The organism is Paenibacillus sp. GCM10027627, from assembly GCF_042675505.1.
Classification (GTDB): domain Bacteria; phylum Bacillota; class Bacilli; order Paenibacillales; family Paenibacillaceae; genus Pristimantibacillus.
In genome coordinates this window covers 346,029-460,923 of the sequence record NZ_JBHTHB010000001.1, presented here as the reverse complement: position 1 = coordinate 460,923, position 114,895 = coordinate 346,029, and the positions used below count along the sequence as shown (strand labels likewise).

The following is a 114,895-nucleotide window of genomic DNA, read 5'->3' as shown; positions in this document are numbered from 1 at the left end:
ACTCGGAAATCCGTATAATGGTTGCCGGAAAAGTTGACCAGAGAGACCACCCAGCTTGATCGGCCGCGACGGATAAAAGATATGACAGATTGCTCCGCATTATGAACGTCAATCCATTCGAAGCCATACGGGTCGCAATCTTTTTCCCATAGAGGAGGCAAGTCTCGGTAAAGATGATTTAACGTTTTCACGTAATGCAGCATCGTTCGGTGGGAGTCATAGTCCAGCACCATCCAATCCAGCATGTCCCCGTCCTTCCATTCGTCGTATTGGCCCCATTCCCCGCCCATAAACAGCAGCTTTTTGCCGGGATGAGTCATCCAATAACCATAAAAAAGTTTCAGCTGGGCGAACTTTTCCTCATAGCTGCCCGGCATTTTTCCAAGCAGAGAACGTTTGCCGTGTACTACCTCGTCATGAGACAGGGGCAAGACAAAGTTTTCGGAGTAGGCATAACATAGCGAAAACGTCACTAAATGATGGTGATGCTTGCGGTCAGCCGGATGCAGCTCCATATAACGAAGCATGTCGTTCATCCAGCCCATATTCCATTTAAAGTTGAATCCAAGCCCTCCCCTGTAAGTAGGAGCGGTAACGGCCGGCCAAGCGGAAGAATCTTCTGCGAGCATTAGAGTGTTGGGGTAATAATGAAAAACGGTTTCGTTTAGTTTTTTGAGGAAGCGAAGAGCGTCTAGGTTGTCTCTTCCGCCTAGTTCGTTGTAGGTGTGCATGTGGGAAGGTTTATCCATATGTAGATTAAGCATATTGGCGACGGCATCTACGCGCAGTCCGTCAATATGGTAGAGGTCCATCCAAAAAAGCGCATTTGAAATTAGGAAGCTGAACACTTCCCGTCGTGAAAAATCGAAAGAAAGCGTCCCCCATAGCGGCAGCTCCGCACGGTGCAAATCCCATCCTTCAAACAGGGGCGTCCCGTCGAATAGGCGCAGTCCATGATTGTCTTTGCAAAAATGGCCCGGCACCCAGTCCAATATGACGCCTAGGCCATGCTTGTGGCATCGATCCACAAAGCGCATCAATCCGTGCGGTGTGCCGTAACGGCTTGTTGCGCTGAAGTAGCCGGTAATTTGATAACCCCAAGACTGATCAAGCGGATGTTCCATAAGCGGCATCAGCTCGATATGGGTATATCCCATAACGGAGGCATAAGGCACCAGGTCCTCCGCCAGTTCTTCGTAAGTATAAAAAAGCTCTTTGCCTTTTATTTTCCACGAGCCTGCATGAGCTTCATAAATGAGCAGCGGGTTGCCGTAAGGGACTGCCGAGCCTTTCTCCGCCAGCCAATTGGCATCGTCCCACTCATAACGGCTCAAATCCGCCACAATAGAAGCCGTGCCCGGACGACGCTCTGAATAAAAAGCGTACGGATCGGCTTTGCGAATCATCGTTCCATCCTTCGCGGTCAATTCGTATTTGTACAGCTCCCCTTCTTCGATGCCGGGGACAAACAAAGCATGGACGCCGGTCGTTCCGACAGGCATCATCACGTGGCATTCGCCATGCCAATCGTTGAAGCTGCCGATAACGGAGGCTGCCTCAGCATTCGGAGCCCATACCGCAAAACGAACGCCCTTCACCCCGTTCCAGCGCATGGGATGCGCCCCCATAAACCGGTAGCTGTGATGCGCATGGCCTTGATTAAATAAATAAAGCTCCTCTTGGGACAAGCCGTAAGGGACTGTCTCCACCATATGGGCTTCACCACCTTGGAAAGGATTTAGCCCATTATACAACCTTCTTTGAAAAAGAAACAGTCCATTTTCATAAAATTTAACATTGAATTGTATGTTGGTGTCATAAAACCTTACTTTTCGACGTTATTTTTAAGTGAGGATAGCACTAAACTGTCTTCATCACACGGTTGATATAGTAATGTTTTGAACAAAATCCCTTAGTTACCGCAAGTCCTTCGCAATTGACCCACTTGCATCTGATAGGAATCTTGACACGTCTAGGCCTTACGGTGTTCGGATCACCGTGTCGAAGCATTCTTTGATGGTGCATGGCGCACAACCCTTTTGCTTTAATCGGTTTTAAACAGTTTTCAATATTGCAGCTATCCACTTGAAGTTCCTCCCTGTTTGCAAACAGAGCATACGCCTGCCATTCCACGGCAAGGTGAAGGCTCGCCATCATTTTATCGGGAAACGGGAAAGGAATAAAGCCCGCTGTGCGTCCATTAGAAGGACTTAATTCAGCCAGATGCGCTCCTTACGTCCAATTGGACCGCTTTCGGCTTCTAAGTTTAAATTATTAAACAAAATGAAGATAAGATGAATTTGCACCAGTTATTGATGCTTGTACATGATATGACGTTCTTATATACTTTATTAATTCAATTCTATATGTGAACAATGCAAAACGAGGAGGCGCATCGGTGTCCGTTCATCAACAAATCTTTCTGATGCTGGATCAGCCTATGCTTATCCTGAAAGAACGAAACGGAGAAGTACGAATCGACGACGCAAATGAAGCTTTTCTAAACCTCGTCGGTCAAGAGCGCCCGTACCTTCAAGCGATAAATAGTCCCTTTATTAAAGCCAGCTATCCCATCGAAATGGACAGACGCACACTTAAAAGCGAAATCAGGCTTGCTTGGCCCTTCAGGGAAGTTTCCGTTCGAATCGAACAAATGCCGCTGCCGCAAAGCGGCGAGGACGATTGGAGAAGATCGCTCCTTATTGCGGAGGACTTAACCGCATTCCATTGGATCAATCGGCAGCTTGAAAAAGGCAAAGTGCTCATCAGTGGTGTTGTGGATCGGCATTTGCATATCCGTTTCTTGCAGGATCGGCTTGCGCCGCTCACACTTGAGCCGGAATTCGCAAAAGAGGACGAAACGTTGCTGCATTTTATTGCCGAAAACGAGCAGGAACGGATCATGGCTTTAATTAACGAAACCGCCCATCTGAAACAGGATCAAACCATTACGATGAATACGAGCAAACTTAGCGGCGTTGAGCTGGAGCTGGAGCTTACATTTTCCCCTATTCTAAACGGCTACGGCATTTGCAATGAAGTGGCCTTTGTCATTTGGGATTTGCGTCCGCGCGACGAAGAAGAAGTAGACTCCGGCATGAAGCTGAAAATATGGATGGCCAAGCGGGATATGTCGGCGGGCCAACTGTCCGCCGCAACGGGCATTTCCATGCAAACGATTTCCAAGCTCAGAAACGGGAAAATAGAAAAGCCCCATAGGCTGACAGCAGAGCTGATCGCCTCGGAGCTTAAAGTTGATGTTAACGAAATATGGCCGTCTATTCGGAAATAGTCTCCCTTGCCGCGATCGGTTTCAGAAAAGGCGTCCTTTCCCCGCTGAACAAAAGATGCAGCTCATGCATCGCTCTAGTACATGCGGTGTAGAACAGCTTTCTTTCGCTCTCCCGGCTATATGCCTCCCTAGAAGCGTCTGGAACCACAACGGCGTCGAATTCAACGCCTTTGGCCAAATAAGCAGGAATGACAACCAGCCCTTTTTCGAAAGTAACCGTTTCTTTTGCAATCAGCCTCATATCGGGGAATGTTTCCTTGAGCTTGCGGCTCACAGCTTCGCTTTCTTCGGCTGTCTTGCAAATGACCGCAATAGATTCGTATCCCTCGCCCTTTAACTCGTTTACCCGGTTCGCCACAAGGGCCAAGAGTTCCTCTGGATGCTCCGCTTCCGTTACCGTTGGCGCGAGGCCGTTCCGGTTAAACGGCTGAATCTTATCCCCGCCCTCAATCATAGCGCTCGTAAATTCAACGATCTGCCGGGTTGAGCGATAGCTGCGCAGCAGGGTGATCGCTTCCGTCTCCTCGGCCTGGAACAAGCCCCCAGCGCCATGGAACGCTTCTCCTGAGCCAGAATGGACAAAGATCGACTGATTGTAGTCGCCAAGCAGCGTAAATTTGCTGTTCGGAAATATTTTTTTCAAATAATGAAGCTGAAACGGCGAATAGTCTTGAGCCTCGTCAATAAACAGATGTTTGACCGTAGTATTGGTATGGAAACCTTCCAGCTTCTCTTTCAGATACGAATAAGGAGTTGCGTCTTCATAAGGCATAGTGCCTGCCTCAAGCATAGCTAAAGTCCCTTCGCAAATTCCTCCCCAGCGCGTTTGAAACGCTTCCTTGTCACTTGCGTCAAAGCTGGAAGTCCACTTAGCGTCCCAATCCAATGGCTTGCGGTACAAAGCTTTGTAGATGGCCGGCACATCTAGAAACAGTCCCCGCTTTACTCTTCTGCGCAGCTTTTTAAACTGCTCTTGCACGACAGCTGCCGCCAAATAATCTCTTTCCCGGTCAAAATCATCATGAGAATGCTCCGTATAACGGTTTCGCGAGCGCAGAGCTTGATAGGCCTCCACATAAGCTTCCGTATCCAGCAGCTCGATCGCCTCGTCCACCCATTGCTGCTTACGCTCCAGTTTGCCGAGTACCGTCAATTCCTTGAGCATCCAAACCGTTAATGAACGAATGCGGTTTGGAATCGAAACGGATGCGTCGAAGCTATAAAACGTCTCCGCCATCGCTTTCGACGAAATAAGCGTTCTGCCGCGAAAGACAATGGGCTTAAACACAAGCCCCTCCTTGCCCAGCTCATCCGCATAAGCGTCAATCCGCTTCATAAAGGAAGCGCTAGACTTCAGCTTAATGCCTGCCAGACGGTTTTCGTAGCCGGGATCGCTAGTGCCCGTAAGCGTATATTCCATTTGGGCGAACGGGTCCTCAAGCGTAAATGCCTTGCGCAGCCGATGCTCCAAATATTGCTGATACGTCGTTTGATTCATATTTTGTTCGCCAAGCTCTGGCAAAACTGTCGACACATAGCTGTTGAACATTGGATTTGGTGAAAATAATACGATTTGATTCGCGCTTAAAGTGCCTCGAAAGCGGTAAAGCAAATAGGCGACACGCTGCAATGCAGCCGAAGTTTTGCCGCTGCCCGCCGCTCCTTGAACGATCAGAAGCCTCGCCCGTTCATTTCGGATAATCGCATTTTGCTCCTGCTGAATCGTAGCGACGATGCTTTTCATAGCGGCATCCGACGCTTTGCCAAGCACTTCTTGCAAAAGCTCGTCGCCGATCGTTACCCCCGTGTCGAACATGCTGCGAATAACGGCGTCCCGGATCATATACTGACGCTTAAGCGTCATCTCTCCTTGAATCGTCCCTCCTGGTGTCTCATAAGAGATGGGACCCGGCCCAAAATCGTAATAGAGGCTTGATACAGGCGCTCTCCAGTCGTAAACCAAATATTGCTCGCCTGTATCGTCCATAAGCGATCCGATCCCTAAATAAATCGGTTCGGCGGTCCCTTCCGCTTGCCCCTCCTCGGCCAAATCAATCCGTCCAAAATATGGGGTATGCTGCAATTTATAGAGCGTAGCAAGCTGAGCCTCCATATGCCGGAAGTTGCGCTCCCGCTCCGACAGCAGCTCGGCCTGCTGCTTCATGCTGGCATAAGTTTCGGCCGTTTCAGCCGCATCCTCAAAGTTGACGGTGACGTCATCCCAAAAATTTCGGCGAATATCGACCATTTCGCCCCTAATCCCTCCGGTACGTTCCGATAAAGTGTGAATACGTCTTCGGATCAGGCCGGCGATGTTTTCTACGCGCTGCTGCTCTTCCAATAAAGTTTCATTTGTAATCGACATGAGTGCCCTCCTTCGGCAATATTCCGATATCATCAATCATCACTTTGCCGCGGCCAGTCAAAAAGCGAAATTCAATTCGGCTGATGGCATCGCCATCCCCCGCCAGCTCATTTTGATTAGCGGCCTCATCCGGCCGCATGGATTCAATAGGAATGATATAAGTTTGATATACGGCTTCCACCGGGTTCTTAAATTTATTATCGCTTATTCGATGCTCCAAAAAACCGGCCGATAAAAAAGAAGTGTATGCCGGCTCTGCCGCAGGTATGAAATCTTCAAGCTTAGCCAGCCTCCGCTCGCCTGAAGAAGCGGTAATCGCCACTTCGATTTGCGGCAATGGCGGAAGCAGGACGCCTGCTTTATCCGCAGTTAGCTCCAACTCCAAATTCGTTAAGGAAAAAACCAAACTTCCTTCATCCCAATCGCCTAAAGAATCGGCAGCCCTTTCCGCAAGCTCGATCTCAAACGACGCATCTCGGCTTTCCCACTGCAAAGCCATGCCGCTTGTTCCTTTTTCAATCCCATCGCGGTCCATAGCCTCTTCTTTTCCTGCAAGCTTCATTTTATCTGTTTTTGTATTTTTGATCATTCCATCGTAGGTTTCAAATTTCGCTATCGGTTTCATATTTGCATCCATATACCGGCTTTGATAGCGGGTTTCAGGCAGCCACTGCAATCCCGAACGATAATTTTGAAATAAAGCCTTATATTCAGCCTTGCCGTGAAGTGTCGCTTCCAAAAACGCAGATACGTACACTTTCGCAATTTGCCGCTGCTCTTCCGCCGCCAGCAACCCTTCTCGATTGAGCAGGAACCCTCCAGGAAGACTTTCGTCCATCGAACCCCAATCGGTATTGAATTGGCTGTGGTTGGCATTTGCAATATATAACGAGGCTTTAAATTGTTCTGTGCCGGAATCAAACTCGGTTCGATTATATTGCCGGTCGCCGTAAAAGGTATTGACGTCGGCATCCATCGCCCCTTGTATCGTTAAATAGTTGACATTGCGCAGCCTTGCCGCCTTATCGTCTACCTTTTTGTCCGTTGGAGCAATGGAAATAACAGATTCAATAGAAACCTCTTGCAAAGAGTCAAGCGTCTTATCGTCATGGAACCATCCCTTGGCGTCGGCTGCCATCGCAGCGGCTTGCCCTCCACGGGAATGACCAATCAACGCTGTTTGATCCCAACTTATTTTTCCTGAAAAAACGGACTTGCCGCTTTGATCCAACGTTTGTATTTGCTGCAAATGTTTGAGGAGCAGCCAAGCCCTCATTTTCATATCGTCATCCGGAATGCCCGACCAAACGGAAAAATTTAAAAAGTTGGCGTCTACGGAAACTGCAATAAATCCTCTGCTGGCTAGAAGCTCGCCCAAATAAGCATACCCGCCGTCCGAAAAATTTTCCATAAGATGATTGCCATGAACGATAAGAGTTAGCGGGAAAGGTCCTTCTCCTTCGGGCATCCAAACGGTACCGTTTATCGGCATTGCCGTTTGGTCGAATCCCCAGAACAGCCTTTTGAGTTTGGGCCAGTCCTGAATATACTTCGATCCGTCAACAGGAGAGGTTACTTCATCCGTTCCCTCCCCAAACTGCTCTCGACGATGATCGGTTCCACTGCCGTACGTGAATGTCTGGAATGAATAATCGCCAGGAAGCGAAGGATCCTCTGCTTCGACTCCTTGAACTGGCAAAGGTTCGTGGGAAGCGACAGTGGAAGGCTCACGCACCGGAAGAGCCGCAGGTTGAACTTGCAAACCCGCAGTCAAATAAACGGAAGCTATAACCGCAGCTCCAATGACGGCAAGCCAAACTTTGCCCCGCCCCCAATTCCGTCTCCATAAAAGAGCAAGCGCTAGCCCTGCTCCGATCGCTACAGCGCTGTACAAAGCACCAAGCCCGATCGACAAAAGAAGATCGAGCTCCATAAACCTCAAAGTAACGGCAACCTGCCCGCCAACATAAAGAAAAGCGGCTGTAAGTCCGCGCGGCAGCGGCACATACAGCAGAGAAAGAAGAATAGCTGCTATATAAACCGCTATCAACATCAATAATAGATTAGCTCCTATAAGCATGAGCAAATCTGCCCACACGCCAAGTCCTGTCGGCATGCCAAGCGCAGCGATCCCCATCGCAATCATCCCCGCAACAATAGCCCCGCCCGATGCAAAACGGGTGACAAAGCTTTCCCGGACATAACGAAGCCGGTAGCGCCTAGCAACCCAATGACCGAACCGGCGGAGCTTTGCCGCGGGCTTTTCCAAGACGATTACTTCCATGCTTCCCCTCTAACCGAAAGCCAGTGCCTTCCGTTTTGCCGTTCGATATGGACGGGGACGTCAAAAAATCCGCTCATTCCATCCACCGTCATCATTTCATCGGTATGGCCGGCCGCAAACACTTGCCCGCTTTTTAGCAAAAGCGTCTTTTTGAAGCAGGGCAATATTTCTTCAATATGGTGGGTTACATAAATAAGCGTCGGTGCCGAATCGCTCGCGGCAACGGAATCAATCATCGACAGAAGCGATTCTCTCGCAAATAAATCGAGGCCGGTACACGGCTCGTCTAATATAAGCAGCTTAGGATTGTTCATGAGCGCTCTGGCGATCAAAACACGCTGTCGCTCACCTTGGGACAACGTATCATAGGTTCTATTTTGCAAAGAAGAGCAGCCCAAAGACGTCATCAGCGAAATGGCCTTGCCGATATCCTCTTCCTCAATGCGGTCATATACGCCAATCGTCGAAAATTTGCCGCTTAATACGATTTGCAGCGCCTTTTCGCTGCCGTATAGCTTTTGCTGCAACGACGTGCTGACCCAGCCAATGCTTTTTCTTAACTCTCTCAAATCGTATTCTCCGAATTTATGTCCAAGCACGCTAATAGAGCCCGAAGTTGGCCAAATGTAGCCATTAATCATGTTCAGCAGCGTCGTTTTCCCCGAGCCGTTTAAACCAAGAAGACACCAATGCTCGCCCTGCTGCACCGTCCAATTGACGCCGCGCAAAATAGTCTCTTCTCCCCGCTCCCAACTTACGTTATCAATGTTTATGACCACAGCGTTTCTTCCCTCCCAGTCAGAAAGCTCTATAATTTAAAATCTATCTCTTCTATCATACACCGATTTCGGCCCCTTCGAAAGCAAAAGGAAGCCCCAACCCGATATCGGGTTGGGGCTCACGGAACGATTTAGGTAAAAGCGAAATAAAGGGGAACGAGAACAAGATTCAATGCCGCTGCTACAAGTCCGATCGTTATAGCCCAGCCGCCGATGCCTCTGGCGCCTTGACGATAAGCAATATAGCCCAGCACAGCTGCGGTAATACCAAGAAGCGCGGGCCAAATAAACAAAGACGCAATAGCGAAAATAAGGGAAACCCAGCCTAGCGCAGTGCCGGAGGACTGTGTCTCCAGAAGCTCCTCGTCCGAATATTTGCCGGCAATCCGTTCCACATGAGTGGTCGGCAAGCCGTAAGCAAAATCGGCGCCCATCTCTTCATTTACATTGGCCATTTGGTTAGGCTGTCCGCTGTTTGTTGGAGCATAACTTCGCTCGAATTCTTTTTTGTTCCCTCGGCGATACTCCTCTTCGTTGTCTCTCATGTGATCCATTGCCCTCACTCCTTCGGCTTAAAGGTGTGGCAGCAGGTCGCTGCGGACTGTACGGCTTGATCCTGATGATACAAACCGAGATCGTCTGCGGCAAACTCCGCGTCAAACGATTCGGAGGCATGCTGATCGATATCAATTTGAATCGCATTTGCGCCGCAGTTGTTGCCTTCCTTCCAGAAGCTGCAATTGGATACGCTGCAGGTTACGCCTTTTGGCATAAAAAAATCACCTCCGCTACTCATTGTCCCTCGAGCGGAAGTGATTCATTCTGCCTTATTTTTGTCCTTGCATGCGGCGTTGCGTCATATAGTCGCTTTCATAATAGGACAAATCGTCGCGTAGCTCTTCAAACACTTTCGATACGCCAAGCACTACATTGCGCGCTTCGCGAATCGGCTTGTATCTGAAACGGATGGCGTCTTGACCTGTGTACGCATAGCGGCCGTCCTCGGAGTAGCACTCGTTTTTCGGATAGAAAAAAGCATTTACGCAGTTGTGATAAACTTCGTAAAGAGCGCGCTCTCCATATTCCAAGTCGAAATTAGGTCTTCTTAGCAATACACCCATCTTTTCGACGGATACTTCCGAATAAACGAGTAGATGTCTAAGATCCGAAAGCAGACCTTTATAAAATAGTGCTGCATTTTCGCTTTTGTCTTCTCCGGTCAGCCCGGGCAAAGCATGTTCATTTAAGAATGGTTCTAGCTGTGCTACGGCTTCTTTTAGCTTTTCGCGCGTGGATTCAGTCAGCGCCTTTACATTCGTCGACGGCATGGTGGTAGATCCCCTTTCCTAATTCCAAACAAAAAAACTATAAACACCAACATCGTACCACAAATTTCATTGAAACGGTACTGATGATTCAAGAAATAGCCGCATAATTTATTGTCCAAATTCGGATTCTAAGGCGAAGAACCTTTGACCCGCTAAAGGTTAAACAGGAGGATGCCGCATGAAAAAATCAACTTGGATAACCGCATTTACCGTCATTGCCGTTGCGGCGCTGCTTATACCGGCTACGCCGTTTTTTGCGCCCGATCAAAAAAAGGAAATCCATCAAGCCGCTCCAAAACCGGTTCACAACGAGCAAAAGCTGAAGCTCGCCGCTTTGCAAAACGATATGAACGCTACGGCGCTGCTTATGGCGACTGAGGGCAAAAAGGACTTTAACCATATTTTATCCCGCAGCGGCCAATCTTCCGAAAAAGCAACGGATTCCATCGAAGCCCTTATGAAGGAGCATTCTCATATCGGTTATATTCATTGGATGGCTAACGGCAAAAATGTGCATCGCGGGAAACTGCCCCCTTCCAAAAATGATGCCGCAGCAGGCTACGTCAAAGAGGCCAAAGCCAAAACGGCGAGCGGCGCGTCTTATGAATCACAGCCGTTCATAGCCGCCGACGGAAGCCGTTACATCGTCCTTGGCGTGCCGGGCACTAAGGAAACAGGAGGTTCCGTCGTCGGCGTAGTCAAACAGGATATCGTCAAAGCGGTTGAACTGCACCAAAAACGAAACTTAAGACTTATTCCTTATCCTGCCGAAGGCAATTACCGAATCGAATCCGTAAAACCGAATTCCACAATCGATACAACGGTTCGCACCGGTGAAGACAACGGCAATGCAAGCCACTACCACGTTCGCGATGTTGTCGTCCATTTTTCGAAGCCGCTGACCAACAGGGATATGGACGTGATCCGAAAGGACATCGACATGGAATTGCATCAGCAAATCGGGGATACTTACGTCTTTCGTTCGAAACGAATGGAAACGAAAGAGCTCATCCATTATTTTCAGCAAAAATGGAACCCTCGTTTTGCCGAGCCGCATTATTTGTATTTGACAAATGAATCCAGCGACGCCGCTACTCCTATTATTCCGAATGACGCTTTGTATTCCCAATATCAGTGGAATTTGCCGTCCATTGAAGCCGAGAAGGGCTGGAGCGTATCTAAAGGAAACGAAGGCGTCATTATTGCCGTTCTCGATACCGGCGTTCAAAGCAATCACCCCGATCTAAAAGGCAGGCTCGTTGGCGGCACCAATATTGTGAGCAAGGATCAAGCGCCTGAAGACGATGTCGGCCACGGCACACATGTATCCGGGATCATTGGTGCTTCCGTCAATAACGGAGAAGGCGTAGCCGGCGTTTCCTGGTTCAACAAAATTATGCCGGTCAAAGTGCTTGACAGCAGCGGAGCAGGTTCCACTTATTCCGTCGCTCAAGGCATTATATGGGCAGTTGATCACGGGGCAAAAGTAATCAACATGAGCCTTGGCAACTATGCCGAAGCCGACTTCCTTCATGACGCCATCAAATATGCGTATGAGCGGGATGTTGTTCTTATTGCTGCAAGCGGCAATGACAATACGGAGCGTCCCGGCTATCCTGCCGCTTATCCGGAAGTATTTGCGGTAGGCGCAACCAACAACAAAAAAGAAAAAGCTTCCTTCTCGAACTACGGCGACTACATTGACGTAGCCGCGCCAGGGGACAGCATCGCAAGCACCTATCCTGGGAGCCAGTATGCGGCATTGTCGGGCACCTCTATGGCTAGCCCCCATGTGGCCGCGCTGGCGGGCTTGATCCGCTCCGTCAATCCGGAGCTTACAAACGAAGAAGTGATGGAAATTATGCGGGTTACTTCACGGGATCTTGGGCAAACCGGGAAAGATAAATATTTCGGTCATGGTGAAATCGATGTTGTGCAAGCGCTGAAAACAGCGTCCACCTATAACGGAGCGCTTCAAACTTTTCCACAGCAAATTAAACGTAAATTGGAACGGATAAACACGAAATAAGCAAAAAGGACGCTCAGCCATCATAGGATGGCGGGCGTCCTTTATTGTTTAAGAAGTGTAGGTCGTGCGGAAAGTTTGCCGTAAGCCGGGTTCTGTACTTCTAGTGGTGTAAACGGGAACGACCCTCCCACTGTGAAGCGACAATCATCTATCTAGGCCGTACATTGCTGAACGGCTCCAGCAACCAACCCGGACGCGCCTCGGGCTAAGGCTGCAGCCTCTAAAGCTGCGGCGTCCTCTCGGTCTTGCTCCAGATGGGGTTTACCAGGAACATAGTCACCTAAGCTCCTCGTGGTCTCTTACACCACGGTTCCACCCTTGCCTGTGCCGCGTAAAGCGGCCATCGGCGGTCCATTTCTGTGGCACTATCCTTCGGCTCGCGCCGACTGGACGTTATCCAGCACCCTGCCCTGTGGAGCCCGGACTTTCCTCTCGCAGCAACAAGGCTGCCAGCGATTGTCTGTCAAACTTTCCGATGCACGGTTAAGTATACAAGGTTTGGCCGGAAAGCTCAACCCTTGAGCTCTGCCTGTTTTGGTAGATCATTTCCATTATTTCTAAATAAATTGGAACGGTTCAGTCGAAAGCTTGGAATAAATCGCCTCTGTCGAAAATTTTCCTTCTTGCAGCTTTGCATTCAGCCAGTCCGCCACTTGCTGCTTCATCACTTTTTCGATGTTATGTCCTGCGTCGATGATGGTCATTCCTGCCGCAAGCGCATCATGAGCTGTATGGTAATCGATGTCGCCTGTTATAAGGACATCCGCGCCTGCAAATATCGCATGTCGGACGTATCTCGCTCCAGAGCCGCCAAGGACAGCCGCCTTGCGGAGCGGCCGATCAAGGTCGCCTACCACTCGGATCATCGGCACGTCAAACGCCGTTTTCAGCCTTTCAGCAAGTTCGCCTAAAGTTGCGGGCTGTTTCAGCTTGCCGCTGCGTCCAAGCCCAAACGATCTGCCTTTTAAATCGACTGGATACAAATCGTAGGCCACTTCCTCGTAAGGATGTGCTTTAAGCATCGCACTGACCGTTTTGCGGTGAATACTAAAAGGCACAATCGTTTCAATTCGAACCTCATCCACCTTTTCCAGCTTGCCTTGACTGCCGATAAAGGGCTGGCTTCCATCTCCAGGTTTGAACGTTCCCGTTCCTTTAATATTGAAGCTGCAGTTGTCATAGTTGCCGATTCCACCGGCCCCTGTTCGCCAGATCGCTTCTAAAACCGCTTCGTGATGGCTTTCAGGCACAAACACGACCAGCTTGAACAGCTTGTCGGTATGGACTTCCTCTAAGCAAACACGGCCTTTCTCTTCAATACCCGCTTGATCCGCGAGCCAATCGTTAATGCCCCCGTCGGCGACATCCAAATTGGTATGCGAAATATAAACCGCGATATCGTTTTTGATCAGCTTTTCATACAGCTTTCCTGCGGGAGTCGAAGTATCCAGCTTGGCGAGCGGCCTGAAAATAATAGCATGATGGGCAATAATGAGATTGGCACCTGCCGCTATCGCTTCCTCCACCACTTCATCCGTCACATCAAGCGCAATAAGAGCTTTGGAAATCGGCTTGCTTAAAGTGCCTAATTGAAGCCCTATTTTATCGTTTTCTACCGCAAAATGTTTCGGGGCTAGCTGCTCCATCAGCTGTACTAACGCAGCTCCGTTGATAAGCATGCAAGCACCTCCTCGATTCTTTTCATTTCCGCTTGAAACTGCTTCCTTTTTTCTTCCGCTTCCGGAAGCTCCGATGTGCCGATCTGTTTTGTAATCCGCTCTAGCTTTTGCAGCTCAAGCCTCCATTTTTTCAGCAAAACCTCAGTTGGCTGACGGAGCAAATACGGCCCCATTCGAAGCAGTACCGAATGCAGCATGCTTTGATCCCACGAAGTCAAGCCAAGAAACTCCGCACTGTACAAGCTTGCGTTCGCTTCCTTTGCACCGTTTTCCTTGCGGGCGTGAAGCACTTCGTATATTTTTCCGTCTTCCTCCAAAATGGATTCCGCCTTCAACTTCCAGCCCTTGTCGAGCAGCCAAGCTCTGACCTCGTCTTCGCCAACGTTTGGCTGAAGCACCAGCTCTGTTACGCCTTCCATCTTGCCATCCTGAAAACCGGCTTCCAAAATGCCGCTCATTAGGCTGCCGCCCATCCCCGCTATCGTGATCGTATCGGCTTCATCCTTCCCAAGCACGGCCAGTCCGTTGCCTTGACGAACAGAGAGCCTTGCGGTTAGGCCAGCGTCTGCGGCCTGTTTTTTGGCGGCCATATAAGGACCGCTGTTCAGCTCCCCCGCTATAGCTGAAGGGCTGACGCCGTTTTGCAGCAAATATACGGGAAGCAGCGCATGGTCGGAACCAATGTCCGCCACCCGGCTCCCTGGAGTTACATAATCCGCAATCCTTTGCAGACGTTTGGACAATTTAATCATTATGCTACCCACACCATCCATTGTTTGCGCAGGGCGAAGAGCAAACCTCCGCCAATTGCGATTTTAATTAACAGCTGCAGTTGCAGCCAAGCTAAGTCCTGTAAAACGACAATTGTATACAGTTCCGGCATAAACCATGCGAGCGAACATGTCACAAATAAAACGGCCGAAACGGCTTTTGTCCATCGATGAAAAAACCAACTGCTCCATCCAAACAATATAGCGAGCGGCATCCAAAACAATTGAACCTCATACCATACTTTCGTATCCGCAAACTTGTAAAGCATCCACCCGTAAAGAAGCAGAGCTGTCAGCCAACCACACAAATGCAGGACGTGAATTTTCGCCAAAATGCCGTAAACGATCCAAAATAAAGCGCATAACCCGAGAAGCCCCATCCTCCAGCCCCAGTGCTGCAGCTCATGCAATTCGAGCATATGAAGCCCGCCTCCCAGAAGCAGCATCATTCCAGCGCTGGTGAGCGTCAAGCCTAATGCCTCGCTGCGCCTGCGCGCTCGTATTCCCGCCCATAAAAAAGCCCCTACTCCGGCTGCTACGACGGCTATTTGCATTGCAGGATGAAAACGGCTAAAATAAAGCACAACGAAGGAAATTAAGGTAAAAGTTCCAAATGTAAGAAACCATTGTTTTCCTGTCGCCTTCTGTACGGCAGCAATCGCTTTGCCAACCGTACCTTCCGATGTGGCGGGCCGATGCGTTTCTTCTGGGTCCGAATACAGATTAAGCAAAAAGTCACAATATTGATCCGGCAGCAGCTTGCTTCGCCGCCAATAATCAATTTCTCGAACAATGGTTTGCTTGCGTTCCTGATTCATATAGCCGGCTTCCTCCCGCTCCCGATATATGCGCACATTGGAAAAAAGACCTCGCTGCAAGAGCAGTAAGGTCGTTAAGTCCATTCATTATTATTCGAGGAAATCTTTTAGTCGTTTGCTTCGGCTTGGATGACGAAGCTTCCGAAGCGCTTTTGCTTCAATTTGTCTAATCCGCTCACGTGTGACGCCGAATACTTTGCCCACTTCTTCAAGTGTTCTTGTACGGCCGTCATCGAGACCAAAGCGAAGACGCAATACATTTTCTTCCCGTTCGGTTAACGTATCAAGCACATCTTCAAGCTGCTCTTTCAAAAGCTCATAAGCTGCAGCATCGGCAGGAGCCAGAGCTTCCTGATCCTCGATAAAATCGCCCAAATGAGAGTCGTCCTCTTCGCCGATTGGCGTTTCCAGGGATACCGGCTCTTGCGCGATCTTCATAATTTCCCTTACTTTTTCCGTGCTGAGCTCCATCTCAACCGCAATTTCCTCTGGAGTTGGTTCGCGCCCCAGCTCTTGCAGCAATTGACGGGATACGCGAATAAGCTTATTGATCGTCTCCACCATATGAACCGGAATCCGGATGGTGCGAGCCTGATCGGCTATCGCGCGCGTGATGGCCTGGCGAATCCACCAAGTCGCATACGTACTGAATTTAAAGCCTTTTTGATGGTCGAACTTCTCAACTGCTTTGATAAGGCCCATATTGCCCTCCTGAATTAGATCCAGGAACAGCATTCCCCTACCTACGTAACGCTTCGCAATACTGACCACGAGCCGTAGATTCGCTTCCGCGAGCCTGCGTTTCGCTTCCTCGTCCCCATTTTCAATCCGAATGGCAAGTTCAATCTCATCATCCGCCGAAAGAAGCGGAACACGCCCAATTTCTTTTAAATACATCCGAACCGGATCGTTAATTTTAATGCCTGGCGGCAACGCTAGATCGTCGTCGAAATTAAAATCGTCGCTTTCCCTCTCTGTCTCCTCACTGGAAGCTCGGAGCGGGTTTTCTTCTTCGCTTTCGTTAAGCACCTCGATACCATGGTCGTCAAGCTGCTCAAAAAATTCATCAATCTGTTCCGGATCTTGATCAAAAGGAGATAATTTCTCCATAATTTCTTTATACGTCAAGGAGGATCTTTTCTTTCCGTGCTCAATAAGCTGGTCTTTGACCTGATCCAGCTTTTGTTCCGTATCCAGTTCCGTATGTTGATCGTTCGCCATATTCCGACTCCCTCCTCCCTAGAACTTCACGAGGTCAACCTTTCAGTTGTCTCTCTAGGGCAATAATCTCAAGACCTAATCGCGCTGCCAATAAGGCGTCGCCAGCACGCTCGGCACGTACCATTTCTTCTTTTTTGCTTTCAACAATCCGAAGCTGCGGCATTTTCAAAATCGATTCAATGTAAGCTTCCATGATCGATTCATCAAAAGGAAAATCCCCATCCATCATCAAGATGGATGACGCTGTTTCCTCCAAACGATCGTCACTCAGCGTTTCAATAAACCGGGCGGCGTCCGGATCGTAACCGCCTGCATAATAAGCATATAAATAAGCAGCAAGCGCTGCATGATCCTCTACATTAAAGGAATCGCCAATTCGTTCGTGAACAGCTCCTGCCACTTCCCGATCCCGCATCATGACATGCAGCAATCTTCGTTCCGCGTACGCATAAGCCGGCAGAAGTTTAGGCGCTCCGGGCTTACGGCGCTTTTCATTCCTACCATTATTCCACGAATTGACGTTATTATCCCTTTGCGGTCCCTTTTTTTGAAGTTCCGTTCTAATCCCGTGACAATCCTGCTTAAGCGAATCCAGCGAGATGTCGAATTCACGGGAAAGCTCCTTCAAATAAACTTCACGCTCCGTTGAGGAATCCAGCTCCGCCACGATTCCTACTGCTTCCATCAGATAGTTTTTGCGACCCTCTTCTTTTAGCAGTATATGGTTTTTCCTAGAATATATAAGCTTAAATTTTGTAACAGAAACGGGCTCGTCCATAATTTCGCGTAAATAAGCGTCTGGTCCGTGCTCATTTATAAATTCGTCAGGATCTTTTCCTTTTGGCAACATGGCGATCTCCACCTTGAGCCCGGCTTTTTCCAAAAGCGGTATGGACTTGGAGGCGGCCGCTTGACCAGCATCGTCGCCGTCGTAACAGAGCAAGACCGTATCGGCAAGCCGCTTTAACATAAAGCAATGCTCCTCCGTCAGCGCCGTGCCCATCGTCGCCACTCCATTTTTTACACCGGCGTTCCAAGATTGGATGACATCCATGAAGCCTTCGTATAATACAATTTGTTTACTTTTACGAACGGCGGGCTTTGCATGATGCAAATTATAAAGCATTTTGCTTTTTGTAAACAGCATCGTTTCCGGGGAATTTAAATATTTCGGCTGACCCTCCGTCACAATCCGCCCGGCGAAGGCCGAAGCTTTGCCGTTGCCGTCCCATAAAGGAAACATAACGCGGCCGCGAAACCGATCCACATATCCGCTTCCGTCATGTTTGGCCGACAGCAATCCGCCCTTTTCGAGCAATACAGGGTCAAACCCTCTCCCCGTCAGAAAACGAGTCAGTACATCCCATTCCTCCGGCGCATAACCGATCATAAAATGATCGATTAAACGATCATTCAGCCCTCTATCGCGCAAATATTGCTTGGCTCCGTCCCCTTGCTTCGTATTGTTCAGCAAGTAATGATAAAATTTAGTGGCCAGCTCATGCGCTTCGACAAGCTTCAGGCGGTCAGGATCGACTGCCGGTCCTCTTCCGCCCTCTTGCATCCAAGTAACGGGAATATTCGCTTCTTCCGCAAGAATTCTCACCGCCTCAGGAAAGGAATAACCTTCCATCTCCTCTACGAAACGGATAACGTTGCCGCTCTTGCCACAGCCATAACAATGGAAAATCTGCAGCTCCGGCGTAACCGTAAACGAAGGCGTTTTCTCCGAATGAAACGGACACAACCCCTTCATATATTTGCCTTGCTTTGAGAGATGAACATATTTCCCGACCGTTTCCACAATGTCATGACGCTTTCGAACAGCATCTATGACTTCTTCCGGTATTTTACCGTTTGTCATGGTCCATCACCGCCAAAGCAGGAGAAATCTACAGACTTTATAAGGATTCTAAAATAATATTCGCTAAAGGTCATGTTTCTCCTGCTCAATTTGCAAAACTTTTGTCAACTTTTGTTGAAAAGAATTCCGATCCGCCAAAGTCATGGCCCGAGGACCCCTGCTTCTGCCCCCGCTTCGCCTTATTCTAGCGCTTTCGTGCCTTCTTTCCATCAAATAGTCAATGTTCCCGTCCGTATATTGCTCGCCTCGCGGAGAAAGAACGATGGCCCCTTTGCCAAGCGCTATGCAGGCCAAGCCGAAATCCTGTGTCACCACGATATCGCCGGACTTCATATGGTTCGCAATATACAAGTCGACCGATTGGCTGCTGCGGTCTACTTGAATTGCAGTTACACCTTCCATGTCCGCCATACGATGATCGTGAGAAGCCACCATAAAAACAGGAACTTCAAACAAATTGGCTGTTTGCGCAATTTCAGCTTTAACGGGACATGCGTCCGCATCCACAAGAATAGTTGGCATCCGATTTTGATTCATGACTCACCGCTCGACGTCATAGTTTTCAGCAATTTAATATTTAGTATATACTTTTGCCGCCGAACCATCCGAGGCAATCCCGTCTACTGACGGCGCACATACTCCATAATGAGGCTTGCCGTTTCCTCCACCGCTTTGTGCGAAACGTCAATGACCACGCAATCCAGTTGCTTCATCAAATTTTCCGCATACAGCAGCTCTTTTTCAATGCGGTCCGTCGTGGCATAAGATGCTGTATTGGGCAATCCAAGCGCTTTAAGCCTTTCTTTGCGGATGACGTTTAAATAAGAAGTATCGATGGTAAGACCGATAATTTTATGTTTCGCAATTTTAAACAGTTCATCCGGCGGCTTAAGCTCAGGCACCAAAGGCACGTTGGCTACTTTGAACTTCTGATGGGCCAAATACATGGACAACGGCGTTTTGGATGTGCGAGATACGCCAACCAGAACAATATCGGCTTTCAGCACGCCCGAAGTATCTCTTGCATCGTCATATTTGACAGCAAATTCAACAGCCTCCACCTTGCGGAAATAATCCGCATCAAGCACATGGTTTAGACCGGGCTCCTGCCTCGACTTTCTGCCGGTACGATTCTCCAGCGTTTCGATAAACGGACCGAGCAGATCGATCGCTGTAATTCCGCTGCTCTCCGCAAGCCGCCTCATACATTCTCTTAAATGAGGAATAACGAGCGTATAAAGCACTATCGCGTTCGACAGCTTAGCTTGTTCCTTCACTCTCTCCAGCGCGGATTCATCCGTAATAAAGGGCGTTCTGCGGATTTCGGCTTGGATGGGATGGAATTGCGCAATTGCCGCTCGAACAACTAGCTCGCCCGTATCGCCTGCCGCATCGGATACGACATAAACAATAACTTCCGGCTTTCTGTCGCCTTGTTCCATAATTATCGCCCCTCCTTCTGCATCACTGGATTGAAGGTTACGCCCATACAAGCTTCGAGAAGTCAGCGACAAGAGCAATATCATTGGAGATGCCAGTCAGCGTCGCCAAACGGTTCGCTTTTACTTTCTCCTCTGGAGCCATAACCATTACGCTGTCAAAATAAGCCTGAATAGATGGCGAAAGCGCCGCCAGCGACTTTAATGCCGAATCTATATCGCGTTCGTTCACAGCACTCTGGAAATCGGCTCTGCCGCCCAGCCATGCTTCATACAGCTTGCTTTCTGCCGCTTCCGCAAACAATGCAGGGTCAACGGACGTATCGCCGCCCGATTTTGCCGCAAGATTGCAAACCCGATTAAGCTGTTCAACCACAAGCTTGAATTCCGCTTTGTCCTCACCCGCAGCCAGAGCTTGAACAGCGGCAGCCCGGTTAGCCGTAAGCTTCAAATGGTGGAAGCCCGCAGCCATTACCGCGTCTATAACGTCATAACGGATCGCGCTTTCGGATAGCCAGTTTTTGATCCGCAGCGAGAAAAAGTCCGCAAGGTCTTTACGAATATCATCGCCCGTACGTTTCAATCCTCTTGCCTCATGTACAGAAATGGCAATGTCATACAATTCGCTCAAGCCCATTTTCAAATCAAAAGCGAGCATAATTTGTACGATACCTGCCGCTTGTCTGCGCAGCGCATAAGGATCTTGGGAACCTGTCGGAACGATTCCGATGGAGAAACAGCCTACGATCGTATCGATTTTATCAGCCAAGGATACGATAGCTCCAGTGAGCTGAGACGGCACACGATCACCAGAGAAACGAGGCTGGTAATGTTCGTTGACGGCTTTGGCCACCGCTTCCTTTTCGCCCAGTTTGCGAGCGTAGTCTTCTCCCATAATGCCTTGCAGCTCCGGAAACTCATAAACCATTTGGGAAACAAGGTCAAATTTGCAAATTTGTGCGGCGCGTGCGGCGTCCTGCAAAGTTTCCTCATTCACTCCAAGCTGAGCCGCTATCGATTTGGCAATAGACGTAATCCGTCTTACTTTTTCGGCAACCGTGCCAAGCTCTTCGTGGTAAACGATCGTCTCCAGCCTCGATAGTGCGCGGTCAATGGTCAGCTTATGATCTTCCTCGTAGAAAAATTTGGCGTCCGACAGCCTAGCGCGAAGCACTTTTTCATTGCCTTTCGCCACAAGCTCGATCGATCGCAAATCGCCGTTGCGGACCGTCACAAAAAACGGAAGCAGCTTGCCGCTTTCATCCAGTACCGGGAAGTAACGCTGATGCTCTCTCATCGACGTAATGAGAACTTCTTGCGGAATGTTCAAAAAGGCAGGATCAAACGTGCCATAAAGAGCATTCGGATATTCAACAAGGAAAAGGACTTCCTCAAGCAAATCCTCTTTAACCGCAATCGTCCACTTTTTCTCATTCATCAAGTCGTCCAGCTGTTTCACAATTAAAGCTTCGCGCTCTGCAACATCGACGATAACTTGCTGAGCTCTAAGCGCTTCTACATACTGGCCTGGCTCGCCAATAACCGTTTCTTCGCCCAAAAAGCGATGGCCGCGCGAAATGTTGCCCGTAGCGACACCTGTAATTTCGAACGGAACAACTTCGCTGCCGAATAATGCAACTAGCCAACGAATCGGACGAACGAAACGAAGCTCATGACCGCCCCAACGCATATTTTTCGGGAAGGACATCGAGGTGATAAGACCGTTTAAGCCCTCCGACAAAATACTTGCCGTATCAGCGCCGATGCTGCTTTTTCTCGCATAGACGTACTCCACGCCCGCAAGCTCCGCGAAATACAGCTCTTCCGGCTCTACGCCTTGACTGCGAGCAAAGCCAAGCGCCGCTTTGCTCCAATTGCCCGCATCATCTTGAGCAATTTTGCGGGAAGGGCCTTTAGCTTCCTCATTGCTGTCCGACTGCTTATCCGCCACATCGCGAACGAGTACAGCCAAACGGCGCGGCGTTGCAAAAGATTCCACGGCACCGTGCTCAATGCGCGATTCCGTCAGCCATTTTTCCACCTTGTCCTTCAATTGGTTCATAGCGCCTCGCACGAAACGGGCAGGAACCTCTTCCAAACCGATTTCCAGCAGCAAATCTTTAGTCATTTTGCTCCACTCCTTTCTTAAGCATCGGGAAGCCGAGCCGTTCTCTTTCTTCTAAATACGTAGCCGCACACTGACGGGCCAAGTTTCTAACGCGCGTAATATAACCTGTTCTTTCCGTTACGCTAATGGCTCCTCTTGCATCTAGCAAGTTGAACGTATGCGAACATTTCAGCACATAGTCATAAGCCGGGAACACCAAATTATGCTCCATCGTGCGTTTTGCCTCTTCTTCATACATATTGAACAGCGTGAACAACATAGCCGTATCCGACGTTTCAAACGTATATTTGGAATGCTCGAACTCAGGCTGAAGGAACACGTCACCGTATGTAACGCCTTCCACCCACTCCAGGTCGAATACATTTTCTTTCTGCTGGATATAGGAAGCTAGACGCTCCATGCCGTAAGTAATTTCAACCGCAACCGGGTTAGCGTCGATACCTCCGACTTGCTGGAAATAAGTAAATTGGGTAATTTCCATGCCGTCGAGCCATACTTCCCAGCCAAGGCCCCATGCGCCGAGAGTTGGAGACTCCCAGTTGTCCTCGACAAAACGGATGTCATGATCTTTGGCGTCAATGCCTAGACGCTTCAAGCTCTCCAAATAAAGCTCCTGAATATTGTCGGGGGACGGTTTCAAAATCACTTGAAATTGATGATGCTGGTAAAGACGGTTTGGATTTTCCCCATAACGTCCGTCGGATGGCCGACGGGAAGGCTCAACATAAGCTACATTCCACGGCTCCGGGCCGATGGAGCGCAGAAATGTCATCGGATTCATCGTTCCGGCGCCTTTCTCTACGTCGTATGGCTGAACCAAGATACATTTCTGTTCTGCCCAGAACTGTTGAAGCGTCAAAATCATGCCTTGAAAATTCATTCCGCTCGACTCCTTTTTCTCAAAACTAATGGTTCCAGAGCAACGTTTATTGGCAAGCAAAAAAGCTCCCGCCTCTACGTCTGCTGCCAGACATAGGGACGAGAGCTGTACATTCCCGCGGTTCCACCCTACTTGGCCGTCTAACTCATAAGACGACCCGCTTTGTTCGCTAGAACTCCGGAGCGCCTTTCATCACGATTGTCCAACCGGGCTTTCACTATCCCCGATTCGCTGAGCTTGTCGACACATCATCATTACTTTCTCCATCATAGTCCCATATTCATATTTTCATATTCTATTCAAATCAAAGACAAAAGTCAAACGAATTTATCGAGCTGATCCAAAAAATGACGCGATTTCAAATGAAGCCCCATTTGAGCGTCCATAAGCGCACGCATGCATTTCTTCAAGTCAGCTTTAGTTTCATCTTTCACCGTAATGGAGCCAAGCCTGCGCAAATCCATTCGTTTGAACAGCTTTAACAATTTATGTACGCCTTCGCTAAGCGCAATTGAGCCCGCATCCCTGTTTCCGCATTTGGAGCATAACACTCCGCCTCCATGCGGCGACAACCTGAACGGCGCAACCCGATTGCCGCAGCCGATGCATTCATCCAGTTCGGGCAAATATCCGGCAAGATCGAGTATTCTCATCTCATACACATGGGATACGATTTGCGGATCTTTGCCTTCTTTGAAAGCGGTGAAACAAGCTTTCAGCTGTTCAAAATAGAAGCTGCTCGGCTCATCCTCTTGCAGCGTTCGATCCGTCAGCTCCGCTGCATAGGAGGCATAGGCGGATAGATCAAGATGCATACGCAAATCATGGTGAGACTCAATGATCTCACCATGATTTAACGTTCCGAGGCCATGGCTGCGGAAATATTGGAATTCGCCGTATGTAAAAGGCTGAGACATTGCTCCATGTCTGCTCTTCACCTTTTTTGCTCCGCGAATAAGTACTCCCGCCTTACCGTTTGTACGGGTGAGCAGAGTGACAATTTTGTTGTTTTCCCCGTAATCCATACTGCGAATGACGATTCCTTCCACGCGATGAAGCATATCCGGCTCTCCCCCATGAAACCAGCCTTGCCAGCCCCGCTTAATCTTCCCTTATTCATTACTCCAAGTCGTCCATTATCGCAAATTCCTCGTCTTGTCCTAATGGCGCTTCCTGATCTATGGATGCAACGGTTTGATCCATTTCCTTATAAAGCATGAAGGACTCGACATCTCCGGTCAATGTAAAATACTTCCACGAAAAATTTCGCATTCGTATTCATCCCTTTCCGCCTCGGAATGCTGCTCCAGACAGTATTAGAATGCGATAATTTTCCCCTTCGTATCCTTAGAAAAAAACGTCAGTCGTTGCGGAAGCCTAAATCTTTAAGCACTCGATCTTGGTTGCGCCAATCCTTTTTCACTTTGACCCATAACTCCAAAAAGATGCGGGAACCAAGCAAAGCCTCAATATCTTTGCGCGCTTGCTTGCCAACCTCTTTTAGGAATTCGCCGCGTTTGCCGATAACGATCCCCTTTTGAGAGTCGCGCTCTACAAAAATAACGGCTCCGATATAAACAACGCCGTTTTCCTTCACTTTCATGTCTTCAATCGCAACGGCAATGGAATGCGGCACTTCTTCCCGCGTCATATGAAGAATCTTCTCGCGAATAAGCTCTGCGCACACAAACTGCTCAGGGTGATCCGTAATTTGGTCGGCCGGATAATATTGCGGACCCTCAGGCAAATAACGGGACAGCTGCTCCAAAAGCGTATTGACATTGTTGCCTTGCAAAGCCGAAATCGGCACGATTTCCGCAAAATCATGAAGCTCATTGTATTGCGTAATCATAGGAAGCAGCTTTTCCGGCTCTACTTTGTCGATTTTGTTCATGACGAGAAAAACCGGCGTTTTTACTTTTTTCAGCTGCTCAATAATAAATCGGTCGCCGCCTCCGAGACCTTCGGACGCATCGATTAGAAATAAAGCCGCTTCCACTTCCTTAAGCGCGCTTTCCGCCGTTTGCATCATGTAATTGCCAAGCTTCGATTGAGGCTTGTGTATGCCTGGCGTATCCAAAAATACAATTTGGGTGTCGTTCGTCGTATAAACGCCATGAATTTTGTTTCTAGTCGTTTGCGGCTTATCCGACATAATGGCGATTTTTTGGCCGATCAAATGATTCATCAGCGTAGATTTCCCCACATTCGGCCTGCCGATAATGGCTACAAAGCCGGAACGAAATCCTTTGCCGCTGCGATCGTTGTTTGTTTGACTCATTGCTCTTTTTGCTCCTCCTTGTGTAAAGACAACGGGGTAAACGCCCCCGGCAACAGCTCCGCTACGCTTAAAACGGACCATTCCCCTTGCAAATTGCCCATAATAACCGGCATATCCGGCTCGCAAAGCTCCACCAGCACTTGTCGGCATACGCCGCAAGGAGTGATAGGCCCATCTGTATCTCCCATAACCGCGATAGCTTTGAAGCTGCGAGGCTCTTTGCCATCGGCAATCGCTCTGTACAACGCCGTTCGCTCCGCGCAATTGGTTGGACTGTAAGCCGCATTTTCCACATTGCATCCGTAATGAACCTCGTCATCGCTCCCTAGCAGCGCAGCCCCTACTCGAAAGCCGGAATAAGGCACGTAAGCGCGCCGCATAGCTTCCCTCGCGGCGCGCAACAATTGTACATATGATTGTTCAGTGAGGCCTTTGAATTCCATCAGCAGCACTCCTCTTCTAAGATGTTTGATCTTTATTTTATCAGCTTAAGAGCACTTTCCACAATGGGGGGCCAAGCACGATTCCCCCGATTGCAATGGCGCCGAACGTCGCTACAAGTACGGCGCCCGCCGCAACGTCTTTGGCGGCTTTCGCCAGCGGATGGCGCTGTGGGCTTGCCAAATCAACAACCTGCTCAATTGCCGTATTAAGCATCTCGGCACTGATGACGAGCGTAATGGCAAAAACAATTAAGCACCATTCCACCAACCCAAGCTGCAAATACCATCCAAGCAAAGCGGTCAACACGGAAGCGGCACAATGAATTTTCATATGCCTCTGCGTCCTGACCGCAAACGCGATTCCCGACAACGCATGGCTGACGCTGCGAATAAACTTGATCATATTATCTGGTCAGACCGGCCTGCTGCAGCACCGCTTCTTGTTTCCCCGTCATGACGGCTTCCGCTTCATCGTCCTGATGATCATAGCCGATCAAGTGTAGAAATCCATGCACAAACAGAAATCCGATTTCGCGTTCCAGCGAATGCCCGTATTCTTCACTTTGGGCTGCTGCGCGTTCGACGGAAATAATAATGTCCCCCAGCATGCCGGATAGCGGGTCCACTTCATCTTCGCTGTCCACCTCGAAAATAATGTCAAGCTCGTCCGCCCCGTCTTCCTGCATCGCAAACGACAAAACGTCCGTCGGGCGATCGATGCCGCGATATTCGCGATTCAACGAATGAATGCCCTCATCATCGATGAAAGTAAGCGCGACCTCACCGTCCGTTATTCCTTCGGCTTCTCCCGCAAGCTGCAGAAGCTCCGTCAATTTCTCGATCCAGCTCTCTGGGATGTCCAGTTTGTCCTGTTCATTGCTCCAATCCAATTGCAAGCTCATTGTGCTCATATACGCCCTTTCGTTTTGACATCGTCCGGATACTCAATGCGAGAGTGGAAAATGCCGATAATGCTTTCTTTAAGCGACTGTGCGATTTTGTCGAGTTCCTTAAGCGTCAAGTCGCATTCGTTGTATTGATTGTCGTCCAAACGGCTTTTAATAATTTTGTTGATCATCGCCTCGATTTGCTCGACCGTTGGATTGCGCAAACTGCGAACCGCCGCTTCCACACAATCCGCAATACCGACAACAGCCGCTTCCTTTGACTGGGCTTTCGGCCCTGGATAACGGAAATCGTCCTCAGTATAGGTTGGCTCTATACCCTGCTCTTCCGACTGTTTAAGCGCCTTATGATAAAAATACTTTAAGGAAGTCGTCCCGTGATGCTGCTCGGCGATATCTCTAATCGACCTCGGAATGTTATGGGCTTTCAACATTTCCACGCCATCGCGGGCATGGGCTACAATAATCGATTTGCTTAATTTCGGATCAATCGTATCATGCGGATTTTCAATGTTCGTTTGATTTTCAATAAAATAGTTCGGACGTTTTGTTTTACCGATATCGTGATAAAACGACCCTACCCGGCACAAAAGCCCGTCCGCTCCAATCGACTCCGCCGCCGCCTCCGACAAATTGCCGACCATTACGCTATGATGATAAGTTCCCGGCGTTTCCGTAAGCAGCTTCCGCAGCAGCGGATGGTTCGGATTGGACAGCTCCACAAGCTTGAGTGCGGACAATATGCCAAACGTCACTTCAAAAAATGGCATAAGACCGATAACGAGCACGGCCGTCAGCAAGCCGCTTGCAAATGCAAAAGCGACGGAATAAATAAACGGCATCCGATCCAGCTGCTCCGTCATCATAAGGATCGCAAAGACCGACAATGAACCGAACAGACTGACCATTATGCCGGCTTTCAAAATCGTCGATCTTTGGCTTGCCCGATGAATCGAAAACATCGCGGCGAGCGATACGACGATAATAAAGAAGCCATATTTGAAATCAAACAGCGTGCTGGAGCTAGTGTTTAGTACTATGCTTCCAACAATGGCAAAAATAAATGAGCTGATAATCGCAAGATGCAAATCCAGCAAAAGCGTAATCAGCATCGCGCCAAGCGCCGCCGGAGCCAAGTAGCCTGCATACGGTGCTGTGTCCGTTTGGGTAAAAGCGATAATTTCGATCGTTATAATATTAATCAAAAAGATCAGCCACAGCATCAGCAGCTGGGAATTTCCATATTTCGGCTTGATCCCGTTAATGCCGCCAGACTGATGCAAATAAGCATACAGCGCAACAAGAAGCATAATGGACAAAATGAGCAATCCCGCTTGCGGCCAAAAATTCCGTTTGTCATGCAGCAAGTTGGAATCCGACAATAGCTTGTACATTTCAGGCGAAATGGTTTGGCCTCGTTTTACGATAATGTCGCCTTCCTTAAAAATAACGGGTTGCGTGTTTTGTTTGGCGAGCGTCTTGGCTTCTTCCGTCGCTTCCTTATCGAAGAATCGGTTCGGCATAATCGAAAACCGAGCCAGCTCCTGCACAATCTCTCTGGCCGTACGATTCGTTAACGTACTGGCATTGACCAGTTCCGCCACCTGAGTCCGCGCGGTCTCCGCTTCCCTAAGCGGCTCGTTCATCAGCTTTTTGACGATGTCTCTTGCAACCGAACGCATTTCTACCAACTGCTCGGAAGTAAGCTGAGGCATTTTGTAAAAGGTTTCTAAAGGAATGTCATATTGCTGTTCCTTCGCCACTCTTGCCATCTCGTCGAGCAAGGAATCGTTGTACATGCCGTTGCCTTTGCTCACCTTGACAAAGTTATCAATATACTCGACATAACGCCGCGGAAATTCCCTCTCGTAAACTTCGATTTTATCTTGTTTTGTCATTTGATCGTCTTTGTTCAACTGCTCAATGCGATACAAAATTTGCTCTACCAGCGTTTCGCTTTTCAGAACGACAATGCTATAGTTGTCTTCAATCCGGCCCGCCGCTTCTTCCTCCGCTTGTCTGGTCGCCTTTTCGTCCTTGATCTGGAAAGGAGCTTTAATATCCTTCTCGCTGATCGAGCCTTCCGAAATATCGTAGGTTTCAGGAATGACATGCGGCGCTAGACTGAAATAGAAGAGCAGCACGAACATGGACATGAGTATCCATCTAACGGCAGGACTTTGTCTCCAGCCCGCTGGAATCGCTGGCCTTCCGGTTCCCTGTTTGCCCGTTTCCTTCTGGCTCATGCGGCAACCATCCCTCTCTAGGCTTTATTCTCGGCATCCCAATTATAAGCCACAATGATCTTCTGCACCAAAGAGTGACGAACGACATCGCCTTCGGTAAAGAAAATCAGACCGATTTCTTCAATATTTTTTAATATGCGCTGTGCCTCAATCAATCCCGACGTTTTGCCCCTTGGCAAATCGATTTGGGTGACGTCGCCGGTAATGACCATCTTCGAGCCGAAGCCTAGCCTCGTCAAAAACATTTTCATCTGTTCGGGAGTCGTATTTTGAGCTTCGTCCAAAATAATAAAGGAGTCGTCTAGCGTGCGTCCCCGCATATAAGCAAGCGGAGCGATTTCAATGAGTCCGCGCTCCATCGCTTTTACCGTTTGGTCCGGTCCAAGCACATCATGCAAGGCGTCGTAGAGAGGCCTTAAATACGGATCAACTTTCTCTTGCAGATCGCCCGGCAAAAATCCTAAGTTTTCTCCCGCTTCTACGGCTGGCCTTGTTAAGACGATCCGTTTGACGGAACCTTCCTTAAGCGCGGCAACCGCGAGGACGACCGCCAAATACGTTTTCCCCGTTCCCGCTGGCCCGATCCCAAAGACGATATCCTTTTTCCGTATTGTCTTTACATAATGACGCTGCCCTATCGTTTTTACTAATATTTTTTTGCCGCGAAACGTCGTGGCCACTTCTTTTTTAAACAGATCGAGCAGCTCTTCCGCCTGCATATCCCTAGCAAGCTCAAGGGCATAAGCGACGTCGCGCTCGGTAGGCGTATATCCGCCTCTAACAAGCTGAAGCAATACCCGGTACATTTGTTCCAAAGATTCTGTTTCTTTAGCCGATCCCGTAATGGAAATTTCCGCTTCGCGAGAGCTGATGACAGACTCCACGCTTCCTTGCACTAGCTTCAAAAACCGGTCCTGCGGTCCGAATACCGCAAGTCCTTCTGCCGCATTTTCAAGCGGGACTTTTATTGTTTTCGTTTCAATTTGCAACAATTCTCAATCTCCCTGCATCTGGACTAGTGGCATTTCCTGTACGATAGATTGATCCACTTCAAAAAGAACTTTCATATAAACTTTACCATTGTCCGCCTTTTCATGCAAAACAATTTCGCTTACGATGACAGCGTCCGCTCCCGCTTTATCCAGTACATCCGCCTTCGCTTGAAGCAGCCCCGTTTCTCTCGCTTCCTCTTCCGTCAACGTTCTTTCCTGAATATCCGTCTCCATCGCAGTCGCTTTCATTCTGCCAATTGGAAGCGACCATTTGCGCCAAGCCAGCTTCTCTTCTTTCACAATCGTCTCCGATTGTCCGAACTTGCTTTTTCCAAAGCCGCTCAGTTGCAAGGCTCGATTGCCGATGACGGCATACCATTTAGCCCGTTTTTCCCCGGTATACACCTTCGTTGTTTGGGTGAGCGGAGACTCGATATTGTATTCGTACCAAACGAGACCGCGTACAATGCCTTCTGCCACGACGGTGCGGGAGTTCGTCTCCGAGCCGATAATGCCTGATATAAGAGTTTGTCCTTTTTTGACCCGCGTATTTTTTCGGACGACCGGCTTGCCCTTTTCCGCTACGATTTGGGTAACGATGCTGTCAGCCGACGCAACGAGATGGCGCGGGTTTTGGAGCGGCGGACGATCCGGTTTAGTCATTTCAACGACCTGGATACGGACTTTAGTCCCCTTTTTTTCGACGCCGACCCAAGTTGTGCCGGGCAATGTTTGAACCAGCTTCTTCGAAATCACATCCGCATTTTGCAGCCGGAACGACCATTGCAAAGGAAATACGCCTTCCGCTTTGGCCGCTGCAAGCACTTGGTCCTCCGTCAGCTTGACATTCCCTTCGACTTCGATATCCCAAACAAGGGAAGACAACATCAAGATGATAGCGAAAAACAACGCGATACCGCCGGTAAACCAAAGTCGGCGCTCCGCTTTCACAAGCCAAAACGGGAGCCCTTTCCTTTCCGTCACATGAACTCTACAGCCTGTCTCTTTTAAATACGGCCGAAGCCGGAAAAAGTCGCTGACGGATAATTCAAATTGAAGCAGCCCCTTGCTTGTCCACCGGATGGCAGACAGGCCTAGTCCTCCGGCCATAGCCCTATTGACCAGCTCCTCCGGCTGGCCTCCCCGCGCTTGTACGACCACGACACCCTTCAGCCAATGCACGCCTTGTCCCTTCAATTTATACCCCTCCTAAGCGGTTATGGAAACAGTTGAATATTCGTAATAACGCCTTCGATAAACACTTCCTCTGTCCAAATCGTCCGAATGACAAGCGCACTGCCCGTCACCTCAAGCTCCCCTTTGCTTAGTGCGAGGCGAAGCTTTTCGCTGGAAAAATGGACAACCCCTCTATGATTTTCGATATATAGCTGCCGGTCTCCGATCATCGTAAGCCTTGGCAAGTCGTATACGACATCTTGTGGCATATCCAGAAGCTCGGCCGTCATCTTATGGAATTTACGTTTCAAATGGCGCATGGATGAATCAGGGCCTCCTCCAAAATGACAAAATCAACTTTCAACCTAAACGGCATAAGCGCAAAAATGACGCTATCGGTGTTATACCAAAATATGCGGCGGGGGCGGCAATTATGTAAAACCTTCCAACAGAGGAATGGGCACTTTAAAAAGAAACGCAAAAAAACACCCCTAAAAAGGGGTGTTTTGTGTCCGCACGTTTTGCTATTGCAGAAATTGTTGTACCGCTTGGCTTACTAGTTTACCGTCTGCGCGCCCTTTCGTTTTGGGGATGAGGGCGCTCATCACTTTCCCCATATCGGCTTTGGAAGAAGCACCGAGTTCATGGATGGTCTGCCTTACTATCTCTTGAATCTCTTCTTCAGTCAGCTGCTCGGGAAGGTATTGACTAATAATTTCAATTTCTGCTGCAAGACCTGTTACCAGATCATCGCGGCCGGCTTTTTTAAATTCTTGGAGGGAATCTTTACGTATTTTGATTTCACGACTTAATATATCAAGCACCTCATTGTCTTCAAGGGGCCGTTTTAGATCAATTTCCAAGTTTTTAGCTGCCGCACGCATCATACGAATGGTGGAGAGCTTGAACTTGTCCTGACTCTTCATGGCTTGCTTCATATCGTCGTTCAATCGTTCGCTCAGGTTCATTATGGAAGGATCCTCCTAAAACTTTCTCTTACGCGCAGCCTCGGACTTTTTCTTGCGCTTAACACTTGGCTTTTCATAATGCTTGCGTTTTTTCACCTCAGCCAAAACACCGTCTTTAGCGATGGAACGTTTAAAGCGGCGAAGCGCAGCATCAATAGTTTCGTTTTTGCGAACTTTAGTTTCAGACACCAGTTTTCCCTCCCTCCGAAACAGACCGTCCAGAGCTATAACACGGTTTATCAAACTTCATTATAAAGTAAACCAAAACCACGTGTCAACTTCTCTTAGGTTGCCAATAATCCACTGAGCTTTTTGCCGCCCAGCAAATGGATATGCAGGTGGTAGACGACTTGTCCGCCCTCGCTGTTTACGTTGTTGACCAAGCGGTATCCCGCCTCAGCGATTCCCTGCTCCTTGGCAATTTGCCTTGCCACCGCGAACAATTCGGCGATCAGCGCCCCGTCTTCCTCCGCAACGTCGTTCATCGTAGGAATATGCTTCTTAGGGATAATCAATATATGTACAGGTGCGGCAGGCTGAATGTCTTGAAACGCAAGAACCCGTTCATTTTCGAACACTTTGTTTGATGGGATGGAGCCTTCAACGATTTTGCAAAAAATGCAGTCCATGATTCTTCTACCTCCTCGCGAATCCATATACTCTATCATAACGAAAAGTACGGCTCTCGTCCAATAAAGGAGCGGGTTTTGCTGGAAAAATTCTTTTTCCGGCGCAAAACCCGCTCCTTCTTGGAAAAAATTCATTAAAACGCTGGTTTAGATCCTTATTTGGAGTAGGATAAAACCGTTTTTTGCAGCTCCTTCGCGATCTCCAGCCAGTCATGGCCAGCGGACAGCCGAATAAGCGAATTGCGGTCTCCTTCCATTTCATAATGGAATTGTCCCAGCTGCTCCGTCAATTGGACAAACAAAGCTTGAACCGCGCTTATTTTTTCAAGCTCGCTTCCTTGAAGCGGACCGTTTCCGTTCCCGATGGCAGCAAGTTCCTCGGCAAGCTTTTTACGAAATCCTTCGTACTGCTGCGCCGCATCCGCATATTCCGCTCCGCCTATTTCCGCGCTGCTTGCCATCAACACTGAAAGACCGCCCTCATCGCTGGCTACAAGCGAAGCCAAATGGCTCGCAGAAAGTCTGGAGAGAGACGCTTCTCCGCCTTTTGGCGCAACCACTTGGTCCATATAGCCGGACCACACGGCCAAATGATCCCGGCTCTGAACGAAACCGTCATAGACGACCTCTCCTGCTTCAACCTCATTTCCGCGCGAATGCTCAATATTTTTAGTCATCAGAAGAATATTTCCCATCAAACTCATGACGAGCAGTACCAACATGATTGGCAGCGCCATCGACCTCTTGCCGCTTGTCTTCTGTTCCAACTTTCTCCCCCCGTTTATTCAAATGACTATTATTCGGCTAGTTTGACTGCCTACACCCGAATTAATCGGGAGCCGTCAAAGAAATACAAATAAATTTCATCAACCTTCGTTCCTAGCGCCGCTTCGATCGCATCAGCGTAAAGCTGCAGTTGGAAACGATGGCGCTCGGCTGCGGCTTCCCATCCCTCGAACTGAATGCGATCCGTTTTGTAGTCGACCAAAACGATGCCGTTTTCGTCTTGAAAAAGGCAATCGACCACACCTTGAATCATAATGGGCTCCAGTTCCATGCCGTCTTCCGCCTTCGGATATACTTTGCCGGCAGGGAGCATGCAGCTAAAAGGCACTTCTCTGCGCACCCAATTGGCATTCATAAGGCGGCGTCCGACTTCGCTTTCAAAAAAAGCAAGAGCAGAACGCAAGTGAACCGCTTCCGATTGCTTGAGCGTCAAAATTTGGCGCCCGACCATGCCGTTAAGCGTATCCCTTAGTACCGATTCGTTAAGTTCGCCATCAAGCGGAACATGCTGCATAAACAAGTGGCTCGCCGAGCCTTTTTCCGCGGCCGTTAACGCCTTTTCCCCCATAAAGGACGGTCTGCGCAGCCGGAAAGTAAAATCGCCTCCGCCATTGTCTCCTTCCATGCCGGTTCCCGGAGGAGCATCACTCGCCAAACGATGATGCCCGACACTCTCCTCCTCAAGCGGAGCGGAATAGTGATCCGCCCCAGCATGCAGCCGCTTCAGCTCCGTCACCGAAGTTTTGGCTGGCATTTTTTCGGCCGAGCGGTACGGGTATTTCCATTCCAGCACTTGCCGTAGAGCAGTGTCCAGAGGTACGTCATCGAGACGAACAAGCGACGTAATCGCCTGCAAACGATCCGCACGCCATTTCATGTCCGCAGGTGCAACCGAATCCTCGACAGCAGCTGCCGCTTCAGCGGTTAAAAGAGAAGCAGGAAAAATATCAGTCTTCCAGACGGCTTGTTCCGCTTTCATAGGGGTTCCCTCAGTCACCACGCTTTGGGAGGCGAAATCGAAGCCAAGAGCCGCTTCTTCTCTCTGCTCGAAAGCTTCGGCCAACTGAGGAGAGGAGAGCGGTCCCAGCCAGTCCAAAAATGAGCGGGCCGAAGCGATGCGTAAATCGGTTATATTCCCGTTTTTATCGAGAGCACTGCTCCATCTTCTTGCCGCCTTTTCCGCATCGCGAACCGTGCCAACCAAAAACATCTTTTCTTTTGGCCTGGTCAAAGCAACGTATAAAATACGCATCTCCTCAGCGAGCAGTTCCATCTTCAGCTTGCGCTTAATGGCAAGAAACGGCAAAGTCGGATAGCTCATCCGCAGCTCCGTATCGACATGCCGCGGTCCGAAACCTAATGTTTTGTGCTTTAGAAAGGAGCTTCTTGTATCTTGCTGGTTAAACGTTTTGCCGAGCCCCGCTACAAAGACGACCGGAAATTCAAGGCCTTTGCTCTTATGAATCGACATAATTCGAACGACATCTTCCTGCTCCCCTAATGAACGAGCCGTCCCAAGATCGCCTCCGCTGTCTCTCATCCGCTCGATAAAGCGCAGAAACCGGAACAAGCCGCGAAACGACGTCGCTTCATATTGCCTCGCCCGGTCATGAAGCGCCCGCAAATTCGCTTGCCGCTGCGCGCCTCCGGGCAAACCTCCAATCAGGTCGTAATAACCTGTATCGCGGTAAATCCGCCAGAGCAAGTCGGCGAGCGACCCTTGCCGGGCTTCCTCTCTCCAACCGTCGAGATCGCTCAGGAAACGGCTCAGCTTCAGGCGAAAATCTTTTTGAAACGCCTCTTCTCCCGCAGCATGACGAACCGCCTCATAGTAGCTTCCGCCTGCCGTGTGAACGCGAATCCGCGCGAGTTCCTCCGCCGTTAATGAGAATAGAGGCGAGCGGAGCGCAGCCGCCAGCGGAATGTCCTGATACGGGTTGTCGATGATGCGCAGCAGGGAAAGCATCGTTTCTACTTCAATCGCTTCAAAGTAACCGCTGCTCAGCTCTGCGTATGCCGGAATGCCGCTAGCTCCGAGTTCCTCGATTAGAATAGGCGACCACTGCCCGGTAGCCCGCAGCAAAATGACGACATCGCGCCACTGCATCGCCCGGTAAGCACGTTTTTTGCCGTCGAACACCATATAGCCCTTATCCAACAAATCGCGCAGTTGGGCTGCAATCCATCTCGCCTCTAGCTGAGCAACTTTCAGCTCGGACACATTTTCCGCTTCTGCATCTCCACCGTCACGGACATCTTCCGCTTCATCTCCGCCCATGTCGTCCCCGGTTTCATCCTCCGCCTCGCCTCTGTTCAATACGGCAAGCTGAACATCGCAATCTCCGGGCCTAGCATGAGCCGGATACGAAGCTCCGCATACAAGCTCCGCTTTGGCGTCATAGTCCATTTCCGCCACTTGCTCCCGCATAATGGCGCGAAATACGCCGTTTACTCCGTCTACAACTTCTTGCCTGCTGCGGAAATTGCGCGCCAAGTCGATTCTCCGGCCTTGCGAGGCGGTACCTAGCATAGTCCCGTCCTGAACGTTTCCGCTGGACTGCACTTCCGCCTCCCCTGGCTTTGGCCGGACGCGATATGCTTTGTACTTTGCTAAAAATAAATTGGGCTCCGCCAGCCTGAACCGATAAATACTTTGCTTCACATCGCCGACCATAAACCGGTTGCCGCCGCCTTTTCGTTCAATCAAAGAAACGATGGCCTCCTGCACCATGTTCGTATCCTGATATTCGTCCAGCAATATTTCGTCAAACAGCCCTTGATAATCCAAGGCGGCGACGGAGGGAATAAGCCCTTCCGGCCCGGACGAAGGATCGCGCAATATCCGCAAGCAATAATGCTCCAAGTCGCCGAAATCGAGCAGCCCTTTCCGCCGTTTCTCCGTTTCAAACCGGCTGCCGAATGCAATGACAAGCTCTGACATCACGCTCATAAGCGGCGCAAGCTCGGAAAGCTCGGAAACAAACTGTTCCGTATCCCGGCCGAACAGATCGGCCACAATGCCGCTCAGCAGCTTTTTCGCGCTATCTCTCAGCTCTTTGGCCTGCTCTTGCAGCGATTTGTCGTATTCATCCCCTTTCAAAGCTTTGAGCCTGCCAAATGCCGCTTCTTTAAACGGCAATTCCCACTTGCTCCAAGGGTCGTTTCGAACGGTGGCAAGCAAATGGTCCAGCATGGCGATTTCATCGTCCAGCGTATCCGCATATGGCGATGGGCCAGCCGGCATTTTCGCTAGAGCGAGCGCCTGCTCAAGAAGGGATATAGCGCCTTCCAAGTTCAAGATCAAGTCGCCGCGCAAGCTTTGTATCCATTCGCTGGTTTCAAGCTGCTCGGCAGAGCTCACTTGGAAAGCGCGTGCCGTTTCCCGAAGCCAATGTTCCGGCCACGGATGGCTTTGCGCAAAGTCGTAAAGCTGTAGAACGAGATGATAAAGCGGCTCGTCGCCTCTTTCTCCCCCGTATTTGTCCGCCAGCATTAAAAAAGCGCCACTGTTCTCCGCTACTCCCCTGTACATATCCTCAAAAAGCTCGTCAAGCACTTCAAGCCGCATAAGCTCGCTTTCCGTTTCGTTGGCGATGCGAAAGCCGGGATCGAGCCCGATCAACGGATAATAGCGTCTAATGACATCGAGGCAAAAAGAGTGCAGTGTCGTAATGGACGCTCGTCCCATTAAAGCAAGCTGTCTTCGCAAATGCTCGGACTCCGGCTGGCGCTCAAGCTCCTTTTCCAGCGCAATTCGAATGCGCTCCTTCATTTCGGCGGCGGCGGCTTTCGTAAACGTAGCGACAAGCAGCCGATCGACATCGGTATCGGAGGAAATTTTGCGAATGATCCGCTCGACGAGCACCGCCGTTTTGCCCGAACCCGCTGCTGCGGCGACGAGTATGTTCGATCCTTCCGCGACAATCGCTTCCCATTGATCGTCCGTCCAGCTGCTATTGTCCGGTTTTTCCGGCATCATCATCTCCGCTTCCATCCATTCCTCACTCTCCTTCCAGTTGCCGCCATACATCCTCTTTGGACGTCTTGCCGAGCCTGTTGTATTCATTCCCCTCAAACAAGGGGTCAAATTGGCATAGCGCTTTGTAGTCGCAATATTGGCATGGTGATTTGTTCCCTAGCCTGTACGGCCGAATGGAAACGTCACCTTCTTGTATCGAGCTTCCGATGTTCCCAATCCTTTTTCTGACGGAACGCCTAAGCGTCGTCCATTGCTCGTTCGAAACGACGGAAGAGCTGCTATAGAAGCTGCCATCCTTTTTCAGCGCAACGGGCAGTAAATCCGAATGGCCCGTTTCAAGATCGGCGTCCATTAGCTTCGCCACTTCTGCGCTGGCAGAGAGCAGCCCTTTCGTTTTGTACCGTTTCAATACGAGCGATTCCGCCTCTTGCGAAGTCATCCGGTTCGGCAGGGCAAGCATAGGATTGTGCACATGAAAATACAGCACTCCGGCCGGAGCGGCGGGCTGGCCGAGCCATCCTTCCGCATGCGTCACCAAGACGTCCAAATAAGTAAGCATCTGCAACGATAACCCGTGCACAACTTCCTCAAGCCTAAGCATCGTAACGCTTGATTTGTAATCCAGCACCCGCAGCAGCAGCCCTTCTTCCGTTTGCGCCGCATCGACCCGGTCAATTCGGCCGACCACTTGCATCTCCGCCCCATTTTCTAACGGCAGCACAAGCGCAGGGAGCGTTCCTCCAGGTCCAAAATCGAGCTCGGTCGCAACCGGCTGGAACTGAGCCCGCCTTGCATGCTCGCCCAAAATGACGGCCGCTTGGGTCACAATTTCTTTCAGTTTGCGGGCAATGAACTGAAAACGTCCGCTGCTGAGCAAAATTTGCGATTGTAGCTTCGGAGCAATATCGTCCACCGTTTTGGAGGCAGCTTCTTTCACTTCCTGCTGCGACATTTTTCCCCAGTGGGCTCCGATGTTTCCGGCAAGCTTCGAAAGCGCCGCATGAAACAGTTGCCCTACGTCGGGAGCTTCAAGCCGATAGAGCTTTCGTTCCCGCAGCTTCAAGCCATGGATGGCAAAATGCTGGAACGGACATGAAACGAACCTCTCCATTCTAGAAACGCTTACGGACATCCGCTCCCCGTACAACTCTTTGGCAAGCGCCCTTGGCAAATTCCGCTCTTGGTTATGATAAATCAATGAGCCTGTCAAAGGACCAAGTCTATGCTCCCATTCCGGAAGCTCGGCATACCAATTGTACAAATCCCACCAAAAAGCAGGGATGACTCCTCCTTGCTGCCAGCTTCTAAGTGCGGTAACAAGATGAGACAAGCCTTTCACCGGATGGGCAATGTACAAACGCTGCTGCGACTCAGCCATATCGATGGTCGGCTCCGGATTTCCTTCCTGTACGACCAAAGCTGGAAATAAAAACTGAACGCTGCGAATAATCTCTGACGGAAGCAGCGTTTTACCCTCTTCGTCCGCCAGCGGCCAGCTGATCCACAACGTTTCGCTTGGCGTAGTGAAGGCGTTATAGATCATGAAACGTTCGTCGAGCAATTGCCTCTTCACATTCGGTGCCAGCTCAATGCCGTCCGCTCCAAGCTCCTCCCTTTCAGCTTCGGTTAAGATGCCATCTTCCTTTATTCTCATTGGCAAGACGCCATCGTTTGCTCCAAGCACATAGCAGGCACGGATATTAACAGCACGAGTTCGGTCCATGCTGCCAACCAGCACTTGATCCAGCGCGGGCGGCACCGAGGCCAGCTTCAAGCCTTCCAAACCCGCCTCCACCATTCCGGCAAACAGCTCCGGCTTCATCTTCTCGCTGCCGGCAAGCTCAACCATTTGATCGAGCAAATCCATGACGTTGTCCCAAAGCTGCCGATGCGTGCGGGCACGCCGTGCATGGCCTGCTTCCATATCCGCCCGGCTCCACAGCTCCAAACGGTCGGCTGCCTCCGCAGTCTCAAGCAGCCTGTACAACGCCTCGCACATCTCTCGGACGTTGCCAGCGGCTTTCAGCGACTCCCCGAATTTTTCCAATGCCGACACGATTACTTTCCTGGTCTCGATCGCCATCTCGTATTCACGCCGGGCCGAAGCGGAAACGGGCGACTCCTCGCCGGATTCGTCTTCGAGCGAAACGACGGCTTGCGGCTTCCAGCTATTACGGTCCAGCCATTTCCAACCGTCAATTCCTGCGGCGAGCGCATAGTTTTCCAGCCGGTCAAACCAATCCCGCGGGATGCTGCCGTCGAGCGGAAACAGCATCTCCGTTTTGATGCAGCGAAACACGGCGTCGTACCGCCAACCGTGCAGAACAGTTTCCAAGGCGGAACGTATAAATTCCACTAGCGGATGGTGAAGCGCTTTTTCTTTCTGATCCACAAAATAGGGAATTCCATAATCATGGAAAACAAGCGACAAATAATCGGAATAATCTTCGGCGTTTCGAACCAAAACGGAAATCTCTCTCCAGCGCAGTCCGTCCTTTCGGACTTTTTCTAGAATATGACGAGCCACTGCCTCCACTTCCGCTCTCCGATTGGCGGCAGTTTCCAATACAATCCCGCTCCCAGCGCGGTTGGCGGCCGAAGAAGAAGCCATCAACGGGATCCGTTTGCCGCCGAAATGCTTTTCCAAATGGGAGAGCATTGCGCTGTCCCGGAAACGCGGAAGCTGCTGGCCGTTTAAGTTAACGGTTTCCAGCACCGGAACATCGTGAGCTTCCGCAAGCTGCAATAGCTTTCCGTAAGTTTCGGCGGTCTGATGGAACAAATCAAGCTCATGCGGTTTCTCACCCAGAACGAATGGACGGTCGAGCGTCAGCGCAACGGTCACCTCAGCGGAGCCTGCTAACAAAGCGCCAAGCGCCTCATATTCAGCAGGGGTAAAGCCGTAAAAACCGTCGACCCATATTCGAGCGCCGTTCATGGACTTGCAATCTTTAAAGCCGCCTGCTAAACCTTTCAAATAATCTTCGTCATCGATATATTTGTCTTTAAGGTCAAATTCCATAGCTTCGCTAATCGCCGCTAGGTCGGTCAGCTTTCTGCGCAGCAGCCCCGTACGGTCGCCCTCCGCATCCGCCGCTAGCTCTTTCATTCGGGAGGAATCCATCCCGTACCGTTTCCATTCCGTGAGCAGCTCCGCAAGCCGTTCGATAAATCCGGGCTGCTCGGCGCCATTTTGATACAATTCGAGTTTGGAAGAGAGCCGATGCACAATTTTGTACAGCAGCATATGTTTGCCCGTCTCTCCAATGGGAACCATCGCGGTTCCGCCGGTTTCCTGCATGACCCAATACGCCAGCCTTCTAAAGCTAAGCGTCTGAACCCGCAGCGTTCCCCGCAAGCCCCTTGAGCGGAATAGCGCATATTCGGATTGGAACGTGGTCTGCTCCGGCACCAGCATAATGAGCGGCGGTCCCAAAGGCTCTTTTTCCATTTGTTCTTGTATTTCACTTTGACATAAGCTTGTTTTCCCGGAACCTGAACGCCCAATTACAAAACGCAGTGCCATGCCGGTTTCCCCCTTCCCCGTTCATCCCGCATCCGTTATTTTGCGGAGGTTTTGCTTCTCACTTCAAAAATAGCGAATTTTAAATAATGGCTTTCATTAACTCCTAGCAACTGAGGATGATCTTTGCCTGCGGCTCTCCATTCGACTAGCCTCAGCAGCTTGCCGGCATCGTTTGCAGCCTCGTGTATGGTCTCCAAAAACAGATCCGGTCTCATATGGTAAGAGCAGCTCGCCGTAACTAGATAACCGCCCTCGTTAACAAGTTTTAAGCCTTGCAAATTAATATCTTTGTAGCCTCTGCACGCACCTGCAACCGCACCTTTGGTTTTGGCAAACGCGGGTGGATCAAGCACGACAACATCCCACGTTCGGCCGCTTTGATCAAGCTTTTTGGACGTATCGGTTCCTCCGGCTGCCCGCGCTTTTCTTTCATCCAGCCCTTTGACTTGGTCCCTTAAATACTGGAAAGCGTCCGCGACTACAAATTCAACGCGATCCTGGAAACCGTTGCGCTCGACGTTGCGCCTTGCCGTATCGATGGCGTGCTGGGAAACGTCCAGACAGGTCACCCGTTTTGCCCCGTACTTGCAAGCATGGAGCGTAAAGCTGCCCGTATGCGCAAAACATTCCAGCACAGTAGCCCCATCCCAATAAGGGAACGTGACCGCTTTGCCGTTGGCGTTGACGGGTACAAGTCCCGCAGTCGGATCTTCCGGATGAGGAGCAAGCCCAATGCCGCTCCTCGCTCCCCAGCCCTTCATCAGCGGTTCAATAGAAGCGCGGTTTTCGCGCTGGTCAAAAAAGTACCCCGTCTTTTGTCCCTCGACAATATCAACTTCCAGCTTCAGCCCATTCTCCTCAATTTCGATAATTGACGGGCACTGTCCGTATAAAACGCCGGTACGCTCCTCGAGCCCTTCGAGCAGACGTACGCTCACATCGCTCCGCTCATAAATTCCTTTTGGCTGAAAAACGTCGACCAACGCTTCTACCAGTTCCTCCCTGACGACATCCATGCCAAGCGTTAAAATTTGAACGACAAGCACGTCGCCGAAACGGTCGACAATCAATCCCGGCAAGTAGTCTGCTTCGCCATAAACAAGTCTGCAATCAGAATCCGCCACAAAGCGCGTGCGATGCTCCTTGCATTTAGCCAGCTTGTCCGTCAAAAAAGCTTGGTCCATTGCCGCGATCGGGGCATAAGACACAATTCTTACTGTAATTTGCGAGCTTGGATTCCAATATCCTGTCGCCAAATATTTTCCTTGATGGTTGACAACATCGACTAGTCCTCCGGGGACCTGCTCCCCTTCCATCCTGTCGATTTCACTGGCAAACACCCAAGGGTGACCGCCCTCTACTCTTTTTTTACGCGCTTTTTGCAGCACGACCTTCGCTTGTTGACTCACAATTGTTTCGTCCTCTCTATGTACAGCTTGTCATTCCTACTAGGCCGTCCGCATAAAATGAAATACGCCACGTTCAGAAGGAGAGCTTTGTTTATGATTCAAACCATTCTTGTTCCTATGGTGCTCGGATTTGCCGTATTCCTGTGCGGCATGAAGCTGATGGAGCTCGCCCTCCACCGTCTCGCGGGCCCGCATCTGTCCAGAGCGCTTCAAACATCCACAAAAACGCCGTTGCACGGCCTAGCGATAGGCACCGCTACAACGGCGTTTCTTCAAAGCAGCACGGCCGTCACGGTCATTTCCATCGGACTCGTGAATGCCGGGCTGCTTACTTTCCCTCGTACGCTCGGCATCATTTTGGGCACCAATATCGGTACTTGCCTGACAACCGAATTGATTGGGCTCAATATAGATGAATTTGCAATTCCGCTCCTTATCGCATCGACCGCCGCCTGGTTTGTGACCGTAATTGTGGGTGAGCTAGGATGGTTCCCTCGCTTAAGCCAATTAAGCTGGCTGGATACCGTTCGTTCGGCTTCGGTTGCCGTCTGCGGCTTCGGTTTGCTGCTAGCCGGCCTATCCCTTATGCAGTCAATTGGCCCCGCCGTACAAAACAGCGAGCTGTTCGCCTGGTTTCTGGACAAAGCTTCAACCGGCTTATGGTGGGGGCTGGCCGCAGGAGCGGCGCTTACCGCCGCCATCCATAGCAGCGCTGCCGTCATCGGGCTTATCATGGGCTTTGTTACGATTGGCGCGATGCCAATTGAACTCGGAGTTGCGGTTGTGCTCGGCGCCAATATCGGCACATGCGTAACCGCACTGCTTGCGTCTATCGGAGGCTCGCGCGGCGGCAAATATGTCGCCTATGCCCATACGCTATTAAACGTAGGCGGAGCGCTTTTGTTTCTCCCTCTTGTAGGCGAGCTGACTGCCGTCTCCGGCTGGATTTCCCATTCTCCAGCTTCACAAATCGCTCATGCTCAAACTATATTTAATGTCGCCTGCTCTCTGCTTGCATTGCCTCTTTGCTATATGCAAGCGATGCGCAAGATGGATACGGCTGAACTCCTTTAATTGACATTCAGGCCAAGCAAATGAAGCGCACCGGCTACAATACGGTGATTGTTGTCGTACCCGGATTGCTTCTGGCGTCTCCACGCTTCCATCGGCTCAAACCAGTCCACTCCGCGAATTTCTTCGACCTGAGCCTGATGAGTGCCGCCAACAGCCTCAACCAAATAATAATGGACTTCCTTGTTGACGATACCGTAATTGGAATGCTCATATTGATATTTAATTTGGTCGATCGGAGCGACGATAACGCCTTCCAGACCCGTTTCTTCAGCAATTTCGCGAAGCGCGGTCTGTTCTACCGTTTCGCCCGGCTCCATTTTGCCTTTTGGGAGCGATACTTTGCCGTACCGGTCCTGAATGAGCTGAATTTGCAATTGACCTTGCTCATTGTGGCGGAACACGACCCCGCCTGCCGAAATTTCCAACATGACCCTTCCCCCTTGCGACATTTACGCTTTAGTATATGCAGCAAAGGATTCCTTCATCTTTTTACCCGTTTGGCAAAAGGAAAGGAATCCCGCATCATCCGCTATTTCCTACGCTCTGAGAGCTTCCGAACGCTCATAAACAAAGTCGTGGGCCTCCGGCTCATCAGCAGCCGGCATTCTGGAATCCAGCACGCGCAACAGTTTGCCGCGGCACTCGTTTACTCCAGCTTCCGTAACTTTTACACGGCACAGCTGGCCGATCAGCTCTTCCGAGCCGTCAAACACCACTTGCAAATAGTTGTCGGTGTAGCCCATAAGCAGGCCTTGTCCAGGCGCGCCCTTGTAATCCCGCTCTGGAATAACGTCGAGTACGGTGCCGACATATTGCTCGGCGTATTGCAGCTGCATTTTTTCAGACAGGTCAATCAGCTTATGAACACGCTCGTTTTTGACTTCCTCGTCCACTTGCTCGTCCATACGGGCTGCGGGAGTGCCCGTCCGCTTGGAATAAGGGAACACATGCATTTCCGCAAATCCAAGCTCCTCCATAAAGCGGTAGCCGGCCTCAAACATTTCTTCCGTCTCGCCCGGAAAACCGACGATCACGTCCGTCGTAATGGCTACGCCGGGCATCGCCTCATGCAGCCTTTTAATTTTGGCCGCAAACTCTTCCGTCGTATATTTTCTGCGCATGCGCTTAAGGACAGAATTTTCTCCCGCTTGCAGCGGAATATGAAGATGACGGCACATTTTGCTGGAACGGTTAAGCACTTCGATCATCGCATCGTCGATTTGGCTCGCCTCAATCGAGCTGATCCGGATGCGCTCAAGCCCTTCCACCTTATCCAAATCCCACAGCAAACTCGTCAAATTGTAATTTTCCATGTCATCGCCATAGCCGCCTGTATGAATGCCGGTAAGGACGATTTCCTTATATCCTGCCGCAACAAGCGATTTCGCCTGCTCCAGCACGCTTTGAGGCTCGCGGCTGCGCGACAGCCCTCTGGACCATGGAATGATGCAGAAGGTGCAAAAGTTGTTGCAGCCCTCTTGAATTTTCAAGAAAGCGCGGGTTCTCTCCGCAAAATCCGGCACGTCCAGCTCTTCGAAGCTGCGTGTTTTCATAATATTGCGCACCGCGTTGACCGGCTGACGGTTTTCCCCGATTTGGTTCACAAACGACATAATTTTTTCGCGATCTTGCGTACCGATGACAAGGTCGACGCCTTCGATAGCCATAATTTCGGCTGGCGACGTCTGCGCGTAGCAGCCTGTTACCGCAATGATTGCGTCCGGGTTTCTTCTAACGGCGCGGCGAATAATTTGGCGGCTTTTTTTGTCGCCTGTATTCGTTACCGTACAAGTATTAATTAAATAAACATCGGCGGTCGATTCAAAATCGACCTGTTCGTATCCTTCATTTTTGAACAGCTGCCAAATCGCTTCCGTGTCGTAGAAGTTTACTTTGCAGCCCAGCGTATAAAATGCGACTGTTGGCATGAGGTTTACGATCCTCCCATTTCTCCAGATTCATATAAAAGACAGGTTAGTCCGACCAGCCCTGCCGTTTCCGTTCTTAAAATGCGTTTGCCAAGGCCGACTAAAACCGCCCCGGCTTCTTCCGCTTCCTGCGCTTCGCGCTCCGTAAAGCCGCCCTCCGACCCGACGATAAGCAAAATGTTTGCCTCGCCCGGCTTCAGGTTAATCCCGCTTTGCGGCTCAGAGGAGCTTCTCCACTGTCGAACCGCATCCGCTATGCCTCGCCCATGAGCCCTATCGCCTTCCCGCTCATAGCAAAACAAAACGAGATCGTAGCGTTTCATAGAAGCGAGCAGTTGACGCCAGCTTTGTACAGCATCAATTGATGGAATGCGGTGGCGATGCGCCTGCTCAGCGGCTTCTTTTGCAATTTTGCTCCAGCGCTCGATCCGCTTCGCTTCTTTTTTTCCGTCGTATTGCACAATCATTCTTTCCGACTGAAACGGGACAAATGCGGCCGCGCCGATTTCCGTTCCCTTCTGAATGACCAGCTCCATCTTGTCGCCCTTCGGCAAGCTTTGCGCGATCGTCACCGACCACGCTGGCTCGCTTTCCGGCTCAAGCTGCTTCTCCACCTCTGCGCGAATTTGCTGAGACGATACTTCCGTCACAACCGCCAGCACCGTACGGCTGACCCCGTCGCTTGCGATAAGTCGGTCGTCCGGCTTCATTCGCATGACGCGCGCAGCATGGTGGGCGTCTTCACCTGTTATCGTTACAACGCCGTCTTTAATCGCTTCCGGCGCCACAAAATATCGCTGCATAATCTCAAATTCCATCCTTCATCATAACATTTTTTAGAGGTAGAAATCCATTTCAACTTTGTTCCATGGCAGCGGTGAAAAAATGGAGTTGAATAATCGAATAAGGCCGTTGAAGATAGGACTTCCAAGGCCTAGAATCGGATCCAACGTAACGGCCCGAAGCGGCGGAATAAAGACAAACAGCAAAAAAACAATAAGAGCCCAGTGCATGTTCTGCTCGATTTTATACCGTGTTTTGAGCGGCAGCAGTTCTGCAATAATCCGGTAGCCGTCCAGCGGCGGCAGTGGAATCAAGTTAAAAATAAACAGCAAAATGTTTATGCTGATCAAATACCAGAAAAAAGTGATCAGCGCCATATAAACGCCTTCGGAACCTCCGTACAGCAGCCCCGTCTCGTGTAAAATATAAAAAAGAAGCATACCAATTACAGCCATAAGCAAATTGCTTAATGGACCAACCGCCGACACTACGATGCTCATCAAACGACGGTGCTTGAACCGGCTCGGATTAACCGGAACCGGCTTCGCCCATCCAAACCCGGCAACGAGCAGCAAAATAGAGCCGAACAAATCCAAATGCACCATCGGATTAAGCGTTACTCTACCTGCTTTATAAGCTGTATCGTCCCCAAATTTATAGGCGCTGTAAGCATGCGCAAATTCGTGCACGGTAAATACGATCATCAACACGATGACGATAAAGGGCAAGTCCTCCAGCGGAAACCACAAAAATCTCTCCATCTAGCCCTCCTGCGGCTTTTTCGCCACAAATGCAATCCAATCCGCGTCGCGGCGTTTCTCAATGATTTCGAAGCCGGAAGCGAGAAGTCCGCGCTCTACATCTTCTTCTTTGTTTTTGTAAATGCCGGAGGCAATGTAAGTACCGCCAGGCTTAAGCGACTCAAACACATCGTCGATAAAGAGCAAAATAATTTCCGCCAAAATGTTGGCGACTACCAAATCCACCGGTACGGAAACACGGAGCTTCACCCCATTCGAAGAGGAAGCTTCCTCCTCACGCAGCACGCCGAGCAAATCGCTTAGACGAACCTCGATATCGTCGGATAGTCCGTTAAGCCGCACGTTTTCCGTTGCGCTGGACACCGCTATGGGGTCAAGGTCAAGCGCAAGTACGCTTTTTGCCCCAAGCTTGCAAGCGCCAATCGCGAGTATGCCGGAGCCTGTACCGACATCAATCACTTCTTCGCCGCCTTGAATAACGAATTCCAAAGTTTGAAGGCATAGCGCCGTTGTCGGATGCGTTCCCGTTCCAAAAGCCATGCCGGGGTCCAGCTCCAGGATGCGCTCTCCCGGTTTCGGCTCGTATTGTTCCCAAGTCGGCTTAATAGTCAACGTTTCGGTTACTTGAATAGGTTTGAAATATTGCTTCCAAGCGTTCGCCCAGTCCTCGTCGTCCACAACGGCTGCGGAATAAGCCACTTCACCCGGATCAATATCAAATTGCTTCAGCTCTTCGACACGCGGCTTCAATTGTTCCATCAGCGTCTCTATTTCAGTTCCTTCCGGAAAATAACCTTTAATAACGGCTTGCCCCTCCGGAATATCGTTAAGCGGCAGCTCATACCATTGTCCAAGCGATGTATCGCGCGGCTTGTTTAGTGTACCGGACTCCTCGATGGATACTCCGCCTGCTCCCATTTCGTGCAGAAAATTAGAGATCATTTCTTGCGCTTCTTCCGTCGTTGCTATCGTCAGTTCATACCATTTCATATGTAATGCCTCCCAAAATAAAAAATGCCTATCCTCTATTGTACACCAAGTAGTGTACTCAGCACAAAAAAATAGCGCAAAAGCCCGGTAGACTTTTGCGCCGTTTTATTATTTTTGTTCCTAACGATCCGATACGGTTCCGCCCGCTTGCCCAATGACCCGTTTCGCGCGATCCGCAACGGCTTCGTCAACCGTTACGGACAACGATCCGTTTTCACTGGAAGACGAAACGTCAACCGCTCGGAGCGCCTGAAGCTTAAGAAGAGCTTCAGAGGCATGCTGCCCGCTTGAAAAAGCGGCTTGAATTTCTATGGTGGACATGATCGTCTACTCTCCTTCAACTACTGCAGACCGGCTAAATTAGGCCTGATTGCCTTCAGCACGCTCATCCGCTTCATTTGCACGCTGCTGTGCTTTGCGATCGGCGTCGTCGGCCAGCTCCTCCGAAAATTCCACATCTTCATTTTTTCCAATCGGAAGCTGCGCAAAATTTATTTTGTCCAAGCTGTTTTCATCGTTTTTGTCAAAAGACATCTGGATCATCCTCCGGTCTCATAGTGTCATCCTTACATGCACCAAGATAGATTGTGCAAGTTTTCCGGAATTATTCCATTAGACACTGGGATGAATAAGAAAAAAACGTCCCGGGCTATTCGCCGCGGAACGCTCTTTTCATACGTCCAAAAATCGATTCATGATGTTCGGACTGCTCATTCGCCGACTCACCGGCCAAACCGCCGAACTCGCGCAGCAGCTCTTTTTGCTCATCCGTCAAGTTAGTAGGCGTCACAATCGTCACTTTCACATGCTGATCGCCCGTTCCATATCCTCTGAGCTTAGGCACGCCTTTCCCTTTGAGCCTGAAATAAGTTCCCGTCTGCGTTCCGGCAGGAATTTTCAGCTTCACTTTTTCCGTAAGCGTAGGAATTTCCACTTCATCGCCGAGTGCCGCCTGAACGAAAGTAAGTGGTACCTCGCAATAAATGTCATCCCCTTCGCGCTCGAAAAACTCATGGGATTTCACGCGAAGCACAATGTACAAATCGCCCGCAGGACCGCCACGCAGGCCGCCTTCCCCTTCGCCGGTCATACGGATTTGAGCTCCGTCATCGACGCCAGCCGGGATATTGACTTTAATTTTACGCTGCTTTTTCACTTTTCCAGCGCCATGGCAAGTTCCGCATTTCTCGCGAATGATGCGGCCTGTGCCGCTGCAAGTAGAACAAGCTCTACGGTTAACCATTCGGCCAAACGGAGTGTTTTGCACCACTTCCTGCTGTCCGCTGCCGCGGCATGTAGAACAGGTTTCCGGCTTCGTTCCCGGCTTCGCCCCGGTGCTGAAGCAAGTATCGCAAGATTCCGTTCTCGGAATCGTAATTTCCGCTTCTTTGCCGAACACGGCTTCTTTAAATTCAATGTTCATCGTATATTGAAGATCGTTGCCGCGCTGCGGTGCGTTTGGATCTTTGCGGCCGCCAGCGCCGCCAAAAAACATATCAAAAATGTCGCCAAAGCCGCCGAAATCGGCGCCACCTGCTCCGCCGCCCATGCCTTGATTCGGATCGACATGGCCAAAACGGTCGTATGTCGAACGTTTACCGTCGTCGCTAAGCACGTCGTATGCTTCTTTTACTTCCTTAAACTTGGTTTCGGCATCCGCTTCTTTGTTGACGTCCGGATGGTATTGGCGCGCCAGCTTGCGGTACGACTTTTTAATGTCGTCCCCAGATGCGTCCTTGCCGATTCCAAGCACCTCATAATAATCACGTTTATTAGCCAACCGATTCTCACCCCGCAATTAATTGCTTCCCATTTACGCACGAAAGGAGGTCAAAGAGAAGACAAGCTCCTCTCTGACCTCTCGCCAGTTGTCCTTACTTCTTGTCGTCGACAACTTCGTAATCGGCGTCAACTACATTATCTTTGCCTCTTGCGCTGCCCGCTTCGCCTTCCGGTGCTGCTCCTGCGGCACCAGCATCCCCAGAAGCCTGCTCGTAAAGCTTCACGGAAAGCTCTTGAACGATAGCCGTTAGCTCTTCAACCGCGGCATTAATTTGCTCTACGTCCTCAGTAGCGAGCGCAGCCGTTACTTTTTCCTTCGCCGCATTCGCTTTTTCGATTTCGGAAGCATCTACTTTGTCTCCGAGGTCTTTAAGCGTTTTTTCTGTGGAGTAGACTAGCTGATCGGCTGTGTTTTTCGCTTCAACCAGCTCTTTGCGCTTGCGGTCTTCCTCTGCATGAAGCTCAGCGTCCTTCATCATTTGCTCGATTTCAGAGTCGCTCAAGCCGCTAGAGGAAGTGATCGTAATTTTTTGGCTTTTGCCCGTTCCTTTATCCAGAGCGTTAACGTTAACGATACCGTTGGCGTCGATATCGAAGGTCACTTCGATTTGCGGAACGCCGCGCGGAGCTGGAGGAATGTCGCTAAGCGTAAAGCGGCCAAGTGTTTTGTTGCCTGCCGCCATGGAACGCTCGCCTTGAAGAACGTGAATTTCAACGCCCGGCTGGTTGTCCGCATAAGTGGAGAACACTTGCGATTTGCTTGTCGGAATTGTCGTATTGCGGTCGATCATTTTTGTAAATACGCCGCCTGCTGTCTCAATGCCCAGAGATAGCGGAGTAACGTCGAGCAAAACAACATCTTTCACGTCGCCTGTCAATACGCCCGCTTGAACGGCTGCGCCTAGCGCAACAACCTCGTCCGGGTTAACGCCTTTGTGCGGATCTTTGCCGATCAGCTTTTTAACTGCGTCTTGAACGGCAGGAATACGAGTCGAACCGCCGACAAGAACGACTTTGTCGATGTCGCTAGGCGTCATGCCCGCATCGGTAAGCGCTTGGCGAGTAGGGCCGAGCGTGCGCTCTACAAGCGCAGCGGAAAGCTCTTCGAACTTCGCGCGAGTAAGGGTAGTCTCCAAATGCTGAGGAACCCCGTCAACCATTGTAATAAACGGCAATGAGATAGTGGAAGTCATTACGCCGGAAAGCTCTTTTTTCGCTTTTTCAGCTGCGTCCTTCAAACGTTGTACTGCCGCTTTGTCTTTCGAAAGGTCGATGCCTTGCTCTTTCTTGAACTCGGAAGCGAGATAGTCGATTACGACTTGGTCAAAATCGTCGCCGCCCAGTTTGTTGTCGCCGCTAGTCGCTTTAACTTCGAAGAAGCCGTCGCCCAGCTCCAGGATGGATACGTCGAACGTACCGCCGCCTAGGTCGTATACAAGAATCGTTTGGTCTTCTGTTTTCTCAAGACCGTAAGCAAGCGCAGCAGCCGTTGGCTCGTTCACGATACGAAGCACTTCAAGACCGGCAATTTTGCCTGCATCTTTAGTCGCTTGACGCTGGCTGTCATTGAAATATGCTGGAACTGTAATAACCGCTTGCGTTACCGTTTGGCCCAAATAAGCTTCCGCATCGGATTTCAACTTCTGCAAAATGATTGCGGAAATTTCTTGCGGCGAATATTCTTTGTCGTCGATTTTTTCTTTATGGTTAGTGCCGATATGGCGCTTGATTGAGCTGATTGTGCGATCCGGGTTCGTGATGGCTTGGCGCTTGGCCGTTTCGCCTACGACGCGCTCTCCGTCTTTTTTGAAGCCTACAACGGAAGGAGTTGTGCGGTTGCCTTCCGGGTTAGGGATAACGACGGCTTCCCCGCCCTCCATAACGGCTACGCAAGAGTTTGTTGTTCCTAAGTCAATACCGATTACTTTACTCATAGCTAAATTTCCTCCTTAAATAGTTGTGACCGTTAACCGCTAACCTTAACCATTGCGGGACGGATAACTCTGTCTTTTAGCATATAGCCCTTTTGAATTTCCTCAACGACGATGCCTTCTTCATGCTCTTCCGATTCCACTTGCATAATGGCCTGATGATATTCAGGATTGAATGGCTGCCCAACCGCATTCATCGGCTTCAGCCCTTCTTGCTCCAAAGTGCCCGCAAGCTGACGGAGGATCATGTCTACGCCTTTAGCTAGCGAATCATAGTCGCTATTGCTGGAAGACGCTGCGATCGCCCGTTCAAAATTATCGACAATCGGGAGCAGTTGCCCGATCAATTTCATGGATGCGTATTGCCCCAGCTCTTCCTTTTCTTTCGTCGTACGGCGGCGGAAATTGTCAAAGTCCGCTTGTGCCCTTAAATATCGCTGCTGGTTTTCTTCCGCAACTTTGGCAAGCTCCTCATAACGGGAGTCCGCGATAGCCGACTGCTCGTCATGATCAACTGTCTGCTCGCCTGCAGCTTCAACCGCTTCATCTACTACTGTATCCACCGAATCCAAATGTGGTTCCTTAGCACTCACCATATCACCTCCTTAAAAATTGGCTTCCGCGTTTGGAAGCTTTGCTACTTATACCATCGGCTTAACAACGTGCCCATATTATTGGATATCAGATCAAGCAAGCTAATCACTTTGCCGTATTCCATCCGGGTAGGACCCAAAATGCCAATCGTGCCGAGCGGTTTTCCTTCAAGCGAATAAGTAGCCGTAATCAAACTGCAATCGCTAATGGCCTTGTGGTCATTTTCCGTCCCGATTCGTACTTGTATTCCTTCGGGCAAGGAAGAGAACATTTTCATAATGGTAGGAGTTTCTTCCAGCAGATCAAGAATCGTTTTTACTTTATCGACATCCTTGAATTCAGGCTGAGTGAGCATATTGGTCGCTCCGCTCATAAATACCCGCTGCTCTTCGTCGCTTTGCAAAGCGCCGTCCAAAACTTTGATCAACTCTTCATAATGGTCGACATGGCGTTCCAGCTCTTGGCCAACCTCGGAATAAAGTTTTGCCTTCAGTCGAACGAGCGGCACGCCTACCAGCTTTGTATTTAGGATGTTCACCACTTTTTGCATTTCGTCCATATTCAATTCGGGTGGCACTGTAATGACCCGATTTTCAACATGGCCTGTGTTGGTCACAATAATTGCAACAGCCGAAGTCGCGTTAAGTGGAACGAGTCCAAAATGTTTCAGCGAAGTGTTAAACTGCTCAGGACCGAGCAAAATCGACGTGTAGTTGGTCAGACTGGACAAAATGGTTGCCGCATGCTGGATGACCTGTTCCTTCTGGTTCATCTTGTCGGTTACAAAAGAACGCACGATGCCAAGATCCTCATCGCCAACCTGTTTTAACTGAACCAAGTGGTCGACATAATAGCGGTAGCCTCTTGTAGACGGGACGCGTCCTGCCGACGTATGGGGCTGCTCCAAAAACCCGAGCTCTTCCAAATCGGCCATCTCGTTGCGAATCGTCGCCGGACTGAAGCCGACATCTCCGCGTTTTGAAATGCTGCGTGATCCAACCGGTTCGGCAAAACGAATATAATCGTCTACTATGGCATTCAAAATCATACGTTGTCGATCCGTCAACATTTCAAGTCCCTCCCTCAAGATAAGCCATGCTGCCTTGCCTTCCACTTCGTTAGCACTCAACTCTAATGAGTGCTAATCACTAATACAAAAATACCAAAACCGCTTTGCCATTGTCAAGTCGATACAACGTTTTGATCGAACATTTTCACGCCTATTTTTAAGTAAGAACGTCTTCGCCAAAAAGTGCACCAAAAAAAGGATAACCAAAAAGAAAACGCCTTGCGTGAAGCCGCAGCTCCCGCAAGACGCATAGGATCAATCCAATATTCGAAGCACGGCAATTTCATCGCAAGCATTTTGTTTAGGGCAATTGACGCAATCTTTCCAAACTTTCTCGGGAAAAATTTCTTTGTCGACCACTTGAAACCCGTTTCTTTCAAAAAAGGATACGGCATAAGTGAGCGCCATTACTTTGGTCAAGCCTTGCGCCTTCGCTTGCTCAAGCAGGCAGTCGACCAGCTTGCTGCCGATGCCAAGTCCTTTATACCCTTCGGTCATGCCTAGCGACCGTATTTCCACCAGGCTGTCTCCAAGCTTTGTCAGGGCGCCGCAGCCGACTACTTCGCTTCCGATCTCGGCCACTACAAATGTATCGATAAGATATACGAGCGCTTCGCGCGAGCGAGGCAGCATAACGCCTTTTTCGGCATATCCTTTAATCAGTTCATACAACATGTCCACATCGTCCGAAGTCGCTTTTCTGCACAACACTTCTACTGCTTGCATAACTGCCTCCACCCCCGCAAATTGCTGTATTTTTATTCATATGCTTTTGAATATGAATAAATATACATCGGAATGAATTTGTTTTCAAGCGTTATTTATCCCTCTCCGCCAAGAAAAGTTCCAAATACTTCGTTGCCAAGCAATACCCCGCGTTCGCTCAGACGATAAATCGTATCTCCAGCCCGCTCCGTCCGCTCGATCAGCCCACTTTCCAGCAGCTTGTTTATTTCTGCTCCAAACGTACCTTCCAGCGTATGGCCGGGAAATTGCTTTACAAATCGCGATGCCGGAACGCCTTCCAGCAGACGCAGCCCGACCATCATAAGGTCCTCCATCGCTTCCCGCTCCGGAATGTCATGGGACTCCAGACGAGGCAGCCGCTCCTTATTCGCATCAATGTATGGCTGAACGCCTTTAATATTGACGTGGCGCACCCGGCCTGCATAACCATGGGCGCCTGCTCCGAGTCCATAATAAGGCTCATTGCGCCAGTAGGTGGAATTGTGACGGCTTTCAAAGCCTTCTTTTGCAAAATTGCTGATTTCATAATGACGGTAGCCGTTTTCCTTCAGCCGCTTCATTAATAGAAGAAACATATTAAATTCGTCCTCTTCCGGCGGCAACGGCAGCTCGTTGCGTTCGTACAGCTTATGGAACAGCGTATTTTCTTCCACCTTAAGGCTATAAAGCGAATAATGGGGTAGTCCAAGCGCCATCGCCTTTTCGACGCTGTCCGAAAGATGCTCCAGCGTCTGCCCCGGCAAACCGAACATTAAATCGATAGACAAGTTGTCAAAACCGACTTTGCGTGCGTTTTCCAAACTGCTGTACACGTCGTCGACATTATGAATACGGCCGATTCGCTCCAGCAAGCCATTGTCAAACGACTGTACGCCAAAGCTGATTCGATTGACGCCACCGGCCCGCATCGCCGCAAGCTTGTCGATATCCGTCGTGCCTGGATTCGCCTCCATCGTAAATTCCGCATTATCCGCAATGGGGAAATGACGAAATACGGAGCTGAGAAAACGCTCCATCTGCGGCGGCGTAAGCACTGTGGGCGTCCCCCCGCCAACAAATACCGTTTCAATTGTATCTGGCGGAATGACGGCCACCGTCCGTTTCATTTCTTCCTCTAGCGCATCCAAATATTGATCGACCGGCTGCCCCTTCAGCACATAGGACGTAAAATCGCAATAATGGCATTTGTTTGTGCAAAACGGGATGTGTATATAAAGCGCCTTAGGCGATTGTATAATAGCCATTGTTTCTACTCCTTCCGTTACAAAAAATGAAGGAGAGCGCAGCTCTCCCCCATTCTCATTTCCGTTTAATCTTCGTCGATTTTCAGAACCGCCATAAACGCTTCTTGCGGCACCTCGACGCTGCCTACTTGCTTCATCCGCTTTTTGCCTTCTTTTTGCTTCTCCAAAAGCTTCCGCTTCCGGCTAATATCGCCGCCGTAACATTTCGCAAGAACGTTTTTGCGCATCGCCTTAACGGTTTCGCGAGCGATAACCTTTGTTCCGATTGAAGCTTGAACCGGCACCTCAAACATTTGGCGAGGAATCAGTTCCTTCATCTTTTCGCAAATGATGCGGCCGCGCTGGTAAGCACGGTCACGGTGAACGATGACGGACAAGGCGTCAACTTGCTCTCCGTTCAGCATAATGTCCATCTTCACAAGATTGGACTGACGGTAACCGGACAGCTCGTAGTCGAACGAAGCGTATCCCTTCGTTCTTGATTTCAACTGATCAAAGAAATCGTATACGATTTCGGACAACGGCATCTCGTATGTCAACGTTACACGGTTCGTGTCCAAATACTCCATGTTAATAAACTCGCCGCGTTTGCCTTGGCAAAGCTCCATAATCGTGCCGACAAAGTCGTTTGGCACAATAACCTTCGCTTTTACATAAGGCTCCTCTACGTAGTCGAGTCGGCCGGACTCCGGGTAGTTAGACGGATTGTCGATATTAAGCTGCTCGCCATTTGTTAAAGTAACCTTGTAAATTACGCTTGGAGCCGTTGTAATGAGCGGAATATTAAATTCACGTTCAATACGCTCCTGAATAATTTCCATGTGCAGCAATCCAAGGAAGCCGCAACGGAATCCAAATCCGAGAGCAGTCGACGATTCCGGCTCATAACGCAAGGAAGCGTCGTTAAGCTCCAGCTTCTCAAGCGCTTCGCGCAAATCGTTGTAATCTTGAGTTTCAATCGGATATAGACCGCAATAAACCATTGGATTAATCCGGCGGTAGCCCGGCAAAGGCACAGGAGCAGGACGTTTGGCATCCGTTACCGTATCGCCGACGCGTGTATCCTTCACATTTTTGATGCCGGCTACAACAAATCCAACATCGCCTACGGCCAACTCGTCCACAATCGACATCCGCGGCTTGAACGCTCCGACTTCGATTACCTCAAACTCGGCTCCCGTCGCCATAAAGCGGATTTTTTTGCCGGCACGGATGTTGCCGTCAATTACGCGAACATATACGATTACGCCTTTGTAAGCATCATAATGCGAATCAAAAATAAGAGCTTTAAGCGGCTGATCGGGATCACCCGTCGGCGCAGGCACTTTGGAGACAACTTGCTCCAAAATTTCCTTAATGCCGATACCCGCCTTAGCGGATGCATGTACCGCTTCGCTGGCGTCAAGGCCAATTACGTCTTCGATTTCTTGTTTAACCCGATCCGGCTCCGCGCTTGGCAAGTCAATCTTGTTAATAACGGGAAGAACCTCAAGGTTGTTGTCGAGCGCCAAGTAGACGTTTGCTAACGTTTGGGCTTCGATGCCTTGAGCCGCATCCACCACAAGAAGAGCGCCTTCGCAAGCTGCCATGCTTCGCGAGACTTCGTATGTAAAGTCGACATGGCCTGGAGTGTCAATCAAATTGAGCAAATACTCCTCGCCATCGTCGGCTTTGTAAGATAAACGAACGGCTTGAAGCTTAATTGTAATTCCGCGCTCACGCTCCAAATCCATTTGGTCCAGTACTTGAGCTTGCATCTCTCTGGAACTTAAAGCTCCGGTATACTCCAAAATCCGATCCGCAAGTGTCGACTTTCCATGGTCGATATGAGCAATAATGGAAAAATTTCTAATTTTCTTTTGCCGGTCACGAACGTCTGTCATGCCAAACCCCCACACTTCCAATAATCAATCATTCTTCCTATTATATCAGTTTGTCGGAATGACAGCAATGAAGGGTTTAGTTCATCCAGCCGTCAAACAGGGAGACGACAAAGCGGATTCCCGTGTTGGAGGCGGACTCCAGCAAGCCGGAAGTGGAATCTGCAAGCTTGTTGACCGCTGCTTCTTCCTCCGCAAAAGGCACCCCCGGCAAACGCGGATGTTCTGTCTCGCTTATTTGTTCATCGCTGTACGCCAGCTTGCGAATATCAGCCAGCTCCCTTTCAAGCTCGGCAATCCGCTTTTCTGTATCGGACTGCTTCTCCGGTGCGCCGGCTCCCTCTAGACCGTCTACGCTCTGCGAGCCTTCCCCCCCCTCGATCGGGCCGTATATTCTTTCAATGCCGGTAGACGTCATCTCCATCCCGAACAAAACAAGAAAAGTGATTGCGCCGCCAATCGCCAGCCATTTCCATGGATTTCTCCGCATTGCCGTTACTCCTCCCCGGACACCTTCTCCGCGTCCCAATATATCGATGAAATGACTTCCGCAAGCGCATCTGCCGTTCTATATGACTCTTCCAGCGTATTCTCAACCCCGCCGACTTCAACTAATACACTTTCTGAAGCGAGAGACTGGTTATATTCGGCATTGCCCGTATTTGCAGTTTTCCCCCAGATGCCCCTAGAAATACCGGGATACTTTTTTTCCAACGCCTCATGAATTTTGGTTGCAAACTCTTCGTTTTTCTTCCAATTCGGATTTCGGTGCCCTATTATAAAATAAACCTGCGCATAGCTTGTCCCGTCGATGTCGACCGTCGTATATTTCCGCTTCTGCGAATCGCGGTGAATATCGAAGAAAAACTTCAAATCTTCGCTGCTGGCCAGAGCTTCCATCACCGTTTTTTTCGAATACTTATAGCTGAGCTCCCATTTGTAACCCTTCACCGTTGCAGCATAGTCGGTATCGGAATGCAAAGCGCCGACCCCTTTTTCCTCCAGCTTGTCCGCTAGACGTTTTCCGACAAGCGTGATGTTTTTGGTGCCCGAGGTTGGATCCTTTTTTGAATTTTCGATTTCAGGGTACCAGGACTCGCGGCTATGCGAATGATAGATAAATGCCACTTTTGTTTTTCCCGTATCGGGCTTGCCGTTTGACTCGCCGTCTTGCTCCGTATTTTCTGAAGGACTTGGCTGCGGCTTCGTTCCTTCTGACCCGTTGTCGTCATTTGGCGGCATCTCTACTCCGTCATTTTCGTGCGGACCCTCGACAGGCTCAGCGATCGGAAAATGATCCTGCGGCCCAACGTTTGTATCTGTCGCTATTCCTTTTCGAATCAGAAAAGAATCTTGGCCCATGCCGGGAAGCTCCCCTGCAAGCAGGGCGCTAGGATTGCTCGGGTTGATGCTCGTCAGCGTTCGCATTAGAAACGTGCCGATCTCGCTGCTCGTAAACGAATCGGACTCCAGACCGCTTTGGAACGCCGGCATTTCCATCTCCATCATATTTCCAAACGCTCCGCTTGAAACGGATGCGGCAAATCCTTTCATGGAATGAATCGGCGACTGGGAAGACTGCTGATGTATCATGCCCGCGATGCCCAAAACCATAAAAAAGAGCATTGAACTTAAGGAAAGCATAGAAAATGCTCTTCCCGATACAAGCGCTTCCCTGATCTTTTCACTTTGTTTCCAGTCACTCCACCATAAAGGCAATCGTTTCATCATTTTTATAACCTCCCGTTTCACGCAAAGCGTCGTTGTGCCGCTCAAACTACTACCAATCTATGAAGGCAAACGGTTTAATAGAACCGATAAACTAGAATTGCCCTGCGATAGAGAAAATAGTTTACTAGAAACGGGCCTGACACGAACGAAAAAAGCCCAAGGCTGCTTTAAGCCCTGAGCTTTTTCTTTCTTCTACTTAATGCGTATAAGCTGCCACGTTATCGGTGTCAACGGCCTCGTGAAGCGAAGCGTTAAGGCCGCTCGCAATAATATTCGCGATATCTTCGATAAATTCGTCCACTTCCTTAGGAGTGACAAGCAGATCATGCCCAATGGGACTAAGCACTTCCCTAACAAGCTGCAGCCGGTCATTTTCCCCCATTTGGTTCAGCAGCCCGAATATTTGATTGGTATCCCCGTTTTGCGCCTCTAGATGGTTTTTCATCATCTCAAACGCATTGCTTACGATCGTGGAGGCATACACAACTGTAGGAACGCCAATGGCAAGTACGGGAACTCCCAAAATGTCGCGTGTCAGCCCTTTGCGCTTATTGCCGATGCCCGAGCCGGGATGAATGCCGGTATCCGCAATTTGAATGGTTGTGTTGACCCGCTCAAGCGCCTTGGAAGCCAGTGCGTCAATTGCAATGACGAGGTCGGGCTTGGAACGATCGACTATGCCTTGTACGATTTCGCTGGATTCAATGCCGGTTATGCCGAGCACTCCCGGCGCCACAGCGCTGACGGGACGATAGCCCGGCGCTACCTGATCCGGCATTAACTCGAAGAAATGGCGAGTTACCATTACATTTTCAACCACAAGCGGTCCAAGAGCATCTGGCGTGACATTCCAGTTGCCTAGTCCAACAATTAGAACCCTAGCCGATTTCGAAATGTTCAGCCGCTCCAAAAAAGCTTCAAAGTGTTTGGCGAATGCAGTCGCCACCCGATCCTGAAGCGTGGTGTCCCCTTCTCTCAGCCCCGGAACTTCTATCGTGACATATTGCCCAATCACTTTGCCTATGGCGTTTGATCCCTGTTCATTTTGCACATGCAATACGGTAACTTTAATTCCGTCCTCTTCCGTCGTCTCCGAGTGTACCCCAGGGATGGGTCCTCCTCCCGGCCGCTCCGCCAGCTCTTTGGCCTCCAAAGCCAAATCCGTCCTTACATCGTACTTTTGCAAATCAAGGTCTTCCATCTCAGCCGTAAACTCCCTTCGCGGTATAGTCTTTCGTTATTGTTTGCAGCTTCCGCCATTTCATACGGTTAGGAATTACGCTTTCACTGCTTTCAAAGGAGGGGCAACATGCAGCCGCTATTGCTTTTTGGGCAGCCGCATGATAATATATTTTAAGTTGTGTTAGCTTTACCTTACAGAAATAGAATGATGCTCAAACTTTGTAGGAGGTGAATTCCATGCCAAACATTAAATCCGCTATCAAGCGCGTGAAAACAAACGAAAAGCGCCGCGCTTTGAACGCTTCCCAAAAATCCGCACTTCGCACGGCTGTTAAATCTGCTGACCAAGCAATCGCAGGTACTGATGTAGAAGTAGCAAAAGCTGCTCTGATCGTAGCTACGAAAAAATTGGACAAGGCAGTAACTAAAGGCCTGATTCATAAAAATGCAGCTGCCCGCAAAAAATCTCGTCTTGCAAAACGTCTGAACGCTTTGTCCGCACAGGCGTAAGACAACATACATGACTGAAAAAGCTTCGTTCATCCATCTTGGAGAACGAAGCTTTTTTTCGTTATGTGTATGTTTTTTGCTGCCAATCACAAAGTATGGCTAACTTTATTATCCGATCCCATCGACAACAAATAAAGCTCGAGCCCAAGTGCTTTGTCAATCGCTCCCGTTTTCATCGCGTAATCCAGTTCAGCAAGCGAGCTTAGCCATTTGCCCAGCTTGGAAGGAGTAAACTTCTTCCCCTTTTCAGCCGCGAGTTTAACAGCATAGGGATGAAGCCCAAGCTGTCCCGCCATTTGCTGAGGAGAGTAGTGGTGATGCTCCAGTTCTTTTATTTGCAGCATGATTCTGATTTGCCTTGCGATAAGAGCCGCAATTTTAATCGGCTCCTCGCGCCGAAGGAGCAGCTGACGATACAGCAGAAGCGCTTTGTCGATCCGCAGTTCCGCAATGGCATCGATCAAGACGAACACGTCCTCCTCCACCGTTGCGGCCGTCAGCATTGAAGCTTGCTCCGCATCGATCACTCCGCCGTCCCCCGCATGAAGACAAAGCTTGTCCACTTCCTGAGCTAGCTGCCCCATATTCACGCCTACTCTGGCGATCAGCAAGTCCGCTGCACCATCCGTCAACTGCCTTCCTTGCTCCGCCGCACGCTTGATCATCCACCTTTTCAGCTCTGGGGTATCCAGCTCTGGGAAAGGGATGATGGAGTTGCGGTCTTTAAGCGTCTTGACTAGCTTGCGCCGCTCATCCAGCTTATCGGCGTTTACCGCGACGACGATAACAGATGTTTCAAGCGGATTTTCAATGTAACGAAGCATAGTGTCCGGACGATGCTCCAGTTTGGCATTGTCTTTGCCTGCGGCGAATACGGTGGCGTCCCTGACAAGCACCAACTTTCGGTCAAGAAAAAACGGCGGCGATTCCGCTTCTAATACAACCTCGTCTATCGTTGTCTCTGATGTATCGAATTTTGTAACGCCCATCTCTCTTTCATCAGCCGAAAACATCGCATCCCGAAGAAATTCGATAAACTGTTTGATTCGATACCGGTCTTTGCCGAATAAAACGTAAATCGGCCTAAACTTGCCCGCTTTTATTTCTTTTAACGCTTCTCTCGCGTCCATATACCAGCCCCCCGCCATTCATGGTTCCAACCGTTACTAATGGGATACAGTGAACGTCAACAAAGGGATGGCCGCTTTCGCGGCTCATCCCTTTGCCTTTATATTAACATTCCCGTCTCGGCTCCATGGCACCGCATCAGGATATGGTCTTACGACGTTGCTACGCCGCAGACTGTTTTCTTCCTGTATCATACTCCAGGCTCCTGTAATGTGTTCCATTTCACCCATTAATGAGCCGCTTTTTTTTCGGTCCAGTCCGAAGCCTGAAGCACGTATTTTTCGATTGCCCCTTGGTCCAAATGAACCTCATATGTCAGAGATTTGCTATCCTCCGACCATACAAACCCAGTATGAACCCCATTTTTTCTCGAGGTTTCCTTCAGCAATTGTCCGCTCTCCGCAGAAGTAATCGTGACTACATACTCATCAAGTGTAGCAATATAGAGACCGTTTGGAGAAATAAATTGCTGCAAGCCCATTATGCCCATATCCGTTCCCGGCGGAACTTTCCCTTGTTCCGGCGGCAAAGGATCAACGTCTGTCCCTTTATCGGTTCCTCCTTTATTCCCTGAATGGTTGGAAGTTGTTCCGCTGTCTCCGTGCTGATCCGTAACGGTTACTCCCACTAAAGGTTTCTCTGAAGCTCCTCCCGTTGCACCACTTTCTTCTGAACGGTTGTTTGGAGTAGGTGCAACTTTGTTATTGTCCTCATTGCTATACACTTCGGCTTTTTGCTCGTTATCCGTTTCTCCGCTAGTTAACGCAGGGGCTTTCTTCGCAGCTTCTTCGGCAGGAATGTCTCCTCCCGGATTGTCTCCGACCGACTTGGACGACAAAAGATCCGCATCGGCAACGCTTGGCCCTTCATTCTTCATATCCGCAGTAAACGCAACATCCTGAAGCGCATCGTTTTTGCCGAGACCAGAAGGGTACATGACGAGGAACAAGCCCGCCACAACTCCTGCGGCAACCACACCGCTGACAGCGCCCCAAGACGGCCACTTGCGATTTCGTTTAGCCCGTCTAGGCTGCAATGCGGGAGCTTCCTTTTCCGAAGCCTCTCCTTTATTCAACTGCTCCAATCCGTCAATTCGCTCCAGTTCCGGCATAATTGCATCCACCAAACTATAGCTAGGGACAACCTTAGGAAGGTTCGCGAGCTCTGCGGAAAGACGCTTCATGCGCTCGAACATAGCCTCGCAGTCCGGACATTGTCTTGTATGATCGGCCAATACTTCGATCTCAGCTTCGCTGAGGTCTCCGTCTAGCTCTCTATGCATCAATTCCATCACCTCTTGACAATTCATCCCCGGACACCACCTTTCTGATATTCGTGAAGTAATGCTTGCAGTTGCTGCCTAGCTCTAAATAGGTAAGACTTTACCGTATTGAGCGGCAAATCAAGTGAATCAGCAATTTCGTTATACGAAAAATCTTGCAAGTAACGCAGCACGACAACCGTGCGATGATGCTCCGGCAACTTCTCGATAGCGCTGCGAATATCCTGAAGAGCGTAGGAGGACAACACTTCCTCTTCTACGTTTTGCTTTTCGCGAAATACCATTTCATGCTCGTCTATCGAGACGGTAGGTTTGTTTCTTCTAAACTTATCGATACAAATATTAGTTACAATGCGTTGAATCCATGTTTTGAACTGGGCCTTCTCCTCATAGGAGCCGATTTTCGTGTAGATACGGATAAGCGCTTCCTGAGAGGCGTCCATCGCATCTTGCTCATTATTCAGTATATAGTAGGCTGTCCGATAAACATGGGTTTCAATCTCGCGCAATAGAGTAATTAAAGCGTCGCGATCTCCCGCTTGGGCGGCTTTAATAAGGCCGGGCTCCACCACGAAGGATCCTCCTCTCTTGCAACCTTACTGACGGACGGGTTGCGATAAAAGTTGCAGTAATAATCATCAATCTTTTTATTTTTTTAATAATTTCATTTTCACATTATAAAAATGGTTTTATTATGTAGAACTTTCAACCTGATCAAAAAGGGCCTCTACGCTCCAAAAATTGGACTGCAAAGGGAGCCCCACATTAAAGAATACCAAAATATATGAATTTCGTATATAGACCTTACCGATTCCAAACTTCAAGACCGTTAGCCGACACCCGAAACGAAGCTTCTCCGCCCTTGTCCGTCCGCCATATGGAAATGCCTGCACTGTCCAATTTATGCAGCACATCGGGATGAGGATGCCCGTAGCTGTTCCTTGCACCGGCCGAAATGACGGCGGCCAAAGGTTGCCAATACGCAAGCCATTCCTCGCTTGTTGAATAACGGCTGCCATGATGCGCGACTTTCATGATATGCGTCTTGGATTCCGACATCTGTTCCACAGAAGGGCTGGCATTCTGATGCCGAATAACGGCTTTTTCGGTGCCTTCGGATATATCCCCTGAAAATAAAAATCGGTAACGGTATAGATCAATGAGGACAATTAGACTCCGCTCATTTTGTTCCTCTACAACCGGAACCAAAGCTGAGCCTTCTCCTTCTACTAAATGCGGCCAAATGACTTGTACGTTTGTTTCGCTTCCCAGTTTCATACTCGTACCGGATTTAGGGGCATAAAGCGGAATATGTGCTGCGAGCGCTTGTTCAATAAAGCGTTTGGCATCCTTGCTTTCTCTCACTGTGCCGTTCCACCATATTCGCTTTACGGGAATATGCTGGAGCACAGCGGAAAGTCCTTTAATATGATCGCTGTCCAAATGCGAGACGATAAGCAAATCAAGCTTTTTGACCCCCCTTTTCTTTAAAAGGGGCACAACTACCTTGGCCCCCACCTCAAACGGGTCCCTCCGAGCCCTCCACTCTTCTCCGGGCTTGACGAACGACAAGCTCCCTCCCCCGTCTATTAAAATATGGTTACCTTCAGGCGTGCGAATAAGCGCTGCGTCCCCTTGCCCAACGTCCAAAAAGCTGACGACGGCTTTCCGATCCAAAATATCCGGCCAATAGGCCGTCAAAAGCAGACTCCCAGCCGAAAAAGCCAACAGGAAAACGGGCAGCTTGCCGATTGGGGGCGGGCGCAAGGATGTCTGATTACTCTTTTGTTTGCTGATTGGTTCGCTCGTTTGTCCGCTCTTGAGTTTAGCTCCAGCAGCAGCTTCCTCGCCGTCCGTTCCAGAGCGGAGTTGTGTTGTAAAATAAACCTCCTCGACGCAACCGTTTCTTCGCTTAATAAGCCGAAATCCATAACCGAGCATAAGCAGCCAGCCGAGCACCCACCAGACCGCTGGAGTTGCCCAAATGGTGCGTAGGCCGTCGAACGTGGCTAGCCATTCCGTCATACCAAACGTCCACTCATTTGTATGACTTGATACAAAAACAAGCGCCCTAGCCCCTTCCGGCCAAATGACGGACAGTAGCAAAGCGGACGCTCCTATCGGCATAACAACAAAGCTTATAAAAGGTACAAGCACAAAATTGGCGGCCAGCGACAGCAAATGAAATTGGTTGAAATAGTATACGGTCAACGGGAAAGAGACTAGCTGCGCCACAATTGTAACGGCGGCTAAATCAAGGAGCCAGCCTCCCCGTTTCCATTTCGGCAGCGCTCCCCGGACGGGCGGAACACCCATTATTAACCCTAGTGTCACGACAAAAGAGAGCTGAAAGCTGACATCATCCAAATAATAAGGATTAAAAGCCAATAAAACGACTGCGGCAGCGGCAAGCAAATGCAAGCCGTCCTTAAGCTTGCCAAGCCGGGCTGCCAGCAGACCAAAAACGGCCATCACACCCGCCCGGAGGACGGAAGGAGAAGCTCCCGCAAGCAGCACATAAAACGGAACCGCAATCATCAAAACCGTCAACATCCGTTCCCTGGACATGCGGGCTAGCTTAAGCAAACCGCCTGCCGCATAGATAAATACAGCGACATGCAGGCCCGATATAGCTAAAATATGCGTGAGGCCAAGCTCAGCGAATTGGCCGAATTGGTCGGGGTCCAGATCCTCGCGTATGCCGAGGATCAGCCCTTTCATGTAGCCGGACTGGGAGGACGGGTACAGCTCGTCCAGCCGCGCGCCCAGCGATGCGCGCGCGGCGTCCACGCGGCCAAGCAGCGCGGCCGCGTGAAAGGTTGGTGCCGCCGCCGCTTGAGGCGTGACGGCGGCGGCGCCTTTGGCTTGAAGCAGCCAGTGAATACTCTGGCTGCGCAGGTAGCGGCGGTAATCGAAGCCGCCGCGGTTCGTTGCCGTGGCGGGGCGCGTCAGCTCGCCGGCCACGCGCACCCGGTCGCCGCGCTGCCATGCCGCGGCGGCCGCTTGCTCCGGCTGGGCGCTTAGCCGCAGCTGGACGAGCAGCCGCTCGCGAATTTTGCGCGGCGGCCCAAAGGCTGGCGCATGGAGGGATGTAGCCTCCATGCGGAAAACGGCGCGGTCGCCGTCGACCTCGATCGCGGAAACAATGGTGCCGAGAGCATCGACGCTATACGCCGCTCTCGGATCAGCTTCCGCCGCTGGCTCTATATCGGTCAGCGCCGTCATATTTCGGGCGTCGAACCAGAGCCGCTCGCCGCCCGCTAAGCCAAAGGCAAGCAAGCATGCCGCAGCCAGCCGCATGCTTGCCAGCTTTCCCGTGACAGCGGCTATTGCCCCAAGCGCAGCCGCTCCCGCAGCAAATCCGATCCCCGCCGGCTCAAACCCGCTCGCCGCCGCACTTCCGCATACCCAGCAGACCGCAAACCAAACTAGCGGCCTTCGATTCATCGGACTCAAATCGATCCCTCCCCGTTAATCGTTTTGCCATTCAATTCACTATTTAGTTCACAACGCAAAGAACCTCCAGCCGCATCTATCGATACGGCTGGAGGTTCTCCCTCACAATGCAATCTTTATAAAGTAACTTCCATAGCGGCTTGCGCCGGGGGCGTAAACGATTCCAGCTGCCTGAATTCGATGCCGAGATGAGCCATTAAAGCGCGCACCTTTTCGTTGTCTTTCGGATATCCTCTATGAAACACGATTTCCTTTACTCCACTGTTGGCAAGCATGTTCGCGCAAGTCCAGCACGGCTGATCGGTGACATAAACGACGGAGCCCTCCCGGTCGGTTCTGTCCGTAAACAGCAACAGGTTTTGCTCCGCATGGATTGTCCGGATGCATCGCTGTTTTTTCAGCACCTGCTCCTCGCCGTTCACCAGCTTCACCTCAACCTCCTCCGATATCATGCAGCCCGCTTCCAAGCAGTCCTGCACTCCCATCGGCGCTCCGTTGTATGCTGTCCCCAGCAGCTTTTTCCCTTGGACCAGCACGGCACCGACATGTCTACGCGGGCATCGGGATCTCGTAGAAACCATATAGGCAATATCCATAAAATAAGTGTCCCAATCCTTGCGGATAGCATCGTTTAAAGCTGAAGTCATCGTTTCCTCCCATTGCTTGCTGCCATTCTTATCCGTCTTATTAACTTTTCTCTATTGGAAAAACAAGCTTTTTCTTTTATTTTATAACGTTTACGTCTCTGCTGCCAGCAAACTTAGCCGCTTCTACACTTAGTTCGATTGGCCGGATTAACCGCTTCTCAATTCAGTTCGCTTGGCTGGCGGAAATCGCTTGCTCCAAATCGGCGATAATATCCCCAATTCCTTCCGTTCCAACCGACAGCCGAATCATGCCCGGAGTTACTCCAGCTGCGGCCTGCTCTTCTGCGGAAAGCTGCTGGTGAGTTGTGCTTGCAGGGTGAATAATTAATGATTTGGAATCCCCAACGTTGGCCAAATGAGAAAACAGCTTCACGGAATTAATAATCGTTTTGCCGGCATCCACTCCGCCTTTAATGCCGAAAGTTAAAATGGCGCCGCTGCCGTTAGGCAAATATTTTTGCGCGAGGTCGTAAGTACGGTGGCTTGGCAGCCCTGGATAGCTGACCCACTCTACAGCCGGATGAGACTCCAAAAATTGCGCAACGGCAAGAGCGTTTGTGCTGTGGCGTTCCAAACGCAAATGAAGCGTCTCCAGCCCTTGCAGCAGCAAGAAGGAGTTGAATGGCGACAAAGCCGCTCCCATGTCGCGGAGCAGTTGTACCCTCGCTTTAATAATGTACGCAATCGGTCCTACCGCATCGGTATAGACAACGCCATGATAACTAGGATCAGGCTCAGTCAAGCCAGCAAATTTCCCGCTCGCCTTCCAGTCAAATTTGCCACCGTCGACGATAATTCCGCCAATGGAAGTTCCATGCCCGCCGATAAATTTGGTCGCGGAATGAACGACGATGTCTGCTCCATGTTCAATCGGGCGGCAAAGATAAGGGCTAGGGAATGTATTGTCAACAATAAAAGGAATGCCATTTTCATGTGCAATTGCCGCAACGGCTTCCAAATCGATGACATCGCCTTTCGGATTTCCGATCGTCTCGGCAAATATCGCTTTCGTTTTGTCCGTAATCGCGGCACGGAAATTTTCCGGGTTCGACGGATCGGCAAATTTCACATTAATGCCGAGTTTAGGAAGCGTGATGGCAAATAAGTTGTAGGTTCCGCCGTAAAGGCTTGTCGATGAAACAATTTCGTCGCCAGAGCCCGCAATATTTAAAATGGAGTACGTAATAGCCGCTTGACCGGATGCAACAGCGAGCGCGGCGGGAGCGCCCTCCAGCTCGGCCACTCTTTTTTCCAAAACATCCGTTGTCGGGTTCATTAGCCGTGTATAAATATTTCCGAATTCTTGCAGCGAAAACAAATTAGCCGCATGATCCGTATCTCTGAATCCGTAAGATGTCGTTTGGTAAATGGGCACCGCCCTCGACATCGTCGTAGGATCGATCGTTTGACCTCCGTGGACGGATAGCGTTTCAAGAGAGAGCCTTTTTTCCTCTGTCATGACCTTACTCCTCCTCAAAGTTAGCTGAAAATCTAGCAGTCGCTTCTAGCAAAATAGCACTGCATATTTCCATTCTCTCACAATCCTGGACGAGCTACAACGCTTTCTTTTATTCCTTCCAGCAGCTTTTCTCCTATTCCTTTTACTCGAAGCAATTCGTCCACGCTGCCGAAATAACCGTTGCGCTCACGGTCATCGACAATGGCGGCCGCCTTGGCAGGGCCGATTCCTTTCAATGCGTCCAATTCCGCCGCAGAAGCGCGGTTAATATCGAGCTTGCCATTTGCGTCTATGCTGGAATGCTGCGGGATAAAACTTTTGAGTTCGCTTTTGTCCCCATTGGAATCGGGCTCGTTACTTTTTTGATCGGGCTGTTCAGTGCCGGCAGAGCCTCCCGCTTTTCCTTTGGAATCATTACTCTCTTCGACTTTGGAATCATTACTCGCTTCTTCTTTGAAAGCATTTTTGGAAGGGGCACTATTTCGCGCGCCGCCTGTCCCCGTCTCTGCATCCCCCTGGCTAAGCGATGCTTCCACCGCTTCGTTAAGCGGAATCCATCCCGCCTCTTCATTCGGCTTGTTGTTCACAAAAGCTGCTACCATAAGCAAAGCGGCGCCTGCCAAACAAATCGCAGCCGTCCACTTGCCTCCTTGCCGATTTCGCCTTGCGAGGCGCAACGACATCAGCATCACCTCTTTCTACAAATAAATTGGCAATTCGTGACATATTAAACAAGTTTGGAGGAATAGGATACAAGAACACACAATACGTGTAAGTGGGTATAGGAGGGCTTAGCATGAATGTAGGCTTTATCGGCACAGGCTCGATGGGAAGTCTGTTAATTGAAGCATTCGTCGCTTCCGGCGCACTGGCGCCGTCAGACATCGCCATCAGCAATCGAACCTACGCCAAAGCGCAAGCGCTAGCTGACCGCTTCCCCGGCATGAGAGCCGAATATGCGAACGCAGAGGTCGCATCGGGCTGCCATATTGTGTTCCTTTGCATAAAGCCTCATGAATTTAAACGAGTTGTAGATGATATAAAACCGTTTGTTGGGCCGAATCAAATTATTGTATCCATTACAAGTCCCGTACTCGTCTCCCATTTGGAGACGGAGCTGCATTGCAAGATCGCCAAAGTGATTCCAAGCATAACCAACCGGGTATGGAGCGGCGCCTCCTTATGCATCTATGGCGATAGGATGACCGAAAAGGATAAAACGAAGCTGGAAGACCTCTTTACTCATATTAGCGAACCGCTTAGAATCGACGAAAGCTATACTCGAATCGTCTCCGACCTGTCAAGCTGCGGACCCGCTTTCATCGCTTTTTTGCTTCAGCAATTTGTAGATGCCGCTGTAGAGGAGACGGGCATTTCCCGCGATGAAGCCGTGCGGATCGCCAGCAATATGCTGCTTGGTACGGGACTGCTGTTAACCGAAGGAAGAATGACGCCTGAAGATATTCAAGAGCGAGTGGCCGTGCCCGGCGGAATTACCGCGCAAGCGCTAGGTTTGCTAAGGAGAGAGACTGACGGCGTTTTTAACGGGGTCATTCGAGCGACTCACGCCAAATATAAGGAAGACTTGCTTAAGGTAACAACCGCCTTCTGCGGCGAAGAGGTGAACGGACAATAGCTGTTCTTCAGCTAAAGCCCGCTCACCTCTTCGCTTTCGAAGGTTAGTTCGCGACTATATTGACAAGTTTGCCTTTAACAGCGACAACCTTGCGTATCGTTTTGCCGGAGATCAGCTCCTGCACTTTATCCATATCTTTCGCAAGCGACTCCATGTCCGCTTCGTCCATGTCCGCTGCGATAGACACTCGCTCCACGATTTTCCCGTTTACTTGAACGACGATTTCTACCTCTTGATCGACCGTCCAAGCTTCTTCGTACTGCGGCCATGCGGCGTAAGTGATCGTGCCGTCTTGACCCAGCTTCTCCCAAAGCTCTTCGGTGATATGAGGAGCAATTGGCGAAAGCATTTGTAAAAATTGGATCATCGCCTCGCGCGGCAGCGAATCCGTTTTGTACGCCTCGTTTACAAAAATCATCAGCTGGCTAATAACGGTATTGAAACGAAGATTTTCGTAGTCGTCCGTAATTTTTTTGACGGAACGGTGCCACGTCCGCTTAAACGCATCCGTCGTGTCGCCGTCGCTAATTTTCGTGCTGACTGTGCCGTCTTCGTTAACAAACAAACGCCATACCCGCGACAGGAAACGGTAAGTGCCTTCCACGCCGTTTGTATTCCAAGGCTTCGTCGCTTCAAGCGGCCCCATAAACATCTCGTACATCCGCAGCGTATCCGCTCCGAACTCGCCTACAATATCATCGGGATTGATGACATTGCCGCGCGATTTGGACATTTTTTCGTTGTTTGTGCCCAAAATCATGCCTTGGTTGACCAGCTTATGGAATGGCTCTTTTGTATGAACTACGCCGATATCATAAAGCACCTTGTGCCAGAACCGCGCGTAAAGAAGATGCAATACCGCATGCTCCGCGCCGCCGATATAAAGGTCGACCGGCAGCCATTCCTTTTGCTTCTCGGGCGAGCAAATTTCGTTTTCGTTTTTCGGATCGATAAAGCGAAGGTAGTACCAGCAGCTTCCCGCCCATTGAGGCATGGTGTTCGTTTCGCGACGAGCCTTCATCCCCGTTTCAGGATCGACCGTGTTTACCCAATCCGTTACGTTTGCAAGCGGCGATTCCCCCGTGCCAGACGGCTTAATGGCGTCCACATCCGGCAGCAGCAGCGGCAGCTGGTCTTCCGGAACCGGCTTCATGCTGCCGTCTTCCAGATGAAGAATCGGAATCGGCTCTCCCCAGTAGCGTTGACGGCTGAACAGCCAGTCGCGGAGACGGTAAGTCACCTTCGCTTTGCCTTTGCCCGTTTCCGTCAAACGCTCGATCATCGCTCCAATCGCCTCGTCATTGTTAAGTCCGTTCAGGAAATCGGAGTTGACATGCGGTCCATCGCCGGTGAACGCTTCTTTCGTCACATCTCCGCCTTGCACCACTTCAATAATCGGCAAATCGAATTGCTTCGCAAATTCCCAGTCTCTCGAGTCATGGCCCGGAACGGCCATAATCGCGCCTGTGCCGTATCCGGCAAGAACGTAATCTGCAATCCAAATCGGCGCTCTTGCGCCGCTTACCGGATTAATGGCATAGGCGCCAGTGAAAACGCCCGTTTTCTCCTTGGCCAGATCCGTCCGCTCCAAATCGCTTTTGCGGGCGGCAGCGTCTTGGTAAGCAGCTATCGCTTCCTTCTGTTCTGCTGTCGTAATGGCTGCTACCAGCTCATGCTCTGGCGCAAGCACGCAATAAGTGGCGCCGAATAGCGTGTCTGGACGTGTCGTAAATACTTCCAACGCCGCATCGTGTCCTTCGATGGCAAAGACCACTTCCGCCCCGGTCGACTTTCCGATCCAGTTGCGCTGCATATCTTTAATGCTTTCCGACCAGTCGAGCTCCTCCAAATCGTCCAACAGGCGGTCCGCATATTCCGTAATTTTCAAAATCCATTGGCGCATCGGCTTGCGGATGACGGGATGCCCGCCGCGCTCGCTCAATCCGTCAATGACTTCTTCGTTTGCCAGTACCGTTCCAAGCGCTGGACACCAGTTGACCGGAACTTCAGCCACGTAAGCGAGTCCTCGATTGTAAAGCTGGATGAAAATCCACTGGGTCCACTTATAGTAGTCAGGATCAGTCGTGCTGAATTCACGGTCCCAATCATAAGAGAAACCAAGAGATTTAATTTGGCGGCGGAAGTTGTCAATATTTTTAAACGTAATGTCTCTCGGATGCTGTCCCGTGTCAAGAGCGTGCTGCTCCGCCGGCAGTCCGAACGCATCCCAGCCCATCGGATGCAGCACGTTGTAGCCTTTCATCCGTTTGAAGCGAGATACGATATCAGTTGCCGTGTAGCCTTCCGGATGGCCTACGTGTAGGCCGGCTCCCGACGGATATGGAAACATGTCAAGCGCGTAAAATTTCTGTTTGCCCGGTTCTTCCTTTGTTTGGAACGTTTTGTTCTCGTCCCAGTACTTTTGCCACTTTGGCTCGATTTCCAGCGGATTGTAGCCGGATCGTTGTTGTTCTTGACTCATCCCTTTTCCTCCTAATCGTCGTAAACAAATAAAACCTCCCGCCCCCAGCGGATTAACGCTAGGGACGAGAGGAAATCTCCCGTGGTACCACCCTAGTTGGCGACTGGCATGCTCTGCCTGCGCCCACTTGACGTTCTTAACGCGAACGATACGATGCGGCTGAAATCTCCCAAACGATACGGGGATCATTTCTCGCACAGCTCCGAGGCGAGCTTCCGAGCGCATCAGGTCCGGCTTTCACCTACCGCCGGCTCTCTTGACCTTGATTACGCAAGTACTGTTCCTCATCAACGCTTTCATATTAAAAACAGTTACTATCGATTATATAAGTTTGGCATGAAAAGTGTCAAGCGAATCAACGGCTCGTTAGACAAGACTGAAAACTTAGCTTTTTTGAATTTTTCGATTTTTGCCGGCAGCGATTCCAAACAAGGCGTAGGCTGCGGAAACAGCCAGCATAACCGCCATCGGCAAATCCCAACTTTCCGTGGAATCGTGCAGTAGGCCAAGTAAAAGCGGCCCCGAAGCAGCAAGCAAGTAGCCAACGGATTGGGCCATTCCTGACAGCTTGGCAGCCTCCCCGCTCGTCGTTGTGCGAAGCGCAAAAAACATGACCGCAAGTCCAAAACCGCCGCCGACCCCCAGGCCAAGCACTGCCATCGTAATGGGAATGAGCGGTTCCCCTCCAAACCACAGCAGGACATAACCTACAACAAAAAGAACGGCAATAGAGAGAGCCAGCATAATCTGGTTCCGGCTTTTCCCAGCCAATATTGGCACAATAAACGTCGAAAGCATACTGACGATTTGCATAAGCGAAAGCATCCAGCCCGCTTCGGCCGAAGTTAACCCTTTGTCAGCGAGCACAAGCGGAATCCAGGTTACGTTTACGTAAAAGCAAAACGATTGCAATCCAAGATATAAAGATACCGCCCAAGCAAGCGGAGAACGCCATACGTTGACGTCGACGCTGCTGCCCACTGCGAGAACTTTGCCATTTTCGTTCCCTTTGCGACTTGCCCTCGCAAGAGGCAACCATGCCGCAGCGGCGATAAAGGCGGCGATGGACGATATCGCAAGTGTCGTTTCCCAGCCAAGCCCCGCTTGTTCCGTCAACGGCACGCTAATACCGGAGCTGACGGCGGCGCCTAAGTTCATGGATACGGTATACACTCCGGTCATCAGCCCCACTCTGTCGCCATAATCCCGCTTCACAAGGCTTGGTAGCAAAACATTGGCGACGGCAATAGCTGCGCCTAGCCAAGCCGTGCCAAGAAACAAGGCATAAACGGATGGGAGCGAGCGGATCAAAATGGCGATCGCGAGCATGAACGACGCGGCAAGCAGCGAGCGCTCCATGCCGATCCAGGAGGCCAGCTTCGGTGCAAGCGGCGAAAAGAAAGCAAACGCCAGAAGCGGCAATGTGGTCAGCAGCCCCGTCATACCGCCCGACAAGCCGTATGTCAATTGAATTTGCTCCACGATTGGTCCTACGGACGTAATGGGAGCTCTTAAAATTAATGCTACAAATATAATGCTTAAAACGAGTAGCCATGTCCCGCCCGTTTTCTGTACCAAAACGCTGCGGCCCCCGACCCCTCGGATTTGATCTTCTGACTGACTGCTGCTGTCCATCTTGTGTAGTCCACCCTTCAAGCCATTGCTTTTGTCCTGTACCAATAATCGTATAAGTGCGTGAAACCAAATTTATCGTACAATCTGTTCGCCGCTTCGTTGTTTTTAACGACCAGCAAATAGCTTTGCTCTACACCTTGCTCTTTCGCCCAATACAGCAGACGGCGCGTCAATTGCTCCCCATATCCTCGCCCCCGCTTGCTCTCGCTCGTGACGATGTCGTATAGTCCCGCCCAGCCCTGCTCAAGGGTCACTATTCCGCATGCCGCAGCCTCTTCGCCATCCATCAGAACGGCAAATGCCTTTTTCAAAGGCAGAGAGTCGTACATCTTTCTTGTCGCCTCCTTTTGCCGTTCGCTGAGCTTTTGCAAAGTTTGGATGGCATCCAACCATAGAGGAGTCAATTCCGTGGACAAAACGATGTTGTCAAAGCCAGGACATTGCAGGTCGGCTAACGAGGCCGTTTTGACCAGCGTATGGTCTATCTTTTCATATCCCATATCGGCGAGCCGCTCATCGAGACCATTGGGCTGAACGAATGGAGTCAGCTTAAACACAGTTGCTTGGCCTTGTTCCCGATACAACTGCTCGCATCGCTTGATCTTTTGCCCCACGTCCAAGCTGTTTCCATAAATCGGGTTAATTGAATTGGATCTTTTCGTATAGCCATCAGCAAACCGCAGCAGCCATCCGTCATAAAGCAGCGTATGGTGCGCCGGCCAACCGTTTAAACTCATCTCCTCAATCCCTCTCCATACCTCCATCCGCTTTCACTCCCTATGTATTATTAAAATGGAACTTTATGAACTTATTGGATATTAAACCGTTCAAGATGAGAGCTTAGTCCCTCGCGCTTCAACACCCGCGCTTGCAATTGTCCAAAAAGATCGTAATGCGGGTAATGCGATCTTTGATGAATGTACTTAGGATCGAGTCCACTCGCTAAGCACCAGCTTCGAAGTTTGTCCATATCAGCGCAGCCCGCTTTCGTAACGGTCTGCATGCCCGGAAATCGGGGATCGAGCCAGTAGTGAGTCAAAAACGCGATCTCTCCTCTTAATACGGCGGCTTTCCATTCGTTAAGCTCTTCTCTCGTTATGCCGAATGCCACGATCATTGCCTCCTGCCGGAATATATTAATGAAGCGAGGGCTCCAATCCGTAAGCTTGACCGCCTATTGGATTATTTCTTTGACGCGTCCCACACTTCCGTCCTGCAATCTCACTTTAATTCCGTGTGGATGCTGAGCCGAGTTCGTCAATAAGTCTTTCACGATTCCATGCGTGATTTTTCCTGTTCGCTGATCCGCTTTGAGTACAATCCCTACCTCCATGCCCGGCTTAATTTCCGAACGAAGCGTACCTTTTCCTGACATCTGTTTTCATTCCTTTTCCATTTAAATTCATAAAAATAAGAATAGCATATGCACTTCAAAGATGCACATAGAGCGGACAACTGCTATACTTAGTTTCATACGATGAGATGAAAAGAGGAATTATGGCATGTCAAACGCATTCCGCTCGTTGGGATTATCCCAAGAGCTTACCGATTTATTGGGTCAAGGGGGCATTACGGAACCTACTCCCGTCCAGCGCCAAACAATACCGCTGCTTCTAAAGGGACAAGATGTCATTGCCCAAGCCCAAACGGGCACAGGCAAGACGCTCGCCTTCGCTTTGCCGATGCTGGAGCAGATTAATACGGATAAAGATCAAGTGCAAGCTTTAATTTTAACGCCAACAAGAGAACTTGCCATTCAAATTACAATGGAGATGAAAAAGCTGGCTCCTGCTTTTGGCGCCCGTGTCCTGGCTGCTTACGGAGGTCAAGACGTCGATGCACAAATTCGCAAGCTTCAGCGCGCTCCGCATATTGTCGTAGCGACTCCGGGCCGTTTGATCGACCATATGACTCGCGGAACGGTCAGCCTTGGCAAGCTCACTATGCTTGTTCTTGACGAAGCGGATCAGATGCTTCACATGGGCTTTTTGCCCGAGGTGGAAAGTATCGTGACCCAGACGCCAAGAGCTAGGCAGACGATGCTATTCTCCGCAACGATGCCGGATGCCATTCGCAGGCTGGCGGCCGACTATATGAACTCGCCAACCGATGTGCAAATTAAAAGCGCAAATGTTACGCTAGACAGCATTCGGCAGCTGGTCGTCGAAACGACGGATCGCGGCAAGCAGCAAGCACTTATACATTTGCTCGAGCAGCATCGCCCTTACTTGGCCGTCATTTTTTGCCGGACGAAAATTCGCGCCAAAAAGCTGAACGAAGCGCTGCAAGATGTTGGCATTATGTCGGACGAGCTGCATGGCGATTTGACGCAAGCGAAGCGAGAGCAAGTAATGAAACGTTTCCGGGAAGCTCGTCTGCAAGTGCTCGTCGCAACCGATGTTGCGGCACGGGGACTAGACGTAGAGGGCGTAACGCATGTTTATAACTACGACGTGCCTCTTGACGGAGAAAGCTATATTCATAGAATCGGAAGAACGGGCCGCGCCGGGCAAAAAGGGATGGCGGTCACGCTAGCCACGCCTTACGATGTTTCCAAACTCGCCGCTATTGAAAAAGGAATCAACGCCAGACTCGAGAAGCGCTCCATCGACCGGGAAGGAGACTTATCGTCCCCAGCGAAGAACACTGCAGGCAGCGGGGAACGCGGCAGAACTAAAGAAAGACAAGATCGCGGCAACGGTAAAAACAGTCGGAACTCCGGGGGAAGAGGACCTCGCGAATCCACTTATGGGGGCCGAGGACGCGGTCAAGCCGCCGAGGGGGGCCGAGGACGCGCTCAGTCTACAGAGGGCGGACGCGGCAAAGGACGAGACTTCTCTCCAAACAAAGGCGGCAAAATACAAAGCTCAAAAGGAATCGAAACCGCCGTTTCGGGAAACAATCCGTGGCTTAAGCAAGAAGATTCCGCAGAATTCGGGCAATCCCCGGCCCGTGGCAAAGAACGACGTGACGATCGAGGCGGCAAACGAAACGATGCCCACTCCTCCAGAGCTAATTCCGCTTCTGGCGGAACCCGTGGACGCGGCGGAGCCAAAAGCGAAAATGGGAAGCCAGCTCCAAAGGGACGCGGAGCAGCAACTTTTAGTGGAAGCAGCAGCCGAGGACGCGGAGCGGGACCTTCTGGCGGAGCCGGCAAAGGACGAAGCGCTGGAGCTTCTGGCGGAAGCGGCAAAGGCCGCGGAGCAGGACCTTCTGGCGGAGCCGGCAAAGGGCGCAGCGCTGGATCTTTTAACGGAAACGGCAAGGGACGCGGCGCAAGCGGTTCTAATGGACGAGGCAAAAGATAATAAAAATACGATAAAGGAGTCGCCTAGTCTGGCGGCTCCTTTTTTATATGCTATTTTGCCCATTTCTCTCTACAGGACGGCAGATGTCCAATCCGATATGGACATTTTACATATGATATCCTATGCCGAACGTCGGGATAACCAACCCGAATGAAGCGCCTGCAGGCCCGTTTCGGAAATTCAATCTAGGAGGAATTGAAATGTCCGGTGTACATGGAGGCTACTACTCGACGACAGGAGTCATCCTGGTTCTGTTTATTCTTCTGGTCATCGTTACAAGAACTTTCTTGTACTAACCGTCAAAAAAAGAGAGCGGGCCGCTTGGCTCGCTCTTTTTTTATTTAGAATTCAAAACATACTCGCGGATTGCGCCCGCGACACCGCCGTCGTTGTTGGAGCCTGCCACATACTTTGCCGCCGCTTTCACCGCTTCCGGAGAATTGCCCATCGCAATGCCGACTCCGGCAAACTGCAGCATGGAAACATCGTTATAATAGTTGCCAATGGCCAAAATATGCTCGCGCGCGATTCCGCGTTCTTCCGCAAGTCGACGCAGCGCGTCCCCTTTGCTCGCTTTAGGATGCTGGACATCTATAAAAAGATCGCCGCTGCGGATAACCTGTAGCTTAAGCGGCTGCTTCTCCCAATGCGACTGGATCATGTCCATTTGCTCTTTTGTCCCGAACAAAGTCAGCTTCACTAGTCCGTCCGGCAATCCTTCGTCAAAATTTTGAACGGAAGGTATCGCATGGTGGATCGCATACATCGCTCTGGCTTCCTCAGTAATTGTCTCCACCATCATTTCGAAAGCCGTATTCAAGTCATAATGAATCGTATGTTCTCTGCAATAATGAATGAAATCAAACAGATGTTCTTGCTCAATATCGAATTGAAATAAAACGGACCGATCCGACGATTGAACCGTCGCAGCTCCATTGTGGGTAATCAGAATACCGCCTAGGCCAAGCTGTTCCAGAACCGGCAAAGCTCCTACCGGCCCCCGGCCTGTGCATAAAACGATTTCCGCACCAGCAAAGCTCGCTTCGCGAACCGCATCCTTCACTTCGTCAAGCAACTGATGATCATCAGTCAACAGCGTTCCGTCAACGTCTAGGGCAATCATTTTAAAATGCGATTTCATCCTGTCTCCATCCCCTGTCTCTGTCGAATGTCTATTTTTTACCCCGATGCGCACGAAGAAGCTCGACTTCCGCATCCGTAAGCTCTCGGTACTGTCCTTCGGCAAGCGACTCATCCAATTCAAGCGGACCCATTGAAATCCGCTTTAACTCCAGCACCTTTTTGCCAACCGATTCGAACATCCGTTTCACCTGGTGAAATTTACCCTCTCGAATCGTCAGCCTAATTAAAGAATGAATCTCGCCGTTTTGATCCGCGGCATCCTTCCGCAAGATGGACAGCTCCGCAGGCATCGTTACATATCCGTCATCCAGTTCGACACCTTTTTGGAAGGATTGAACGTCCTCTTCCCCGACATCTCCTTTTACGACGGCTTCATAGGTTTTGTCTACATGCTTGCGCGGCGAGAGCAGCTCGTGAGCAAGCGCCCCGTCGTTTGTAAGCAGCAGCAGACCGACCGTATCTTTATCCAATCTCCCTACCGGAAAAGGATTAAGCCATTTATCGCCATCGTCCAGCAGATCGATGACCGTTCTCTCTCTCCCGTCCTCCGTAGCGGAAATGACGCCCTGCGGCTTATTCAGCATCAAATAAATGACACTGCGGTAAACGACGGTTTCTCCGTCAAACGCGACCTGGCGTTCATCAGGATCGACTATGAGCCCGCTGTCTTTCACTTTGACTCCGTCTACCGTCACTCTGCCCTGCTTGACCGCTCTTTTAATTTCACTTCTCGTTCCTAACCCCATATGAGACAACAATTTATCGATTCGAAGTTTTTCTGGCAAATTAAGTCCTCCTAAAGCCGGGTGCCAGCTCGTTCTTGAGCTTGCTTTCCGTAAATTCCCCCCATCAGAGGGGTATAAAGTTTCTCCCTTTAAATAGCGGATATCTCTCCCGCTTCGACAGGCCAGCTTACCGTCCTTGTCGCTTCATGCCATCTAAAGCCAAGCTCGAGCGCTTGCGAAAGGTTAAATCTTACCCGCACAGCTTCCCCGAGCAGCTAGCAGCCTCGTAAGAAGACATAAAATTGTCAAATTCGTTTTGGAGCAGGCTTTTCATTTTTTTTGTAAATGTTGCCGGTAATGCGGCCATTTTGACTAGTTCGCCCTGCTTATAATCACTACCCTGTTCGCATTTACAAACCTACTATGCTTTGGTATATAATAAAAAGTAAGTGCGCCATGTTCGTCCCAAAAAAAACCTATTGAAGCGGAGGTAATGCCATGAAAAGTAATGCTGCAAAGAAAAAAAAGAAATCAAACATGATTTATGTGTACCTCGGAATTGTTGTTCTATTAATTGCTTCCCTATTTGTATTAGGCAACATTGAGAAAGACAACAAGCTGTACGGCATGCCGGTTTCGGATCTCAATCCGGAGACAAAAGCGCTGCTGGACAATCCTAATTACCAGAATATCATACTGCCGGACCAATTGGATAAGAAGATTGCAGACAAAGAAGATTTCTATGTTTATATGTTTTCCGCTTCTTGCAAGTATTGCCAAGTTGCAACGCCACAGCTTGTCCCAATCGCTCAAGAGCTTAACGTAGATTTCCCAATGTTCAATTTGCTCGAATTCCCTACTTACCAAACTAAGCTGAATGTCGAGTATACGCCTACTATCCTTTATTTCCAAGATGGCGTGGAAGTGGATCGCCTGGAAGGCGGCATTCGCGAAGAAGGAACTACTCAAGGCAATTCGCTGGATGACTTCAAAGCATTTTTAAGCAAGTACCCTGGTGAAGCAAAATGATGAACACGCGCGGGAAAAGCCCTTCACCGCAAACAAGCAGTGAATCCGGAACGACCGCCAGAAGCATCATGTATGCCATGCTGCTCGGCTTTGCGCTTATTACGCTGCTTGCGGCCTGCGGCATGTCTGACAACAAAAAAGACGGCGATATCACTCATCACGGCTCGGAAAAATGGCAAAAAACGGATTCCGTCACGACATTGCCCGGATTTCTGAAAGACCATACCAAGCTTACGAGCGAGCTCTATTCCGAAGTGCATAGTCATCAGCATCTGCTTAGCGGCATTCCTTGCTACTGCGGCTGCATGGAAGGCTCCGCGATTGACGAGGCTCATGACTCTTTGCTTCGCTGCTACTGGGCGGAGCATCCCGCAGACGACGGCAGCGTCACCTGGACAGATCATAGTACAGGCTGCGGCATTTGCAAAAAAGAAATGGAAGAGGTTATCGCCTTAAGCAAGCAGGGCAAAACCGCCGATGAAATACTGGAATACATTAATGAAAATTACCAACCTAAAAAATCCGCAAGCTAATTGCCGATAAAAAACCTCCGGTTCTGCTTATTTGCAGAACCGGAGGTTTTCATTTGTACAGCCGTATGTATTACGGCTGATTTCCTTTTTTGGCTTTGGCAATGGCGAGACCGATATTGCCCGCAAGCGCATTTAACCCATGATAGTCTTCAAGCTCGAACAACTCGTTGAATTTCATTTGGAACTGGGCGGCTTCCCGTACCCGATGGTAGAAGTATAGATTCTGTATACCGCTCAGTACGCGGGACACCACATTGGACTGTTCTTCAAAGTCCGTCTGGGCATCCAAAATCTCTTGGCGGATGCTAGTCATCTCCGTATCCAGCAGGAAGGCAGCCTCCGCAGCTTTTTTCAGCCGATTGCGTACTTCGTCCGGTAAACTTTCCTTAAATTTATAACGAAGAGAATGCTCTATCGTCGCCCAGAAGTTCATGGCCAGCGTACGGATTTGAATTTCCGCGAGCACATCCATATAACCAAGCGCTGTTTGCACGGGATATTTGACGATCATATGGTAGCTTCGATACCCGCTATCCTTGTAATTTGTAATGTAATCCTTCTCATAAACGAGCTGCAAATCTTTCCGATTGCGAATCAGCTCCGCTACCCGGTGAATGTCGTCTACGAACTGGCACATAATTCGGATGCCCGCAATATCTTCAATGCCGACATCCAGCTGATCGGATGCGACTCCAAGCCGCTTCGCCTTCTCCAGTATGCTGGAAACGCGCTTCACCCGGCCAGTCACAAATTCGATCGGAGCGTAGGCTTCTCTAAGCTTGAGCTCCATCCTCATCGTTTTGAATTTAACCTTTAATTCCTCAACCGCTTGCTCGTAAGGCTGTAAAAAAAGACTCCAGTCTCTACCGTCCATCCGGCCGCCTCCTGTTTCTAACGATGATCTGCGCCCACTGCTTCGGCAATATTCCGGTAGCCGTCCTTGCGCAAACATTCCTTAAGCCCTTCGGTTAGCTCTCTTAGCAAACCAGGCCCTTTGTAAATTAATGCTGTATAAATCTCAACTAATGATGCCCCTGCGCGAATTTTATCGTATGCGTCCTGTGCGGTAAAAATACCGCCTGAGCCAATGATCGGCAAGCGTCCACCCGTCTGTTTGTAAACGGCGGAAATGACTTCCGTCGACCGGTCGCGAAGCGGCTTGCCGCTAAGGCCCCCGGACTCTCGCCCGTTCTCATGTTTCAAACCTTCGCGCGACAACGTTGTATTCGTTGCAATAATTCCCGCTACTCCGCTCTCCACAATAGTAGCAACGGTATGTTCAAGCTGATCCCCCGACATATCGGGAGCAATCTTGACCAGCACGCTTTTTGGTTTGGATTTTGCAGCGGCGGCTTGCGCCTTTACTTCGTTCATGACGGTGCCAAGCAGCTTCTTCAGTTCGTCTCCGTGCTGAAGATCGCGAAGCCCTTGCGTATTGGGAGAGCTAATGTTGACGACAAAAAAATCGCCGTAACGATACAGCGCCTTAATACATGCCTTATAATCCTCATGGGCAAGCTCATTTGGCGTTACTTTATTTTTGCCGATGTTTACCGCAATCGGAATTCGGTGAATTTTTCGCTTCGCGAGATGAGAGGCCATCGCATCGACACCCAAGTTGTTAAACCCCATTCGGTTAATTAGCGCTTCATCCGGCGGAAGTCTAAACAATCTCGGCTGCTCGTTGCCCTCTTGGCCCTTCGGCGTCACTGTCCCTACCTCGGCAAATCCAAATCCGATACTGGAGAAGCCATCTGCCGCCACGCCATTTTTATCGAGTCCTGCCGCGAGTCCGACTGGATGGGGAAATCGTAAGCCAAGCAGCTCCGTGCTTAGCTCCGGGGATTCCGAAACGCCATACATCGCATTCATAATGGAAGTCGCCCCTGGAACTCGGCTTCCCGAGGCCAATCCGTCAATGACCAGATGATGGGCCTTCTCCGGGTCCAGTTTAAAAAAAATCGGCTTCAACAATGTATTGTATAACAAAACTTTCACTCCGTTCCACTAAATAGGCTCTATCGAACAGTTTATCCCTTTTGGGACAAAAAGAAAAGAGCTTGCGGACGGTTCCGCAAGCTTAAATAGGACAGGCTGTATTGCGGCATTCCTCGAAAACGATTACAATATAGGCATATAAACTGCATTTTTTAAATATGGAATGAGAAAGGTTGATTGAGCAATGGGAGCAGCTAAAAGAAAACCGGCAACCATGAAAGTGAAACCAAAGGAAGAAGTCAACAAAAAAGCATTGGTATGGATCGGCTCTATTGTAGGAGTCATCTTTGTAGCGGTTGCGGCACTACTTATTTTTACTTCGTAAGTGATCTTACGTCAACCATTGATAAACTTTTGCGGGATTGGTTTCGTTCTGCTTGGGCTTAAGCCGGAATTTTTCGGCAGACTGCCTGGAGTCGGACGGAAGCGTCCCGTTTTTAATTTTGACAACCGTCCCTAGAGGCACCAGATCATAAAGCTCCTCCACATCGGCATTGCGCAGCCGGATGCAACCAAGCGATTTATCCTTTCCAATGCTTTCCGGATCGCCAGTACCATGAATTGCGTATTGCGTCCCCGAAAGCGCCATGCCTCGTGTGCCGAAAACGCCTTTTTTCTCCCCTAACGGATCGCGGACTTTCTCGCTGATATAGAAATTTCCTTCCGGCGTCCTCTCTCCTCCAAGCCCTACTTCATAGCTTCTAACAATAAGCTTGTCATGCACAACGGCGAGCCGGTAATTGGCCACGTCAATAATAATTTCGAGCGGCTGGCTCCAATCTGGCTGAATGAGACCGTTCGTCCCTACCGTACCGGATCGTTTAGGGGTTGTTCCGCCATTGTTTCCTTGCCCCTTCGAGCTTCCGCTTGTTCCGCCCGCTGCCCCGCCTCCCGGCTTCTCTTGCGCTTTCATCTTTGTCAGCAAATAAGGAAACAGCTCTTGCATTCCCCTGCCGTCACCCGACAAAACGTTATCGGGATACGGACGGGTCAAATCGTCTATCGATTCGGGCCACTGGCCATATTTCTTTTTAAAATGATAAATGCCGCTTGCAAGCGTCCAGTGGGTTTCCTGCTCTTCTTTCCATGTGCCAAAACGGTTTTTGGCGGCGCTCGCATCTCCCGGTTCGCAAACGCAAGTTTCAGCGTCCAGCATATTTAGGGACAAGCTGTTTCGGTGGCCTTCTTGCTCTCCCACAGCCATTAGAAATCGGATATTGCCGTTCCAATGCTGCCAGCCTTTTTTCTCCTCTACATGTACCGCATAGACAAGCCCTGGAGCCTCGCTCCCAGCCGCCGCAATAGCATTAAGTGCAAATCCAAGAGGCTGCCCTTCCTCTCTAGGTACGATCACGGCTCCTACCTCCGGCTGCGGCAGCACAGAATCCGGCAGCTTCGCCGGCTCATCTTTGCGAATATATCCGTTCAGCGGCAGCAATAAAGCAAGGAGCAGCAACGGAATCGCGGCTAAAACGATTTTTCGAGTTAACCGCTTCTTTTTTTGCTTTTCGTTCCATTCTTTCAACTCTTCAAGCTGCTCCTCTGCAAGCGGATGCGTCTCCTGCTCAAATGCCTCGTAAATATCGCCCGCTTGAATAAAACAATAATTCGCTTTTGCCTCTTTACCCGCTTGCAAATAATGTTTCCCGAGCAAATACCAGCCCATTTTGTTGTCCGGATGCTGCTTCACGAATTGCTTCAAATATAGAATATCTTCCGGCTTATCCATCCTTCTCACTCCGATCGCATGCCCTTCTACAAAGTTATATCGGCAAGCAGGCGTCCGAAATCAAGAAAAAACTCCCTTCTTCCGGCACGGGCGGAAAAAGGGAGTTTGGTTGGCGGGTTACACCAGATTAGCCAGCAGCGTTAAACGGCTCGTCGGCAATTTTGATGGAATCGGTCGGGCAGCCGTCGCAAGCGTCTTGAAGATCGTCGAACATATCTTCCGGAATTTCCGTATTGCCGCGGTTTGCGTCGCCTTGAAAAATCACTTCCGCAAGCCCCTCATCGTCATAATCGTAAATGTCTGGAGCTGTTGCTCCGCATGCGCCGCAAGCGATGCAAGTGTCTTTCTCTACCCATGTAAACTTAGCCATGGTTATTCCCTCCTTATAAATATACGGAAGCATTCCGTTTATTCTCTACTATTATATAAGTACAAAACAGCTTGGTTCCTCATTCATCAATATACAGCAAACTATCGTCCTTTTGCAAGGATGTTCCTCGAATTCGTTTGTTCCGAATAAGCGTCGAAGGATCGTCCCCAAGCATACCCGCCGTCAAAATCGCATCTTCGCCGAACTTATCTCGGAGGGCATCCATCGCTTTTGTCAACGCCTCCTTTTTGGGCTGTTCTTCATAATTAAACAAATCCAGTTGAAGCGCCGTTTCTTCGGCCGGAGCCAGATTTTGCAGCGTCACGCCCAGCAGCCTGATCGGCTCCCCTTTCTTCCAATGCCGCATAAAAAGCTGCCTCGCCTCGCGGTTAATCTCTTCCGCCGATTGCGTTGGAACCGCTAGCGTATGCGAACGGGTTATCGTCGTCATATCGGGCCTACGGATCGTAATTTGGACAGTGGAAGCGACGAGCTTTTGCCTTCTTAGCCTTCGCCCGGTTTGATCCGATAAATTAAGCAGCACCCGGAAGACGTCTTCGGTCTCCGTAATATCGCTCGGAAGGGTGGTCGTATGGCCGATGGACTTGCTTCTTTCCCGATTCGGATTGACAGGCGAATGATCAATACCGTGGGCAGCCGACTTCATCCAAGAGCCCATGACGCCAAAATGTTTGTTTAGCATGGGCTCTTCCGCAGCGGCAAGCTCGCCAATAGTCCGGATATTCAGCTTCACCAGCTTCTCCTCCGTTTTCCCTCCAATGCCAAACAAGGTGCCGCATGACTTGTTCCAGAGCAAACCGGGCACGTCCCTCAGCCGCAGCACGGTTAAACCGCCTGGCTTTTTCATATCCGACGCCATTTTGGCCAGCAGCTTATTCGGCGCAAGTCCAATAGAGCAAGGAAGCTGCCATTCCGTCATAATTCTTTGCTGCAACGATTGCGCAATATCAAGCGGTGTGCCGAGCAGCTTGGAGCCCGTAATATCCATATAACACTCATCGATCGATACCGGTTCTACCATAGACGTAAATTGTCTTGCAATCGACATAAAGCCATGGGAATATTTCCGGTAGAGATTGAAGTCGGGCTTGATCAATATGAGTTCAGGGCAAATTTTGAGCGCTTGATTGACCGCCATTCCCGTCTTGATCCCTTTTGCCCTGGCGGAATAGGAGCAAGTCACGATAATCCCCTTGCGCTGCTCGACGCTGCCCGAGACGGCAATAGGCTTATCCTTATAATATTCAGGCTGTTCCGCTTCATGCACGGAGCAATAAAACGCGTTCATGTCCAAATGTATAATAACCCGTCCTTTGGCCGGATAATGATCTCGAACGTCTCCCACCGCCATCGCCTCCGCTTTTCTTTCTTGCATTCCGTTCATTCTATTATTTTTCAGCATATAATTAGAAAAGGAGCAAGTCAATGCGTATAAATTGACCGAAAAATGTGACTTTCCCCCTCTACTTTAAATAGATAAAGTGCTATAATAGTACATTATGATTTGAAAAGGCTACCAGTGAAGGAGGCGTCAGACCGATATGTCCGCAAACATCTCTATTTTCGATACGACGCTGCGGGACGGTACGCAAGGAGAAGGAATCAGCCTGTCCGCAGACGATAAACTGAAAATCGCTCAAAAGCTGGATGCCTTGGGCGTTCATTATATTGAGGGCGGCAATCCTGGCAGCAACAGCAAGGACATCGAGTTTTTTCAGCGCGTCCAAACGTTGAAGCTGAATGCGCGCATTACCGCGTTTGGCAGCACTCGCCGCAAACACTCCCTTGCGGAGCAAGACGTCAGCTTGCTGCGGATCGTGGAGTCCGGCGTTCCAGCCGCTACGCTTGTCGGCAAAGCTTGGGATTTCCATGTCCATACGGCGCTCGGAACGACACTAGAAGAAAACTTGTCGATGATTTACGACTCCTTTGCTTTTTTGAAACGGAACGGGCTTGAAACGATGTACGATGCGGAACACTTTTTCGACGGCTTCAAGCATAACCCGGAATATGCGCTGGCCGCACTCCGCAAAGCACAAGATGCTGGAGCGGACTGGCTCGTTCTTTGCGACACGAACGGCGGTACGCTTCCTCATGAGATTCATGATATCGTTACGCGTGTAAGATCGGAGCTTACTACACCGATCGGTATTCACACCCATAACGATTGCGAGCTTGCTGTCGCAAACTCCCTTGCAGCCATCGGGGCGGGGGCGCGCCAGGTACAGGGAACGATTAATGGATATGGAGAGCGCTGCGGCAACGCCAACCTTTGTTCGATCATTCCAAACTTGCAGATCAAAATGGGCTATTCCTGCCTGCCGGAAGAGAAGCTGCGCACTTTGACGAGCACAGCGCGTTATGTGAGCGAAATCGCAAACGTGCATATGCCGGTCGGTCAAGCTTATGTCGGCAATGCGGCATTTGCCCACAAAGGCGGAATCCACGTTTCGGCCATTATGAAGGATTCCAAAACGTACGAGCACATCCAGCCTGATCTGGTGGGCAACAAACAGCGGATTTTGGTATCGGAGCTAGCAGGTCAAAGCAATATTATATCTAAAGCCGCTCAGCTTGGCCTCGACGTTAATGCCAACAACGAAAAAACGAAACAAATTATGGATCAAATCAAGGATCTTGAGCATCAAGGCTATCAATTTGAAGGCGCTGACGCTTCGTTGGAACTGCTGCTTCGCCAAGCCTTCACCGATTTAAAGGAAGTTTTTACCGTCGAGTCGTTCAAAATGCATGTTGAAAAAACGAATGGCGTCATGGTGTCCGAAGCCATTGTCAAAATCAACGTGGACGGACAGCAGGTCTATACCGCCGCTGAAGGCAACGGCCCAGTCAACGCGCTCGACAATGCACTGCGCAAAGCTCTTGTTCAATTTTATCCGAAAATTGAGCAGTTCCATTTGTCCGACTACAAAGTCCGCGTCATCGATGAAAAAGATGCGACCGCTGCAAAGGTACGCGTCCTTGTGGAGTCGACCGATCTTGAAAATACGTGGAGCACGGTAGGCGTATCCAGCAACGTCATAGAAGCGAGCTGGGAAGCTCTTCTGGCAAGCGTACGTTACGCCTTGTTAGGGATGGACAAAGTGAAATCCCATTCTTCTGGCGCGGAAACAACCGAACGGCTCGGTCTCGTCAATCAATAAACAGGAAAAGCTGATGCTTGCGGAATGAATATTCCTTGCAAGCATCAGCTTTTTTGTGCTACAAATATTTAGTAATGAGCCGCTCCCATTCCTCGTACGGAATGACTCCGTTGATCCTTTCGCGAATAACCCCATTGGAATCGATCAAAAAACTCGTCGGAAACGTATTGACCTTATACTGTTTGGTAACGTCGCCGGGCCGATCCATTAAAATCGGAAACGTAAAGCCCTGTTCCTCTACAAATTGCCTCGCAGAGCGTTCCTTATCGTATTGAGTCGAGTTTACGCCGTACAACACCATTTGATCCCCATATTTTTCGTGAAGCTTCTGCAAATCGGGCGCTTCGAGCTCGCATGGACCACACCAGGAGGCCCAGAAGTTCACAAAAATAAGCTTTTCGCTTTTGCCGCCTACCGCATACTTTTTCTCATCCAAACCGGGCAGCTCAAAGCTTGCCGCAGCAAAGCCGGCCTTCGGCTTAAAGTCGCCAGAAGCTGCAGTTTCCTCCGTGTCACCTTTTACATATTGATAAACGGCCAAACCGGCAAATAAAAAAGCGACTACAAAAAAACCGACCCATTTATTCATGTGTTCCTTACCATCCTTCACCCGTAATCCTTTAATAATCAGTTTCATCGTAACATGCCGCTATATGGAAGCTCAATACAACGGGCACTTTAGCCATAAAACCGTCACGACTCTCGTTCACATCGCAGCTGAAGCGGTCGATTTTTTATCATTTTACAACATGGCTATCGTTATTTTCGGTATTAACAGCTTTATTCATACCTTAGGCGCTCGTTCATCTCTCGTGGCTGATATCAGCATTGATTACACTTCTAACTGCTGTATACTAAAATAAAATGGAACATGCTCAGGAGAACGATCGCCATGCCAAGTCAGCCCCAGCAAGCCGTTGCGATTAGCAAAGACGCTTACCGCAGTTTAATTGACTACTGTCTGAACGAACGACCGTTTGAAGCTTGCGGCTTGCTCGCCTGCAATGAAGGATCGCAAACGATTGATTTTGTTAGGCCGATTCGCAATACGCATAAAGAACCGCTCGATTCTTTTTCATTCGATCCGGAGGACTGGACCTCCGCCTTTTTTGCCATGCAAAAAAACCGACAAAGGCTTGTCGGCTTATTTCATTCCCATCCCCGGACGGAGGCAATTCCTTCTATCCGAGACAAAACGTCTTGGCCTCACGAATCCGATTTATACTACTGGATTGTATCCTTGCTTCACGAAAACGAACCACAGGTGGGAGTTTATTGCTTTCAAAACAATACTTTCGAGAGGCTCACGTTAATGCTTGCTTAAATATGCGTACAAATCGCCCAGCGTCACAATATTGCGCTCGGAAATCCGCTGCAAATAGTTTTGCCATAGCCGTGCCGTCATAAGAGCGTCCTGCAGTGCATGATGCCTTTCTGTAATTGGAATGCCGCTGCTCTCCAAAAGATCGTCAAGCTGATAGCTCTCCCTTGCAGGCTCCAGCCATTTGGCAACCATCATCGTATCCAGCACCCGATGGTTCAGACGCACTTTGGAAGTACGCCATAAAGCCGCATTTAAAAACTGCTTGTCGTGCCCGGCCCCATGAGCAATCAATAAACGACGTCCGATAAAGGCCATAAAATCATGCAGCACTTCCATTAAGTCAGGGGCGCTTCGCGCCATTTCGTTCGTGATGCCGGTAAGCTCGACAATCGCTTTTGGAATGAGTCGTTTGGGGTTGACCAAACGATAAAACGTCTCTTTTTCCAACAATTCACCGCTGCGAACGACAACGGCTCCAAAAGAAATAATTTCGTCGCCCCCGGCGGAATGAAAACCGGTTGTTTCCAAATCAAATACAACAATGTCAAGCTCTCTCAGCGGTGTATCCAGCAAGGATTGCTTGCGCTGCTCGCGGTTAGCATTCCTTATAAAAGCCATTTGCTGCGCATTTGGCGATCCTAAAAAGGAAGCAATAGCAGGGGTGACCCCTCCCATTTTGTAAAGGTTCCACATGCGTCCAACGCCTCTTTGCTCTTTCACGTTTTCCCACCGCCTTCTTGCCGCGCTTACATAAGCCTTCCCACCAATAGTTTAGATACGAAATACGGACCGCTGAAGCCTCTTTCCTTGCCTCAAGCTGCTTTTTAACTCGTCCGCCATTTCTTTTGTCAGCTTGCTGCCGGGCAGCTTTCCGTTATTTCCATAAACATTGTCCGTCATATGCTCTGTCGTCATAAGCCTTAATCTCAATATAAACCGGAAAGCCTGCTCGTACGATTTGCCTTCTTCTTCCGTCAGCTTACCGATCTCTACCAGCTTCCTAAGTCTTCCTAGCGTGGAGGTCGTTCTAATATTGGAATGGATCGCCATCAATCGGATCGAATTGACCATTGGAATATAGGCTCCGTATTTAATATCCAGACTTCCCGCATCCTGGCCGTAACGCTCCTTAAGCAGCTGGCCGAACACGCCAACCAGCACTTTGTGGCGCATCGTATTGTCCATCATTCGGCTCAAAATAACGGGATGATTCAGCGTATCGGTATAAAACATATCTTGAATAGCATCCAGCAAACCTTCGTCTCCAAAAACAGAGCGCCCGTCGGCCAAAATAAGCAAATAACGAACCGCTTCCCATGTCGGCTCCTTAAACCAGCCCTCCAGCTTCTCTCCCCATTCGGATAAGGAGTGGCACCATTCCGGGTTGCTGCTCAGGACGCTTCCTTCGCAAGGAGGATATCCGGCTTCAATTAAGTTTTGCACGATACAAGCGCTCAGCCGTAAAAAATATTGTTTGGTTTCTCCCTCCCTCCCTCGTTCAGGATCGCGATAGACAAGCCCGCTATCTTGATCGCTGGACAAGGTCTGCTCTTTCCTCCCTCCGCTTCCGAACAATAAATAAGCATAGGGCACGGGGGGACTATCCATCCCCTGCCGTGCCAATTCCATTTCTGAAAGCATAATCGCCTTGCGAATAATAGCGTCATGCGTATCGTTTATTTGCTCATTTAATGGTTCGGCCGGTTGGAGGGGAAGGAATTGTAACATATAATCATGGAATTGATCTCGTACTGAACGCAGCCCGCCGATATGATCGGCAAAACCGATCTTTTTCGTAAGCTGCGAATGCGAAGGATCGCTCATGCGCCGCCCTCTCCCTTTGATCAGCCGGATGTATGTTTGCTTAAACGCTCGTTAGCCTTGAATGCTTCCTCCTGGTTTTTTCAATTGCTCAGGATAACCATAAGCGCCATGCTCGCTCAGGTCAAGGCCGATAATTTCTTGTTCTTCCGTGACTCGGAATCCCATAGTCAGTTTAATACCGCCAAGAACGATAAAAGAAGCCACTAGTACAAACGCGCCTGCAAAAACAACGGATTCCAGCTGAACCCAAAGCTGCTTAAAGCTTCCCGTATCGATCAGACCGCCCTGCCCTACGTTCACTTTTTCAGCCAAAGCTTGCGTTGCAAAAATGCCGTTTGCCAGCGTACCCCAAATGCCGGCCATACCGTGAACAGACAATGCGTAAATCGGATCGTCGACTTTAAGCTTTTCGAACATTTTCACACTGTAGAATACAAGAACGCCCGCTACCAGACCGATGACAACCGCTGCCCAAGGATCAACAAACGCGCATGAAGCCGTAATGGCAACCAGTCCTGCCAGCGTACCGTTAAGCATAGTCGTAATGTCTGCTTTTCCAGTTACCGCCCATGAAATCAATAACGCCGCTACCCCGCCGCCGCCTGCGCCCAGCATCGTTGTGAAAGCGACGTAAGTAAAAAAGCCGTCGCCGATCGAAACGGTGGAGCCTGCGTTAAAGCCGAACCAGCCTACCCATAGAAGCAATACAGATAAAGCGGTGAATACTTGGTTATGTCCCAAAATCTCGTTGGCAGAGCCGTCTTTGTTAAATTTTCCGATACGAGGTTTAAGCAGTATGGTGGCTACGAATGCGGCTGCAGCGCCCGTAAGATGAACGACCGTAGAACCGGCAAAGTCTTGCGCTCCGTGTTCCGCGAGCCAGCCGCCGCCCCAAATCCAGTGCGCCACTACAGGGTAAATGAATGCTGTAAAAAATACGGTGAATACAACGTATGAGGAAAGCTTAGCGCGTTCTGCGAATCCGCCCCAAGCGATGGAGAGTGAAATAGCTGCAAAAGCAAATTGGAACAAGAAGTAAATGGCAGATGGATAGCTGTCGCCTTCGGCTGCTTGAGTAGCAGGGTTAAAGAAAAATTCGCCCCATCCGATGAACTTGCTTATGGCGCTATCGCCGCCGAATGTTATGCCGTATCCTATAGCCCAATACACCAACGCGGCCAGCCCTACTGTAAAAATCGTTTTTCCGGCAACATGGCCTGCATTTTTCATTCGGGTCGAGCCCGCTTCTAGAAGAATAAATCCGCCTTGCATTAATAAGACAAGAATAAAAGCAAGTGTGATCCATAATGAATTTAATCCCATGTTCAGCACCGCAACCGAAGGGTCCTCCGCAAAAGCCGCCAACGGGAATAAAATCGAGATAAAACCTAACGCAACTAATGTCTTCTTAATCAATATGACCACTCCTTGTGTTATGTTTTCTAACATTCAACGAAAGACTTATTGTCATTATAGTCAGAGAGGTCCTTTTTGACAATCATAATTTTTTGAAATTTAGAAAAAAGTCTAACATTCGGCACTTAACCTGACACGAACGTTAAGATTTTTCCAAAATTCCGATAAGCGTAACGTTTGACTGTATGGTTCCTTTCCTATTATCATAAAAATATAGAATGTAAAGGGCGGTGAAAGGATGGAGGAAATAAAATTGTTCCGCATCGGCGAATTATCCAGACTAGCTCAAGTGAGCGCACGAACGATTGATTATTACACCTCGATCGGCCTAATTGAGCCCGAAGAGCGCACGGAAAAAAATTACAGACTTTACGGTGAAGAAACTTTAGGGCGGCTGGAACGTATTGAAGAAATGAAAAAGGACAAATATACGTTAGAAGAGATCAAGGCCAGCCTCGACAACTGGAGCAAAATTTCGCCCGAACAAAAGATATCTTTAAAGCTGACGGAAATCCAGCAGCACCTGACCCAGTTGGAGCGGGAAGCGAAAGAACTTGAGCCTGTCATTAAACAATTGAAGCCGCGTCAAGCGAGCAAGCTGTACACTCAGCTTACCCCGCAAACGGCGGCTTGCATTGAAGCTCTTATGTTGCTGATTAACAAAAGTTCTCTCATGTAATATTTGTCCTGAAATAAAGGATGGAGGAATGACACCATGTTTATTCTCATCATTGCAGCTTTCATCTTAACGATCTGGGCCCAATTCCGCGTCAAAGGAACTTTCAAAAAGTGGGCTCATGTGGAAACAAGCGGCGGACTTACCGGGTATCAAGCCGCTAGACAAATGCTCGACCGCAACGGTCTTCACGATGTGCCGATCGAGCCCGTTCCTGGAGCTTTGACGGATCATTACGATCCCATTAAGCGGGTTGTAAGACTTTCGGAGCCCGTCTATTATGAAAAGTCGATATCGGCCATTTCTGTAGCTTGTCATGAGGTTGGCCATGCGATCCAACATTCCGTTTCTTATCCATTTCTGGTCGCCCGGCACCGCATATTCCCGGTCGTCAACTTCGCTTCCGGCGTCGCGCCGTTTTTATTGATTGCCGGCTTCTTGTTTAACCAATTCAATTTAATCGGGATCGGCATTATTTTCTTTTCGGTTGCCGTTGCCTTTCAGCTCATTACGCTGCCCGTTGAATTCAACGCCAGCAACAGAGCGCGCAGACTAATGATTTCAGAAGGCTTTATTAGAAAAGATGAAGAGCGCGGAGTGGCCAAAGTGCTAAACGCCGCCGCTTTGACTTATGTAGCCGCAGCACTCCTTTCTTTGCTGGAGCTGATCCGATATATTTTGATCTTCACTCAGAACAGGAATTAAATACAAAAGAGCCTTATGCTTGAGTGAAAGGACATCGGCTGGACAACCAGCACGGATTCCCTTTCAATCGCATAAGGCTCTTTTTTGACCCCGCAAAATAACTATCCTTCTTTTTCCTGAAAATACCGAAGCAAAAAGCTGTGAAACACTTTGGCCACCAGCGGCAGCTTTTCATTATTTCGATGAATAAGCCCAATCGTTCGCGTAACAGACGGCTCGCTAATCCGAACCTTGGCCGGCTGAAGCGGTCCCGTATGATGAAGCGCCATTTCCGGCAGCAGACTTACCCCCATACCGGCCGCAACCAGTCCTCTAATGGTATCGGTCTCCTCGCCCTCGAAACCGATCTTCGGCTCAAAACCGGCCGCTAGACAAGCATCCCAAACAATGGGGCGAAGGGAATACCCCTCGCTAAACAGGACAAACGTTTCATGCTCCAATTGCTTGAGCTCAATGAACTGTTCTTCCGAAAGCGGATGGCCTGGCGGAACGATGGCATACAACTCCTCCGTCAGCAGCACCTCGCCGCAAACTTGATCATGCTCTTTTGGAAATGGCGAAATAAAAGCAAGATCGATATCCCCTTTTACAAGATCGCGAATTAATGACGGATACATCCCTTGCTTAAACCGAAACTTCACATTAGGGTGAAGCTTGCGGAACGACGCCACCACTTGAGGTATTAACGAAATGCCGAGACTATGCGGGAAACCTAGCCGAATTTCACCTTTTTCCGGATCGAGAAACTCATGCATCTCAATGACCGCACGTTCCAGATCCGCCAAGATGACTTCAGCGCGCTTTAGAAAAAGAGCTCCGACAGGCGTTAATTGAAGATTTCTTCCCTTCTGCACAAAAAGTTTAACCCCAAGCTCTTCTTCAAGCTGATGAATTTGGCGGCTAACCGCCGACTGAGCGACATGCAGCTCTTCGGCCGCCTGGGTGACATGTTCTTTTCTCGCTACTCTGACGAAATAATACAGCTGCCTGAGTTCCATACGTCCCTTTATCTCTCCCGCTTCGTATTTACACACCACATATTGGACAATCGCATTTCATTGCGATTATAATTGATCACGTATCGTACAAACCATTTCAAGGAGGAAATGATATTATGGCACAAGAACGTACTGGCGTTGCCACTTTAAAGGGCAATCCTATCACATTAATCGGACCTCAGCTGAACGCTGGCGACCAAGCTCCTGACTTCACTTTGAACAAATCGCTTGTAGAAAGCGTAAGTCTCAAAGATTTCGCAGGAAAAGTAAAATTGATCAGCGTAGTTCCTTCCATCGACACAGGCGTCTGCGACGCGCAAACCCGTCGTTTCAACGAAGAAGCGGCAGCACTCGGTGAAAACGTAGTCATCCTTACCGTCAGCGTAGATACTCCGTTCGCACAATCCCGCTGGTGCGCTTCCGCAGGCATCGACAAAGTCGTCTTGCTATCCGATTATAAAAACAACAACTTCGGCGAAGCTTACGGCGTACTCATCAAAGAGCTTGCGCTTGATATGCGCTCCATCTTCGTACTAGACGCAAATGACACTGTCCAATACGTAGAGTACCTGTCCGAAATGACAGAACATCCAAACTACGAGCAAGCGATTGAGGCAGCGAAAAAATTGCTGTAAACCGCCAGAGCGGCAGCAGCAACGAAGCAGCAATAGACCGCAAACAAAGCGAGTGAAGGTCAACCTTCCTCGCTTTGTTATGTATTAGCTATTTACTTTGAAAGTCGCAAGCTTCTTATCCAGCACACGGTATATTTCAAGGATTACACGATAATTGGAACCAAGGTCTCCTAGCGAGCCGCGGGAAGCCGAATAAATATCTACCGCGGACGTTAACGGATTCACGCTAATAACGGAAACGGTAATGTCCATTGTACGGCCAGTTACCGTACGCTTCTCCAGCACAATTTCCCCTACATTCGGGACTTCATGGAGCACCTTGTAGCCCTGCATCTTCTTCAGAGTCGATGCGACTTCTTCCCAAGCCTTATCCTTTGAAAGCTTGTAGAAATGCGATTTCAGCATTGGATCCTTCGCCTTGTCGCCACTCTGTTCATGACTGCGCAGCAGCCCGATTAAGGTCCGCTTCAACAACAAGAATCTCCCCCTCTAGCGTCTATATACATTAGTTCTAATCATAACACGTTTTTACATATGAAAAAAGAGCTTTCACCGGAAACCATTACCGGCAATCGCTCTAATTGATTTTAGAAACCCGCCTATGCCGTCCGACTCACATGTTTCTGAACCCGCTCTCGCAGGTGGGTGTCCGCAGCTACGGTTTTGAGATCCCCTTTCGAGGGCGTGTCAGCCGCATAGCAATTTAGGTCTCCCGTGAAACAGCCATTGGTTCAAAACAACGAAGAGCCGTGACGAACATCGCAGGATGTATAGCTATTATAGACGGAACGGCAGTAAAAGTAAACTTTCAATCCACCTGTTATTTATTGGATAGCTTGTTATCGTTTTTTACCAGGTCTTCGCGGTCCAGCTCAGCGGCTTCCTCCGCCGCCTGCTCTTCCGATTTTCTTATTTTTTCCGCTTGCTCCTGCAGCTTTGTATAAATGATATTAAAATTCCAATAAGCTACAAAAGCAACGACGCTTCCCGTAAAAAACGGAAGCAAGAAAGTAAAGTGAGCGAAGCTGAAGTAAATAACAAGTCCGCACATGAGAGCGGTCGTAATGGACCGAATCGGCTTTCCGATCGTAATCAAAACCGCATTTTTAATTAATTGAAACGTTTTCATGTGGTAATGCACGAGCATGGAGAAATAGTTGAATACCGAAGCTCCAAGCAAAGCCAGCAACGCCAAGAAAATGTATGCGATTGCGCCTAATTGTTCACGGTATGCGATAAAATCAATGAACATTAGAATAAAGAGCAACGTATAAACAATGCCGCCAAGCAAGCTTTGTTTATAGTTTTCCTTATAACCTCGGAAAAACGTTTTGAAGAGCGGAACATCGACCTCTCCTGTCACCCATTTGCGGGCAACCGTAAACATGGCGGCAGTGGCCGGAAACAAAGTGAGCGGCGCCAAGACGGCAAAGATCAATACAGGTTCCACTAAAAATCTCAAAACACCGTGTTGGTCAATTTGCTCCTGAGTAATAGAAGGCAGATAAGCAATAAGTGTCATAAACAAAAAGGCGATAAACGGAAAGGAACAAATAATCCACAGCAAATTAATGACGGCAAGCCGCATAATCCATTCCGAAATTCGGTAAAATCCACCCATTAGTCCTTTAGGTTCCATTAGTGCTGCCTCCAAAATAAGTGATGGTCGTGCCTAGCGACATGCGGAGGTAGTCATTCGTCCGCCCAATTTCCGCCGCCTGGGCCTCCGTCTAAGCCATATAGACGAATCGGCATACGATACTGTATATTCACCCACCCAAAAATTAAAGGGGGTTGCTGTATGGGCAACGTAAACCATGGCTGCGGAGGATTTTCATCGATTGGCGCGATCCTTGTATTGTTTATCCTTTTATTCATCATTGCAAAAACGTTTTGTTTCTAATAAAACGATTGATAAACGAAAAAACCGGGGATATCCGGATGCCCGCAAGGCATCACGGACTTCCCCGGTTTTTGTTGCTGGATTAGTTGTTTACGAAATCGTCGGACGAGCTTTTTGGACGGCGTTCGCCGCCGCTGCTGCGGCCTTCACTGCTCCGGCTTTCACTGCTGCTGCGACCTTCGCCGCTGCGCTTGTATCCGCCGCCGCCATAACCGCCCGATGATCCGCCACGGCTTTCATAGCCGCCGCGTTGGCCGCCGCCACTGCGTCTGTCATCGCGTCCGCGATAACCGCCGCCACCACTGCTGCTTCCGCCGCTGCGTTGACCGCCATAACCGCCTGATCCGCTGCGATTGAAAGGACGACCGTTGGAACGAATATCCGGTCTGCGCTTTTTCGCGCGAAGCGGTTCTTCCGGTGTCAATTCGATATCGATGTTTTTCTTCTCGCCAGTTAGCAATTTCATTGCCGCTGCAACCAAATGCACGGAATCATATTGCTCAAGCAATTGAATTGCGATTGCTTTGTATTCGTTAAACTCTTCGCTTTGAACGACTTCAAGAACACGTTCTGCCGTTACGCGCTGCTTGCCTTCGATCGCTTCCGCGATGCTTGGCAGCGGCTTGCGGTTCATCCGCTGGCGCGTAATGCGCTCGATGAAGTGCAGGTGATCAATTTCGCGCGGCGTGACGAATGACCATGCCGTGCCCTCTTTGCCTGCGCGACCGGTACGGCCGATCCGGTGAACGTAGCTCTCTGGATCTTGAGGCAAGTCAAAGTTGATAACATGCGTTACGCCCGATACGTCCAAGCCGCGTGCCGCAACGTCGGTTGCCACAAGCACGTCGATGCTGCCGTCACGGAATTTGCGCATAACGCTGTCACGTTGATTTTGCGAGAGGTCGCCATGAAGGCCGTCTGCGGAATAGCCACGCTTTTGCAAAGCTTCGCTAAGCTCGTCTACCCGGCGTTTTGTACGACCAAAGATGATTGCAAGTTCAGGAGATTCCATATCAAGCAATCTGCTAAGCGCTTCGAACTTCTGACGCTCGTGAACTTCGATGTACGCCTGTTCGATGGAAGGCGCCGTCACTTGTTTCGGAATGACGGAAACATGCTCCGGATCTTTCAGGAACTGTTGAGCCAGCTTTTGAATATTGGCCGGCATTGTCGCCGAAAACAGCATCGTTTGACGCTCATCCGGTACTTGCTTCAAAATGGATTGAATGTCTTCCATGAAACCCATATCCAGCATTTCATCCGCTTCGTCAAGAACGACAGTTTGCACGTCTTCCAAACGGATGGTTTTGCGGTTGATATGGTCAAGCAAACGTCCAGGCGTTCCGATAATGATTTGCGGTTTCTTCTTGAGCGCGCGAATCTGACGACCGATCTCTTGGCCGCCGTAAATCGGCAGCGAACGAAGTCCTTTGTATCGAGTAAGCTTCCCGATCTCTTCTGCCACCTGAATAGCGAGTTCACGGGTTGGCGTCATAATTAAAGCAACGATGCGATCCTCGCTTGCCGGAATTTTGTTAATGAGCGGAATCCCGAATGCCGCCGTTTTCCCTGTACCTGTTTGGGCTTGGCCAATCAGGTCTCTTCCTGTCAAGGCCACTGGAATGGATTTGTCTTGAATCGGGGTTGACTCCTCGAATCCAAGCTCCGTAATTGCTTGCAACACTTTAGGTTCCAAGCCAAATTCAGCAAATGTTTTCAAACTTTTCTCAAACTCCTTCTATCTTCAGCCTACTTAAGAATATCCAAACCATTATAGCACAGATAACAACATGAATACCAGTTTACTGTCGAAAGCCATACTAAAACAGAAACTTGATTGATGGGGGTGATTCGTTTGAACGTATATAAGAGGCGTTATTTGCTGACTTTGCCTATGATGACACTCGGGTCGCTGCTTGTGGCAGCGGGCTTCAATTTGTTTCTTATTCCGCACCAGTTGCTTAGCGGCGGATTGTCCGGCATCTCCATGATGATCGGGTACATAACGGGCGGCAATATCGGCTGGCTCTATCTCGTTCTGAATATTCCCGTCCTTATTTGGGGCTGGTTCATCCTTGGCAAACGTTTTATTATTTGGAGCATCTACTCCGTCCTAAGCGCCACGTTGTTTTTGCAGCTCATCCCCGTTGTCGAGGTAGCGGACGATTTGCTGCTTGGAGCCGTATTCGGCGGGGTGATCATCGGTTTCGGCAGCGGGCTTGCCCTGCGCCACGGCGGCTCATCAGGCGGCTTTGACATCGTCGCCTCCATTGTGACGAGAAAGCGGGACTTGCCGATCGGCATGATCATTTTTCTGCTCAATGGCTTCGTCATCGCCATCTTGATTTTTTTTACGCAAAATTGGGAGCTGGCTCTCTATTCCCTTATCGCGATATTTTCGGCCGGAAAAGTCGTCGATCTGATCCACGTCAAACATCTAAAGGTGACCGCGTTTATCATTACTACCAAAACGGAAGACATTTTGGCCAAGCTGCTTACCCATCCTCGCGGAATTACCATTATGAAAACAAGAGGCGCCTACTCCTCAAACGAACGGGATATGCTTATGACGGTTCGCACCAAGTTTGAGCTGGCGGAGCTTTGCAAAGTCATTATCGCGATCGATCCGCACGCTTTTATCAACATTGTGGAAACGGTAGGCATCGTCGGCGATTTCAGAAAACAAGAAACGTCTTAATGCTACGCAGGAATGGAATTTGATGCCAATCGCTATGTTTTTGAAAACGATCCTGTTATAATATGTATATCCAGCATTGTTGGACACTGGCTTTTAGTTTCATGCCATAGGTTATCCCCTGCAGCTTTCTAGTTTACGACAATTAGGATGAAAGGGTGAGGCTAAGATGGATATGGAAACGGTCAAATTGTCACAGATTGTGGAAAAGCTTGCCCCAGAGCTCAGTCCTTTTCTCACCTCACGCGAGTTGGAGCTCAGTATCGTATTAAGAGACGGACTCGCTTTATTGGAGCCGGCCGATGCGATGGAGATTGTACAGCACAGCATTTGCAACGGGCAAAAACAGACTTTGCTACAATAATGAATATTTACGAATTTAGCGTTTTTCCTAGCGCCAGTCGACTTCGGTTCGGCTGGCTTTTTGTTTTGCCCGACAAAAAAAAGATGACCCGGACAAGTCCTCTACGATATAATTTGATCAGATTAGCCTGCGAGGAGAGAGCCTATGGACATTATTATTTCTACCTTCCTGTTATTGTACAACCTGTTGACGGGTTCCGGCGAGGACAGCGATACCGCCAAAAAGCTCGCCGTAGCTTACTTAAACGCAGCAGCCGGCGAAACCGTTATACAGCCGGACTCTCCTCTTATAGCTGGCGAACCGTTAGATGAGGAACAAATCGCGGAAGCCGCCAAAAAAAAGGACCCGCAGCCGGAAGCTCCACAGGTGAAGGGCATATATGTCACCGCCCATAGCGCAGGGGGCGCCCGAATGGATTCCCTTCTTAAACTGGTGGACGAAACCGATCTGAACAGTATGGTTATTGACATTAAAGACGACAACGGCTACATCACGTACCCAACCACCACTCCAGAACTTTTGGAAATCGGCACCGCCAAAAAATTTATCGGCAACATAGAAGAGCTGATGACCAAGCTGAAGCAACATGATATTTATCCGATTGCCCGAATTGTCGTCTTTAAAGATACAGTCCTTGCCGTCAAAAAGCCGGAGCTTTCATTTCTTCAGCCCGACGGCACGATATGGAAGAACAACCGCGGAGAAAGCTTCGTCAACCCTTATCGGCAAGAAGTATGGGACTACAATATCGCCCTGGCCAAAGAAGCGGCAAAACTTGGTTTCAAAGAAATCCAGTTCGACTATGTGCGATTCCCGGAAGGGTTTGAAAACCGGGCTGATACTTTAACCTTCAATAAAACGGATGCCTCAAGGGTCGACGCGGTCGCTGGATTCGTCAAATATGCACGAGAAAAGCTGGAGCCGCTAGGCGTGCGCGTTTCCATCGATATTTTCGGATATGCGGCCTCCGTGCCTGCAGCTGAAGGAATCGGTCAAGATTTCGTCAAAATATCAAATGACGTACACGTCATTTCTCCGATGATTTATCCGAGCCATTACAGTACGGGCTGGTTCAAGCAGAAAGCTCCCGATTTAAGTCCTTACGAAACCATCAAAGGCGCGATGGACGATACGCTCGACAAGTTAAAAAATACAGGAGAGCTTAAGCCGATCATTCGCCCATGGATTCAAGATTTTACAGCAAGCTGGCTCGGCAAAGGGAATTATATGAAGTACGGAAAAGAGGAAGTTGAAGCGCAAATCAAAGCGCTAAACGATTCGGGAGTGGATGAATACCTGCTCTGGAATGCGGGCAATAAATATACCTCTGGCGTAGACTACAAATAAAAAACTGGCGGATAGCACGATCCGCCAGTTTTTATTATGTCATTTTCGGTAAGGTCAGCTCTATCGTCCTTATTGAGACAATCGAAGCGCCAGTTCGTACATTCCCATATCAAACGGCTTTTTCGTATGAACTACGGTATCGATATCGGTAGTGACAAGTTCTCCGCGAATAACACCGCATGACTTGCCGGAATTGCCTTCTATCAGCTGTCTCACTGCAAAGTCGCCTAAGCGGCTGGCCAAAATGCGGTCCGCTGCAGTTGGCGTGCCTCCGCGCTGAATATGGCCTAGCACCGTCACTCTTGCTTCGATGCCGCTCAGCTCCGTTATTTTTTGCGAAACCTCTTCGCCTTTTGCCGCGCCTTCCGCAACAACGATGATACTGTGTCTTTTGCCATTGGCAAAATTTGTTTTCATACGCTCGGCCACTTCTGCTAGGTCAAACGGCACTTCCGGCACCAAAATCGTTTCTGCGCCGCTCGCAAGCCCCGCGTACAAAGCGATATCGCCGCAATGACGGCCCATAACCTCAACGATTGAGGAACGCTCATGGGAAGACATCGTGTCGCGAATTTTATTGATGGCATCCACTACGATGCTGACGGCTGTATCGAAACCGATTGTGGCATCCGTAAATGGAATATCGTTATCGATCGTACCTGGCAGACCCATCGTTTTGATGCCTAGTTTGCTAAGTTTATTGGCGCCTTGATAAGAACCGTCGCCTCCAATGACAACCAAGCCGTCAATACCGCGGGCGCGCAGGATGTCGGCTCCGCGCTGCTGGCCTTCCGGCGTCAAAAACTCTTTACAACGAGCCGTTTGCAAAATCGTTCCGCCACGCTGAATAATGTCGCCTACACTACGCAAGTCCATCGGACGCAAATCGTCATTAAGGAGCCCCTGATAGCCTCTTTGCACTCCGTATACGTCAAGTCCATGGAACAAGCCGCTTCTTACGACCGCGCGCACGGCGGCGTTCATACCTTGCGAGTCTCCCCCGCTTGTCAATACTGCTATCGATTTTACTGCTGACATCGTCAATTCCTCCACACTGTTGGTAATAGTTAGTCCAATTTTGTCCTTTAAGCTTAAGCCTGTTGCCTCCGAATCCAATGGCTGTTCACCAGAAAAAAGATACGGGTCAGCGGACTGTTTTTCATCAGCTGCTTCGATACTGCTTTCACTTCGGTTTGGTTCCGCACTTTGGGATCGGATAAATAAAGAGCAAGCAGCCCTTCAATAATTAATTGATGGAAACCGGATCCCGGGAGATGCTTTACGTCCTCCCTAGCGCGGTTTACAATGAGGCCGATCCGCTCGACGAGCAAGCTTTTGTTTTCATAGTAGTTGCAAAAATTCAAGTCGCCGCCGACATCGTCCTCTTCTTGATCAATCAAATAATCGAGCATAATATGCAGACCGCATACATGCGGGAAATAAATATGGCGAATGCTCTCCGCGTCCCTTTCGGACAAGTTCTGTTCGCTTGCGGCTAAAAAGAGCATAAACATACCCAAAGTGGAACCCGTTGCCGCGGCAAATTCATTCCAATGCAATTGGGGATACTTTTCTTTATGGCTCTCCCACCAAGCGAGCAGCTGCGGCTCTCTCAAATCTTTGCGGATATGCTTGTACACTTGCAAATCTCCGTATAAGCCTACAAGTTCTACAACATGCTTTTGTACGCTTTTGTACGACGGCAGTTTGGCTACCTGAGTCTGGCAAGTTTTGACGAGATGATGGAGATATCCCCCGTCGTCCCGCTCCGTGCGCAACCTATAATAATCCTGAAGGCTAGCCTCAGGGTTGACGGCATCCAGCATAGATTGATGAAGCAGCCGAAAATCATCGGGATCAAGAGAAGTGCTGCGATCGCATAAATTATCCAAATAATCACTTATCGTTTGCAGAGCAACAATTAGCGGGATAAGCACATGGCGATAGTCCAAATTCGCCGCAGCGTATACGCCACCGCCTTGGCAGTGAAATTTTTTATCATTCATGCTGCTGATCGCCTGCAATCGAAGCTCCGGATCAGGGATGTTCCCTGCAATCGTTCTAAGTTTATTCAGCTCAGCCTCAACATCCGGCAAAACATATTTATACACGCGATGCATTAGCTTTATGGGACCTTTGGGCATGCTTCTGCCCGATAAAGTCGTTAGTCTCACGTCGCACCCCTCTCGCGAAAATCAAGTTATGAATGCCGGCGCGATTCCAGTTCTTGATTCATCCGGTACCAGATTTGCAATTCATTGATTCGGCTCGCGTATTCCGCAATTTCGTACGTTAACAGACAGGAGCGCTCGAAATTGTCTTCTTCGTTCAAGTCGCTTTGTTTGATATTGATCGTCTGCTCCAATTTCATAATTACGTCAGGAATTCCGCCGCGGATCATTTCCCATCTCTCAAGGATAAGGGATTGTTCTTCAAAACCATATGTATCCCACTCCAGCTTCAAAGAAGGAAGATGAATGCCCAGCCTTTCGCTCCAAACAAAATGGTAATCCGCCATCGTAAACCTCCACTGTTAAATGTACCATTTCGTTAGGCAATAATCCAGCCACAAATCGGAATCGCAGCGTGATATACTATTTAACATCGATTCAAAAACAGAAAGATGGAGTGAAGCGGCAGCTATGAATGAAATCGAATCCACAAAAGGTAAATTATCCTCCACGGCGAAGCAAGAAACGCTTACTCTAAGGGCGTTCAACTTTTCGACTTTTTCAACCCAAGCTTTAATTATATCGTTTATTCCACTGTATTTTATGAGTCAGGGCTTTACCGAGAGCCAGATCGGCATCCTGTATTCGTCAGGACTGTTTGTTTCGATTTTCGCCAATATCATTACCGGAATTGCCAGTGACAAATATCGGACGCTTCGAAAAATTTTGATCGTCCTCCTGTTCGGTCAGCTCGTCATGTTATCCCTGCTCGTTCCTGCCGAAAGCTTCATGATGGTATGCGTCGTCATGACCGCTTTTTATTTTTTCCAAACGCCAATCATTCCGCTTAGCGACAGTCTGCTATTGCTCTCCAGCCAATATACGGGCACTCCCTATGCGCTGATTCGAATATTCGGCTCGCTCGGTTTTGCCATAAGCGCCTATGGTTTTGGACTGCTGCTGAAAGAAATCGGCTCGGAGTGGACCCTCTATGTTGCAATAGGAACAGTGGCCGTATCGCTTGTCCTTAGTTTTCTGATTAAAGATTATCAAGGAAACACTCGAAAAATCGAGTTTTCCGGGTTTTTCAAGCTGTTGCGGGAAAAGCATGTTATGCTGTTTTTTTTCCTCATCCTGCTCGTCTCCACCGCACACCGGATGTATGAAAGCTTCCTGGCCGTCACTATGCGTCAACTGGGTGCAAGCGATTCGCTGATCGGCCTTGCGCTTCTTGTGTCGGCGGTGAGCGAAATTCCGATTTTGTTCCTGCTAGGCAAATATGGCCATAAGCTCAAGGAGCTGCCGCTACTCGTCTTCGCCTCCTTAATGTACGGGCTCCGATTATGGCTGCTCAGCAAAATCACCGACCCTGCGTGGATCGTCGCCACACAAGCGATGCACAGCGTTTCGTTTGGCATTTATTTTTCAACCGCTCTCCGCTACATATCTGGGCTGATTCCCGATGAATACCGTGCATCCGGACAAGCGGTATACACCATTATTTGGACCGGCGTCGCGGGCATCATTAGCGGCGTGCTCGGCGGAATCGTTTACGAGCAATTTGGCCGTGTCGTCTTCTATTATGTTGCAACTGGCATTGCAGGCGCTGCCGCTGCTGGGTTTTTGCTCTATTTCTACAGCCGCTACAGCAAGTAGCGGCTGCTGCTTGGGTCCTCGGCTCCGCTGGGAGCCGGAGGGATGGATTTAAAGCAGCCGTCTCCTGTGCGGTGCCTTTGAACAAAATTAGTTGTTTTAAACAGAGCTAGACGTCGCAATTGGTGCCCCTAAGACCATTTAGTGGTTTTTGGCACAACTAGACTACGCGTTTGGCGCCTCTGAGACCATTTAGTGGTTTTTGGCACAACTAAACGGCGTTGGTGGCGCCTCGGAGACCATTTAGTGGTTTTTGGCACAACTAAACGGCGTCGGTGGCGCCTCTGAGACCATTTAGTTGTTTTTGGTACAACTAAACGGCGTCGGTGGCGCCTCTGAGACCATTTAGTGGTTTTTGGTACAACTAAACGGCGTCGGTGGTGCCTCTGAGACCATTTAGTGGTTTTTGGCACAACTAAACGGCGTTGGTGGCGCCTCGGAGACCATTTAGTGGTTTTTGGCACAACTAAACGGCGTCGGTGGCGCCTCTGAGACCATTTAGTGGTTTTTGGCACAACTAAACGGCGTCGGTGGTGCCTCTGAGACCATTTAGTGGTTTTTGGTACAACTAAACGGCGTCGGTGGCGCCTCTGAGACCATTCAGCGGATGAGAGATAGAAGTTGCTTTACAGCAACTTTTCTCTATGGATATATTGCAAAGCATCTGAAACGACGATAAACTCGTGGTTGCGGTATAAGTTTGAAGATGAAGGTTGAACCAATCCTTTTTCGACCAATGATTTAATTACTTTGCGGCTAAAAGACTCTTTCTTCTTTAGGCAGCGGCAAATATCGGAAACACGAAAAGGACGTTGTATCATCGCTCCCGCTCGGATTACTTCTTTTTCGTAGATCGTCAACTCATTTTCTTTTTCGCCGGCTAACTTTCCCATTAATTGCTGTACATATTTTCTGCAACTATGGGCATACCCGTCTAGCTCATCTTTGCTAAAAGGAGCATAAACGTATCCTAGCAGTTGCATGGTACGAATTCGCTGTTTTTCAAAGTTAAATCTTCTTCTTGTAATATTCTCTGCGTGAGCCCCATATCCGTCGCATTCAAAAGCTATCGATAACGGCTTATAGAATACATCCACGTACATCCGAGTTCCTGACTCACCTTGAAACTCATACTCCAGTACAAATCCTTCGAACTCATGAAAAACAGGCCACAACACCTCCTTAAAAAGAACGAGAGTTCCATGAATATCTTTTTCCAACATTTCCAATCTTCTAGGGCTCGCCGTCTTTTTTTGCTCCTCCAAAAAATTATTAAACTTACTCTCAAATCCGCTTAACCTCATCATTATCCCTCCAGGCCAAATTAGCTGTGACTTTTTTCATTTTGTAAGGTTGATGGTTTGTTGGTTTGTTGGTTTGTTGGTTTGTTGGTTTGTTGGTTTGTTGGTTTGTTGGTTTGTTGGTTTGTTGGTTTGTTGGTTTGCTTTGTTGGTTTGTTGGTTTGCTTTGTTGGTTTGTTGGTTTGCTTTGTTGGTTTGCTTTGTTGGTTTGCTTTGTTGGTTTGCTTTGTTGGTTTGCTTTGTTGGTTTGCTTTGTTGGTTTGGTTTATTACTATCGTTTGCAGCTCTGGTTTGCCGATCTGGTTTACTGGAAATTTGGTTTGTCCCATCATTAGTCCGTCGGTTCGGATTAAAATGGAAAACAAAAAAACGCCGCTCGTCTTTAAAAAGACAAGCAGCGTATTCCTTACGCATATACCGTTTGCGTCAGCCAAAAATCATTGGTTTGTTAAAACCGCTGATGTCGTGGCTATAATGTCATGGCTAACTTAACCCCAGCTTCGTTAATCCAATAAACCTATACTTTATAGACGTTGGCCGCTTGAGCGCCACGGTTGCCATCCGTAACGTCGAATTCAACCGCTTGACCTTCCTCCAATGTTTTAAAACCGTCACCTTGAATGGCAGAGAAATGGACGAACACGTCTTCGCCGTCCTCCACTTGAATAAAACCATAGCCCTTCTCTGCATTAAACCATTTTACTGTACCTTTCAACGTTCATTACCTCCTAAAATTAATCGCCGCTTATAACGACGAATGAGATCATTATAACGATACAAATTTTAAAAAGCAATTTCAGTTAAATTATGAATAATATAGAATTTCTAACGACATGAAATTAGCCAGGTTTTTAGTAATAAGTTGAACACGACATGACTTCGAATGCCGTTTGAACAAATGTGGCTATTTACTTTCACATAGTCAAACACGTCTGAACTCTTCCGATTAAAAGGCCAAAGTGTCCATTTCGGTTGATTACCGCCCACATAATAGATATGATGATTACTATACCCATAATTAACTGTTCAAAGGTGGATACGCTAATGTTTAAAAAACATCAAATTTACAAGACCGATAAATACAATATGCTTACTGTCGAAGTACAGGGCAAAACGTTGATCGCAAGAGAAATTTCAGATCAATGGGGCGAGGAATGTCACACCTTCGTCAGCCGTCCCGAGATGATGCATTGGGCAGAGAACAGATTCCGTCCCGAGAAGTTTGTAGGACGTGAGGAAGAACTCGAAGCCATCATGATAGCTTTAAAAGAAGTGTAGACGACTAAACGTCAAATTTATTTGTATTCTTTTGTGTGTTAGCTTCTTTACGTCATATGGTCATACTTCTTTGTATCTTTGCTTCTCCGTGTTTTAACGTCTTACATTATCATTTTTTGGATCTTTCCGTCTTTGCATCTATACCCTTTTGCAAGCTGCACGATCATTTTTGCAAGAAATTGCGATGACGGCATCGAACATATCGGCGCAATCGCTCGCATAGTAACGATTAGGAGGATCACAAAACAGAATGGATGCAATGACATCATCGATTATTTTTATTATCGCGGCATTTTCGCTTGGAGCCGTACTTATTTTAAAGCGGGATACGATTCCCCCGGGCATGCGCCGCGGCCTCGCTATTATTTCCATTTGTTTGATCGCTTTTGCTTTTTTCCTTATCGTTTATTCGCTCATTACAATGGGAAGCTAAGAGGGCTTTTGCATAGATTCGCCGGGAGCTGGGCATAGTAGCGACAAACTGTGTCTAGCGAGGTGATTTCTATGAAATGGCTCTCTCTGCTTGTGGCGCTCACGTTAATGCAAGGCGTTGCAGCCGATCATGAGCATAGAAATGCGCAAAATTGGAAGCCATCCATCAAATCCATACCGAGGAGGAATATGATGAGTCAACTACCTAAACGTTCAGAAACAGCTGCCGAGCACCGCTGGAGGCTGGAGGATTTGTTCGAAAGCCAATCCGCTTGGGACAAAGAATATGCGACAGCCAAAACATTGCTCAAAAAAGCGGCCGATTTTCAAGGCAAGTTAAGTGATCCCGCCCAGCTTAAAGCCTGTTTCGAGTTGGAAGATGAAATTTCCTTGCATGTCGAGCGCCTTTACGTATATGCCAACATGCGCCATCACGAAGATACGGCCGAGCCTGGCTATCAAGCTCTGTCCGACAAGTCCAAAAAGCTAAGCGTAGAAACGGGCGAGGCGCTTTCTTTCGTCACTCCTGAAGTGCTCAGCCTAGCGGACAAAGAATTGGATGCCATGATCGCTAATGAGTCCCTTGCCAAATACCGCCACACCTTGGAAGAGATGAGACGGCAAAAAGCTCATATTTTATCCAAAAATGAAGAGGCTTTGTTGGCACAGGTAGGCAATGTCAGCTCTGCGTCCGGCACGATTTTCGGCATGCTCAACAACGCGGACCTGAAGTTCCCGAAAGTGAAAAACGAAGCTGGCGAAGAAGTGGAATTGACTCATGGCCGCTACATTCAGTTTTTGGAGAGCAAAAATCGCGACGTTCGGCGCGAAGCGTTCAAAACGATGTACGATACATACGGCAAATTAAAAAATACGCTCGCGGCTACGCTGAATGCGAACGTTACGAAAAACATTTTTTACTCTAAAGCGAGAAAATACGATTCTGCACTAGGCATGTCGCTTTACGGCGACAATATTTCTAAAGAGGTTTACACAAACCTCATTGACACGATCCATAAACATCTGCCTTTGATGCACCGATATATGGATCTTCGCAAAAAGCTGCTTGGTTTAGATGAACTGCATATGTATGACCTGTTTGCGCCTTTGGTTGATGAATTCGATATGGAAATCAGCTATGAGGATGCGAAAAAAACGATTTACGAAAGCTTGAAGCCGCTTGGCGAAGACTATTTGAAAGTGCTTCAAGAGGGATATGACGAGGGCTGGATCGACGTTTATGAAAATGAAGGCAAAAAAAGCGGCGCTTACAGTTGGGGAGCCTTCGGTACGCATCCTTATGTACTGCTCAACCATAAAGACAATTTGAACAGCATGTTCACTTTGACTCATGAGATGGGCCATGCGCTGCATTCGTATTACTCCGACAACAACCAAAATTACCGGGATGCTCAGTATACGATCTTTTTGGCCGAGGTCGCTTCTACACTTAACGAAGCGCTGCTCATGGACTACTTGCTGGGCAAATCGACCGATCCGAAAGAAAAAATGTATTTGCTGACGTATTACGCGGATCAGTTCCGTACGACCGTTTTCCGTCAGACGATGTTTGCCGAGTTTGAAAAAATCGTTCACGAGCGCTCGGAAGAAGGCGAATCGTTGACTCCGCAAGAGCTCAGCAAAATTTATTACGATCTGAACGTCAAATATTACGGCAAGGGAATGGTCGTCGATCAAGAGATCGAGATGGAATGGGCGCGCATTCCGCATTTTTACAACAGCTTCTATGTGTACAAATACGCAACCGGCTTTTCTGCGGCAACCAGCTTCTCCAAGCAAATTTTGGAGGAGGGAGCGCCTGCCGTTGACCGCTATCTCGGTTTCCTAAAAAGCGGGGGCAGCGATTTCTCGATCAATATTTTGAAAAAAGCAGGTGTCGATATGTCTACGCCTGAGCCGATCGAACAAGCGATGAGCGTGTTTGAAGAGCTGATTGGTCAAATGGAGCAGCTTACTTCAAAAAAATAGCAAGCTAGACGAAATTGGCCTTGCCCATTTAAAAACCGCCCCGAATATGGAGAATGGACCTGAATAAAGGTCGATTCCCCATCCGGGGCGGTTTCTTTTTTAGAAAATAGAGCCGATAGCCCAAGCAAGCAGACCGGCAAACAAAGAGGACAGCAGGTTGACCCTGTCGTTGTTCAGCGCGGCAAAGCCGCGAATATGGCGAGTTGCGCTGCCGCAATGCAGCTCGCGCTCCGTTTCGCTGCCGCATGTCTCGCAGCGAAACATGGCCTGGCCCGTTGCGCCGAGCAGCGAGTCGGCGAACGCGCCGGCCAGGCCGGCGGCCGCTGCTGCGAGAACCACCGCAGCAGCGGCTTCGCCGTGGAACGCTGCAGCGTCGCCTAGCGGCTGCAGCTTCAGCAGCAGCGCTGCCACGACGCCGATGAATACGGCGCCGCCTAGCGCTGCTGCGCTTCCGAGCGGCGTTACTCCGCCGCTCGTCCCCGGAGTGACGCGCTTCCCGCTTATAATCGAGCGCGGAGCGGTACGGCTAAGGGCGCCGATTTCGGTCGCCCAAGTGTCTGCATTGACGGCGGCCATTACGCCGACAAACGCATAAAACCAGCCCTCATGCGGCCATAAAGCATGAGCTGCGCACAGAAGGAGCCCGGCTCCACCATTCGCCCATACTTGTCCGGCATCGCGGCGCCCGCTTTTGGCATAGTTGGCTTCCGCCTTTGCCTTTGCTCGGGAATGCTTTTTCCACTTTGACCATACGGAAGACGAAACAAAAAAAGCGATAAGCACGCCGAACCAAACCGGCTCGCCGAGCGTAATAAATCCGGCTCCCATAATAGCGGCCGATAGGGCTCCCGATAGAGACAACGCACGCGCTCTGTACGCCGCAGCACCCATCAGCCCCCCGCCGAGCAATCCAACGATCAGCCTGACCCACCAGTCATCCCAAATGCCAACCATCCCTCTCCCCGCTTCCCATTCTATTTCCTCAATCGCTTAAACCAAGCAGCCAGCCAATGAACAACGGCGGAACGATCCTCCATCGCCGCTCTCCAACGCTCGGGATAGTTGGTGCATATCATCAACTCCGGATGAAGCGAAGCGACCTTGCGAATGGTCGCGATATCGTTGACCGTCCAAGCCATCGTTTCGATGCCCGCCGCATGCAGCTGCTCCATTCGGTATTTATCTAGTTTCGAAAAACCGATCGATAAAAAATCGGCCCCCATCTCCTGAAGCTCCCTAATCAGAGTGCTGCGCCATCCGTCTAATATTAGCCCAATCCGAACGTCCTGGTGGAGCTGCCGCAATCTTTGCAGCGTGCCCATGTGAAAGGACGTAAACACGATTTCATCCAGCATATCGCAAGCGATAACGGTTTCCAGCGCGATTTCTTCAATGCGTGGGTACCGAACGCCATCGGTTTTCAACTCGATATTAACCCGGCACTTGCCCTTCGCTTCCATTAATACCTCACGAAGCGTAGGAATCGACTCACCCCGAAACTGCGGCGAAAACCAACCCCCTGCATCAAGCGAAGCAAGCTCGGCCGCCGTCCAGCTTTTTACTTCTCCGCGGCCGTTTGTCGTCCGCCTCAATTTATAATCGTGAATGACGACCGGCACTTCATCTTTGCTTAATTGGACGTCAATTTCAATCCAATCCACATCAGGCGCTTCCAGCGCCATCCGAATAGCGGCCATCGTATTTTCCGGCGCGCTGCCAGACCATCCCCGATGCGCGACGCACGGATTTTTCATGCAAAAAACCTTCCTTTCCCGCAATCCCTCAAAAATGTTCGATATTCAGCTAATCCGGGACAACGGTTCCATCGCCTTCTAGCTTGACGCCAAAGGAAATAGACGACAGACGGTCAAACAGCGCCTTGGCCGCTTCACCCTCCAATGGAATCGGCTGCGATTCGGTAACGGCCATCGGGTTAAATTTCAACTCGCAATCGCCGCTTTTTGTGCAGCTTGCATCCAGCACGCCCGTTTCGGCATGTGCGCCTTTTGGTTTGGAAGCATAAACAAAATTGCCCAAGCTATAAGCAATCCACTTTCCCTTATACTTTTCAAAGCCTTGCAGCACATGAGGATGACTGCCGATGATTAGATCGGCGCCCGCATCGATATACTCTCTGGCATATTGACGTTGCAGCTCCTCCGGCTTATCCTTGCCGTCCTCGCCCCAATGCACCATAACGACGACTAAATCCGCCGTTTGCTGCGCTTTGGCAATAGCCGCTACCGTTCTTGTTGTGTCGTACGTTTCAGCAATGCCTGGTGTATCTCGATCTGCTTTAAACCGAGCAAACGGAATCACTTCGCTTACGCCGATATAGGCCACTTTAAAGCCTTTTACTTCTTTGACTAGCGGGGCAAACGCTTCCGTATCGTTTTCCCCGACTCCCATATAACCTATGCCATTGCTTGTAAGATGCTTCATCGTATCCCGCATCCCTTCAAGCCCCTGATCAAGCGCGTGGTTGTTCGCCAAACTAAGCACGTCAAACCCGGCATCCCGCATTGCCGTTACTGTTTCCGGCGAGCCTTTATACACATATGGAGTGCCCTCTACAGGCGTGCCTCCGGTCGTAATCGGAAGCTCCAAATTGCCCGCCATCAAATCCGGTTCGCTCAAATACAACAGCGATTTTAAATACGGGAAATCATACCCTTTCTGACTCATAATCGTTGCAATATATTCACCCGGCAGCATATCCCCGACAAAAGACAAGCCAACCCGGTCTCCTCCAGCCACCGCTTCCTCTCCGTTGCCGTCCCCTTGAACAGGCGTCGGTTCCTCCGTTACAGGAGGAGAAGTTTCGCCGGCCTCGGAACCCGGCTGTTCGGAAGGAACTTCTTCGCCGGCAGTGTCGTCGTCATTTGCGGTACCTTCGCTCTCTGGCGAATCAGGCCTCGTTTCGGAAGGCAACAGCCCGTTGTCGCCGTTCCCGCCTACGCTCGCGCTCTGACCGCTGCCCCCGCCAAACGAAGGAATCCAGTCCGGCAAGCCTTTTCCGTTTAATGCAAAGCCCGCCAGTATAACAAGCGCACCTATTAAAATAAGCGAATAACTCATCCACTTTTTTTGACTTCTTTTCCGCTTTACCTTTTCGCTTTGGCGCGATTCCGATCTGGATAACATAGAAAGACTCCTTTATCTGATAGACTGATCTTTCAGCAAAGCTAGACTTCCTTATTATACCTTCTCCAGAAGGGGAAGAGAACCTATTATTATACCCTTGTCTGCTAGCTTAGCAGTTTTTGTGCCGCTTCTTTGCCTTGTCTTACGCAATCGGGCAAACCTACGCCGTCGAACGCCGCACCCGTCACCCAAATTCCGGGTGCCTCAGCCTGCAATCTCGCTCTAAGCGCGCTCATTCGTTCAAGATGACCAACGGGATATTGCGGCATGGAACGGTTCAGTCTCGTCAATTCTGTAAAAAGCGGCTCCGCCGTAATGCCCATCGTCTCCCGTATATCTTTGCGCACAGCAGCAATCAGCTCTTGATCGGGAAGCTTAACGCTTTCTTGATCCTCGGAATGGCCCACGTAACAGCGCAGCAGCACCTTGTCGCTTGGACTTGAATGGAGCCATTTGCTCGACGTCCAAGTACAAGCCGTAATATGAAGCCCTTCCGAGCGGGGCACGACAAACCCGGAACCGTCAAATTCGAGTCCAAATTCAGCCTTGTCAAAAGCCATCACTACATTTGCCACCGATACATATCGGATATCGCGCAGCTCAGGACAAGCAACTAGCGGTTCCAGCAGCTCCGCTGCCGCAAACGCGGGAGCCGTCATTACGATTTTGTCGGCTTGCAGCCGTTTACCGTTAGACAGAACAACCGTGTACCCGCCGTTACTTTCTCGTATCAGCTCTTCCGCCTTGACGCCAAGCTCGCGCTCCACTGCGCTAAGCGCGTTGTCCAGCGCTCTTACAAGCGAGGACAGCCCTCTTTTAAATGTAAGAAAAGTAGCGCCTTTCGCCTTTGCCGAAGCGGCTGCTGCCGTCACCTTG

Annotated in this window: 110 protein-coding genes, 2 other RNA genes and 1 other annotated feature (2 of these 113 only partly in view); of the genes, 23 read left to right on the top strand and 89 right to left on the bottom strand. The window is 49.6% G+C overall.

Features of this window, described 5'->3' with window-relative positions; genetic code table 11:
- A protein-coding gene (gene glgB / locus ACFQZE_RS02015) for a 1,4-alpha-glucan branching protein GlgB (RefSeq protein ID WP_379353121.1) crosses the window boundary here: on the bottom strand, window positions 1–1,712 show its 5' portion. The gene continues 196 nt to the left of window position 1, outside the view; 1,712 of the gene's 1,908 nt are visible here — the first part of the coding sequence; it begins with the start codon at window positions 1,710–1,712; its stop codon lies beyond the left edge, outside the window.
- A 686-nt stretch (window positions 1,713–2,398) separates the two neighbouring features.
- On the opposite strand from glgB, the gene ACFQZE_RS02010 reads away from it, so the two are divergent.
- Window positions 2,399–3,292, top strand: coding sequence for a helix-turn-helix domain-containing protein (locus ACFQZE_RS02010; RefSeq protein ID WP_379353119.1), 894 nt, complete (start codon window positions 2,399–2,401; stop codon window positions 3,290–3,292).
- On the opposite strand, the gene helD is transcribed toward ACFQZE_RS02010, so the two are convergent.
- The 6 genes from helD to ACFQZE_RS01980 form a co-directional block, all read right to left on the bottom strand.
- Window positions 3,279–5,657 (bottom strand): RNA polymerase recycling motor HelD, encoded by a 2,379-nt coding sequence (helD, locus tag ACFQZE_RS02005; RefSeq protein ID WP_379353117.1) that lies wholly within the window; start codon window positions 5,655–5,657, stop codon window positions 3,279–3,281. The two genes, ACFQZE_RS02010 and helD, sit on opposite strands and share 14 nt — an antisense overlap.
- The gene (locus tag ACFQZE_RS02000) at window positions 5,641–7,941 is read right to left on the bottom strand and encodes a poly(ethylene terephthalate) hydrolase family protein (protein ID WP_379353115.1); all 2,301 of its coding nucleotides are present in this window, start codon (window positions 7,939–7,941) and stop codon (window positions 5,641–5,643) included. Before ACFQZE_RS02000 ends, helD begins: the two co-directional genes overlap by 17 nt.
- Window positions 7,932–8,720, bottom strand: a complete 789-nt coding sequence (locus tag ACFQZE_RS01995) for an ABC transporter ATP-binding protein (RefSeq protein ID WP_379353113.1) — start codon at window positions 8,718–8,720, stop codon at window positions 7,932–7,934. The genes ACFQZE_RS02000 and ACFQZE_RS01995 overlap by 10 nt, the downstream gene beginning before the upstream one ends.
- A 131-nt stretch (window positions 8,721–8,851) precedes the next feature.
- The gene (locus ACFQZE_RS01990) at window positions 8,852–9,274 is read right to left on the bottom strand and encodes a hypothetical protein (protein WP_379353111.1); all 423 of its coding nucleotides are present in this window, start codon (window positions 9,272–9,274) and stop codon (window positions 8,852–8,854) included.
- Window positions 9,275–9,279: 5 nt separating this feature from the next.
- Window positions 9,280–9,492 carry a DUF1540 domain-containing protein gene (locus tag ACFQZE_RS01985; protein WP_379353108.1) on the bottom strand — a complete coding sequence of 71 codons (213 nt, stop codon included), beginning with the start codon at window positions 9,490–9,492 and terminating at the stop codon, window positions 9,280–9,282.
- Window positions 9,493–9,547: 55 nt separating this feature from the next.
- A complete protein-coding gene (locus tag ACFQZE_RS01980) occupies window positions 9,548–10,048 on the bottom strand; it encodes a YpuI family protein (RefSeq protein ID WP_379353106.1) in 501 nt (166 codons plus the stop codon).
- A 178-nt stretch (window positions 10,049–10,226) separates the two neighbouring features.
- Here ACFQZE_RS01980 and ACFQZE_RS01975 point away from each other — a divergent pair, with 178 nt between their 5' ends.
- A complete protein-coding gene (locus ACFQZE_RS01975; RefSeq protein ID WP_379353103.1) occupies window positions 10,227–12,077 on the top strand; it encodes a S8 family peptidase in 1,851 nt (616 codons plus the stop codon).
- Between the two features lie 66 nt (window positions 12,078–12,143).
- On the opposite strand, the gene rnpB is transcribed toward ACFQZE_RS01975, so the two are convergent.
- The 27 genes from rnpB to ACFQZE_RS01840 form a co-directional block, all read right to left on the bottom strand.
- Window positions 12,144–12,549, bottom strand: an RNA gene (gene rnpB, locus ACFQZE_RS01970) — RNase P RNA component class A.
- Window positions 12,550–12,634: 85 nt separating this feature from the next.
- Window positions 12,635–13,756 (bottom strand): Nif3-like dinuclear metal center hexameric protein, encoded by a 1,122-nt coding sequence (locus tag ACFQZE_RS01965; protein WP_379353101.1) that lies wholly within the window; start codon window positions 13,754–13,756, stop codon window positions 12,635–12,637.
- Entirely contained in the window at window positions 13,732–14,508 is a 777-nt protein-coding gene (locus ACFQZE_RS01960) for a tRNA (adenine(22)-N(1))-methyltransferase (RefSeq protein ID WP_379353099.1), read from the bottom strand. Before ACFQZE_RS01960 ends, ACFQZE_RS01965 begins: the two co-directional genes overlap by 25 nt.
- Window positions 14,508–15,344, bottom strand: coding sequence for a hypothetical protein (locus tag ACFQZE_RS01955; protein ID WP_379353097.1), 837 nt, complete (start codon window positions 15,342–15,344; stop codon window positions 14,508–14,510). The genes ACFQZE_RS01960 and ACFQZE_RS01955 overlap by 1 nt, the downstream gene beginning before the upstream one ends.
- 90 nt (window positions 15,345–15,434) lie before the next feature.
- The gene (gene rpoD / locus ACFQZE_RS01950; RefSeq protein WP_379353095.1) at window positions 15,435–16,565 is read right to left on the bottom strand and encodes an RNA polymerase sigma factor RpoD; all 1,131 of its coding nucleotides are present in this window, start codon (window positions 16,563–16,565) and stop codon (window positions 15,435–15,437) included.
- A gap of 34 nt (window positions 16,566–16,599) precedes the next feature.
- The gene (gene dnaG / locus ACFQZE_RS01945; RefSeq protein ID WP_379353093.1) at window positions 16,600–18,429 is read right to left on the bottom strand and encodes a DNA primase; all 1,830 of its coding nucleotides are present in this window, start codon (window positions 18,427–18,429) and stop codon (window positions 16,600–16,602) included.
- A 63-nt stretch (window positions 18,430–18,492) separates the two neighbouring features.
- Window positions 18,493–18,966, bottom strand: a complete 474-nt coding sequence (locus tag ACFQZE_RS01940) for a YaiI/YqxD family protein (protein WP_379353091.1) — start codon at window positions 18,964–18,966, stop codon at window positions 18,493–18,495.
- An 83-nt stretch (window positions 18,967–19,049) separates the two neighbouring features.
- Window positions 19,050–19,871: a pyruvate, water dikinase regulatory protein gene (locus ACFQZE_RS01935; RefSeq protein ID WP_379353089.1), complete on the bottom strand. Its 822-nt coding sequence runs from the start codon at window positions 19,869–19,871 to the stop codon at window positions 19,050–19,052.
- Between the two features lie 37 nt (window positions 19,872–19,908).
- Window positions 19,909–21,996 carry a glycine--tRNA ligase subunit beta gene (glyS, locus tag ACFQZE_RS01930; RefSeq protein ID WP_379353087.1) on the bottom strand — a complete coding sequence of 696 codons (2,088 nt, stop codon included), beginning with the start codon at window positions 21,994–21,996 and terminating at the stop codon, window positions 19,909–19,911.
- Complete coding sequence (gene glyQ / locus ACFQZE_RS01925; protein ID WP_379353085.1) at window positions 21,989–22,876, bottom strand: glycine--tRNA ligase subunit alpha; 888 nt, start codon at window positions 22,874–22,876, stop codon at window positions 21,989–21,991. Before glyQ ends, glyS begins: the two co-directional genes overlap by 8 nt.
- 317 nt (window positions 22,877–23,193) lie before the next feature.
- Window positions 23,194–23,937 (bottom strand): DNA repair protein RecO, encoded by a 744-nt coding sequence (gene recO / locus ACFQZE_RS01920; protein ID WP_379353083.1) that lies wholly within the window; start codon window positions 23,935–23,937, stop codon window positions 23,194–23,196.
- 58 nt (window positions 23,938–23,995) lie between these two features.
- On the bottom strand, window positions 23,996–24,148 hold the full coding sequence (locus ACFQZE_RS01915; RefSeq protein WP_379353080.1) for a YqzL family protein: 153 nt from the start codon (window positions 24,146–24,148) through the stop codon (window positions 23,996–23,998).
- 88 nt (window positions 24,149–24,236) lie between these two features.
- Window positions 24,237–25,157 carry a GTPase Era gene (gene era, locus ACFQZE_RS01910; protein WP_379353078.1) on the bottom strand — a complete coding sequence of 307 codons (921 nt, stop codon included), beginning with the start codon at window positions 25,155–25,157 and terminating at the stop codon, window positions 24,237–24,239.
- Window positions 25,154–25,600, bottom strand: a complete 447-nt coding sequence (gene cdd / locus ACFQZE_RS01905) for a cytidine deaminase (protein ID WP_379353076.1) — start codon at window positions 25,598–25,600, stop codon at window positions 25,154–25,156. Before cdd ends, era begins: the two co-directional genes overlap by 4 nt.
- 40 nt (window positions 25,601–25,640) lie before the next feature.
- Entirely contained in the window at window positions 25,641–26,003 is a 363-nt protein-coding gene (locus ACFQZE_RS01900) for a diacylglycerol kinase family protein (RefSeq protein ID WP_379353074.1), read from the bottom strand.
- A gap of 1 nt (window position 26,004) precedes the next feature.
- A complete protein-coding gene (gene ybeY / locus ACFQZE_RS01895) occupies window positions 26,005–26,502 on the bottom strand; it encodes an rRNA maturation RNase YbeY (protein ID WP_379353072.1) in 498 nt (165 codons plus the stop codon).
- 5 nt (window positions 26,503–26,507) lie between these two features.
- Complete coding sequence (locus ACFQZE_RS01890) at window positions 26,508–28,751, bottom strand: HD family phosphohydrolase (protein WP_379353070.1); 2,244 nt, start codon at window positions 28,749–28,751, stop codon at window positions 26,508–26,510.
- Between the two features lie 17 nt (window positions 28,752–28,768).
- Entirely contained in the window at window positions 28,769–29,740 is a 972-nt protein-coding gene (locus tag ACFQZE_RS01885; protein ID WP_379355459.1) for a PhoH family protein, read from the bottom strand.
- Window positions 29,741–29,746: 6 nt separating this feature from the next.
- Window positions 29,747–30,940 carry a sporulation protein YqfD gene (gene yqfD / locus ACFQZE_RS01880; RefSeq protein WP_379353068.1) on the bottom strand — a complete coding sequence of 398 codons (1,194 nt, stop codon included), beginning with the start codon at window positions 30,938–30,940 and terminating at the stop codon, window positions 29,747–29,749.
- 20 nt (window positions 30,941–30,960) lie between these two features.
- Window positions 30,961–31,239 (bottom strand): sporulation protein YqfC, encoded by a 279-nt coding sequence (gene yqfC / locus ACFQZE_RS01875; RefSeq protein ID WP_379353066.1) that lies wholly within the window; start codon window positions 31,237–31,239, stop codon window positions 30,961–30,963.
- Window positions 31,240–31,443: 204 nt separating this feature from the next.
- Window positions 31,444–31,887: a GatB/YqeY domain-containing protein gene (locus tag ACFQZE_RS01870; protein WP_379353064.1), complete on the bottom strand. Its 444-nt coding sequence runs from the start codon at window positions 31,885–31,887 to the stop codon at window positions 31,444–31,446.
- 15 nt (window positions 31,888–31,902) lie between these two features.
- On the bottom strand, window positions 31,903–32,076 hold the full coding sequence (gene rpsU, locus ACFQZE_RS01865; protein WP_005547957.1) for a 30S ribosomal protein S21: 174 nt from the start codon (window positions 32,074–32,076) through the stop codon (window positions 31,903–31,905).
- 95 nt (window positions 32,077–32,171) lie between these two features.
- Window positions 32,172–32,516: a histidine triad nucleotide-binding protein gene (locus ACFQZE_RS01860; RefSeq protein WP_379353062.1), complete on the bottom strand. Its 345-nt coding sequence runs from the start codon at window positions 32,514–32,516 to the stop codon at window positions 32,172–32,174.
- 155 nt (window positions 32,517–32,671) lie between these two features.
- On the bottom strand, window positions 32,672–33,283 hold the full coding sequence (locus ACFQZE_RS01855) for a hypothetical protein (protein ID WP_379353060.1): 612 nt from the start codon (window positions 33,281–33,283) through the stop codon (window positions 32,672–32,674).
- Between the two features lie 50 nt (window positions 33,284–33,333).
- On the bottom strand, window positions 33,334–37,368 hold the full coding sequence (gene addA / locus ACFQZE_RS01850) for a helicase-exonuclease AddAB subunit AddA (RefSeq protein ID WP_379353058.1): 4,035 nt from the start codon (window positions 37,366–37,368) through the stop codon (window positions 33,334–33,336).
- Window positions 37,304–40,807: a helicase-exonuclease AddAB subunit AddB gene (gene addB / locus ACFQZE_RS01845; RefSeq protein ID WP_379353056.1), complete on the bottom strand. Its 3,504-nt coding sequence runs from the start codon at window positions 40,805–40,807 to the stop codon at window positions 37,304–37,306. The genes addA and addB overlap by 65 nt, the downstream gene beginning before the upstream one ends.
- A gap of 35 nt (window positions 40,808–40,842) precedes the next feature.
- Window positions 40,843–42,216, bottom strand: coding sequence for a class I SAM-dependent rRNA methyltransferase (locus ACFQZE_RS01840; RefSeq protein ID WP_379353054.1), 1,374 nt, complete (start codon window positions 42,214–42,216; stop codon window positions 40,843–40,845).
- Between the two features lie 93 nt (window positions 42,217–42,309).
- On the opposite strand from ACFQZE_RS01840, the gene ACFQZE_RS01835 reads away from it, so the two are divergent.
- Window positions 42,310–43,290, top strand: coding sequence for a Na/Pi cotransporter family protein (locus ACFQZE_RS01835; protein ID WP_379353052.1), 981 nt, complete (start codon window positions 42,310–42,312; stop codon window positions 43,288–43,290).
- On the opposite strand, the gene ACFQZE_RS01830 is transcribed toward ACFQZE_RS01835, so the two are convergent.
- The 17 genes from ACFQZE_RS01830 to gpr form a co-directional block, all read right to left on the bottom strand.
- The gene (locus ACFQZE_RS01830; protein WP_379353050.1) at window positions 43,287–43,718 is read right to left on the bottom strand and encodes an NUDIX hydrolase; all 432 of its coding nucleotides are present in this window, start codon (window positions 43,716–43,718) and stop codon (window positions 43,287–43,289) included. The two genes, ACFQZE_RS01835 and ACFQZE_RS01830, sit on opposite strands and share 4 nt — an antisense overlap.
- Before the next feature lie 108 nt (window positions 43,719–43,826).
- Window positions 43,827–45,218, bottom strand: coding sequence for a tRNA (N(6)-L-threonylcarbamoyladenosine(37)-C(2))-methylthiotransferase MtaB (gene mtaB / locus ACFQZE_RS01825; RefSeq protein ID WP_379353048.1), 1,392 nt, complete (start codon window positions 45,216–45,218; stop codon window positions 43,827–43,829).
- A gap of 5 nt (window positions 45,219–45,223) precedes the next feature.
- Complete coding sequence (locus ACFQZE_RS01820) at window positions 45,224–46,021, bottom strand: RsmE family RNA methyltransferase (RefSeq protein WP_379353046.1); 798 nt, start codon at window positions 46,019–46,021, stop codon at window positions 45,224–45,226.
- Between the two features lie 33 nt (window positions 46,022–46,054).
- Window positions 46,055–46,762, bottom strand: coding sequence for a site-2 protease family protein (locus ACFQZE_RS01815; protein ID WP_379353044.1), 708 nt, complete (start codon window positions 46,760–46,762; stop codon window positions 46,055–46,057).
- The gene (gene prmA / locus ACFQZE_RS01810) at window positions 46,763–47,752 is read right to left on the bottom strand and encodes a 50S ribosomal protein L11 methyltransferase (RefSeq protein ID WP_379353042.1); all 990 of its coding nucleotides are present in this window, start codon (window positions 47,750–47,752) and stop codon (window positions 46,763–46,765) included.
- A 120-nt stretch (window positions 47,753–47,872) separates the two neighbouring features.
- Window positions 47,873–48,073 (bottom strand): hypothetical protein, encoded by a 201-nt coding sequence (locus ACFQZE_RS01805; RefSeq protein WP_379353040.1) that lies wholly within the window; start codon window positions 48,071–48,073, stop codon window positions 47,873–47,875.
- A gap of 39 nt (window positions 48,074–48,112) precedes the next feature.
- On the bottom strand, window positions 48,113–48,286 hold the full coding sequence (locus ACFQZE_RS01800; protein WP_379353038.1) for a YfhD family protein: 174 nt from the start codon (window positions 48,284–48,286) through the stop codon (window positions 48,113–48,115).
- Between the two features lie 115 nt (window positions 48,287–48,401).
- Window positions 48,402–49,532: a molecular chaperone DnaJ gene (gene dnaJ / locus ACFQZE_RS01795; protein ID WP_379353036.1), complete on the bottom strand. Its 1,131-nt coding sequence runs from the start codon at window positions 49,530–49,532 to the stop codon at window positions 48,402–48,404.
- Window positions 49,533–49,626: 94 nt separating this feature from the next.
- Window positions 49,627–51,468, bottom strand: a complete 1,842-nt coding sequence (dnaK, locus tag ACFQZE_RS01790) for a molecular chaperone DnaK (RefSeq protein WP_379353034.1) — start codon at window positions 51,466–51,468, stop codon at window positions 49,627–49,629.
- A 32-nt stretch (window positions 51,469–51,500) separates the two neighbouring features.
- Window positions 51,501–52,061 carry a nucleotide exchange factor GrpE gene (grpE, locus tag ACFQZE_RS01785; protein ID WP_379353032.1) on the bottom strand — a complete coding sequence of 187 codons (561 nt, stop codon included), beginning with the start codon at window positions 52,059–52,061 and terminating at the stop codon, window positions 51,501–51,503.
- A 41-nt stretch (window positions 52,062–52,102) separates the two neighbouring features.
- Entirely contained in the window at window positions 52,103–53,128 is a 1,026-nt protein-coding gene (hrcA, locus tag ACFQZE_RS01780; RefSeq protein WP_379353030.1) for a heat-inducible transcriptional repressor HrcA, read from the bottom strand.
- Window positions 53,129–53,383: 255 nt separating this feature from the next.
- Window positions 53,384–53,854, bottom strand: coding sequence for an N-acetyltransferase (locus ACFQZE_RS01775; RefSeq protein WP_379353028.1), 471 nt, complete (start codon window positions 53,852–53,854; stop codon window positions 53,384–53,386).
- A 95-nt stretch (window positions 53,855–53,949) separates the two neighbouring features.
- The gene (gene hemW, locus ACFQZE_RS01770; RefSeq protein WP_379353026.1) at window positions 53,950–55,119 is read right to left on the bottom strand and encodes a radical SAM family heme chaperone HemW; all 1,170 of its coding nucleotides are present in this window, start codon (window positions 55,117–55,119) and stop codon (window positions 53,950–53,952) included.
- A gap of 65 nt (window positions 55,120–55,184) precedes the next feature.
- On the bottom strand, window positions 55,185–57,002 hold the full coding sequence (lepA, locus tag ACFQZE_RS01765; RefSeq protein WP_379353024.1) for a translation elongation factor 4: 1,818 nt from the start codon (window positions 57,000–57,002) through the stop codon (window positions 55,185–55,187).
- A gap of 76 nt (window positions 57,003–57,078) precedes the next feature.
- Window positions 57,079–57,489, bottom strand: a complete 411-nt coding sequence (locus tag ACFQZE_RS01760; protein ID WP_379353021.1) for a translation initiation factor 2 — start codon at window positions 57,487–57,489, stop codon at window positions 57,079–57,081.
- A 5-nt stretch (window positions 57,490–57,494) separates the two neighbouring features.
- Window positions 57,495–58,730, bottom strand: a complete 1,236-nt coding sequence (gene spoIIP / locus ACFQZE_RS01755; protein WP_379353019.1) for a stage II sporulation protein P — start codon at window positions 58,728–58,730, stop codon at window positions 57,495–57,497.
- 196 nt (window positions 58,731–58,926) lie between these two features.
- Window positions 58,927–59,931: a GPR endopeptidase gene (gene gpr / locus ACFQZE_RS01750; protein WP_379353017.1), complete on the bottom strand. Its 1,005-nt coding sequence runs from the start codon at window positions 59,929–59,931 to the stop codon at window positions 58,927–58,929.
- 218 nt (window positions 59,932–60,149) lie between these two features.
- Between gpr and rpsT the strand changes: the two genes are divergently transcribed.
- Window positions 60,150–60,422, top strand: coding sequence for a 30S ribosomal protein S20 (gene rpsT, locus ACFQZE_RS01745; RefSeq protein ID WP_379353015.1), 273 nt, complete (start codon window positions 60,150–60,152; stop codon window positions 60,420–60,422).
- Window positions 60,423–60,508: 86 nt separating this feature from the next.
- On the opposite strand, the gene holA is transcribed toward rpsT, so the two are convergent.
- The 7 genes from holA to ACFQZE_RS01710 form a co-directional block, all read right to left on the bottom strand.
- Window positions 60,509–61,552 carry a DNA polymerase III subunit delta gene (gene holA / locus ACFQZE_RS01740; RefSeq protein WP_379353012.1) on the bottom strand — a complete coding sequence of 348 codons (1,044 nt, stop codon included), beginning with the start codon at window positions 61,550–61,552 and terminating at the stop codon, window positions 60,509–60,511.
- A 227-nt stretch (window positions 61,553–61,779) separates the two neighbouring features.
- Entirely contained in the window at window positions 61,780–62,859 is a 1,080-nt protein-coding gene (locus tag ACFQZE_RS01735) for an anti-sigma factor family protein (RefSeq protein ID WP_379353010.1), read from the bottom strand.
- Window positions 62,856–63,404, bottom strand: coding sequence for an RNA polymerase sigma factor (locus tag ACFQZE_RS01730; RefSeq protein ID WP_379353008.1), 549 nt, complete (start codon window positions 63,402–63,404; stop codon window positions 62,856–62,858). The genes ACFQZE_RS01735 and ACFQZE_RS01730 overlap by 4 nt, the downstream gene beginning before the upstream one ends.
- Window positions 63,405–63,636: 232 nt before the next feature.
- On the bottom strand, window positions 63,637–66,279 hold the full coding sequence (locus ACFQZE_RS01725) for a ComEC/Rec2 family competence protein (RefSeq protein ID WP_379355457.1): 2,643 nt from the start codon (window positions 66,277–66,279) through the stop codon (window positions 63,637–63,639).
- 125 nt (window positions 66,280–66,404) lie between these two features.
- Window positions 66,405–66,935 (bottom strand): deoxycytidylate deaminase, encoded by a 531-nt coding sequence (locus tag ACFQZE_RS01720; protein WP_379353006.1) that lies wholly within the window; start codon window positions 66,933–66,935, stop codon window positions 66,405–66,407.
- 163 nt (window positions 66,936–67,098) lie between these two features.
- The gene (locus tag ACFQZE_RS01715; protein WP_379353004.1) at window positions 67,099–68,394 is read right to left on the bottom strand and encodes a homocysteine synthase; all 1,296 of its coding nucleotides are present in this window, start codon (window positions 68,392–68,394) and stop codon (window positions 67,099–67,101) included.
- Window positions 68,395–68,471: 77 nt separating this feature from the next.
- Window positions 68,472–69,077 (bottom strand): ComEA family DNA-binding protein, encoded by a 606-nt coding sequence (locus ACFQZE_RS01710; RefSeq protein ID WP_379353002.1) that lies wholly within the window; start codon window positions 69,075–69,077, stop codon window positions 68,472–68,474.
- A gap of 113 nt (window positions 69,078–69,190) precedes the next feature.
- Between ACFQZE_RS01710 and comER the strand changes: the two genes are divergently transcribed.
- Window positions 69,191–70,030, top strand: coding sequence for a late competence protein ComER (gene comER, locus ACFQZE_RS01705; RefSeq protein ID WP_379353000.1), 840 nt, complete (start codon window positions 69,191–69,193; stop codon window positions 70,028–70,030).
- Window positions 70,031–70,073: 43 nt separating this feature from the next.
- Here the strand turns inward: comER and leuS are convergent, their stop codons facing one another.
- From leuS to ACFQZE_RS01680, 5 genes are all read right to left on the bottom strand, one after another.
- Complete coding sequence (gene leuS / locus ACFQZE_RS01700; protein ID WP_379352998.1) at window positions 70,074–72,512, bottom strand: leucine--tRNA ligase; 2,439 nt, start codon at window positions 72,510–72,512, stop codon at window positions 70,074–70,076.
- A 57-nt stretch (window positions 72,513–72,569) separates the two neighbouring features.
- Window positions 72,570–72,812, bottom strand: a binding site (T-box leader).
- 84 nt (window positions 72,813–72,896) lie between these two features.
- A complete protein-coding gene (locus ACFQZE_RS01695; RefSeq protein WP_379352996.1) occupies window positions 72,897–74,147 on the bottom strand; it encodes a CynX/NimT family MFS transporter in 1,251 nt (416 codons plus the stop codon).
- A 17-nt stretch (window positions 74,148–74,164) separates the two neighbouring features.
- On the bottom strand, window positions 74,165–74,911 hold the full coding sequence (locus ACFQZE_RS01690; RefSeq protein ID WP_379352994.1) for a GNAT family N-acetyltransferase: 747 nt from the start codon (window positions 74,909–74,911) through the stop codon (window positions 74,165–74,167).
- Window positions 74,912–74,955: 44 nt separating this feature from the next.
- A complete protein-coding gene (locus ACFQZE_RS01685) occupies window positions 74,956–75,258 on the bottom strand; it encodes a hypothetical protein (RefSeq protein ID WP_379352992.1) in 303 nt (100 codons plus the stop codon).
- Window positions 75,259–75,321: 63 nt separating this feature from the next.
- A complete protein-coding gene (locus ACFQZE_RS01680) occupies window positions 75,322–75,522 on the bottom strand; it encodes a YwbE family protein (protein ID WP_379352990.1) in 201 nt (66 codons plus the stop codon).
- A gap of 127 nt (window positions 75,523–75,649) precedes the next feature.
- Here ACFQZE_RS01680 and ACFQZE_RS01675 point away from each other — a divergent pair, with 127 nt between their 5' ends.
- Both ACFQZE_RS01675 and ACFQZE_RS01670 read left to right on the top strand, forming a co-directional pair.
- Complete coding sequence (locus ACFQZE_RS01675; RefSeq protein ID WP_379352988.1) at window positions 75,650–77,455, top strand: DEAD/DEAH box helicase; 1,806 nt, start codon at window positions 75,650–75,652, stop codon at window positions 77,453–77,455.
- 200 nt (window positions 77,456–77,655) lie between these two features.
- A complete protein-coding gene (locus ACFQZE_RS01670; protein WP_379352986.1) occupies window positions 77,656–77,751 on the top strand; it encodes a YjcZ family sporulation protein in 96 nt (31 codons plus the stop codon).
- 41 nt (window positions 77,752–77,792) lie between these two features.
- On the opposite strand, the gene ACFQZE_RS01665 is transcribed toward ACFQZE_RS01670, so the two are convergent.
- The gene (locus tag ACFQZE_RS01665) at window positions 77,793–78,596 is read right to left on the bottom strand and encodes a Cof-type HAD-IIB family hydrolase (protein WP_379352984.1); all 804 of its coding nucleotides are present in this window, start codon (window positions 78,594–78,596) and stop codon (window positions 77,793–77,795) included.
- A 31-nt stretch (window positions 78,597–78,627) separates the two neighbouring features.
- A complete protein-coding gene (locus tag ACFQZE_RS01660; protein ID WP_379352982.1) occupies window positions 78,628–79,383 on the bottom strand; it encodes a pseudouridine synthase in 756 nt (251 codons plus the stop codon).
- A 438-nt stretch (window positions 79,384–79,821) separates the two neighbouring features.
- Here ACFQZE_RS01660 and ACFQZE_RS01655 point away from each other — a divergent pair, with 438 nt between their 5' ends.
- On the top strand, window positions 79,822–80,352 hold the full coding sequence (locus tag ACFQZE_RS01655) for a thioredoxin family protein (RefSeq protein WP_379352980.1): 531 nt from the start codon (window positions 79,822–79,824) through the stop codon (window positions 80,350–80,352).
- On the top strand, window positions 80,349–80,885 hold the full coding sequence (locus ACFQZE_RS01650) for a PCYCGC motif-containing (lipo)protein (protein WP_379352978.1): 537 nt from the start codon (window positions 80,349–80,351) through the stop codon (window positions 80,883–80,885). Before ACFQZE_RS01655 ends, ACFQZE_RS01650 begins: the two co-directional genes overlap by 4 nt.
- Window positions 80,886–80,955: 70 nt before the next feature.
- Here the strand turns inward: ACFQZE_RS01650 and yjbM are convergent, their stop codons facing one another.
- Window positions 80,956–81,759 (bottom strand): GTP diphosphokinase, encoded by an 804-nt coding sequence (gene yjbM, locus ACFQZE_RS01645; RefSeq protein ID WP_379352976.1) that lies wholly within the window; start codon window positions 81,757–81,759, stop codon window positions 80,956–80,958.
- Between the two features lie 17 nt (window positions 81,760–81,776).
- Entirely contained in the window at window positions 81,777–82,874 is a 1,098-nt protein-coding gene (locus ACFQZE_RS01640) for a quinone-dependent dihydroorotate dehydrogenase (RefSeq protein WP_379352974.1), read from the bottom strand.
- Window positions 82,875–83,067: 193 nt separating this feature from the next.
- Between ACFQZE_RS01640 and ACFQZE_RS01635 the strand changes: the two genes are divergently transcribed.
- Window positions 83,068–83,208, top strand: a complete 141-nt coding sequence (locus ACFQZE_RS01635) for a hypothetical protein (protein WP_379352972.1) — start codon at window positions 83,068–83,070, stop codon at window positions 83,206–83,208.
- 6 nt (window positions 83,209–83,214) lie between these two features.
- Here ACFQZE_RS01635 and ACFQZE_RS01630 read toward each other — a convergent pair whose 3' ends face one another.
- The 3 genes from ACFQZE_RS01630 to ACFQZE_RS01620 form a co-directional block, all read right to left on the bottom strand.
- Window positions 83,215–84,612 carry a L,D-transpeptidase family protein gene (locus ACFQZE_RS01630; RefSeq protein WP_379352970.1) on the bottom strand — a complete coding sequence of 466 codons (1,398 nt, stop codon included), beginning with the start codon at window positions 84,610–84,612 and terminating at the stop codon, window positions 83,215–83,217.
- 127 nt (window positions 84,613–84,739) lie between these two features.
- The gene (locus ACFQZE_RS01625) at window positions 84,740–84,982 is read right to left on the bottom strand and encodes a ferredoxin (RefSeq protein ID WP_379352968.1); all 243 of its coding nucleotides are present in this window, start codon (window positions 84,980–84,982) and stop codon (window positions 84,740–84,742) included.
- A 79-nt stretch (window positions 84,983–85,061) separates the two neighbouring features.
- On the bottom strand, window positions 85,062–86,378 hold the full coding sequence (locus ACFQZE_RS01620) for a DNA polymerase IV (protein WP_379352966.1): 1,317 nt from the start codon (window positions 86,376–86,378) through the stop codon (window positions 85,062–85,064).
- 166 nt (window positions 86,379–86,544) lie between these two features.
- Here ACFQZE_RS01620 and cimA point away from each other — a divergent pair, with 166 nt between their 5' ends.
- Entirely contained in the window at window positions 86,545–88,164 is a 1,620-nt protein-coding gene (gene cimA, locus ACFQZE_RS01615) for a citramalate synthase (protein ID WP_379352964.1), read from the top strand.
- A 58-nt stretch (window positions 88,165–88,222) separates the two neighbouring features.
- Here cimA and ACFQZE_RS01610 read toward each other — a convergent pair whose 3' ends face one another.
- Window positions 88,223–88,753: a TlpA family protein disulfide reductase gene (locus ACFQZE_RS01610; protein ID WP_379352962.1), complete on the bottom strand. Its 531-nt coding sequence runs from the start codon at window positions 88,751–88,753 to the stop codon at window positions 88,223–88,225.
- Window positions 88,754–89,056: 303 nt separating this feature from the next.
- Here ACFQZE_RS01610 and ACFQZE_RS01605 point away from each other — a divergent pair, with 303 nt between their 5' ends.
- A complete protein-coding gene (locus tag ACFQZE_RS01605) occupies window positions 89,057–89,488 on the top strand; it encodes a M67 family metallopeptidase (protein ID WP_379352960.1) in 432 nt (143 codons plus the stop codon).
- Here ACFQZE_RS01605 and ACFQZE_RS01600 read toward each other — a convergent pair.
- The 3 genes from ACFQZE_RS01600 to ACFQZE_RS01590 are packed head-to-tail and all read right to left on the bottom strand — an operon-like array spanning window position 89,474 to window position 92,728.
- Window positions 89,474–90,208, bottom strand: coding sequence for an exonuclease domain-containing protein (locus ACFQZE_RS01600; RefSeq protein WP_379352958.1), 735 nt, complete (start codon window positions 90,206–90,208; stop codon window positions 89,474–89,476). The genes ACFQZE_RS01605 and ACFQZE_RS01600 overlap by 15 nt on opposite strands.
- A 51-nt stretch (window positions 90,209–90,259) precedes the next feature.
- A complete protein-coding gene (locus tag ACFQZE_RS01595) occupies window positions 90,260–91,312 on the bottom strand; it encodes a DUF294 nucleotidyltransferase-like domain-containing protein (protein ID WP_379352956.1) in 1,053 nt (350 codons plus the stop codon).
- 51 nt (window positions 91,313–91,363) lie between these two features.
- Window positions 91,364–92,728: an ammonium transporter gene (locus ACFQZE_RS01590; protein WP_379352954.1), complete on the bottom strand. Its 1,365-nt coding sequence runs from the start codon at window positions 92,726–92,728 to the stop codon at window positions 91,364–91,366.
- A 238-nt stretch (window positions 92,729–92,966) separates the two neighbouring features.
- Between ACFQZE_RS01590 and ACFQZE_RS01585 the strand changes: the two genes are divergently transcribed.
- Window positions 92,967–93,407, top strand: a complete 441-nt coding sequence (locus ACFQZE_RS01585) for a MerR family transcriptional regulator (RefSeq protein ID WP_379352952.1) — start codon at window positions 92,967–92,969, stop codon at window positions 93,405–93,407.
- A 36-nt stretch (window positions 93,408–93,443) separates the two neighbouring features.
- Complete coding sequence (locus tag ACFQZE_RS01580) at window positions 93,444–94,109, top strand: zinc metallopeptidase (protein WP_379352950.1); 666 nt, start codon at window positions 93,444–93,446, stop codon at window positions 94,107–94,109.
- A 101-nt stretch (window positions 94,110–94,210) separates the two neighbouring features.
- On the opposite strand, the gene gltC is transcribed toward ACFQZE_RS01580, so the two are convergent.
- Window positions 94,211–95,107, bottom strand: a complete 897-nt coding sequence (gene gltC, locus ACFQZE_RS01575; RefSeq protein WP_379352948.1) for a glutamate biosynthesis transcriptional regulator GltC — start codon at window positions 95,105–95,107, stop codon at window positions 94,211–94,213.
- Between the two features lie 116 nt (window positions 95,108–95,223).
- Here gltC and tpx point away from each other — a divergent pair, with 116 nt between their 5' ends.
- Window positions 95,224–95,742 (top strand): thiol peroxidase, encoded by a 519-nt coding sequence (tpx, locus tag ACFQZE_RS01570; protein WP_379352946.1) that lies wholly within the window; start codon window positions 95,224–95,226, stop codon window positions 95,740–95,742.
- A gap of 84 nt (window positions 95,743–95,826) precedes the next feature.
- On the opposite strand, the gene ACFQZE_RS01565 is transcribed toward tpx, so the two are convergent.
- The 3 genes from ACFQZE_RS01565 to ACFQZE_RS01555 form a co-directional block, all read right to left on the bottom strand.
- Window positions 95,827–96,216: a DUF1499 domain-containing protein gene (locus tag ACFQZE_RS01565; protein WP_379352944.1), complete on the bottom strand. Its 390-nt coding sequence runs from the start codon at window positions 96,214–96,216 to the stop codon at window positions 95,827–95,829.
- Between the two features lie 114 nt (window positions 96,217–96,330).
- A non-coding RNA gene (gene ssrS / locus ACFQZE_RS01560) (6S RNA) lies at window positions 96,331–96,513 on the bottom strand.
- A gap of 49 nt (window positions 96,514–96,562) precedes the next feature.
- Window positions 96,563–97,381, bottom strand: coding sequence for a YesL family protein (locus ACFQZE_RS01555; protein ID WP_379352942.1), 819 nt, complete (start codon window positions 97,379–97,381; stop codon window positions 96,563–96,565).
- A gap of 162 nt (window positions 97,382–97,543) precedes the next feature.
- Between ACFQZE_RS01555 and ACFQZE_RS01550 the strand changes: the two genes are divergently transcribed.
- Window positions 97,544–97,645 carry a YjcZ family sporulation protein gene (locus tag ACFQZE_RS01550; protein ID WP_379352940.1) on the top strand — a complete coding sequence of 34 codons (102 nt, stop codon included), beginning with the start codon at window positions 97,544–97,546 and terminating at the stop codon, window positions 97,643–97,645.
- Window positions 97,646–97,727: 82 nt separating this feature from the next.
- On the opposite strand, the gene cshA is transcribed toward ACFQZE_RS01550, so the two are convergent.
- On the bottom strand, window positions 97,728–99,365 hold the full coding sequence (cshA, locus tag ACFQZE_RS01545) for a degradosome RNA helicase CshA (protein WP_379352938.1): 1,638 nt from the start codon (window positions 99,363–99,365) through the stop codon (window positions 97,728–97,730).
- Window positions 99,366–99,539: 174 nt separating this feature from the next.
- Between cshA and ACFQZE_RS01540 the strand changes: the two genes are divergently transcribed.
- From ACFQZE_RS01540 to ACFQZE_RS01530, 3 genes are all read left to right on the top strand, one after another.
- Window positions 99,540–100,343 (top strand): YitT family protein, encoded by an 804-nt coding sequence (locus tag ACFQZE_RS01540; protein ID WP_379355455.1) that lies wholly within the window; start codon window positions 99,540–99,542, stop codon window positions 100,341–100,343.
- Between the two features lie 166 nt (window positions 100,344–100,509).
- Complete coding sequence (locus ACFQZE_RS01535) at window positions 100,510–100,704, top strand: hypothetical protein (RefSeq protein WP_379352936.1); 195 nt, start codon at window positions 100,510–100,512, stop codon at window positions 100,702–100,704.
- A 144-nt stretch (window positions 100,705–100,848) separates the two neighbouring features.
- Window positions 100,849–102,051 (top strand): putative glycoside hydrolase, encoded by a 1,203-nt coding sequence (locus ACFQZE_RS01530; protein ID WP_379352934.1) that lies wholly within the window; start codon window positions 100,849–100,851, stop codon window positions 102,049–102,051.
- A gap of 69 nt (window positions 102,052–102,120) precedes the next feature.
- Here the strand turns inward: ACFQZE_RS01530 and pfkA are convergent, their stop codons facing one another.
- The 3 genes from pfkA to ACFQZE_RS01515 are packed head-to-tail and all read right to left on the bottom strand — an operon-like array spanning window position 102,121 to window position 104,569.
- Window positions 102,121–103,089 carry a 6-phosphofructokinase gene (pfkA, locus tag ACFQZE_RS01525; protein ID WP_379352932.1) on the bottom strand — a complete coding sequence of 323 codons (969 nt, stop codon included), beginning with the start codon at window positions 103,087–103,089 and terminating at the stop codon, window positions 102,121–102,123.
- Window positions 103,090–103,142: 53 nt separating this feature from the next.
- Window positions 103,143–104,195 carry a tetraprenyl-beta-curcumene synthase family protein gene (locus ACFQZE_RS01520; protein ID WP_379355453.1) on the bottom strand — a complete coding sequence of 351 codons (1,053 nt, stop codon included), beginning with the start codon at window positions 104,193–104,195 and terminating at the stop codon, window positions 103,143–103,145.
- 56 nt (window positions 104,196–104,251) lie between these two features.
- A complete protein-coding gene (locus tag ACFQZE_RS01515; RefSeq protein WP_379352930.1) occupies window positions 104,252–104,569 on the bottom strand; it encodes a hypothetical protein in 318 nt (105 codons plus the stop codon).
- 124 nt (window positions 104,570–104,693) lie between these two features.
- Between ACFQZE_RS01515 and ACFQZE_RS01510 the strand changes: the two genes are divergently transcribed.
- Complete coding sequence (locus ACFQZE_RS01510) at window positions 104,694–105,878, top strand: MFS transporter (RefSeq protein WP_379352927.1); 1,185 nt, start codon at window positions 104,694–104,696, stop codon at window positions 105,876–105,878.
- A gap of 623 nt (window positions 105,879–106,501) precedes the next feature.
- Here ACFQZE_RS01510 and ACFQZE_RS01505 read toward each other — a convergent pair.
- From ACFQZE_RS01505 to ACFQZE_RS01495, 3 genes are all read right to left on the bottom strand, one after another.
- Window positions 106,502–107,182 (bottom strand): hypothetical protein, encoded by a 681-nt coding sequence (locus ACFQZE_RS01505; RefSeq protein WP_379352925.1) that lies wholly within the window; start codon window positions 107,180–107,182, stop codon window positions 106,502–106,504.
- A gap of 33 nt (window positions 107,183–107,215) precedes the next feature.
- Window positions 107,216–107,590 carry a hypothetical protein gene (locus ACFQZE_RS01500; RefSeq protein WP_379352923.1) on the bottom strand — a complete coding sequence of 125 codons (375 nt, stop codon included), beginning with the start codon at window positions 107,588–107,590 and terminating at the stop codon, window positions 107,216–107,218.
- A gap of 103 nt (window positions 107,591–107,693) precedes the next feature.
- A complete protein-coding gene (locus ACFQZE_RS01495; protein ID WP_379352921.1) occupies window positions 107,694–107,891 on the bottom strand; it encodes a cold shock domain-containing protein in 198 nt (65 codons plus the stop codon).
- A gap of 329 nt (window positions 107,892–108,220) precedes the next feature.
- On the opposite strand from ACFQZE_RS01495, the gene ACFQZE_RS01490 reads away from it, so the two are divergent.
- From ACFQZE_RS01490 to pepF, 3 genes are all read left to right on the top strand, one after another.
- Entirely contained in the window at window positions 108,221–108,454 is a 234-nt protein-coding gene (locus tag ACFQZE_RS01490; protein ID WP_379352919.1) for a hypothetical protein, read from the top strand.
- A gap of 250 nt (window positions 108,455–108,704) precedes the next feature.
- Window positions 108,705–108,887, top strand: a complete 183-nt coding sequence (locus ACFQZE_RS01485; protein ID WP_379352917.1) for a hypothetical protein — start codon at window positions 108,705–108,707, stop codon at window positions 108,885–108,887.
- A 191-nt stretch (window positions 108,888–109,078) separates the two neighbouring features.
- Window positions 109,079–110,875 carry an oligoendopeptidase F gene (pepF, locus tag ACFQZE_RS01480; RefSeq protein WP_379355451.1) on the top strand — a complete coding sequence of 599 codons (1,797 nt, stop codon included), beginning with the start codon at window positions 109,079–109,081 and terminating at the stop codon, window positions 110,873–110,875.
- Between the two features lie 99 nt (window positions 110,876–110,974).
- Here pepF and ACFQZE_RS01475 read toward each other — a convergent pair whose 3' ends face one another.
- From ACFQZE_RS01475 to hemG, 4 genes are all read right to left on the bottom strand, one after another.
- Window positions 110,975–111,829, bottom strand: coding sequence for a DUF92 domain-containing protein (locus tag ACFQZE_RS01475; RefSeq protein WP_379352915.1), 855 nt, complete (start codon window positions 111,827–111,829; stop codon window positions 110,975–110,977).
- A 20-nt stretch (window positions 111,830–111,849) separates the two neighbouring features.
- Complete coding sequence (locus ACFQZE_RS01470) at window positions 111,850–112,629, bottom strand: glycerophosphodiester phosphodiesterase (RefSeq protein ID WP_379352913.1); 780 nt, start codon at window positions 112,627–112,629, stop codon at window positions 111,850–111,852.
- A 49-nt stretch (window positions 112,630–112,678) separates the two neighbouring features.
- A complete protein-coding gene (locus ACFQZE_RS01465) occupies window positions 112,679–114,019 on the bottom strand; it encodes a CapA family protein (RefSeq protein ID WP_379352911.1) in 1,341 nt (446 codons plus the stop codon).
- Window positions 114,020–114,123: 104 nt separating this feature from the next.
- Window positions 114,124–114,895, bottom strand: partial view of a protoporphyrinogen oxidase gene (gene hemG, locus ACFQZE_RS01460; RefSeq protein WP_379352909.1) — the 3' portion only. Its footprint extends 644 nt past the window's final position; the window shows 772 of its 1,416 coding nt (coding positions 645–1,416); its start codon lies beyond the right edge, outside the window — the gene reads right to left on this strand; its stop codon occupies window positions 114,124–114,126.

Excerpts from the sequence above, each read along its gene's own strand:
- helD (WP_379353117.1), bottom strand. The coding sequence starts at position 5,657 with ATGTCGATTACAAATGAAACTTTATTGGAAGAGCAGCAGCGCGTAGAA.
- ACFQZE_RS02000 (WP_379353115.1), bottom strand. The coding sequence starts at position 7,941 with ATGGAAGTAATCGTCTTGGAAAAGCCCGCGGCAAAGCTCCGCCGGTTC.
- ACFQZE_RS01990 (WP_379353111.1), bottom strand. The coding sequence starts at position 9,274 with ATGGATCACATGAGAGACAACGAAGAGGAGTATCGCCGAGGGAACAAA.
- ACFQZE_RS01985 (WP_379353108.1), bottom strand. The coding sequence starts at position 9,492 with ATGCCAAAAGGCGTAACCTGCAGCGTATCCAATTGCAGCTTCTGGAAG.
- ACFQZE_RS01980 (WP_379353106.1), bottom strand. The coding sequence starts at position 10,048 with ATGCCGTCGACGAATGTAAAGGCGCTGACTGAATCCACGCGCGAAAAG.
- ACFQZE_RS01975 (WP_379353103.1), top strand. The coding sequence starts at position 10,227 with ATGAAAAAATCAACTTGGATAACCGCATTTACCGTCATTGCCGTTGCG.
- ACFQZE_RS01965 (WP_379353101.1), bottom strand. The coding sequence starts at position 13,756 with ATGCTTATCAACGGAGCTGCGTTAGTACAGCTGATGGAGCAGCTAGCC.
- ACFQZE_RS01960 (WP_379353099.1), bottom strand. The coding sequence starts at position 14,508 with ATGATTAAATTGTCCAAACGTCTGCAAAGGATTGCGGATTATGTAACT.
- ACFQZE_RS01955 (WP_379353097.1), bottom strand. The coding sequence starts at position 15,344 with ATGAATCAGGAACGCAAGCAAACCATTGTTCGAGAAATTGATTATTGG.
- rpoD (WP_379353095.1), bottom strand. The coding sequence starts at position 16,565 with ATGGCGAACGATCAACATACGGAACTGGATACGGAACAAAAGCTGGAT.
- dnaG (WP_379353093.1), bottom strand. The coding sequence starts at position 18,429 with ATGACAAACGGTAAAATACCGGAAGAAGTCATAGATGCTGTTCGAAAG.
- ACFQZE_RS01940 (WP_379353091.1), bottom strand. The coding sequence starts at position 18,966 with ATGAATCAAAATCGGATGCCAACTATTCTTGTGGATGCGGACGCATGT.
- ACFQZE_RS01935 (WP_379353089.1), bottom strand. The coding sequence starts at position 19,871 with ATGGAACAAGGCGACAGAAAGCCGGAAGTTATTGTTTATGTCGTATCC.
- glyS (WP_379353087.1), bottom strand. The coding sequence starts at position 21,996 with ATGACTAAAGATTTGCTGCTGGAAATCGGTTTGGAAGAGGTTCCTGCC.
- glyQ (WP_379353085.1), bottom strand. The coding sequence starts at position 22,876 with ATGAATTTTCAAGGCATGATTTTGACGCTTCAACAGTTCTGGGCAGAA.
- recO (WP_379353083.1), bottom strand. The coding sequence starts at position 23,937 with ATGCTTCATCGCGTGGAAGGAATCGTCATTCGCAGTATGGATTACGGG.
- ACFQZE_RS01915 (WP_379353080.1), bottom strand. The coding sequence starts at position 24,148 with ATGCGAAATTTTTCGTGGAAGTATTTTACATTGACCGGAGATGTCGAG.
- era (WP_379353078.1), bottom strand. The coding sequence starts at position 25,157 with ATGAGTCAAACAAACAACGATCGCAGCGGCAAAGGATTTCGTTCCGGC.
- cdd (WP_379353076.1), bottom strand. The coding sequence starts at position 25,600 with ATGGAATTCAAAGGCCTCACTGAACAATCATATGTACAATTGTTGCGC.
- ACFQZE_RS01900 (WP_379353074.1), bottom strand. The coding sequence starts at position 26,003 with ATGATCAAGTTTATTCGCAGCGTCAGCCATGCGTTGTCGGGAATCGCG.
- ybeY (WP_379353072.1), bottom strand. The coding sequence starts at position 26,502 with ATGAGCTTGCAATTGGATTGGAGCAATGAACAGGACAAACTGGACATC.
- ACFQZE_RS01890 (WP_379353070.1), bottom strand. The coding sequence starts at position 28,751 with ATGAGCCAGAAGGAAACGGGCAAACAGGGAACCGGAAGGCCAGCGATT.
- yqfC (WP_379353066.1), bottom strand. The coding sequence starts at position 31,239 with ATGCGCCATTTGAAACGTAAATTCCATAAGATGACGGCCGAGCTTCTG.
- ACFQZE_RS01870 (WP_379353064.1), bottom strand. The coding sequence starts at position 31,887 with ATGAACCTGAGCGAACGATTGAACGACGATATGAAGCAAGCCATGAAG.
- ACFQZE_RS01860 (WP_379353062.1), bottom strand. The coding sequence starts at position 32,516 with ATGGACTGCATTTTTTGCAAAATCGTTGAAGGCTCCATCCCATCAAAC.
- addA (WP_379353058.1), bottom strand. The coding sequence starts at position 37,368 with ATGAATACAACAGGCTCGGCAAGACGTCCAAAGAGGATGTATGGCGGC.
- addB (WP_379353056.1), bottom strand. The coding sequence starts at position 40,807 with ATGGCACTGCGTTTTGTAATTGGGCGTTCAGGTTCCGGGAAAACAAGC.
- ACFQZE_RS01835 (WP_379353052.1), top strand. The coding sequence starts at position 42,310 with ATGATTCAAACCATTCTTGTTCCTATGGTGCTCGGATTTGCCGTATTC.
- ACFQZE_RS01830 (WP_379353050.1), bottom strand. The coding sequence starts at position 43,718 with ATGTTGGAAATTTCGGCAGGCGGGGTCGTGTTCCGCCACAATGAGCAA.
- mtaB (WP_379353048.1), bottom strand. The coding sequence starts at position 45,218 with ATGCCAACAGTCGCATTTTATACGCTGGGCTGCAAAGTAAACTTCTAC.
- ACFQZE_RS01820 (WP_379353046.1), bottom strand. The coding sequence starts at position 46,021 with ATGCAGCGATATTTTGTGGCGCCGGAAGCGATTAAAGACGGCGTTGTA.
- ACFQZE_RS01815 (WP_379353044.1), bottom strand. The coding sequence starts at position 46,762 with ATGGAGAGATTTTTGTGGTTTCCGCTGGAGGACTTGCCCTTTATCGTC.
- prmA (WP_379353042.1), bottom strand. The coding sequence starts at position 47,752 with ATGAAATGGTATGAACTGACGATAGCAACGACGGAAGAAGCGCAAGAA.
- ACFQZE_RS01805 (WP_379353040.1), bottom strand. The coding sequence starts at position 48,073 with ATGTCCACCATAGAAATTCAAGCCGCTTTTTCAAGCGGGCAGCATGCC.
- ACFQZE_RS01800 (WP_379353038.1), bottom strand. The coding sequence starts at position 48,286 with ATGTCTTTTGACAAAAACGATGAAAACAGCTTGGACAAAATAAATTTT.
- dnaK (WP_379353034.1), bottom strand. The coding sequence starts at position 51,468 with ATGAGTAAAGTAATCGGTATTGACTTAGGAACAACAAACTCTTGCGTA.
- grpE (WP_379353032.1), bottom strand. The coding sequence starts at position 52,061 with ATGGTGAGTGCTAAGGAACCACATTTGGATTCGGTGGATACAGTAGTA.
- hrcA (WP_379353030.1), bottom strand. The coding sequence starts at position 53,128 with ATGTTGACGGATCGACAACGTATGATTTTGAATGCCATAGTAGACGAT.
- ACFQZE_RS01775 (WP_379353028.1), bottom strand. The coding sequence starts at position 53,854 with ATGCAAGCAGTAGAAGTGTTGTGCAGAAAAGCGACTTCGGACGATGTG.
- hemW (WP_379353026.1), bottom strand. The coding sequence starts at position 55,119 with ATGGCTATTATACAATCGCCTAAGGCGCTTTATATACACATCCCGTTT.
- lepA (WP_379353024.1), bottom strand. The coding sequence starts at position 57,002 with ATGACAGACGTTCGTGACCGGCAAAAGAAAATTAGAAATTTTTCCATT.
- ACFQZE_RS01760 (WP_379353021.1), bottom strand. The coding sequence starts at position 57,489 with ATGCGGAGAAATCCATGGAAATGGCTGGCGATTGGCGGCGCAATCACT.
- spoIIP (WP_379353019.1), bottom strand. The coding sequence starts at position 58,730 with ATGATGAAACGATTGCCTTTATGGTGGAGTGACTGGAAACAAAGTGAA.
- gpr (WP_379353017.1), bottom strand. The coding sequence starts at position 59,931 with ATGGAAGACCTTGATTTGCAAAAGTACGATGTAAGGACGGATTTGGCT.
- rpsT (WP_379353015.1), top strand. The coding sequence starts at position 60,150 with ATGCCAAACATTAAATCCGCTATCAAGCGCGTGAAAACAAACGAAAAG.
- holA (WP_379353012.1), bottom strand. The coding sequence starts at position 61,552 with ATGGACGCGAGAGAAGCGTTAAAAGAAATAAAAGCGGGCAAGTTTAGG.
- ACFQZE_RS01735 (WP_379353010.1), bottom strand. The coding sequence starts at position 62,859 with ATGAATTGTCAAGAGGTGATGGAATTGATGCATAGAGAGCTAGACGGA.
- ACFQZE_RS01725 (WP_379355457.1), bottom strand. The coding sequence starts at position 66,279 with ATGAATCGAAGGCCGCTAGTTTGGTTTGCGGTCTGCTGGGTATGCGGA.
- ACFQZE_RS01720 (WP_379353006.1), bottom strand. The coding sequence starts at position 66,935 with ATGACTTCAGCTTTAAACGATGCTATCCGCAAGGATTGGGACACTTAT.
- ACFQZE_RS01715 (WP_379353004.1), bottom strand. The coding sequence starts at position 68,394 with ATGACAGAGGAAAAAAGGCTCTCTCTTGAAACGCTATCCGTCCACGGA.
- ACFQZE_RS01710 (WP_379353002.1), bottom strand. The coding sequence starts at position 69,077 with ATGTCGTTGCGCCTCGCAAGGCGAAATCGGCAAGGAGGCAAGTGGACG.
- comER (WP_379353000.1), top strand. The coding sequence starts at position 69,191 with ATGAATGTAGGCTTTATCGGCACAGGCTCGATGGGAAGTCTGTTAATT.
- leuS (WP_379352998.1), bottom strand. The coding sequence starts at position 72,512 with ATGAGTCAAGAACAACAACGATCCGGCTACAATCCGCTGGAAATCGAG.
- ACFQZE_RS01695 (WP_379352996.1), bottom strand. The coding sequence starts at position 74,147 with ATGGACAGCAGCAGTCAGTCAGAAGATCAAATCCGAGGGGTCGGGGGC.
- ACFQZE_RS01690 (WP_379352994.1), bottom strand. The coding sequence starts at position 74,911 with ATGGAGGTATGGAGAGGGATTGAGGAGATGAGTTTAAACGGTTGGCCG.
- ACFQZE_RS01680 (WP_379352990.1), bottom strand. The coding sequence starts at position 75,522 with ATGTCAGGAAAAGGTACGCTTCGTTCGGAAATTAAGCCGGGCATGGAG.
- ACFQZE_RS01675 (WP_379352988.1), top strand. The coding sequence starts at position 75,650 with ATGTCAAACGCATTCCGCTCGTTGGGATTATCCCAAGAGCTTACCGAT.
- ACFQZE_RS01670 (WP_379352986.1), top strand. The coding sequence starts at position 77,656 with ATGTCCGGTGTACATGGAGGCTACTACTCGACGACAGGAGTCATCCTG.
- ACFQZE_RS01665 (WP_379352984.1), bottom strand. The coding sequence starts at position 78,596 with ATGAAATCGCATTTTAAAATGATTGCCCTAGACGTTGACGGAACGCTG.
- ACFQZE_RS01655 (WP_379352980.1), top strand. The coding sequence starts at position 79,822 with ATGAAAAGTAATGCTGCAAAGAAAAAAAAGAAATCAAACATGATTTAT.
- ACFQZE_RS01650 (WP_379352978.1), top strand. The coding sequence starts at position 80,349 with ATGATGAACACGCGCGGGAAAAGCCCTTCACCGCAAACAAGCAGTGAA.
- yjbM (WP_379352976.1), bottom strand. The coding sequence starts at position 81,759 with ATGGACGGTAGAGACTGGAGTCTTTTTTTACAGCCTTACGAGCAAGCG.
- ACFQZE_RS01635 (WP_379352972.1), top strand. The coding sequence starts at position 83,068 with ATGGGAGCAGCTAAAAGAAAACCGGCAACCATGAAAGTGAAACCAAAG.
- ACFQZE_RS01630 (WP_379352970.1), bottom strand. The coding sequence starts at position 84,612 with ATGGATAAGCCGGAAGATATTCTATATTTGAAGCAATTCGTGAAGCAG.
- ACFQZE_RS01625 (WP_379352968.1), bottom strand. The coding sequence starts at position 84,982 with ATGGCTAAGTTTACATGGGTAGAGAAAGACACTTGCATCGCTTGCGGC.
- ACFQZE_RS01620 (WP_379352966.1), bottom strand. The coding sequence starts at position 86,378 with ATGCAAGAAAGAAAAGCGGAGGCGATGGCGGTGGGAGACGTTCGAGAT.
- cimA (WP_379352964.1), top strand. The coding sequence starts at position 86,545 with ATGTCCGCAAACATCTCTATTTTCGATACGACGCTGCGGGACGGTACG.
- ACFQZE_RS01610 (WP_379352962.1), bottom strand. The coding sequence starts at position 88,753 with ATGAATAAATGGGTCGGTTTTTTTGTAGTCGCTTTTTTATTTGCCGGT.
- ACFQZE_RS01605 (WP_379352960.1), top strand. The coding sequence starts at position 89,057 with ATGCCAAGTCAGCCCCAGCAAGCCGTTGCGATTAGCAAAGACGCTTAC.
- ACFQZE_RS01595 (WP_379352956.1), bottom strand. The coding sequence starts at position 91,312 with ATGAGCGATCCTTCGCATTCGCAGCTTACGAAAAAGATCGGTTTTGCC.
- ACFQZE_RS01585 (WP_379352952.1), top strand. The coding sequence starts at position 92,967 with ATGGAGGAAATAAAATTGTTCCGCATCGGCGAATTATCCAGACTAGCT.
- ACFQZE_RS01580 (WP_379352950.1), top strand. The coding sequence starts at position 93,444 with ATGTTTATTCTCATCATTGCAGCTTTCATCTTAACGATCTGGGCCCAA.
- gltC (WP_379352948.1), bottom strand. The coding sequence starts at position 95,107 with ATGGAACTCAGGCAGCTGTATTATTTCGTCAGAGTAGCGAGAAAAGAA.
- tpx (WP_379352946.1), top strand. The coding sequence starts at position 95,224 with ATGGCACAAGAACGTACTGGCGTTGCCACTTTAAAGGGCAATCCTATC.
- ACFQZE_RS01555 (WP_379352942.1), bottom strand. The coding sequence starts at position 97,381 with ATGGAACCTAAAGGACTAATGGGTGGATTTTACCGAATTTCGGAATGG.
- ACFQZE_RS01550 (WP_379352940.1), top strand. The coding sequence starts at position 97,544 with ATGGGCAACGTAAACCATGGCTGCGGAGGATTTTCATCGATTGGCGCG.
- ACFQZE_RS01540 (WP_379355455.1), top strand. The coding sequence starts at position 99,540 with ATGATGACACTCGGGTCGCTGCTTGTGGCAGCGGGCTTCAATTTGTTT.
- ACFQZE_RS01535 (WP_379352936.1), top strand. The coding sequence starts at position 100,510 with ATGGATATGGAAACGGTCAAATTGTCACAGATTGTGGAAAAGCTTGCC.
- ACFQZE_RS01530 (WP_379352934.1), top strand. The coding sequence starts at position 100,849 with ATGGACATTATTATTTCTACCTTCCTGTTATTGTACAACCTGTTGACG.
- pfkA (WP_379352932.1), bottom strand. The coding sequence starts at position 103,089 with ATGTCAGCAGTAAAATCGATAGCAGTATTGACAAGCGGGGGAGACTCG.
- ACFQZE_RS01520 (WP_379355453.1), bottom strand. The coding sequence starts at position 104,195 with ATGCCCAAAGGTCCCATAAAGCTAATGCATCGCGTGTATAAATATGTT.
- ACFQZE_RS01515 (WP_379352930.1), bottom strand. The coding sequence starts at position 104,569 with ATGGCGGATTACCATTTTGTTTGGAGCGAAAGGCTGGGCATTCATCTT.
- ACFQZE_RS01510 (WP_379352927.1), top strand. The coding sequence starts at position 104,694 with ATGAATGAAATCGAATCCACAAAAGGTAAATTATCCTCCACGGCGAAG.
- ACFQZE_RS01505 (WP_379352925.1), bottom strand. The coding sequence starts at position 107,182 with ATGATGAGGTTAAGCGGATTTGAGAGTAAGTTTAATAATTTTTTGGAG.
- ACFQZE_RS01500 (WP_379352923.1), bottom strand. The coding sequence starts at position 107,590 with ATGCGTAAGGAATACGCTGCTTGTCTTTTTAAAGACGAGCGGCGTTTT.
- ACFQZE_RS01490 (WP_379352919.1), top strand. The coding sequence starts at position 108,221 with ATGTTTAAAAAACATCAAATTTACAAGACCGATAAATACAATATGCTT.
- ACFQZE_RS01485 (WP_379352917.1), top strand. The coding sequence starts at position 108,705 with ATGGATGCAATGACATCATCGATTATTTTTATTATCGCGGCATTTTCG.
- pepF (WP_379355451.1), top strand. The coding sequence starts at position 109,079 with ATGAGTCAACTACCTAAACGTTCAGAAACAGCTGCCGAGCACCGCTGG.
- ACFQZE_RS01475 (WP_379352915.1), bottom strand. The coding sequence starts at position 111,829 with ATGGTTGGCATTTGGGATGACTGGTGGGTCAGGCTGATCGTTGGATTG.
- ACFQZE_RS01470 (WP_379352913.1), bottom strand. The coding sequence starts at position 112,629 with ATGAAAAATCCGTGCGTCGCGCATCGGGGATGGTCTGGCAGCGCGCCG.
- ACFQZE_RS01465 (WP_379352911.1), bottom strand. The coding sequence starts at position 114,019 with ATGTTATCCAGATCGGAATCGCGCCAAAGCGAAAAGGTAAAGCGGAAA.